Origin of the sequence: Variovorax sp. J22R115 (assembly GCF_030317005.1) — a bacterium.
In the GTDB taxonomy this organism is placed as follows: Bacteria; Pseudomonadota; Gammaproteobacteria; order Burkholderiales; family Burkholderiaceae_C; genus Variovorax.
The window spans coordinates 281,746-391,378 of sequence record NZ_JASZYM010000004.1; the positions used below are offsets into that span (position 1 = coordinate 281,746).

Consider the following 109,633-nt stretch of genomic DNA (forward strand, 5'->3'; position numbering starts at 1 on the left):
CCCGCACCTGTCGCCAGCGGAGCGAGAACAGCGCGTGCAACAGTGGTCCGAGCGGATGCTCAACCTGATGGGGATCAGCCTGACGGTGCAGGGCACGCCGCCCGACCGAGGACCGGTGCTGCTGGTGTGCAACCACCTGTCGTGGCTGGACATCCTCACGATTCATGCGGCGCGGCACGTGCGTTTCGTGTCCAAGTCGGTGGTGCGGCACTGGCCGGTGATCGGCACCTTGTCGACCGGTGCCGGCTCCCTCTACATCGAGCGCGAACGGCGGCGCGACGCGGTGCGCGTGGTGCATCACATGACTGAAGCTTTGCGCGAAGGCGACGTGATCGCGGTCTTCCCGGAAGGCACGACCAGCGATGGCCACGGGCTGCTTCCTTTCCATGCCAATTTGCTTCAGGCGGCCATCTCGTCCGGTGCGCCCGTCCAGCCGGCCGCGCTGCGCTTCGCCGATGCGGCCACCGGAGAAACCAGTTACGCGCCGCGTTACATCGGCGACGACAGCCTTTTGACCTCGGTGTGGAACACGCTGAAGGCACCCCCGCTGCTGGCGATCGTGCGCTTCGGCGAGCCCCAGTCTTCGCACGGACGCGATCGACGCGCCTGGGCAAAGAGCCTGCACGCCGACGTCCAGGACCTGCGCCGCGAATTGAAGTAGAGCTCGCCCCCAGGCTTCGCGCACTTCGTGTCGCTTCGCCTACCCCCTGCCGGGGGCAAATACCTGCGGGCAATGACGCCGCCGCAAAAAAACAGCGCCCCGAGAGGCGCTGTGTAACGGCGCCGGGTAGCGCCGGGAGGAGGAATCGTTACTCAGTAATCAAAGGACGCCAAAGACCTTCAGGCCGATGATCACCACGAGCGGAACGCCGCAGAGCCAAAGGATGATGCTTTTCATGAAGGTCTCCGGTTGGTGTGTGTGAACTCACCTTAGTCAAGCGCCGAGGCGCCCGATGCCGGAAAAGACAATGGGACGGCGTGGTCCCTTGCCTACAGGCTGTCTCAGCGCTGGAGCAGTCCCAGATAGTGGTCGAGCATCTGGAAATGGTCGTCCAGGAAGCGATCCTCGCGCGCGCACAGGTCGGAAATGGCCGTCCATTCGGCCGCGGCGGCATCGTCATCCGCACGCAGGGCAGGGAGTTGGCGCTCGCCCAGATCGAAGAAATGGCCGTGCGTGATGGTGCGTCCGCGCGCACTCCGGTCGGGTTGATCGAACACGTCCGCGGCCTTCAGGCAGGCGCGCAGGACATCGGGCGACAACGCGAGGTGCGTTTCCTCCTCCAATTCGCGAAGGGCAGCCTGCAATGTCGTTTCGCGCTGTTCCAGGAAACCACCGGGGACTGCGAAGAGGCCCTTGCCGGGCGCCTGTCCACGCTCGATCAGCAACACCTGATCCTGGCACTTCACGACGCAATCGACCGTGACCAGCACGGGCGGATAGGGCGCCGCGGCCCATGAAGCCTCGTACTGCCTGAGCAACTCGGCCTCCTGTGCGAGCGCCTGGAAATGGGGCTGCGTGCTCCATGCGCGGAGGAAGTCGATCGTGCCGGCCGGCCATTCGCCAGCGAGCGACGTCAACGCCGCGTCGGGCGCGGCGAAGAGCGCATCGCGCATCGCGCTTGCGCGCCGCACCGGCACGCCGTCGGCGGCAAGCAAAGTCCAGTCCGGAAAGGCTCGGAGGTACTCGCGGGTGGCGTCCCGGAAATGGCCGACCAGTGCGATCGAGGGTGGAGGCCCCGCACCGCCACCGGTCAACACTTGCGCGACCTCGCGCCGTACGGCGTTGACCCACCGCGTCTCGTCGAAATAGTCACGGACCGGGACGAAGCGCAGGCGCGCGCGCTCCTCCTCGGGCACTGCGTGGCGGATCATCTCGGCGCGCTCCTGCCAACTGAACGGGTGCTTGGGCGAAAGCGCCTGGAAGGCTGATCCGATCACCACCACCACGTGAGGCGCCGCATCGAGCGCCAGCCTCAGAAGTGACAGGTGCCCGTTGTGGAAGGGCTGGAAGCGGCCGATGAGAACCGCGAAGTCGTGCGGCGCCGGGGAGTTGGAGGCGGTCATGCGGGGGCGTGTGCGGATGTTCAAGTCCACACGATACGCGCCCCCGGCAGGCCGGAGACCCTGACGCCTCAGGAGCGCTTGACCAGCATCGCTCCCAGCGCGAAGACGGAATTCGGCGCGTTGACCCGGAGCGGCGGCCGTGTGGCCGCAGGGACGACGGGCGCGCGCAGTGGGCGTTCGCGCTCGATCAGCACGCCGCGAGCGATCTGCTCGTCGACCAGGCTCTGCAGCGTGACCGAATCCAGAAATTCGATCGCCCGGCGATTGACGGCGGCCCACAACTCGTCCGTGGTGCAGCGCTTCACCGCGCCCGGGACTTCGTTCAGCGGCCTCGACTCCTGATCGATATCGCCGTCGATGGCCAGGATGATCTGCGCCACGGTGATCTCGGCCGCCTTGCGGCCGAGCGAGTAGCCGCCGCCCGGTCCTCGCGTCGATTCGACCAGTTCGTCGCGGCGCAGCTTGGCGAAGAGCTGCTCCAGATGCGACAGCGAAATCCTCTGGCGTTGGCTGATGGAAGAGAGGTTGACCGGGCCCATGCGGCCTCGGAGTGCCACGTCGATCATGGCAGTGACGGCGAAGCGACCCTTGGTGGTTAGACGCATCGGTGATTCTTTCAATAGGGACAGGGGACGCATCGGGGGCGCGCGGACGCGCCGATGCAGAGCGCTCGCATCGAGAGGCTGGGAGCCGGAGGGCTCTCGAGGCGGCGAGCCTTAGAGGATGAAGGCGCGGTCGCGCGGTGGCCGCTTGGGCTGCGCGAGGAAAGGCGAAGGCGTGGCGCTCATGGCCGGTTGCGGCACTGGCTCCGAGGCGAACACGGCGAGAAAGGCCTGGATTCCGCCCGTTGCGGCCTCGGTGCAGCCGGAGTTGGCTTCGTCCTGGAGCGCGGATGCGTCCTCGGTGCCATCCACCGGCGCGTCGACGCTGGCAGACAGGTCAAGCTGCACCTGTGTCAGGCTGGCGCCGCCGTGATCGCGCGAATGCGTCGAACCGTGGGCAACGGCCGCGAAACCGAAGCAAGACAGTACGAAAGCGATGAAAGAGGCGGCGAGCCAGCGGGGCATGTGGCGATGATTTTATGGCATGGCACAGTCCGGGTGGCCGGAGGAAAGCTCAGGGGCTTCCCGGACCGACGACGCCTTCAGTCCGGCTTGATGTTGGCCCGCGAGATCACTTTTTTCCAGCGCGCCTGTTCCGACGCGATGAACTGCGCAAACTGCTCCGGTGTGCCGCCGACGGCTTCGGCGGCGTCACCGCGAAGCCGCTCCGTCGCCGCTGGCGACCGGACGGCCTTCATGGTTTCGGCGGACAGCTTCGCCACGTTGGCAGGCGCCATGCTCGCCGGGGCGAGCATCCCGTACCACTGCGTCATCTCGAAGCCGGGGAAGCCCTGCTCCGCCACCGTGGGGACATCGGGCAACTGCGGCAGGCGCTTGGCGGAACCGGTCGCGATGCAGCGCACCTTGCCGGACTTGATGAAGGGAATGATGGCCGCCGCACCGATCGCCGAAGCGTCCAGCCGGCCGGACAGCAAGTCGGTCAGCATCGGGCCCGTGCCGCGGTACGGCACATGCAGCATGAAGATGCCCGAGGTCATCTTCAGGTATTCGAAAGCGAGATGACCGGCACTGCCGTTGCCCGCGGAGCCGTAGCTCAGCTTGCCGGGCTTGGACTTGGCGTAGGCGATGAACTCGGTGAGATTCTTGGCCGGCACGTCGGGATGCACCACATACAGGCTGGGCACCTTTGCCAGCAGGCTGACCGGCTTGAAGTCCTTGTTGGGGTCGTACGGCAGCTTGTCGAAGATGAACGGATTGACCGCCAGCGTGCCGATGTGCCCGAGGATGATGGTGTGCTGATCCTCGCTGCGCGCGACTTCCGCCATCGCGATGTTGCCCGCTGCGCCGGGCTTGTTGTCGACGAAGACACTCTGGCCGAGCGTGTTGGAAAGCTCCGCGGCGGTGGAGCGTGCGACGATTTCCGAGCTTCCGCCGGGTGCGAAGGGGACCACGAAACGCACGGACTTGGTCGGCCAGGTGGCCTGGGCCGATGCTAGCGATGGGAGGAGGCCGCCAAGCCCCAGCGAGCCTCCGGTCTGGAAGAGCCGACGCCGCGTGAGGCGAGTGCCGGCCAGTGAATCTTCGGAATTCGTGTGCATCGTCGTGTCTCCATGGCTTTGTGCAAGGCTCGCATCTTGCACTCAGTCGGTAGCGATGCATGGGTCGGTGCGCTCAAGGGCTGCGCGGTGACGGACGCGACGTGCGAAGCGGCTTTGTTGAAGCCTGCGAAACGCCCGTGCTTGCTGCTCCGTGGTGCCCTCGACAGGAATCGAACCTGTATCTGAGTCTTAGGAGGACCCCGTTCTATCCATTGAACTACGAGGACGAGAGCGGCCGCAACTTTACCAGTTCAGTTGAAGTGCATCGTGTAGATCAGGTCGACGCCGCTGGGCTGGCCCGCCTGGGCGCGGAGGGTGAGGCGGCGGGTCAGGTCGTAGAAGATGAACAGCGTGCCCAAGGTGCCCGCCAGGCTGCGCTCATAGGTGATGTAGAAATCCCTCGCGACGCGCTTGCCGACGGTCACGGCGGAGTCGCGCACTTCGCCGCTGCCTCCCGGGCCCCTGAAGCCGATCTCGTCGAGTCCGAAGCGGCTCGCAAGCCCGCCGCCGGTGCCGCCGCTGCCGAGCCCTCCGAGCAGCGCCAGCGCGGCCTGCTGCAGGATCACCGATTCGCCGCCGCTGGTGGCCGATGCGCGGCCCAGCATGAGCCATGAGAGCGTTTCCTGGTCGGAGAGTTGCGGCGACGAATACAGCCGCACGCGCGGCGATTGCGCGGTGCCGGTGATGGCGACGCCGGCCCGCTGGCTGATGTTGGGGCGGATCGCCAGGACGTCGAGCTGCGGGTTGTCGAACGGGCCGTTGAAGCGCGCAACGCCGGTTTCGATGGTGAGCTGCTGCCCGTAGGCGCGGAACTGGCCACTGACGGTACGCACTTCCCCGGTGATGCGCGGCGGGGCATTCAGTGCGGTGCTGCGGATGTCGAGCTTGCCCTCGAGCCGCGTCGTGACGCCGCGTCCCTGCACGGCGAAGTCGTTGCCGAGGTCGAAGTTGACGGCGATGTCGGGCGGCTTCGCGGTCTGGGCCTTGGCCACTTCGGCCTGATTGGCTGCGGCCCGACGTTCGGCCTCCTCTGCGGCTTGGCGGTCGATGGCGGCCGAACGCACCACCACGTCGCTGCCGAGGCTGGGCGCGGTCTGCTCGGGCAGGATGATGACGGCGCGATCGGTCCTGAGGTCGCCGCGCACGGTGAACTGGCCGCTTTCGAGTCGCGCCTGAACGTCGCCCGAGAGCGTGACCTGGCGATCGGCCCGTACCAGCACGCGCAGAGCGCGCAGCTGAGCCTGCAGGGACATGCGGATGCCGGTGCCGGCGCCAGGGGCGGGCGCAGAGCCCCAGGAGAGATCGCCGCGCGCCGAGAGGGTGCCGCCGTCTCGCGATGCCTCGCTGGCGGCGGTACTCAGGTTGCCGCTCTGGCCCGGAATGCGAGTCTGGCTGCCGACGCCGCCCTTGAGGGTGAATTCGTTGATCTCGACGCGGTTGCCTTCGAGCCTGGCGCGCAGGCTTCCATCGCGAAGGTCCAGGCCCTCGACCAGCGCGCGCACTGCGAGCTGGTCGGCGTTCAGCGTGCCGCCCCAGCGCGGCTCGGTACGGCTGCCCGACAGCGTGGCATCGGTCTGCAGCGTGCCGGCCACCCGCCAGCCGGGCGGCGCGAGCATTGACCAGACGCCCAGGTTGGGCATGCGGGCGGTGACGCGGCCTGCCAGTGGCGCATCGGGTGCCCATTGCCAGCCGCCCTGGCGTTGCAGCACGCGTGTGCTGGCCTCGATGCGGATCTCGCCGGCGCGCTCGCTGTCCCACGCGAGATGGCCGCGCACCGTGTCGCCTTCGGCGTCGACCGTCAGCTCGGCCTGGCGCAAGCCGGCGGGCGTGCTGGCGCCGGGGCCGGCCGCGTCCATGGTGGTTTCGCTCGGAGTACCGGTGCCGCGGCTGGTAATGCGCGTGACCAGCGCGGCCTCGCCGGCCTGCACGCGAAGGTCCCCGCTCTTGCGAGTGACCCGGGCGCGGGCGCGCAGGGTGTCGCCGGCGTCGATGTCCCAGTCGCCGTCGAACACCAGGTCGCCGCTGAAGCCGACCTGGGCGAGTGCGTTGCCTTCGCCGAAGGCTTCGGCCCATGCCATGGGCAGCCCCTGCATCCGGCCCTTGGATTGGACGCGGAACGCGAGGTTGGGCGCCGCGCCGCTTCGGCCGAAGCGCAACGGCTCCCAGTCGATCTGCACCGTGCCCGGCAAGGGGCCGCGCAGCGTGGCGGCTGCGGCGGAGGCTTCGACCTCGAGCCGCGGATTGGTGCCCGGGACGTTGCGGATCGTCGCGCTGACGGCGCGGCTCAGTTCCACGGTCCATGGGCCGGGGCGCGTGCTGTCATGCGCCTGCAAATGCAGGCTGGCGAGCGCTGCGCGCCACTGGTTCTCGCGTTCGACACCGCCGCTGCCTCGGGTGTCGAGCGTGATCTTCCGCGTGCCGCTCGTGGCTTCACCCTTCAGCGCCAGGGTGGCCTGGGCCAGGCTACCCGACAGTTCCGCGCGCACGCCGTTGAAGGTGATGGCGGTCGGGCTTTCCGCCGCGGTGGGCGGCGCAAGCCGCAGGTCCAGCTTGGGCACAGTCAAAGTCGCCTGGAGCGTCGGTTCGGCGGCGCCGCGCGCGGGCGGTTCGTTCTGGAAGCGGCGCTGCATGGCCTGCCATCCACCCTGCCATGCGGCGTCGAGGCGGGCGTTGCCATGCACGGTGGCGCCACCAAAGGGGTTGTTCAGTTCAGGCAGTGCCTCGATCCACGCCTGCATCGCGCCGGCATCGTCGACCTGGGCCCGGATCTGCCCGTTGCCGGTGGCGAGCGCGATCCGCCCCTGGATCTGCACCGTGCCGCCCGGCACGACGAGGTTCAGGTTGCCGTTGCCGGCCTGCGCGTCGACGAGCACTTGCAGGCGTCCATCGAGGCTGGCTCGCTGCGCTTCGATGCGCAGGGTGCGCAGGTCGAGCACCTTGTCCTTCCACTGGCCTTGCGCCTGCGCGCGTTCGAGTCGCAGGCCGTGCGAATCCCGGCTGCCCGCGCCGCCCTCGGCCCGGAGCGCGACATCGAAGCGCAGCGCTTCGCCTTGCTGGTCGGCCTTCACGGTGCCGATTACCGGTGCGCCGGCGAGCTGCGTGTGCAGCGCGCCGAGCTGCACGCTGCGCACGGTGGCGCGCGCCTGCCAGGGGGCGGGAGCGGGGCTCCAGTTGCCTTCGGCCTCGATGCGCCCGCCGCCCAGATGCACCGTGGCGGCTGGCAGCGTCCAGTTCGTGCCGTCGAAAGTGGTGCGCGCCTCGACTTGCTCGATCGGCAACTTGCCGGTGTCCCACGGGCCGGGCAGCGCGTTGCGAATGTCGGCGCTGGCCTTCCAGCCCTGAGTATCGACCGTGGTGTCGGGGCCGGCCTCGATCTCGCCGGTGAGCTGGGTGGCGGGCGCTTCGGGCCAGAGGCGGGCCAGGTCGACGTTTTCGAGTTCGGCCTTGGCGTCGATCACGGGCTGCGGTTGCCAGGGCGCGATGTTCGCCTGCAGTTGCGCGCGCATGGGCGGCTCCGCGCTTTCCTCGACGGGCTGCAGGTGTGCGTCCACGGCGATGCGCGCGTCGGCGCCGGCGAGGCTGCCCTTCACGCTGGCTTCGGCCCGCACGTCGATGCTGCGGTCCTTGGCGAGCGATGCGCGCACGCGCCCGTTCATCGACGCTTCGATCTCCATCGGCGCCGGTCCCTGCAGCTTGAGCTTCGCGCCGTAGTGGCCGTCGGCGATGTCCACCCCCTCGATGTCGAGCAAATGGTGCGAGTCGGCATAGCGGTAACTGCCGGCGAGCATCGTCGCCTGCAGGGCCGGTGGTCCGGCCCAGCGCAGGTCGTCGATGCGGAACGGGATTTCGATCTCCACCGGCAGCACGATCTGCTGCAGCGGCTCGACCGGCTTGTCCTCGCGCTCGCCGCGTTGTTCGATCAGCACCTGGCCCGCGCGGACCTCGCCGAGTTGAACCCGGCGTCGCAGCAATGGCGCAAGTTGCCAGCCGATGCGAACGTCCGTCACCTCGACCGCGAGGCTCTCGCTTTCCCATCGCAGCCAGCCGATGCGCCCACCGGCGCGCAACGAGCCGGTGACGTCACGGCTCTCCAGCGTCTGAGTGGCGGGCAGGTAGCGCGCGGTGCGTGCGAGGGCGAAGGCCAGCGATTCGTTCGTGCCCAGCCACCACCATGCGCCTGCCGCGAGCGCCAGCACCAGGACCACCAGCCCCGTCACGCCCCAGGCGAACATCCGCAACACGCGGCGGCCGAACGATCGGCGCGCCGGCGGCGCTGGCGTGAGCCCGGTGGAGGTTTCGGTCGCCATCGGTTTCAAAAAGTGAAGCCTAGTCGGAAGTGCAGCCTGAACTGGCTCACCTGGATGCCGTAGGCCACGTCGATCTGCACCGGGCCGATGGGGCTGCGCCAGCGCGCGCCGACGCCGACGCCCACCTGGGTCTGCATGTCGCGGGGATGGTCGGCCACCGCACCTGCGTCGACGAAGACGGCGCTTTCCCAGTCGGTCAGCTTTCCGTCGTAGACGAAGGGGCGTTGCCATTCGACGCTGGCAACGCCGAGGTAGCGCCCGGCGACCACGGTGCGGTCCGGCCTGACTTCACCGATGGACCGGTAGGCGTAGCCACGCACCGTGGTGTCGCCGCCCGTGAGAAAGCCCAGCGTGGCGGGAATCTGCGCTGTGTCGCTCGCGACCACAGCCCCCAGTTCGCCGCGCAGTTGGATGCGGCCGCGGCGCGCCTCGGTGCGGTCCGCGTTTTCAACCGTGCCGAAGGGAACGAACCCGACCCAGCGCGCATAGGTCCGGGTGAAGGGCGCGCGTTCGCCGGTCAGCGTGTACCCCGCGCCGAGCTCCAGCGAAATGCCTTGGCCGCGGGTCGGTGCGGCGGCGTTGTCGAAGTAGCGCCCGGTCCAGCCCCAGTTGAGGCTCAGCGCCGAGGCCGAGGGCGGCGGATCGAAACTCCCGTGGTTGCGTGCGTAGTCGTATTGCAGGAACAAGCTGCGGTCGATGTGGTCGCTGGCCTGGCTGCGGCCGCCGCGCAGGCGTCCGCTGTCGACCTTGTAGCTGCCCGAGACCTCGCTCTTGAGCTGCGCCGACCCGAACGACCGCCAGCCGCTGTCGTCGGGGATGGCTGCCCACTCGGTGCCGAGCGATTGCTTGTCCCGGTCGAGGTAGAGCCCGGACACCGCGCGCCACCCCAGGATCGGCATGCTGTTGTGAATGTGGTCCAGCGACAGCCGCAGGCCACTGTCGGTCGTGAAGCCCACGCCGCCCACGATTTTCTGGAGCGGTGCTTCCCGCACTTGCGCGATCACGGGCGCAAGCAAGGGATCGGTATCGTTCGTATCGAGCGTGAGGAACACCGATTCGAAGTAGCCGCTGCCCGCCAGGCGCTGCTGCGCATCGAGCAACTGCTGCCGGTCATAGTCGGCCCCGGAGGGAACGCGCGCGAGCCGGCGCACGCTGTCCGCGTCGAGGCGCTCATTGCCCTGCACCACCAGCGGCCCGAAGCGGTAGGCCGGGCCGGAATCGAGCGTGACGCCCAGCTTCGCCTCGCTGCGGTCGGCGTCGATCTCGGCGCGGCTCGTGAGGATGCTGCCGGTGGCGTATCGCCTGGCCGTCAGGTTGCGCAGGGCGGCGGCCTTGGCGCCGTCCCACGCCTGCTGGTTGAAGGGCTGGCCGGCGCGCATCGGCCATTCGACGCGAATCGCGTCGCGTCGCGGCTCGGACGCCTTGTCCTCCGCGATGGGCCCGTTGAAGTCGATCTGCACGTTGCTCACGCGCGTGAGTTCGCCGGGCACCACCGTGATCTTCACTTCGCGCGGCGCCTTCGCGCCGGGCGTTTCGCGCAGTTCGAGCGTGAGGGTGGGGGTGAAGTAGCCGACGGTGTTGAGCAGTTCGCGCGCGTTGGCTTCGGCGGCGACCATCAGCCGCGACAACTCGATGGCGCCGAGGTCGTCGAGTTGGCGGTAGCGCTGGATTTCGAGGTTGCGCACGAGAAAGGCGCGCACCGAGTCGGGGGCTTGCACGTCGACGGTGAACGCTTCACCGCCCTTGGACTCGCGGCCCTCCCCGGCCACCGGGCTCGCGGCCGTGTCCGTCTCTGCTGCCTCCTTCGAAGGCAGCAGGCTGCAGCCCTGCAAAAGAAGGACGCCTGCAAATAACAACGCCGGCGTCCAAGCCGGCGTGAGAAGACGGACCATCCCAAGCATGCGGGCATTTTGACAGCATGCGGATCGGCTCCAGGGCCCGCCACCCCGACAAGTGGTCTGGCGGGATCAGCGGCCGGTGATTCTTCGGCCCAGGGCCCAGATCACGGGCGGCACGATCATGCGGGCGAAGGTCTTGACCCGATCCACCTGCGCCGGCCGCATGAACACCGACGCAGACTCGTCGCCGTGCTGCTTGCCGGCGAGCTGGCTGGTGTAGTAGTACGCCGCCACCGAGCGGCGAGGGCGCCCATCAGGCGTTTGCAGGGGCCTGGTATGCCCGTGGTAACTCTTGGGACCGTGCGGCATCAGGATGGTCCGACCGAACTCTGGCTGGACCCTGGTCACGCAATGATTGACCTTCTTGTCCCACAGTTCCAACTCCGAGCCCCATTCTGGATCCCATCCCTTGTTCAGGTAGGTGATGAACACCATTTCGTTTTTCAGCCCCAGGTGGCGGTGGCGGTTGAAGTCGCGATGCACCGCAAAGGTCGCCCCGTTGCGGCTCTCATGCAGCCCGCCGCCGAAGAGCTTGGGGTCCGGCAGCAGGTAGGGCACGTCCGTGACGCAGGACAGCCACTCGGTGAACCAGCCCGAATTGACGATGTTGAAGTAGAGCTGGGTTGCCGGGCCCAGCGTCACCCCGAGGACCGAGCGCCGGGTGCATTCGTACTTGCTCTTGATGTCCGCCCAGCCGGAAGCGGGAAGCATGTCGAATTCCTCGGCGACCAGTTCCAGCAGGGCCGGGTGAAAAATGCCGTCGAGAACCAGATGCGGGAACGGCTTGGCATCAAGCAGCCGGTGTCGGAGTCGCTGGCGGTATTCGGGGACGAACAGTGCGGTGTCGACCAACTCGTCCATGGACAGGCGCACGCCGCGGATGCTGATGAAGTCAGGCGGCGTCTTGTGGAGCGTGCGGCTCGAATCCGATGGCATGGGCTGTTCACGAACCGGGGACTCGATGGGGAAGGACAGCAGGGCAGACACGGCGACACCTCCTCCGGATTCAGTTGGAACGTATTTCTTGTGAATCCTTAAGTTTTAAATGTAATGCGAAAAACGCGCGGTGTGACATTTTTTCAAGATTTACATCGATTTGTAAGTGACTTACTCCCTCCGATGTAGGAGGGAGCGCCAGGGCCTTTTACTTGGAAAGCAGCCGCATCGCATCTTCCAGTCCCCGCAGAGTGAGCGGGTACATGCGGTGCGAAACGAGTTGTTGCATCACGGCGATGCTCTGCCGGTACTGCCAGACGCCCTGCGGCTCGGGATTGATCCAGGCGAACTTCGGAAAGGCGTGCGTGAGGCGCTGCATCCATTCGGCGCCGGCTTCCTCGTTGTTGTATTCGACGCTCCCGCCGGGCTGCAGGATCTCGTAAGGACTCATCGTCGCGTCGCCCACGAAGATCAGCTTGTAGTCCTTGTTGTACTTGCGAATGATGTCCCAGGTCGCGAACTTCTCGGAGTAGCGGCGACGGTTGTTCTTCCACATGAAGTCGTAGACGCAGTTGTGGAAGTAGTAGAACTCCAGGTGCTTGAACTCGGTCTTGACGGCCGAGAACAGTTCCTCGACGCGCTGGATGTGCTCGTCCATCGTGCCGCCGACGTCCATCAGCAGCAGCACCTTCACGTTGTTGTGCCGCTCCGGCACCATCTTGATGTCGAGATAGCCGGCGTTGGCCGCGGTCGAGCGGATGGTGTCGTCCAGGTCCAGCTCTTCCTCATGGCCTTCGCGTGCGAACTTGCGCAGCCGCCGCAGCGCGATCTTGATGTTGCGCGTACCGAGTTCCTGGCTGTCGTCGTAGTCCTTGTAGGCGCGCTGGTCCCAGACCTTCACCGCGCTCTTGTTCTTGCCGGCGCCGCCGATCCGCACGCCTTGCGGGTTGTAGCCGCCATGGCCGAAGGGCGAGGTGCCGCCCGTGCCGATCCATTTGTTGCCGCCCTCGTGCCGCTCCTTCTGTTCCTCGAAGCGCTTCTTGAGCGTTTCCATGAGCTCGTCCCAGCCCATCTTCTCGATCTTGGCCTTTTCCTCGGCGGTGAACTCGCGTTCCAGCGTCTTGCGAAGCCAGTCGAGCGGCACTTCCTTGGTGAAGTCGGCCAGCATCTCGACGCCCTTGAAGTACGCGGCAAAGGCGCGGTCGAACTTGTCGTAGTGCTTCTCGTCCTTCACCAGGGCGGTGCGCGACAGGTAATAGAAGTCGTCGAGGCCGAAGGCGCCGTCGGAGTTGGGTCCGACGACGTCGGCCTGCAGGGCTTCGAGCAGCGTCAGGTATTCCTTGACCGATACCGGAAGCTTCGCGGAGCGCAGGGTGTAGAAAAAGTCGATCAGCATGGCGAATCACTCCCGGGGCGAAGGGTTCGTGCGGGGCTTGTCCAGCAGGTAGAGCAATTGGGCGCGCACCTCGGGCCACTCGCCCGAGCGCAGGCTGTACATCACCGTATCGCGGATGGTGCCGTCGCGGCGCAGCGCATGGCCGCGGATCACGCCGTCTTTCCTGGCGCCGAGTCGTTCGATGGCGCGCTGCGACGCGTGGTTGAAGTTGTCGGTGCGCCAGCCCACCACGTTGCAGTCCAGCGTATCGAAGGCATGCGTGAGCATCAGCAGCTTGCAGGTGGTGTTGACATGCGTGCGCTGGCAGCGCTTCGCGTACCACGTGTAGCCGATCTCGACACGCTTCACCGCGGGAAGGATGTCGTGGAAGCTGGTGCTGCCGAGCACCTCGCCGCCGGCCTCGTCGGTCACGGCGAAGGCGAAGCGGTTGCCGGCCTCGCGCATCTGCAACGCACTCTCGATGTAGCTGCGCGTGTCCTTCGGCTCGGGCACCGAGGTCACGCGGATGTTCCACAACTCGCCATCGGCCGCAGCGGCGCGAAGGCCTTCCTCATGACCCAGCGTCAGCGGGACCAGCGAGATGCCGCGCGCACTGAGCGTGACAGGCTCGACGAATGCCATCCTCAACTCCTCGGAGAACCGTATTTGCGTGTGTACCAGGCGCGTGCGAAGTGCACGCCGCCACCGCCGCCCAGGCCGATCAGCAGGATGCCGGCGATGGCGTTGTTGCTGTAGCCGCCGGGCCCTAGCGCGTCGAAGCCGAGCACAAGCCCGAGCCACCGGCCCAGCAATGCGCCGACAACGAACAGCACCGCCTGCGCGACGCCGAGCAGCATCAACTGGCGGGTGGGCTGGCGGCTTTCGCTCATCGGTTGTTGCGTTGCATGAAGACGAGCTTTTCGAACAGGGTCACGTCCTGCTCGTTCTTGAGCAGCGCACCCACCAACGGCGGCACGGCGACCTTGTCGTCCTTGCTCTGCAGCGCTTCGAGCGGAATATCTTCGGCGACCAGCAGCTTGAGCCAATCGAGCAGTTCCGAGGTCGAGGGCTTCTTCTTCAGGCCCGGCAGGTTGCGCACGTCGTAGAAGGTCTTCATCGCCGAGGTGAGCAACTCCTGCTTCAGCCCGGGGAAGTGCACCCCCACGATGTTCTTCATCGTTTCCGCGTCGGGGAACTTGATGTAGTGGAAGAAGCAGCGGCGCAGGAAGGCGTCAGGCAGCTCCTTCTCGTTGTTGGAAGTGATGAACACCACCGGCCGGTGCTTGGCGCGGATCAGTTCGCGCGTCTCGTAGCAGTAGAACTCCATGCGGTCGATCTCGCGCAAGAGATCGTTCGGAAATTCGATGTCAGCCTTGTCGATCTCGTCGATGAGCAGCGCCACCGGCTCGTCCGACGTGAAGGCCTGCCACAGCACGCCCTTGACGATGTAGTTGTGGATGTCCTTCACGCGCTCGTCGCCCAACTGCGAATCGCGCAGGCGGCTCACCGCGTCATATTCATACAGGCCCTGCTGGGCCTTGGTGGTCGACTTGATGTGCCACTGGAGCAGCGGCAGGTCGAGAGCCTGTGCCACTTCTTCCGCGAGCATCGTCTTGCCGGTGCCTGGTTCGCCCTTGACGAGCAGCGGTCGTTTGAGCGTGATGGCTGCGTTGACCGCGAGCATCAGATCCGGTGTGGCGACGTAGTTGTCTGAACCCTTGAATTTCATGGATGGCGTAGTGCAGGGTGGTTGAAAGAACACAACATTGATCAGCGTTGCTGAGCGTTCCGACTGCCTCGCCGATAGGGGCCGCGAGGAGCCCCATATAATCAAATGTTGATTTGAAATCTGTTTTCTCCACGAGATTGTGCGCGCAAAATGAACAAGTTGTTGACCACGATGTTTGCCCTTGCTGTCGCTTGCGTGACGGTCTCGGCCCAGGCCCAGAAGATCACGGGCAATGCTGAAGCCGGAGCGAAGAAGACGGCGATGTGCGTGGGTTGCCACGGCATCATCGGCTACCAGGCCAGCTTTCCCGAGATTCACAAGGTCCCGATGATCGCGGGCCAGAGCGCGACGTACATCGTCTCGGCGCTCACCCAATACAAGGGCGGCGAACGCAAGCACCCGACGATGCGCGCTATCGCCGACACGCTGAGCGAACAGGACATCGCCGACCTCGCCGCCTACTACAGCCAGCTCGGCGTCAAGGAAGGCGGCGCGCCGCCGCTCACCGTCGCCAGTCACCCGAGCGAAAAAGTGCAGTCGCTGATCGCACGCGACAAGGACAACGCCTGCACCAAGTGCCACGGCGCCAACTTCAACACGCCGAACGATGGCACGGTCCCGAAGCTCGCGGGCCAGCACGCCGACTACCTCTACGTCGCGCTCAAGTCGTACAAGGTCCAGAACCAGCACCAGCTCGGCCGCTCTAACGCCGTGATGAGCGGACAGGCCAAGAAGTACACCAATCCCGAAATCAAGGATCTCGCCAGCTACATCAGCTCGCTGCCCGGTGAGTTGAAGACCGTGCCGGAGTCGCTCCTTCACGACCCCAAGTAAAGGTTCAGCTTGCAAACAACAAAGCCCGCTTGCAGCGGGCTTTGTTGTTTCTGACGTGTGCCTCAGGGTGTGTCAGACGTCGAAGAACACCGTCTCCGCAGGGCCTTGCATGTGGATGTCCACACGATAGGTCACCGCACCGCCGGATTCGCTGCGCTTCGCGATCAAGGTGTCGCGGCGTTCGGCCGGCACGCTGTTCAGCACGGCGTCTTTGCCATTGGCCTCGGCCTCGTCGCTGAAGTAGATGCGCGTGAAGGTGTGCAGCAGCAGGCCGCGCATCAGCACGATCACGTTGACGTGCGGCGCTTCGCCAGCCGCTTCCGCACCCGGCTTGACCGTGTGGAACACGAAGCGATTCTGTGCATCCGTGCCCGTGCCCGCGCGGCCGAAGGCGCGAAAGCCGATGGCGCGTGCGTCGTCGACCGATTGCGGGTACTCGCCGGTGCCGTCGGGCTGGCTGATCTCGACCAGCGCGTCGTTGATCGGATTGCCGTCGCCGTCGATCACTCGGCCTTCGAGCCGGATGCGCTCGCCGCGTGCGCCGTCGAGCGCGAGGACCGCGTCGAAGGGCTGGTCGAAGTCATAGCCGTACTGCGTGGCGGTGAGACCGTAGGCAAAGTAGGGGCCGACCGTCTGCGAAGGGGTCTGGCCGAAGTTGGTTTCGAGTGAGCTCATCATGATTCGGTGTCTCCTCAGCGGTTTTCGAAAGGCGTCTCGTCGGCGCCGCGCAGCACGATGTCGAACACGTAGCCTAGGGCGTAGCCGTCTTCCGTGACGTCGAGACTGAAGTCCGAGATCAGGCGGTTGCGCGTCTTCTCGGGGGTGCCGGTGACCATCGGGTCGTACTGCAGGAGCGGGTCGCCCGGGAAGTACATCTGCGTGACCAGCCGGCTGCCGAAGTGCTCGCCGAACAGCGAGAGATGGATGTGCTGCGGACGCCATGCGTTGGGATGGTTGCCCCATGGGTAGGCGCCCGGCTTGATGGTCAGGAAGCGGTAGCGGCCTTCGTTGTCGGTCAGGCAGCGGCCGGCGCCCAGGAAGTTGGGGTCGAGCGGCGCATCGTGCTGGTCGACCTTGTGCACGTAGCGGCCGGCCGCATTGGCCTGCCACAGTTCGACAAGCGTATTGCGCACCGGGCGGCGGCGCTCGTCGAGCACCTGGCCGGTGAGGATCATGCGTTCGCCGAGCGGCTCGCCGTTGCGGCGCGCGTTGCGCGTGAGGTCATGGTCGAGCTCGCCGATGCTGCTGTGGCCGTAGACCGGCTGGCGCAGTTCACCCAGCGAAGCTTTGAGCGGGATCAGCTGCTGCGTCGGACCGCGCTTGGCCGTCGAACGGTAGCCGGAATAGATGTACGAGGGATGGCTGGGCCAGTCGCGCGGCGAAAGCTGGGGCAGCGCGCCGCTCTTGGGGGTGGAAGAAGGCATTCGACTTGTCTCCGGGATCGTGAGGGTGCCGGAACTGTATTCATGCGTAACGCTGATGTAAATTGACGAATTGACGTTTTTTCATAACCAGCAGTAATTCAATGGTGGCCACTTCCGAAGCCTTTGTCCGCGGCGTTCAGTTGCGGCATTTGCGCTGCCTCGTCGCGGTCGCGCAGGAGCGCCATCTGGCGCGCGCCGCCGAGCGGCTGGCACTAAGCCAGCCGGCCGTTTCCAAGACCCTCGCCGAACTGGAGGGACTGGCGGGCGCGCGGTTGGTGGAGCGCGGCAGCGCCGGACGGCGCGGTATCCAGGGCTTCACCGCGGCGGGCGAGCATCTGCTGGCGCATGCCTTGCGCGTGCTGGAGGCGTTGGACGCCAGCGCCGAGGCAGTGATGCCGTCCTCGGGTGCGCGGCCCCAGCGGCTTCGCATCGGTGCGCTGCCCAGCGTCGCGCCTTCCTTGCTGCCACCTGCGCTGGCCGCACTGCGCGAGCGGCTGCCGACCTTGCAGGTGCAGGTGCAGACCGGCGCCAATGCGCCCCTGCTCGATGCCTTGCGCGCCGGTGATCTGGACCTGGTCGCAGGCCGCATGAGCGATCCGCAGTTGATGACCGGGCTCACCTTCGAGCTTCTCTATACGGAGCCGCTCGCCATCGTCGCCCGGCCCGGTCATCCGCTGGCCCGCGGCTCGCCGTCGGTGCAGGACGTTCTGCGCCATCCGCTCGTGGTCTACGGCGAAGGCACGATCCCGCGCCATCACACCGAGAGCTTTCTCTCCGGACTGGGTTTGCGGCTGCCCGCGCACGTCACGCAGACGCTGGACCTGTCCGTCGCCCGCGCGCTGCTGGTCCGCTCGGACGCCATCTGGTTCACGCCGATCGGCGCCGCGTGGGACGACCTCGCGTCGGGCCACCTTGTGCGACTCGCGATCGACACGGCGGGCACCGAGGAACCCGTGGGCCTGCTGCTGCGCAGCGATGCCGAGCCGTCGGCCGCGCGGCAGACGCTGATTGCCCTGCTGCGCGAAGCCGGCGCGGATCAGTCGCGCGTGGCGCGGCGCTGAACGCAGGCCACGTAGGCCTCCCCATCGGGTGGGCGGCCTGCGCGCTGGCTCTCCCACATCATCTGGCCGAGGCATTCCATTGCCTCGTGGTGCGCATCGAGCAGCGAGTCGCGGCGCGCTGCCAGCAACTCGACCGCCTGGCGAATGCCGCGCGGCTGGTCGATGGAGCATTGCTCGCTGATCGACAAATGCATCGACAGGTGCAGGAAGGGGTTCTCGCGTCCATCCTTGCCGTCGTAGACGCGCGCCACCGCCGCGTCGGCATCCGACAGGTCGGCGTGGTATTCGGGGTGCTCGTCGATCCAGCGGCTGGCGATGACTTCGAGCGCTTCCATCGGCTCGCCGCGGCGGCTCTTGGCGAAGACGTCGCAGAAGAAACGACGCACTTCCTCTTGGGAGGGATTGAACATGCGCAGAGGTTAGCACCGACCCTCAGTGCGGATCGGACGGGCCGCCGTACATTGCCAAGCCATGGACCGCCTCGAAAACATAGAGACATTCGTTCGCGTCGCGCAAACCCAGAGCTTCGCGGAGGCGGCGCGGCAGATGCGCGTGGCCAAGTCGGTGGTCACCAGCCGCGTGAAGCAGCTCGAAGACCATGTCGGTGCGCCGCTCTTCCACCGCAGCACGCGCGTGGTGCGTCTCAGCGACGTGGGGCAGGCCTTCCTGCGCGACTGCACGGAGCTGGTCGGCCGGGCCAACGACATCATGGACCAGATGCGTGACGCACGGGCCGGGCCGACGGGCACGCTGCGCATCCATGCGTTGACCGGCTTCGTGCTCGGCCACTTCGCGACGCTGCTGCGCGCCTTCCAGGTCAGCTTTCCGGACATCCATCTCGAACTGATCGTGAGCGATTCGGTGGTGGATCCGGTCAAGGCCGGCGTCGACTGCGCGCTGCAGATCTTCCCGGCCGCGTCGACGGAGCTGGTGTCGCGCTCGCTCTTTCCGGTGCGCCGCGTGTTCTGCGCGACGCCCGAATACTTGCGCACGCGCGGAACGCCGGAAAGCCCGCGTGATTTGCACAAGCACACGCTCGGCCTCTATTCGGGCTACCCGACGCGCGACCGCTGGACCTTTCATCACGCGGACGAGCAGGTGACGATGTACATGAGCGCCGCCCTGCTCACCAACAGCGTCCACCTGCTGCGCGAATATGCGATGGAGCATGCCGGCATCGTCTGCCTGCCGACGCTGGTCGCGGGCGATTCGATCCTGCGCGGGGACTTGCAGGTCGTGCTGCCGGAGCACCAGCTGTCTTCGTTCTCGTTGAGCGCGGTCTATGCGGAAACATCGCGCAATGCCTTCAAGCTCAGGCTCTTCATCGAGCACCTCACCGCGGCATTCACGCGCGTGCCGCCGTGGGATGCGGCCATGATCGATCGCGGGCTTCTGCCGGAAGCGCTGATCGCGGACGCATGAACGCGGATCCGGCGTACGGCGCTACCATCGCGCTCATCCCATCCCCCCTGCGCCGGGCGATCGGCGCTCCCGCCCCATGAGCGATTCACAGACATCGCCTGAAAGCGCCAGCATCCCGTCGCAGGCGCACCGTTCGCGCGCTCCGCTGCCGCCGGGCTATCGCGAGGGCATGATCACCGCCATCACGGTAATCATCGGCTTCTCGCTTTCCTTCGTGCGGTACTGGGCCTTCGAGGCGCCCGGCGAGTGGACCTCGCGCTCGGTGATCGCGCTCGTTGCGCTGCTGATTCCGATCGTCGCGGAGATCTACACGCTCTACCGCGCGCTGCTCGTCGCGGACGACGACGAGGCCACCTACCGCACCACCGTGCGCTGGTTCATCGGTTCCGTGTGCGGGATGCTGGTTTCGGTGTCTCTGGCGGCGGTGGTGCTCTCCGGCGGGCATTGACAGGGCCGGACCGGCGGCGCGGGCCCTCGGAGGACACCGGGTAAACCCTGTCGATTGACCGGATTCCGCGAACAATGCGGCCCGGTTTCGAGGCCTACCGAAGGCGCCCTCGGTTTCCTACAGTCCACTCACCGCAGCATGACGCTGCATTGTTTGGCACCCGAGGAGACACACCATGACTGCCGCCTACCAGACCCGCTTCGGGTCCCTCAAGCACTACGAGAAGGGCCACGTCGAGCCCATTGCCGATGACGTGCGCCACTACGCGTTCTCGAACTGTTTCGACATCGCGAGCAAGAGCAAGCCCTACGAGAAGGTCGTCTTCGGCCAGAACCAGATCTACGTGCTGGAGACGCTGCGCGCCGAAGGCACCTCGCCCTGGTACACCAGCGCGCATGACGAGTTCGCACTGGTGATGGACGGCGATGTCGAAGTGCATCTCGTCAAGCTGGACGCCAGCCAGACCGTCTCCGACGAAGAGAAGAACGGCGCCGTGCTCGTGAAGGGCGAGCCCAAGGGCACCAAGATGGGCTGGATGAAGCTCACGCGCGGCCATCAGGGGCTGCTGCCGAAGAACACTGCGTACCAGTTCCGCACCGCCGACGCCCCGGGCGTCATCGTCCTGCAGACCTGCAAGGGCGACCTGTCCGTCGAGAAGTGGGCAGACATCTGCCAGACGCATTGAGCCACGAGGAGCATCACCATGAACGCACCCGCTGAACTCGCCAAGGTCATCGCGTCGCAGCCCGACGCCACGCTCGGCTACAAGGACTTCTCGCTCGGCAGCTTCGGCTTCCGCCGCGACGAGTATTTCGCGCACATCACCTGGAAGACCCGCGACGGCCGGCCGATGAGCCACACGTTGGACATCGGCAACTACCTGCGCGCGCTGATGCGCGACGTGGCCTGGGGCTTCTTCTATGGATGGGTCAACTTCGACGACGTGGTCGGCACGGTCAACCACTACCAGTCGGTCGACCTCTATGCGGGCAGCTTCAACGGAACGATGAAGGAAGCCGGCATCGACCTGCTCGAGAACTTCCCGACCGCGCAGATCCGTGCGACCTTCGAGGCCATGCTCGACGACTGGACCAACGAGAGCTTCGACCCCTTCTCGGCACCGCAGGAAACCGGTTCGCCCTACGGCCGCAAGAAGGGCAACAACACGGCCAAGATCACCCGTGCCCGCGAACTTGCCAAACGCTGCGTCGGCCTGAAGGGCGACCTCGATCTGCGCAGTGACGAGCGCGGCGCGCCCGTCAACCGCGCCTTCGCCGACGTGCCGCAGGGCCAGCCCGAGCTGCATCCCGAACCCGGCTTCGAGAACGAGGTGCACGCCTTCAATCTCTTCGGCTTCCTGAGCCGCTCGCAGGTCACGTGGAACCCGAGCTTCACCTCGGTCGTCAAGCACAGCTACATGTGCCCGACCACGGAAGAGCACATCCTGCCGATCATCCACGGCAACGACCGCGTCGAATGGTTCTTCCAGATGACCGACGAGATCCACTGGGACTGCGGCGACAAGAACACCGGCAAGCCGATGGCGCGCGTGATCATGAAGGCCGGCGACATGGCCGCCATGCCAGCCTACTGCCGTCATCAGGGTTACAGCCCGAAGCGCTCGATGCTGCTGGTCTGGGAGAACGGCTCGCCGAGCCTGGTCTACGAGATCCAGAAGGGCGAAAGCCCCGAAATTCCAGTCGAGTTCTAGGACGTATCCAAAGAGCGTGGCCACCCGCGCCGCGCTCATCGCGAGGAGACAAAACCAGGGCAGGCCGCGGCCGGGTTCGCGCCGGCGCGGCGTCGTGCCGTCGATGACCCGTCCGTATCGGTCCCAGCGAAAAAGGAGACACATCATGGCCCTCACCCGTCAATCCATGACCGACGAGCAACGCAAGTCGGTGGCGCTCGAATACCTCAAGGCCTACGACAACGGCGGGGTCACGTCCACCGGCGGCTCGATCCTGGACCTGTTCGCGGACGACGCGCAGGTGTACTTCCCCAAATGGGGCCTGGCCAACGGCAAGGAGCAGATCGGCAAGCTGTTCGGCGAAGTCGGCAGCCGCGGCAAATCGATCCGGCACGACTACGCGGGCTTCAACTGGATCTTCTCGGGCACCGATCTCTTCGCATGCGAAGGAACGAGCTATGGCGAACACGCCGACGGGCCCTGGCGCGCCGGCGTTCCGGAATGGGGTGCGGGCCGGTGGTGCGATGTGTTCGAGGTCCGCGACTGGCTCATTCAACGCTGCTTCATCTATCTCGACCCCGACTACGCGGGCAAGGACACCGCCCGCTACCCCTGGCTTGAAAAATGACACACCCCCAGGCTTCGCGCACTTCGTGCCGCTTCGCCAACCCCCTTGCAGGGGGCACCACCTGCGGCCCGGCGGAGTCGGTTCTGCGGTGTTCCTGAAATTGCAGTGACTGCTTTAGAGAATCTCCCATGAACCTCGCAGACATCCAGCAGGCCGCCGGCCTGAAGACGCCGATCCGGCGCCAGCTCTTCATCGACGGACGCTTCGTCGATGCCGAATCGGGCGAGACGCTCGCGACGCTGAATCCGCACGACAACTCGACGATCGCCGACGTGGCGCTCGCGGGCAAGGCCGATGTCGACAAGGCCGTGGCCGCGGCCAAGCGCGCCTTTCCGGCGTGGAGCCGCATGGCGGCGGCCGACCGTGGGCGCATCCTGCTCAAGCTGGCAGACCTCATCGAAGCCAACACCGAAGAACTCGCGCGCCTCGAATCGCTGGACACGGGGCACCCAGTGCGCGATTCGCGCAAGCTCGACGTGCCTCGCACGGCGGCGTGCTTCCGCTATTTCGGCGGCATGGCCGACAAGTTCCAGGGCGAGACCATTCCAGTCGAAGCGGGCTTTCTCAACTACACGCTGCGTGAGCCGGTCGGCATCGTCGGGCAGGTGGTGCCGTGGAACTTCCCGCTCATGTTCACGAGCTGGAAAATGGCGCCGGCGCTCGCGGCCGGCAACTGCATCGTGATGAAGCCGGCCGAGATCACGCCGCTCAGCTCGCTCAAGATCGTCGAGCTGATGGCCGAGGCCGGCATGCCCGACGGCGTGGTCAACATGGTGCCGGGGCTGGGCCACGTCGTGGGCCAGTACATCGCGGAGCATCCCGAGATCGCGAAGATCGCCTTCACCGGCAGCACCGCGACCGGTCGGAAAGTCGTGCAGGCGAGCGCGGGCAATCTCAAGAAGGTGCAGCTCGAACTCGGCGGCAAGGGTCCGAACATCGTGTTCGAGGATGCCTTTCTGCCGGCCGCGGTCAACGGCAGCGCTTGGGCCATCTTCCACAACCAGGGGCAAGCCTGCATCGCCGGCTCGCGGCTGATGCTGCACGAGAAGATCGCCGACGCCTTCCTCGACAAGTTCATTCCGCTCGCGCAGTCGATCCGGCTCGGCAACCCGCTCGACGATGCAACCGAGATGGGCCCGCTCACGAGCGCGCAACACCGCGAGCGCGTGCTGGCCTATGTCGATGTGGCGAAGGGCGAGGGCGGGGAAGTGCTCGCCGGTGGCAAGTCGCCAGGCGGCGACCTCGCGCGCGGCTGTTATGTCGAGCCCACCGTGGTGCGCGCGAAGTCCTACCGCGACCGCGTGGCGCAGGAAGAAGTGTTCGGCCCTTTCGTCACCGTGCTCACCTTCAAGACCGACGAAGAGGCGATGGAAATCGCCAACGGCACCGACTACGGCCTCGGCAGCGGCCTGTGGACCAGCAATCTGCAGCGCGCCCACCGCGTTGCGCGCGACCTGCACGCCGGCATGGTCTGGATCAACAGCTACAAGCGCGTGAATCCCGGCTCGCCCTTCGGCGGCGTGGGCCAGAGCGGCTACGGCCGCGAGATGGGCTTCGACGCGATGCGCGAGTACACGCAGGTGAAGAGCGTCTGGGTCAACATCGACGCCCAGATCCCTCCTCACTTCGAACGCTGACCACCATGCGCGACTTCATCTACACCAGCCACCCCCAACGTGTCGTCTTCGGCGCCGGATCGCTCCGGCACCTCGCGCGCGAGATCGACGCGCTGGGTGCGCGGCGCGCGCTGGTGCTGTCCACGCCCGAGCAGCGTGGCCAGGCCGAGCGCGTGGCCGACATGCTCGGCGCGCAGGCGGCGGGCATCTTCGATCGCGCGGTGATGCACGTGCCGATCGAGACCGCGCGCGAGGCACGCGAAGTCGCACGCAAGCTCGACGCCGACTGCGCCGTGGCCATCGGCGGCGGCTCTACCACCGGCCTGGGCAAGGCGATCGCGCTCGATTCCGGTCTGCCGATCCTCGCGATACCGACCACCTATGCCGGCAGCGAGATGACGCCGATCTACGGCCTCACCGAGGCCGGACTCAAGAAGACAGGCAAGGACCCGCGCGTACTGCCGCGCACGGTGATCTACGACCCCGAGCTGTCCCGAACACTTCCAGTGGGACTCAGCGTGACCAGCGGCATCAACGCGATCGCCCACGCGGCGGAAGGCCTCTATGCGCAGGACAGCAATCCGGTGATGGATCTGATGGCGCGCGAAGGCATCGCGGCGATCGCTCGGGCGCTGCCGTTGATCCGGCTGCAACCCGACGACATCGAGGCGCGGGCCGATGCGCTCTACGGCGCGTGGCTCTGCGGCAGCGTGCTCGGCAGCGTGGGCATGGCCTTGCACCACAAGCTGTGCCACACGTTGGGCGGCAGCTTCAACCTGCCGCATGCGGAAGTGCACACGGTGGTGCTGCCTCATGCGATCGCCTTCAACGCGGACGCGGCGCCGCGGGCCATGGACCGCATCGCGCAATCGCTCGGTACCGAGTCGGCGGCCACAGGGCTGTATGCGCTCGCCCGCGACAACGGTGCGCCCGTCGCGCTCAAAGACATCGGCATGCGCGCAGAAGACCTCGACCGCGCGGCCGACCTTGCCGTGAACAACCCCTACTGGAATCCGCGGCCCTTCGGTCCCGCCGAGCGCGACGCCATCCGAGCGCTGCTCCAGCGGGCTTTCGACGGCGATCCCCCGCGCTGAAGCCACATCCGAGTTTGTGCAGGAAGAGAAAGAATGAAGGAGACAACCATGACAATGAATCGCAGACAGTTCACCCAGGCCGCGGCCGCACTGGCAGCCACTGGCGCCACACCGCTGGCCTTCGCGGCGGACACGCTCAAGATCGGCTACGTGTCACCGCAGACCGGACCGCTCGCGCCCTTCGGCGAAGCGGACAAGTGGGTCATCGACCAGATGAAGACCGCGTTCAAGGACGGCATCAGCGTCGGCGGCAAGAAGTACGAGGTACAGATCGTGCTGAAGGACAGCCAGTCCAACCCCAACCGCGCGGGCGAGGTCGCCAATGACCTGATCCTCAAGGACAAGGTCGCGCTCGTGCTCACGGCCGGAACACCGGAGACCGCCAACCCCGTGAGCGATGCCTGCGAGCTCAACGAGGTGCCCTGCGTCTCCAGTGTGGTGCCGTGGCAGCCATGGTTCTTCGGCCGCAAGGGCGATCCGGCGAAGGGCTTCAATTGGACGTACCACCTGTTCTGGGGCCTGGAAGATGTCATCGCCAACTTCACGAACGGCTGGAAATCCATACCGACCAACAAGAAGGTCGGCGGACTCTTCCCCAACGACGGTGACGGCAACGCCTGGGGCGACAAGGAACTGGGTTTCCCGAAGCCGCTTTCGCAAATGGGCTTCACGCTCGTCGATCCGGGGCGATTCCAGAACGGCACGCAGGACTTCAGCGCACAGATCGCGGCCTTCAAGAAGGATGGCGTGGAGATCGTCACGGGCGTGGTGATCCCACCCGACGCCAAGACCTTTCTCACGCAGGCGCGGCAGCAGGGCTTCCGGCCGAAGATCATCACGCTCGGCAAGGCGTTGCTGTTCCCTGGCGCGATCGACGCACTGGGTGACCTGGGCGACGGGCTGTCGACCGAGGTGTGGTGGAGCCCGTCGCATCCCTTCACCTCCAGCCTGACGAAGCAGAGTGCCAAGTCGCTGGCCGAGGCCTACGAGGCGGGTGCGAAGAAGCAATGGACGCAGCCGATCGGCTTCGCGCACGCCTTGTTCGAGGTGGCGGCCGATGCGCTGTCGCGTTCCAAGTCGGTGAAGGCCTCCGACGTCCGCGATGCGGTGGCCGCGACCTCGCTCGCGACCGTGGTCGGCCCGGTGAAGTGGGGTGGGCAGGGGCCGTTCAAGAACGTCAGCAAGACGCCGCTGGTGCTCGGCCAATGGGGGAAGGGAACGAAGTACAAGCACGAACTGACGATCGTGAGCAACGAGGCCGCGACCAACATTCCGGTTGGCGGCAAGCTCCGGCCGATGCCCGCGTAAGCGCCATGCCACTGCTCTCATTGCACGCCGTCAGCAAGTCCTACGGCGCGCTCAAGGTCACCGACGACATCACGCTCGCGGTGACCGAGGGCGAGACGCTGGGCATCCTCGGGCCGAACGGCGCGGGCAAGACCACGCTGTTCAACCTGATCTCGGGCGACGTGCGCGTGGATGCGGGCCGTGTCGAGTACGAGGGCAGGGATGTGACTACGCTCAAGCCGCACCAGCGCTGCCATGCCGGCATCGGCCGCAGCTACCAGGTGCCGCAGCCCTTCGGCAACATGAGCGTGTTCGAGAACCTCGTGACCGCCGCCTGCTTCGGCGCTCAGGAGCGCGAGCAGGAGGCCTGGCAGACGGCGCACGAGGTGCTGGTGCAGACAGGCCTGATGCCGCATGCGAACAAGCCGGCCGGCGGCCTGACGTTGCTGGACCGCAAGCGGCTCGAACTCGCGCGTGCGCTCGCGACGCGGCCGAAGCTGCTGCTGCTCGACGAGATCGCGGGCGGACTGACGGAGCCTGAGGCGCGGCAACTGGTCGAGGAACTTCAGGAGATCAAGGCGCGCGGCGTGACCATGATCTGGATCGAGCATGTGGTCCATGCGCTGCTGTCGCTGGCCGACCGGCTGTTCGTCATCAACTTCGGGCAGAAGCTGGCGGAGGGCGAGCCGCGGGCGGTGATGAACGATCCTGAAGTGCGGCGCGTGTACATGGGGATGGAAGCATGACCGCGCTGCTGGACGCCCGCGGCCTCGAGGCCTTTTACGGCGACGCGCAGGCGCTCTTCGGCGTCGACTTCGAGCTGTCACAGGGCGAACTGGTCGCAGTGATCGGATCGAACGGTGCGGGCAAGTCGACCCTGCTCAAGTGCCTGACGGGTCTGGTGCGCGCGCCCCGCGAGGCGGTGCATTTCAAGGGCGAGGCGATCGGCGGCCTGCCACCGGGCGAGATCGTGAAGCGCGGTCTCGCGATGGTGCCGGAAGGGCGGCGGCTGTTCCCCAGCCTCAGCGTCGAAGAGAACCTGCAGATCGGCGGCCTCACCGGCCGCAAGGGGCCGTGGAATCTGGACCGCCTCTACGGGCTTTTTCCCATCCTCGCGGAGAAGCGCCGCAACCCTGGCACGGCGCTCTCGGGCGGCCAGCAGCAGATGGTGGCCCTCGGCCGTGCGCTCATGAGCAATCCCGAAGTGCTCCTGTGCGACGAACTCTCACTGGGTCTCGCGCCCATCGTGATCCGCGAAATCTATGCCGCGATGCCCGACATCACGCGCGAAGGCATGACGGTCGTGATCGTGGAGCAGGACGTGACGATGGCGCAACGTGTGTCGCAACGCATCTACTGCCTGCAGGAAGGGCGCGTGTCGCTGCAGGGGCGCTCGAACGCCCTCACGCGCGAGCAGATCTCGCAGGCCTATTTCGGCCTCTGAAGGACACACAACGTGCTTGAAACCATCCTCCAGGGCATCCTGCTCGGCGGCCTCTACACGCTCTTCGCGCTCGGGCAGTCGCTGATGTTCGGCGTCATGCGCCTCACCAACACCGCGCAGGGCGACTTCATCATCCTCGGCGCCTTCGCGGTGATCGCGGGCACCACGCTGTTCGGCGATGCGCCGCTGCTGATCACGCTCGCGGTGCTGCCGGTGGCCTTCGCCTTCGGCTATGCGCTGCAACGCTATGTGCTCAACGGCACGCTGGGCAAGGACCCACTGCCTTCGCTGGTCGTCACCTTCGGTCTGTCGATCGTGATCCAGAACCTGCTGCTCGAAGTGTTCTCCGCCGATCCGCGATCCATCGAGACCGGCGGGCTCAACACGCAGGGGCTGCGCATCGGCGAGTCGCTGTCGCTCGGCGTGCTGCCGCTCATCGTGCTGGCGATTGCGCTGGTGGCGACCGGTGCGCTGCAATGGCTGTTCGCGAACACGGCGCTCGGCCGCTCCTTTCGCGCGGTGTCGGACGACCGCGAGATCGCCGAATTGATGGGGCTCAACGCAAAGAGGGTCTATGCGCTGGCGACCGCCATCGCCTTCGTGCTGATCGCGGTGGCAGGCGCGCTGCAGGGCATGCGCACCACGGTGTCGCCGTCGGACGGGCCGCTGCTGCTGCTCTTCGCATTCGAGGCCGTGATCATCGGCGGCATGGGTTCCTTCTGGGGCACGCTGGCCGGCGCGATGATCCTGGGCGTCACGCAGCAGATCGGCTTTCGCTTCGATCCGGGGTGGGGCATCTGGGTCGGCCATCTGGTGTTCCTGCTCGTGCTGGTGCTTCGGCCGCAGGGGCTGTTCCCCAAGACACGCTGAGGGCAGGCATGAGCAGCGATTCCAATCCACGCGCTCTGCGCAATGTGCTGTTCATCATGTGTGACCAGCTGCGCGCGGACTATCTCTCGTGCTACGGGCATCCGCGCCTGCACACGCCGAACGTCGATGCCCTGGCAGCGCGCGGCGTTCGCTTCGATCGCGCCTACGTGCAGGGCTCGGTGTGCGGCGCGTCGCGCATGTCGACCTACACGGGGCGCTACGTGAGCAGCCACGGGGCGATGTGGAACTTCGTGCCGCTGTCGGTCGGGCAGAAGACGCTCGGCGAGCACCTGCGGCCGCACGGCGTGCGATGTGCGCTGGTGGGCAAGACGCACGTGGAGCCCGATCTCGAAGGTGCGCGCCGCCTCGGCATCGACACCACCCAAGGCGAAGGCCGGCTCGCGATGGAGGGCGGCTTCGAGCCCTACGCACGCGACGACGGCATCTGGCCGCCGGGCTTCAAGGTCAGCGGCAATGCCTATTGCGATTGGCTGCGCGAGCGCGGCTACGTGTCGGATAACCCGTGGCACGACTTCGCCAATTCCGGCCGCGACCCGGACGGCGAGATCCTGAGCGGCTGGCAGATGCGCTGGGCCGCCGAGCCCGCCGCCATTGCCGAGCCGCACAGCGAGACGCCCTACACGACGGACCGCGCCATCGACTTCATGCGAGAAGCGGGCGACGCGCCCTGGGTCCTCCATCTTTCCTACATCAAGCCGCATTGGCCCTACGTGGTCCCGGCGCCTTATCACGCGATGTACGGGCCCGGCGACGTGTTGCCCGCGGTGCGCAGCGAGGCCGAGCGAGACCAGGCGCATCCGGTGCTCGAAGGCTTTCGCCACGACACCGCGAGCCTGAGCTTCAGCCGCGACGAGGTGCGCGCGACGGTGATCCCCACCTACATGGGGCTGGTCAAGCAGATCGACGACCAGCTCGGTCGGCTGTTCGCGTTCATGCGCGAAAGCGGCCTGGATCGCGAGACGCTGGTGGTCTTCACGAGTGATCATGGCGACTACCTTGGCGACCACTGGCTGGGGGAGAAGGAGCTGTTCCACGAGCCGATCGTGCGCGTGCCGCTGATCGTGGCCGATCCGCGGGCCGAGGCCGACGCGACGCGCGGCACTGCCAGCGATGCACTGGTCGAATGCATCGACATCGTCCCGACGGTTCTCGAAGCGCTGGACATCGAACGGCCGTCGCAATGGCTCGAAGGCGAATCGCTGTTGCCGCTGCTTCATGCGCGCGACGGCGCCGGGGGCAAGCCCTTCGTCGTTTGCGAGAACAGCTACGCCTTCCGCGATGCCGTGCGTCTGCCGATCGGACAGCCGGTCGAGCGCTGCCACATGACGATGCTGCGCGACCGCCGCTGGAAGTTCGTGTACTTCGAGGACCTGCCGCCGCTGCTGTTCGACCTCGACGCCGATCCGCAGGAGCTGGTTGACCTCGGACGTGACCCGGCGCACGCGGCGGTCCGCGAGCAGATGCTCGCGCGCCTGTTCGAGTGGCTGCGCGCGCGCCGCCGTTTTCCCACCATCGCGCCGGCCGCGATCGAGGCCTGGAACAGGCGCGAGCGCGAAGCCGGCATCCTGATCGGCGCCTGGTGAGCGCCGCCACGACAACGCATTCCAGGAGACTCCATGAGCTTGATTTCCCGAACCTTGACGCTGGCCTGCGCGGCCGCGATGCTGCCGCTCGGCGCCGCCGCGGCCGACGCGGCGTGGCCCACCAAGCCCGTGCGGCTGGTCGTTGCGTTTCCAGCCGGCGCGCCGGGTGACATCATCTCGCGCCTCATCCAGCCGGGCCTGCAGAAGGCGCTCGGCCAGCCGGTAGTGGTCGACAACAAGCCGGGCGCGGGCGGCAACATCGGCATGCAGGAAGTGCTGCGCGCAAACGATTCGCACACGGTGCTGGTCGGCCCTGACACCATGCTCACCATCAATCCGTTCCTGTACAAGAAGATGGGCTTCAAGCCGATGGAGGACTTCGTGCCCGTCACGCAACTCGCCGGCTTCAGCCAGGAGTTGGTGTGCCACCCCTCAGTCGGCGTCAAGACCTTGCCAGAGCTGCTGGCGGCCGCGAAGAAGACGCCGATGAGCTACGCCTCGGGCGGTCCGGGCGTGCCAGGCCACATGGCGATGGAGCTGCTGCTCGCTACGACTGGCGCCACCATGCAGCACGTCGCCTATCGCGGCCCGAGCCCGGCGATGCAGGATGTGCTCGGTGGCGCCGTGCCCTGCGGATTCCTCGCGTCGCCCGTGGTGGGTCCGTTGATCAAGGACGGCAAGCTGGTCCCCATCGTGGTGTCCGGATCGCGTCGCCTGGCGAGCCAGCCTTCGGTGCCGACGGCCGCCGAAGCCGGTGCCAGGGGCTATGAAGCAGGCTTCGCGGAGATGATGACGATGCCGCGCTCCACGCCGCCTGCGGTGGTCGAACGGCTGCAGTCCGAGGTGGCGAAGGCAATGGCCTCGCCCGATGTGCGCGAACGCCTCGCGACGCTGGACCTGGAGCTGCTTGCGAACACGCCGCAGGAGGCCGCGCAGCGCCTGCGCACCGAGAGCCAGCGCTGGGCCAAGGTGGCCGAGCGCATCAACCTGCAACTCGACTGACCGCCATGACGCCGTCACAACCCTTCGCGATCGAGCGGGCCACCGCCGCGAGCCGTGCAGCGGGCATCGCCGGCGTCGTCCTCACGCTCGTTGCCGCGAGCCTGCCCTTCTGGGGCGAATCGAGCTGGATGCGCGAGTTCGTCGAGATCGCCTGCTACTTCATCTTCGCGATGATGTGGAACCTGCTGGCGGGTTATGGCGGCATGGTGAGCATCGGGCAGCAGGCCTTCTTCGGCTTCGGCGGCTACGTGATGCTGATGCTCGGCAACTTCGCGGGGGTCAATCCCTTCATCGCGGTTCCGCTGGGCGCGCTGGCGGCGGGCGTGATCGCGGTGCCGGTGTCCTTCGTCGCGTTCAGGCTGTCGGGCGGCTACTTCGCCATTGGCACCTGGGTGATCGCCGAGGTGTTTCGCCTGAGCTTTGCCAACGTGTCGGCGGTGGGCGGCGGCTCGGGCACCACGCTGACCGCGCTGCGCGGGATCGAGAAGGCGACGCGCGAGAGCGTCACCTACTCGATGGCGCTGGCCTGCGTGGTGGCGGCGATCGCGCTGGTCTACCTGTTCCTGCGCAGCAAGCGCGGCCTGGCACTGCTCGCGATCCGCGACAACGAGGTGGCGGCCGAATCGCAGGGCATTCCCGTCGCCCGCATGAAGCTGGCGGTGTACGTCGTCGCGGCCTTCGGCGCGGGGCTCGCGGGTGCGCTCTACTTCGTCGGCAACCTGCGCATCAGCCCGGATGCGGCGTTCAGCGTCAACTGGACTGCGTTCGCGATCTTCATGGTGGTCATCGGCGGCATCGGCCGGATCGAGGGGCCGTTGGTGGGGGCGCTCATTTTCTGGGCGCTCAACAAGTTCCTGAGCGACTACGGCACCTGGTATTTGCTCGGGCTGGGCTTGCTGGCGATCGTGGTCACCATCTTCTTCAAGCAGGGCTTGTGGGGGTTTGCGCAGCAGCGCTGGGGCTGGTCGCTGTTCCCGACGCAACGGCGTCTCGTGACGGGCACCCCGGCCAGCCTCAAGCGAGCCACGCCCTCGACCCATTCTTCCGACCTGGAGTTCCATCCCCATGCGAAACATCAATGAACACACCATCACCGCCGCCGTCCTCGAGCGCATGGCGCAGTGCCAAGACCCGCGGCTGAAGGAAATCATGTCGGCGCTCGTTCGCCACATGCATGACTTCGCGCGAGAAGTGAAGTTGACCGAGGCCGAATGGGCAGCGGGCATCGAGTTCCTGACCGCGACGGGGCAGAAGTGCAGCGACAAGCGGCAGGAGTTCATCCTGCTGTCGGACACGCTGGGCCTGTCGATGCTGACGGTGGCGCTCAATCACGCAAAGAGCGCGCAGGCCACCGAGGCGACCGTGTTCGGTCCCTTCCACGTGCAGGGCGCGCCGAAGCTTCCGCTGGGCGGCGACATCTCGGGCGGCGCCAAGGGCGAGCCGCTGTTCGTCAACGCGACAGTGCGGGGTCGTGACGGCGAGCCCGTGGCGGATGCGGAGGTGGATGTGTGGGAGGCCGATGCGGAAGGCTTCTACGACGTACAGCGGGCCGGGCTCGATCGCCCGCAGGGCCGTGCCGTCTTCCGCACCGATGCCGAGGGCCGGCTGTGGTTCCGTGGCGTGATGCCGGTCGCTTACCCGATCCCGACCGATGGGCCGGTGGGCGTGATGCTGCGCGCTACCAAGCGCCATCCTTGGCGGCCGGCCCACGTCCACTTCATGATCAAGGCGCCGGGCTACGAGACGCTCATCACGCATGTGTTTCGCGATGGGGACGAGTACCTCGACAGCGATGCGGTGTTCGGCGTGCGCAATTCGCTGATCGGCGACTTCGTCTCGCACCGCGATGGCATCGCGCCGGACGGCAGCGTGCAGGCGAAGCCTTTCCACACGCTGAAGTTCGACTTCGTGCTGGAGCCGGAGCTTGCTGGTTGAATTGCGGGGGAGGCCCGTCATAATCGCTGCGATGCAGGACACCCGCTCGCCCATCACACCCGAGGTACTGGCCCCTCACACGCCGCTATCCGACTACTACGGCAACGAAGCGGAGCATGAGAGCTTCCTGCGCCGGATCTTCGACGAGACGGCCCCCGACTACAACCGCATCGAGCGAGTGCTCGCGCTGGGGTCTGGCCCGTGGTATCGACGCTCCGCGCTGCAGCGTGCGGGGCTCACGGCAGGCGCGCAAGTGCTCGACGTGGGCATCGGCACCGGGTTGGTCGCGCGCGAGGCGCTGACGCTGATCGGGCCTGGTGGCCATCTGGTTGGCGTCGACCCGAGTCCCGGGATGATGGGCGAGGTCGCATTGCCCGACGTCGAACTCGTCCGCGGGCGGGCCGAGGCGCTCCCGCGGCCCGACGCCAGCAGCGATTTCGTGAGCATGGGCTATGCGCTGCGGCATATCGCGGATGTGCACGCGGCCTTCGCGGAGTTCCACCGGGTGCTGCGCCCGGGCGGGCGCCTCGTGGTGCTCGAGATCACCAAGCCGGCCGGACGCGTGGGCACCGCCGTGCTCAAGGCCTACATGCGCAGCGTCGTGCCGCTGATCGCCAAGGCCGTGGCACGGCGCCACGACACCTCCGAACTGTGGCGCTACTACTGGGACACGATCGAGGCCTGTATTCCGCCCGAATCGGTGATGAGCGCGTTGCGCGCGGCCGGTTTCGAAGACGTGAAGCGGCACGTCGAGCTCGGCATCTTCTCCGAGTACACGGCCGTCAAGCCGGCCTGAGTTCAGGGCATCAGGGCGATGATCTTCTTGATCTCGTCGGCGGAGTAGGCGCGCAACGTCTGCGAGCGGACGTTGCCGAGCGAGCCGACGCTGAGCAGCCCGGCCATTGCAGCTTCATCGGAGCCTTCGGTCACGATCACAAGGTCGTAGGTGCCCGATGTCCAGTACATGCTCTTGATGCTCAGGCCCAGCTTGGTCGCGAGCCCCTTGAATGCCTCGGCGCGATTGGGCGACTCCTTCACGTTGCGGATGCCCTGGTCGGTGAAGTTGACGAGCGAAATGAAGGTGGACATGGTGTAGCCCTCGTTGCGGCTTGGCAAGCCGGGGCGGAAGAGTCTAGACCTCCGATGCGCTTCAGTCGAACGTCACAACGGTGGGACACCCCACTGCCGGCAGCGCCGACAGGTCCTCGCGACGCGGGATCGACGCCTGCGCGCCTGCGCGCGTGACGCACACGGCTGCGGCCTGGATGCCCAGCGCGATGCCGTCATCGATCGCTTCGCCCCTGGCGAGCGCCGCGCACAGCGTCCCGATGAAGGTGTCGCCGGCCGCGGTGGTGTCGATGGCCTTCACCTCCAATGCATCGAAGTGACGACAGCCACCTGCGTCGCAGGCCATCACGCCATCGCTGCCCATCGTCAGGATCACGCACGCCGGGCCTCGGCGGCGCAATGCGTCGGCAGCGCGGGCGGCACCGTTCTTGTCGTGCACCGCGATGCCGCTCAGCATCGAGGCTTCTGTTTCGTTCAGCACGAGGATGTCCACGAGCTTCCACAGCGTATCGGGGAGTGCTTCGGCCGGGGCGGGGTTCATCACCACGGTGCAGCCGCGCGAATGCGCAAGCTCGGCCGCATCCACGACGGCCTGCATGGGCACTTCGAGCTGCAACAGCAGCAGACGCGCCGTTGCCAGATCGCTCTGCAGGCGCTGCATGTCTTCAGCACCTACGAAGGCATTGGCGCCCGGGATCAACGCGATGCGGTTCTGCGCGCTGTCGTCGACCATGATCAGCGCCACACCGGTTGAGGCTGCCGCCAGCGCGACGTGCCCGACCTCGACGCCATCGCCTGCCAGCGATGCCTTCAGCGAAAGCCCGAACGCGTCGTCGCCGACACGCCCGACCATCGCCACCCGGGCTCCCTGGCGCGCGCAGGCCACGGCCTGGTTCGCGCCCTTGCCGCCCGGGTTGTTCATGAACGAATGGGCCTGCAGGGTCTCGCCCGCACCCGGCACGCGCGGCACACGGACCACGAGGTCCATGTTGAGGCTGCCGAACACGACGATCTCGGGCACGGCCTCTGCTCCCGGCTTCAAGCCTCGGCGTCCATGGCGTGGAGCTTTTCCACGCGGCGCCGGAAATCTTCGTCCTCGACGGCGAAGCGCGCCTGCAGGTAGGCGGTGATCAGGTCCGTCGCCAGCCAGGGGCCGACGATCTGAGCGCCGATGCACATGACGTTGACGTCGTCGTGCTCCACCGACTGGTGGGCCGAGTGGACGTCATGGCAGACGGCGGCGCGGATGCCCTTCATCTTGTTGGCCGCGATCGATGCGCCGACGCCGGTGCCGCACACCATGATGCCGCGCTCGACTTCGCCGGCGACGATCTTCGCGGCTACCGCGCGCGCCACATCCGGGAAGTCGACCGGCTGGTCGTCATGGCTGCCGACGTCGACGACCTCATGGCCGAGCTTGCGGATGTGGTCGACGATGGCGCCTTTGAGCGACCAGCCTGCGTGGTCCGATCCGATGACGAGACGCATGGAATTCTTTCTTCAGTAGTGGTGGGTCAGTTGATCATGGCCGCCGGCAGGTCGCTGCCGTGGAACTTCTTGTAGATGGCGTTGAGCTTGCCGTTCTTCAGGTTGGCTGTCACCCATTCGTTGAGCTTGGCGACCATGCGGTCCTCGCCTTTCTTCACGCCGACGGCGAGGTCGAGGTTGCGCAGCACGATCTTCTGCTCGAACGGGCGTTGCGGGTTCTTCGCGGTGATCTGATTCATGATCGTCACCGAAGTGGAGACGATGTCGGCCTGGCCGCTGACGCCCGCGGTGACCATCGTGGCGTCGTCGTCATAGCGCACGACCTTGAAGTCCTTTTCCTTGGCCATGGCGGTGAGCTCGGTGTCCTGCGTGGTGCCGCGCGTCACGGTGACGGACTTGCCTTTCAGGTCCGCCCAATCCTTGATCGGGAGATCCTTGCGGGCGCCGATCATCGACACCAGCGCGGCGTAGGGCTTCGAGAAGTCGATGACCTTCTGGCGCTCGGGCGTCACGGAGAGCGTCGACACCACGATGTCGGCCTTGCCAGTCTGCAGGTTCGGAATGCGGGTGGCGCCGGTGGTCTGCACGAACTCCAGCTCCAGGCCCCAGTCCTTCGCCAGCAACTGCGCGGTTTCAACGTCGGAGCCGGTCGGCTTGAGGTCCTTGTCGAGCATGCCCGACGGCGGGATCGAGAAGTCGGTCGCGATGCGGATCTTCTTGGCCTTCATGACGTCGTCGAGCAGGTCCGCGTGGGCGGCGCTGGCGAAGGTCAGGCAGGCGGCTGCGAGCATCGTGATCAGGGAATGGTGGGTCTTCATCGGTTTGTCTCCAGGGTCTTGGGTGTGGATGCGAGCCTTCAGAGCTCGCTGGCTACGAACTGCCGAAGCTCGGCGGTTTGGGGTGATGACAGGATCTCCGGGCCGCCACGCTCCCAGACCCTGCCTCGGTTCATGAAGAGGATCTGGTCCGCGACCTTGCGCGCGAAGGCCATCTCGTGCGTGACCATCACCATGGTCATGCCGCCGGCCGCCAGATCCTCGATGACGCGCAGGACTTCGCCTGTGAGTTCGGGGTCGAGCGCGGAGGTCACTTCGTCGAACAGCATGACCTTGGGCTGCATCGCCAGCGAGCGGGCAATCGCGACGCGCTGCTGCTGGCCGCCAGACAACTGCTCGGGATAGCTGGCTGCCTTGTCCGCGAGGCCGACCTTGGCGAGCACCTCGTGCGCGATGGCGCGCGCCTCGCTCTTGGAGACGCCCTTGGCCGAGCGCGGCGCGAGCGTGATGTTCTGTTCGATCGTCAGGTGCGGAAAGAGGTTGTAGCTCTGGAAGACGATGCCCACGTCGAGCCGCAGCGCCTTGAGGTCGATGTCCGGAGCGTCGACGCGATGGCCGCAGACGACGATCTCGCCGCTGTCGATGCGTTCGAGCCGGTCGATGCAGCGCAGCGCCGTGCTCTTGCCGGAGCCGCTGCGGCCGATGATGGCCGTGACCTGTCCGCGGTCGACCTCGAAGCCGACGCCTTCGAGCACCTTGAGTGCGCCGAAGCTCTTGTGGACGTCGTGCAGGCGAACGACCGGCGCCGAGGCGCCATCAGGGTTGCGTGAGGATGGGTTCATGGGAAGACAGTGAAGTCGGCGCGGCCGAAGCGGAGCCCGCGCGACGCTCGAGCCGGCGGCTCCAGACCGACAGCGGATAGCACAGCGCGAAGTAGAGCGCCGCGATCACGAGGTACACGATGAAGGGCTCGAAGATCGAGTTGTTGATGATCTGCCCCGAGCGGGCGAGCTCGACGAAGCCCACCACCGAGGCGAGCGAGGTGTTCTTGATGATCTGCACCATGAAGCCGACCGTGGGCGGCGTTGCCAGCCGCACGGCCTGCGGCAGCACGACCTTGACCATGCGCTGGGTCCGGCTCAGGGCGAGGCACTCGGCGGCTTCCCACTGCGGACGCGGCACCGCCTGGATCGCGGCACGCCAGATCTCGCCGAGGTAGGCGGACACGTAGATCGTGAGCGATGCACCGGCCGCGGCCAGTGCCGACACCTTGATGCCCAGGGTCGGCAGGCCGAAGTAGGCGAGGAACATGATCACCAGCAGCGGCGAACCCTGCACGAGCTGCACCCACAGGCCCATCCCCACGCGCACCGACCGGCGCGGCGAAACCCGCGCCAGCGCGACGACGAAGGCGCAGATGCCGCCGCCGACGAAGGCGATGAGGGAGAGGACCAGCGTCCACATCGCGCCCTGCAGCAGGAACCCGAAGTGATTGGCGTTGAAGGCGGTGGCGGTCATCACAGCGCGGTGCCCAGCCTGCGACGGCGCGGAAACAGCAGCGCGCCCACGCCCCAGAAGCCGAGCCGCATGAGCAGCGACAGCAGGATGTAGCCCGCGCCGATGATGACGAAGGTCTCCAGCGGCCGGTAGGTGTCGGACTGCACGTGGTTGGCGACTGCTGTGAGTTCCTCGACCGAGATCTGCGAGCAGATGGAGGAGGCGAGCATCAGCAGCACGAACTGGCTGGTCAGTGCCGGATAGACGCGTTCCATGGCCGGCAGCAGCACGACGTGCCAGTAGACCTGGACGCGCGACAGCGCGAGGCACTCTGCGGCTTCGATCTGGCTGCGGTTCACCGAGTCGAAGCCGGCACGCATGATCTCCGTGGCGTAGGCGCCGGCATTCACCGCCAGCGCAATGACCGCCACCGTGAACGCGGACAGCGACAGGCCCAAGCTCGACAGCCCGAAGTAGACGAGGAAGATCTGCACCAGCAGCGGCGTGTTGCGGATCAGCTCGACGTAGGCGCCGCAGACGCGCGCCACCGTGGCGTTGCGGCCCCTGCGGCCGACGGCGCACAGCGTGCCGATGGCGAAGCCCGCGAGCGTCGCGACCAGCGCCAGCTGCACGGTGAGCCACGCGCCTTCGACGAACAGCGGCCAGCGCTCGAGGACGACCCCGAAGTCCAGGTTGCTCACGCCGGTTCCTTGCGGGCGGGCGGGCGGCCCCGCGTTGCGGGCTCGGCTGCTGCATTGCGGCGGTATTCGTCGCCGATGCTGAAGTGCTTGCGCAGCACCTGGTCGGCGCGGTCCTCGTCACGCGAGACCAGCGCCTGGAAGATGCGGGCGTGGTCCTCGACCAGATACTGCTTCACGGCGGGATCGCCGCCCACGACGTCGCGGCGCTCGTGATGCGAGCGCATCAGCAATGTCGCCATCGCGGCGTAGAGCTGCATCAGCGTCTCGGACCGGCTGGCGCGGACCAGGGCCGTATGGAACTCGTAGTCGGCGCGGCTGCCTTCGTCGGAGTCGTGGACGGTGGCCTCGATGTGGTCGACCGCCGCGGCGATGCGCTCGAGGTCCGACGTCGTCGCGTGCCGGCATGCCAGGCGGATGGCCTGCACCTCGATCGCGATGCGGGCCTGCATGACGTCGTCGACGATGTCCGCCTGCTGCGCCATCGAGAAGGCGAAGAAGTCGCCGAGTACCGAGACGTCGGGCTTGCGCACGACGGTGCCGACCCGCTCGCGGATCTCGACCACGCCCAGCATGGCGAGCGCTCGCAATGCCTCGCGCACGATGGGGCGGCTCACGCCCAGTTGCAGCGCCAGTTCGCGCTCGGGGATCAGGCGGTCTCCCGAGCGGATGCTCCCTTCGAGAAGCCGGTCGCGCAGGAAAGCGAACACCTTGGAGAAGCCGGTTCCTTCGGCTTCGGGCGTGCGCGTGATCAAGGGTTGTGGAGGCCTTGTTGTCATGCCGTGGTTTTACCAGTGGGCAAACCAGAAGGCATCGGGGAATGTCCTCTAGGTGACAACCCTTAGCCGGGGCCTACCAGCGCAAGGCGGTGGTATGCACGGGCGCATCCCACAGGCGCTTGGCTTCGTCGTCCAGCGCGGTCACGGTGAGGGATGCACCGGCCATTTCCAGCGAGGTCGTGTAGTTGCCGACCAGCGTGCGCACCACGTCCAGCCCTTCCTCCGCGAGCCGCTGGCGCGCGTGGTGGTGCAGAAGATAAAGCTCCATCAGGGGCGTGCCGCCGAGTCCGTTGACCAGCAGCAGCACCTCGCGGCCGCGCGCGAGCGACAGGTCTTTGAGGATCGGGTCGAGCAGCAGGTCGACGATGCCCGCCGCCGGCGCGAAAGGCATGCGCTGCCGCCCCGGCTCGCCGTGGATGCCCACGCCCAGTTCCATTTCCTGCTCGCCGATCTCGAAGGTCGCCACGCCCGATGCCGGCACGATGCAGCTGTTGAACGCCACGCCCATCGACGCCGTGCCGCCGTTGATGCGGTCGCCCAGCGCCTTGCAGTCGAACAGGTCTGCGCCGGCCTCGGCGGCGGCGCCGACCATCTTCTCGACGACCATGGTGCCGGCCACGCCGCGGCGGCCGCTGGCATGCATCGAATGCTCGATGGCGACGTCGTCGTCGACCACCACCATCAGGTGGTCGAGGTCGACCAGCATGTCGCTCGCCATCTGGAAGTTGAGGCGGTCGCCGGCGTAGTTCTTGACGATGAAGAGCACGCCGCGTCCGGCGTTCACGCTGTGCGCCGCGGCCAGCCACTGGTCGGGCGTGGGCGATGTGAACACTTGCCCCGGGCAGGCCGCGTCGAGCATGCCGAGACCCACGTAGCCCGTGTGCAGCGGCTCATGGCCGGAGCCGCCGCCGGACACGACGGCGACCGCGTCGCGCTTGGGCACGCGCCGCGACACGAAGGTCGGGTCGAACTCGACGCGCAGCAGGTCTGCATGCGCCGAAGCCAGGCCCGACAGGCTTTCGACGATGGCATCGTCGACATAGTTGATGAATTTCTTCATCGTGTGTCCTCGAAGGAAGCTCGTCCAGGGTGAGGCATCGTGAGGCCGTGGCGCACGGCTGTCATGCGAGGTTCTCCGCAGTCAGGATGTCGACCCGCGGGTTGCTGACTGCCAGCGCCCCGCGCACGCCTTCGCACAGGGCGCGCAGCACGCGCGCCGCGGTGGTGACCGCGTAGTGCACATCTTGGTGCAGCACGAAGCTCAGCGCGCCGGAGATCAGCATCGACCGATGCACATCCAGCAAGTCGTGCGCCACCATGCCGAGCGAGGCGTCGTAGCCGTGTTCGGCCAGCGCGCGGTGCACGCCGTGGCTGCCGGGGCCGACGTTGTAGACGGCCGTGAGGCGGCCGCCCGTCGCTTGCGGATCGAGCGCCTCGCGGGCACGCCGGTACGCCTCGTCTTCCGACTCGGGCATGTCGTCCACGCGCAGCAGCTTCGCGCCGGCAAAGCGCTCCTCCAGCACCTGTGCGAAGCCGATGCCCCGATCGATCTCTGCCGCATAGCGCGTGGCGGGCGAAAGCAGGGCGCAATGGCCCTGGCCAGCCGGCGCCTCTCGCCCCAGCAGCAGGCCGGCGGTGCGACCGGCGGCGCGGTTGTCCGCGCCGATGAAAGTCTCGCGCATCGAGCCCGCGACGTCGGAGAACAGGGTGACGACGTGCACGCCGGAGCGCACGAGTTCGTTGACGGCGAGCTTCACGGCGGGGGTGTCCGGTGCGAGCAGTGCGACGCCGTCCATGTCCGACAGCCGCGCGAGTTCGTCGGCAAAGGCTGTCGGCTCGGCGGCGGGCAATCGGCGCGTGACCTCGGTGATGTGCTGGTGGCGGAAATCGCCGGCCGCCTGGGCGATGACGCGGTCCACAAGATCGAAGAAGCCGCGTCGTGTGGAAGGCAGCACGAAAGCGAAGCGGTAGCTGTCGGTGGAGCGCGGCCTGCCGCGCATCGGCGCGGTGGCGCCGAGGCCTTTCATCGCCTCGCGCACGCGCTGCACGGTGGCGGGATTGACGCCGGGGCGGTTGTTCAGCACGCGGTCGACGGTGGCGGTGCTGACGCCGGCTGTCTCAGCGATCTGGGTGATGGTGACGGAAGTAGCCAAACCTGAAAAGAGCCTCAATAAATCAATCAGAAGTGTCGTCGAAGTCTGCCGTAACGCCTCTCCGGGCAATCCCGGACCGGCGATGAATCGCATCACCCTTGGTCTGATGTCCTAGGGTTTGCATTGATTGATTTATTTAATGCTCTTTTTATTCTTCCATCAAGCCGAACCGCTGTCGCCGAGGGGCGGAGCGGGCGTAGGCCGGTAGGGCGCCTGACCGACGAATGGCGCATCCCTCTTCGCGGCGCGAGCCGCCTGTCCTCACACAGGAGATGAGCAATGAAGTGGTTGAACAAGCGATCGACTGTCGGCACTGCGCTCGTCGCGGCGCTGGCCCTGGCTTCGGGTGCGGCGCAGGCCCAGGCCAAGCAACTCACGCTGTGCTGGGCGGCCTGGGACCCGGCCAACGCGTTGGTCGAGCTCTCGAAGGACTTCACCGCCCAGACCGGCGTGCAGATGAAATACGAGTTCGTTCCCTGGCCCAACTTCGCGCAGCGCATGCTCAACGAGCTCAACTCCAAGGGCAAGCTCTGCGACCTGCTGATCGGCGACAGCCAGTGGATCGGTTCGGCCGCGACCGAGGGCCACTACATCCAGCTCAACGAGTTCTTCGACAAGAACGGGATCAAGATGAGCGACTTCATGCCGGCCACCGTCGAGGGCTATTCGACCTGGCCCAAGGGCACGAAGAACTACTGGGCGCTGCCCGCGATGGGCGACGCGGTGGCCTTCACCTACCGCAAGGACTGGTTTGCGAAGCCCGAGTTGCAGGCGGAATTCAAGGCCAAGTACAACCGCGAACTCGCGCCGCCGACCACCTGGGACGAACTCAAGCAGATCGGCCAGTTCTTCCAGAACCGCACCATCGACGGCAAGAAGGTCTACGGTGCCGCGATCTACACCGAGCGCGGTTCCGAAGGCATCACCATGGGCGTGACCAACACCATGTACGCCTACGGCATGCAGTACGACAACCCCAAGAAGCCGTATGACATGAAGGGCTACATCAATGGACCGGAGGCCGTGGCCGGACTCAAGTTCTACAAGGAACTCTTCGACTGCTGCACGCCACCCGGGCATTCCAATGCGTACATGACCGAGGACCTCGATTCCTACAAGTCGGGCCAGGTCGCGATGCAGATGAACTTCATCGCCTTCTTCCCGGGGATCGCGAAGGACCCGAACGTGGGCGGCGACAAGACCGGCTTCTTCACCATGCCCAAGGCCAAGATCGCCGCGGCGCAGTTGGGCGGGCAGGGCATCTCGGTCGTGAAGTACTCGGACAAGAAGGACCTGGCGCTCGACTACATCAAGTGGTTCGCGCAGCCTGCGGTTCAGCAGAAGTGGTGGGATGCGGGCGGCTTCTCGTGCCACAACGCGGTGCTCTCCAAGCCTGGATTCGACAAGAGCACTTCGTACGCGCCGGTGTTCCTCGACTCGATGAAGATCGTCAAGGACTTCTGGCAGGAGCCGACCTACGCGCAACTGCTGCTCGCGATGCAGAAGCGGACGCATGACTATGTGGTCGCAGGCAAGGGCACGCCGCAGGAAGCACTCGACGGCCTGCTCAAGGACTGGACCGAGGTGTTCAAGGAAGACGGAAAGATCAAGCCTTGACACTCGGCGCCGTCTCATGGCCTTCGTCCACATTGACAACACCGTGATACGCGGTGCGGAGAGCAAGAGCCGCCGGCTCCCCGGCCAGGGCCTCTCCGACCGCGCGCTGGCATGGCTCTTCGTCGGCCCGACGATCCTGCTGCTGCTGGCGTTCAACATCTTTCCGCTGATCTGGACGATCTGGCTGTCGTTCACCAACTTCCGCGCCAACCGGCCGGGCGCGGACGTGCTATGGGTCGGCATCAGCAACTACTCGCGGGTGCTCAACGACGAATCGATCTGGGAGAACATGCGCGCCACCGCGCATTTCCTGACCTGTTCGATCACGCTGCAGCTCCTGCTGGGCTTCGGCCTCGCGCTGATGTTGAACCGGCGCTTTCGCACGCACAGCTTCTGGAGCACCGCGATCCTGCTGCCGATGATGCTGGCGCCGGCCGTGGTCGGCACCTTCTGGAAATACTTCTTCGAGCCGCAGTACGGCATCTTCAACTACATCGTCAACTTCGTCCGCGCGCCCCTGGGGCTGGCGGGGAGCTTCACGATGCTGGGCGACACGACGCTCTCTCCCTGGGCCATCGTTCTGGTCGACACCTGGATGTGGACGCCCTACGTGATGCTGTTGCTGCTGGCCGGCCTGCGATCGATCCCGCCCTATCTCTACGAGGCGGCCGAGATCGACCGCGCGAGCGAGTGGACCAAGTTCTGGCGCATCACGCTGCCGATGGTGATGCCCTTCATCATCCTGGCGGTGCTGTTCCGCGTGATCGAGAACTTCAAGATGTTCGACCTCGTGGACCAGCTCACCAATGGCGGGCCGGGCTCGGTCACCGAACTGGCCTCGATCAAGCTCAAGCGCGAGGCCTTCGAGAAATGGCGCACGGGCTACAGCTCGGCGCTGGCCATCATCCTCTTCGTGTCGATCTACGGGCTCTCCCTCGTGACGGTGCGATTCCTCGAACGAGTGAAGCAGAGATGAAAAACACAGTCCACTCGCCGCTCGATCCGACGCCGCGCGCGAAGACCTTTGCGGGCTTCGTCGTGGTCGGCTACGCGCTGATCTCGCTGATACCGCTGGTGTGGATCCTCATGACCAGCTTCCGCACGCCGCAGGATTCGATCGCCTATCCGCCGCGGGTCATCACGCAGCCGTCGCTGATCGGCTACGTCAACCTCTTCACCACGCGCTCGCGTGTGGGTTCGCAGGAGCTTGCAGCCCTGCCGCCGCCCGCGACCTGGTACGAAGGGCTGGTGCGCGAGCAGCAGATGATCCTCGCGGGGCCTTCACGCTTCTCGGACCGCTATCTGAACTCGGTGCTGATCGGGTTTGGCTCGACCCTGCTCTCGGTCGTGCTGGGCACGCTGGCGGCCTATGCCTTTTCGCGCTTCAGGGTGCCGGGCAAGGACGACCTGCTGTTCTTCATCCTCTCGACGCGGATGATGCCGCCCATCGCGGTGGCGATCCCGATCTACCTGATGTACCGCGCGGTCGGGTTCTCCGACACGCACCTCGGCCTGATCCTGCTCTACACGGTGGTGAATCTCTCGCTCGCGGTGTGGCTGCTCAAGGGCTTCATGGACGAGATCCCCCGCGAGTACGAGGAGGCAGCGATGGTCGACGGCTACACGCGCTTCCAGGCCTTCATCAAGGTGGTGCTGCCGCAGGCCGCCACGGGCATCGCGACGACCGCCATCTTCTGCCTGATCTTCGCGTGGAACGAATACGCCTTCGCGCTGCTGCTCACCAGCGGCACGGCCCAAACCTCTCCGCCTTTCATCCCGACCATCATCGGCGAGGGTGGGCTCGACTGGCCGGCGATGGCGGCGGGCACCACGCTGTTCCTGCTGCCGGTGCTGGTATTCACCATCCTGCTGCGCAAGCACCTGCTGCGCGGCATCACCTTCGGAGCGATTCGCAAATGAAAGCGTCGACAAGAAGCTGGCTGCGCCGCTCCCGCTGGGAGCCGGCCAGCATGGTGCTGATCGGCCTCGGGCTGGCCATGCTCATGCAGCCTTGGTCGCTGGATATCTACAGCTACTCCTTCGCCGTGCTGCTCGCGGGCGTGGCGGGCTACACCGTCGCGGGCAAGCTGCCCTGAAAGAAGAGCATGGCCGAGATCCGCATCGAGAAACTGCACAAGCGCTTCAGCGATTTCGTCGCCGTGCGCGATTCGACGCTGACGCTGGAAGACGGCAAGTTCGTCGTACTGCTCGGCCCCTCGGGCTGCGGCAAGACGACCACGCTGCGCATGCTGGCGGGCCTCGAATTCCCGACCTCGGGCTCGATCACGCTTGCGGGCCAGGACGTGACCTACCTGCGCCCGCGCGAGCGCGACATCGCGATGGTGTTCCAGCTTTTCGCTCTCTACCCGCACCTCGGCGTGCGCGGCAACCTGGAGTTTCCGTTGCGCAACGAGGGATTGAAGCGCGCCGAGATCGACCGGCGCGTGGCGGACGCTGCGTCGATCCTGCGCATCGAGCATTTACTCGGCTCGCGCGTCGGCGGGCTCTCGGGCGGCGACCGGCAGCGCGTTGCGCTCGGCCGCGCCATCGTGCGACAGCCGCAGGCCTTCCTGATGGACGAGCCGCTGGGCACGCTCGATGCCGAATTCCGCGAGCTGATGTGCGTGGAATTGCGCAAGCTGCACGAGCGCCTGAAGACCACCACCGTCTTCGTCACGCACGACCAGAACGAGGCGATGGCGCTGGCCGATCACATCGTCGTGATGAACCAGGGCGAGATCCTGCAGGCCGACGAGCCCGGCGCCATCTACAACTTTCCGAGCTGCATGTTCGTGGCGCGCTTCATCGGCCGGCCGCCGATGAACTTCGTGCCCGTTGCGGGCGCGGTGCGCGCGGGCGATGCGTCGGTGTCGCTGGCAGGCGCCATGGCGGACGTGCCGCGCATCGAGGCCGACTCGGCCACCACCGTGCTCGGCGTGCGGCCAGAGCACGTCAGCGTCGGCGTGGAGGGCGGCGGGATGCCGGCCGAGGTGCGGCACGTGGAGTACTTCGGATCGCACTGGGTCGCCGACCTCGCGACCGCAGCCGGCGTGCTGAAGGCGGTGATCGACAAGGCACAGCGTCCCGTGCCCGGCGACCGCGTTGCCATCGGCTTCCACACCGACCGGCTGGTGCTCTTCGACGCCGCCAGCGAACAACTGCTCCCCAGCGCAACGACGCGCCTGCACCTGGAGGCGAAGCGCCATGGCCAGCATTGAACTTGCCGGCATCAGCCGATCGTTCGGCGACGTCAAGGCGGTCTCGGACCTGAGCGTCGGCGTCGCCGATGGCGAATTCATCGTGTTGCTCGGACCGAGTGGTGCGGGCAAGACCACCACGCTGCGGCTCATCGCCGGGCTGGAGCGGCCGGATGCGGGCCGCATCCGCATGGACGGGCGTGACATCACCGACAGCCTGCCGGCGAGCCGTGACTGCGCCTTCGTGTTTCAGCAGTACTCGCTCTATCCGCACCTTTCGGTGTTCGACAACCTGGCCTTCCCCTTGCGCTCGCCGCTGCGGCGCAGCGAGCCTGCCGAGGTCAAGCGCCGCGTGGAGGAAGTGGCCGCGATGTTGCACATCGAGGGCAAGCTCGCGCGGCGCGCCACGGAACTCTCCGGCGGCGAGATGCAGCGCGTGGCGATCGGCCGCGCGCTGGTGCGGCGTCCCCGGGTCTTCCTGATGGACGAGCCGCTGTCTTCCCTCGACGCGCAGCTGCGAGAGGAACTGCGCGTGGAATTGCGCCGCCTGCAGCGCAGCACCGGCGCGACCGTGATCTACGTGACGCACGACCACGTGGAAGCCACCACCATGGCTGATCGCATCGGCATCCTCGAGGGCGGCGTGCTGCAGCAGGTGGGGACGCCCCTGGAGGTCTACGGTGATCCGCACACGCTGCCGGTGGCACAGCGCCTGGGTTCGCCGGCCATCAACGTTCTGCCCGCAGAGTGGTTCGACGGGCGCGCGCCCGTCGGCACCGCGCATGTCGCGATCCGCCCAGAGGACGTGCGCCTGTCGCCCGATGGCGAGGCGCCGGGTTTTCAGGTCATCGAGTGCTCGCTCGTCAAGCACCAGCTCGTGGCCGAGCGGCACGGCGTGGAGGTGCATGCGCGCGTGATGCTCGACGAGCCGCTCGCGCCGGGTTCCCAGGCGCGCTTCGGCTTTCCGGCCGAGCACTGTCTTTTCTTCGACGCGGCCGGTCGCCGTATTGGAATGCCATGAACACGCAACACATCATCGGGGCGCTGGAGGCGGTCCAAGCGTCGATCCTCGCCAACGAAAGCCAGATCGAATCGCTGGACCGCGCCATCGGCGACGGAGACCATTTCATCAACGTGCGCCGCGGCTGCGACGCGCTGATGGCGCTGCGCGACGAGCTGGCGCCGCTGCCGCCTGCAGCGGCCTTCGGCAAGATCGGCATCAAGCTGCTGTCCACCATCGGCGGCGCGTCCGGCCCGCTGATATCGAGCTTCTTCATCGCGATGGGCAAGAGCTTGAACGGTGTCGCGGAGCCCGATCGCCGGCAATTCGCCGCTGCCTTCGTGGCGGGCGTGGAAGCCATCAAGAGCCGCGGCAAGGCCGACCTGGGCGAGAAGACGATGCTCGATGTGCTGATCCCCGTGTCGCGGATGCTACAGCGGCTGGCCGACGAGGGCGCGCCGCTGCCCGAGCTATGCGAGCAGCTCACGGCCGAGGCGCACCGCAACATGCTCGCCACGCGCGACATGACGGCGACCAAGGGACGCGCGTCCTTTCTCGGCGAACGCGCGCTCGGCCATATCGACCCCGGCTCGAAGACCTGCGAAGTCGCCATCACCGCCGTGTGCGAAACGCTCAAGGAGACCGCATGAAGAAATTTCTCAACGACGTGAACACCATGCTGCGCGAGTCGCTCGGCGGCATGGTGGAGGCGCATCCGCAGTTGTTGCGCGTCGAGTTCGAGCCGACCTTCGTCGCGCGGCACGAAGCCGCGACAAACAAGGTGGCGTTGATCTCCGGAGGAGGCTCGGGCCACGAGCCCTTGCATGCTGGCTTCGTCGGGCGCGGCATGCTCGACGCCGCCTGTCCCGGCCAGGTCTTCACCAGCCCGACGCCCGACCAGATGCTGGCCGCCGCGGCCGCCACCGAATCGGGCAAGGGCGTGCTCTTCATCGTGAAGAACTACGCCGGCGACGGCATGAACTTCCAGATGGCGAGCGAGATTCTGGAAATCGACAACGCCACCGTGCTTGTGAACGACGATGTGGCGGTGGAGAACTCCACCCACACTACCGGCCGCCGCGGCGTGGCCGGCACGCTGGTGGTCGAGAAGGCGGTCGGCGCCGCGGCAGAGCAGGGCGCGACGCTCGCCGAGTGCAAGCTGCTGGGCGATCGCGTGAACGCGGCGACCGCCTCGATGGGCGTGGCCTTCACGAGCTGCACGGTCCCTGCGGCGGGACGGCCGACCTTCGACATCGGCCCTGACGAAATCGAGATCGGCGTCGGCATCCACGGCGAGCCGGGTCGGCGCCGCGCGGCGCACATGCCGGCCAACGAGATCGTGCGGCTGCTGATGGATGCGATCCTCGGCGACCTGAAGCCCAAGGCGGGGCGTGAAGTGCTGCTGCACGTCAACGGCTTCGGGGGCACGCCGCTGATGGAGCTCTATCTGCTGCACCACGCGGCCAGCACGCGCCTGAAGGCCGATGGGCTCGTGCCGGTGCGCTCGTTGGTCGGCAACTACACGACCTCGCTCGACATGGCGGGCGCATCGCTGACCGTGACGCTGCTCGATGACGAGCTCAAGGCCTTGTGGGACGCGCCTGTGCACACGGCGGCCTTGCGCTGGTAGCCGAACCGGCCGTGCGGCCGCGGCCCGGCAATGTGGAGAATCGCTCCCCATCCCGATCGGCTGGACCGCCGCTGGAGCAAGGACGACCATGTACTACGCCATCGTTGCCGCACTGATGCTTGTCTTTCCGCTGGCATCGATCCTTGTCGATGTCGCCATGCATCAGGCGCAGCCCGGGTGGTTCCTTGTCGGCAAGTGGTTCGTCTTCTGGGCCGTGGGCGTGCGGCTTTTCCTGGCCGGGCTGCGGCAGATGCTGCAGCCGCGGTACACGGCCGAAAAGATTCTCGGCATCGGGGGCGACGACGTCCTGCTAGTGGTCCGGGAGCTGGGCTTCGCGAACGCGGCCATCGGCATCGTGGGGATTCTCAGCATCGTTGCCACGGGATGGGTCGCCGCGGCGGCCCTTGCGGGTGGCATCTTCTATGGACTGGCTGGCATCAACCACGCGTTGCAGGGCCATCGCAACAGGCTTGAAAACGTGGCGATGGCCTCCGACCTTTTCGCGGCGGTGGTTCTGCTCGGCTATTGCATCTGGGCAGCGACGCGATAGTCAACATCATGCGCGGAATTCGATCCGAGGCCTGAGCCTCTAGAGCAACCGGGAGATCTCGCTCGCCGAGGCAAGCAGCGCGGGCAGCATCGTTTCCTGCATTACCTTCGCGCTGGTGCGGTTGGCCTGGCCGCTGATATTGAGCGCGGCCACCGCACGGCCGGCGCGGTCCACGATCGGCGCGGCGATCGAGACCAGGCCTTCTTCCAGTTCCTGGTTGACGAGGCACCAGCCTTGCCGCCGTGCCTGCACCACCTTGGCGAAGAGCGCGTCGACGTCGGTCACCGTGTGCTTGGTGAGGGCTTCGCGGTTCGATGCCGCAAGCCGCGCGTGGATCTCCTCGTCCTTGAGTTCGGCCAGCAGCAGGCGGCCCATCGACGTGCAGTACGCCGGAAGGCGCGAGCCCACACCGAGGCTGATGCTCATGATCTTGTGCGTCGGCACGCGCATCACATAGACGATATCGGTCGCTTCGAGCACGGCGGCCGAGCATGACTCCTGCACCTTCCGTACCAGCGCTTCCATCACCGGCTCGGCGCGGTTCCAGATCGGCATCGACGAGAGGTACGCGAAGCCCAGGTCCAGGATGCGCGCCGTGAGGCTGAAGAGCCTGCCGTCGCTCTCCACGTAGCCCAGCGTCTGCAAGGTCAGCAGGATGCGGCGCGCGCCGGCGCGAGTGAGTCCGCTCGCGGCGGCGACCTCGCTGAGCGTCTGGCGCGGGGCGCTCGCGCTGAACGACCGGATCACCTGAAGCCCCCGCGCGAAGGACTGCACGTAGCTGTCGCCGGGCGAGGGTGAAACGGGGTGTGTCTCCTGAGTTGCCATCGGAAGTGTTCTCCTCTAGAATTCATTATACGAACAACTGTTCGGTGTGCGAACAAATCGCAGAGAGCAGTTCCAGTCGGACAATCTGCAAGCCAAGGCGTTCGGCTTTCCTTCTTCCTTCCCGGAGACAGATTTCATGATCAACAAGATCGCTCGTTCGGTCGCTGATGCCATGGCCGGCATCCAGGACGGCTCCACGGTGCTGATCGGCGGCTTCGGCACCGCCGGCATTCCCAATGAACTCATCGACGGCCTGATCGAACAGGGCGCCAAGGACCTCACCGTCGTCAACAACAACGCGGGCAATGCCGAGGTCGGACTGGCAGCGCTGCTGAAGGCTGGCCGCGTGCGCAAGATCATCTGCAGCTTTCCGCGGCAGGCGGACAGCCAGGTGTTCGACGGCCTCTATCGCTCCGGGAAGCTCGAACTCGAACTCGTGCCCCAGGGCAACCTCGCCGAGCGCATCCGAGCTGCCGGTGCCGGCATCGGCGCCTTCTTCTGCCCGACCGGCTTCGGCACGCAACTGGCGGGCGACCGCGAGACGCGCGAGATCGACGGCAAGCAGTTCGTGCTGGAGTACCCGATTCGTGGCGACATTGCGCTGATCAAAGCCGAGCAGGGCGATCGCTGGGGCAACTTGACCTATCGCAAGGCCGCGCGCAACTTCGGTCCGGTGATGGCGATGGCTGCCGATCGCACGATCGCCACCGTGCACGAGATCGTCGAGTTGGGCGAGATGGACCCCGAGACCGTCGTGACGCCCGGCATCTTCGTCAACAAGATCGTCAAGATCGAGCGCGTCGCCACGCAGGCCGGCGGCTTCAAGAAGGCAGCATGACCATGAGCAACTACACACGCCGCACCAAGGACCAGCTCGCAGCGCGCGTCGCGCAGGACATCTTCGACGGCGCCGTCGTCAATCTCGGCATCGGACAACCCACGCTGGTGGCCAACCACCTGCCGGCCGGCCGCGAAGTCATCCTGCACAGCGAGAACGGCATTCTCGGCATGGGCGCCGCGCCCGCCGAAGGCCAGGAGGACTACGACCTCATCAACGCCGGCAAGCAGCCGGTGACGCTGCTGCCGGGCGGCGCGTTCTTCCACCATGCCGACAGCTTTGCGATGATGCGCGGCGGCCACCTCGACATCTGCGTGCTCGGCGCCTTCCAGGTCTCCGCCACCGGCGACCTCGCGAACTGGAGCACGGGCGAGGAAGGCGCCATCCCCGCTGTTGGCGGCGCGATGGATCTGGCCATCGGGGCCAAACAGACCTGGGTCATGATGGATTTGCTCACCAAGAAGGGCGAGAGCAAGATCGTTGCTGAATGCACCTATCCGCTGACCGGCATCGGCTGCGTGAAGCGCGTGTATTCGGATCTCGCGACCATCGAATGCACGCCGTCGGGGCTGAAGCTGATCGACAAGGTCGAAGGCCTCGAGCACGCCGAACTCGAAAAGCTGATCGGTCTGCCGATCGCCATCTGACAACGGAACAGAGAGACACACCATGACGAACCAAGCCTTCATCTGCGACGCCGTTCGCACCCCCTTCGGCCGCTACGGCGGTTCGCTCTCCAGCGTGCGCGCTGACGACCTGGGCGCAGTGCCGCTCAAGGCCCTGATGGAACGTAACAAGAATGTCGACTGGCAAGCCGTGAGCGACGTGCTCTTCGGCTGCGCCAACCAGGCGGGCGAGGACAACCGCAACGTCGCTCGCATGTCCGCACTGCTCGCGGGCTTGCCGCTCGAAGTCGGTGGCGGCACCATCAACCGCCTGTGCGGTTCGGGGCTGGATGCAGTCGGCACCGCGGCCCGCGCCATCAAGGCGGGCGAGTCCGGCCTGATGATCGCCGGCGGCGTCGAGAGCATGAGCCGCGCACCCTTCGTGATGCCCAAGGCCGAAAGCGCCTTCGGCCGCGCTAACGCCGTGTACGACACCACCATCGGCTGGCGCTTCGTCAATAAGTTGATGAAGGCTCAGTACGGCGTCGACTCGATGCCTGAGACGGCGGAGAACGTCGCGACCGACTACAAGATCGAGCGTGAGGCGCAGGACCGCATGGCGCTCGCATCGCAGCAGCGTGCAGTCGCTGCGCAGAAGTCGGGCTTCTTCGATGCGGAGATCGTGCCGGTCACCGTGGCTCAGAAGAAGGGAGATCCGATCGTGGTCTCCAAGGACGAGCATCCGCGCGACACCAGCCTGGAAGCGCTCGCCAAGCTCAAGGGCGTGGTTCGCCCCGACGGCAGCGTGACGGCCGGCAATGCCAGCGGCGTAAACGACGGCGCCGCTGCGCTGCTGCTCGCCGACGAAGCGAATGCGGCCAAGTACGGCCTCACGCCGCGTGCTCGCGTCGTGGGTATGGCGACGGCCGGCGTGCCGCCGCGCGTCATGGGCATCGGCCCGGCGCCCGCGACCGAGAAGGTGCTCAAGCTCACCGGCCTGAAGCTCGATCAGATCGACGTGATCGAACTCAATGAAGCCTTCGCCGCCCAGGGCCTCGCCGTGCTGCGCCTGCTCGGTCTGAAGGACGACGACGCGCGCGTCAACATCAACGGCGGCGCGATCGCACTGGGCCACCCGCTGGGCGCCAGCGGTGCGCGTCTTGCCACCACCGCCATCAACCAGCTCCACAAGGGCGGCGGCCGCTACGCGCTGTGCACGATGTGCATCGGCGTGGGGCAGGGCATCGCGGTCATCCTCGAGCGCGTCTGATCGTCTGATTCCATCCGCAGGCCTGGGCGCGCGTCGCGTGTGTCCGGGCCTTGCCGCGTGTGCGTGCCTGCAGGCCGCCGCGCGCCTCAGTTTTCTTCACTCGTTCACGGGCCTCGATGCCCAAGGAAATTTCATGTTCTTCAGATTGCCTTCCCAGCGTCGTCAACTCGGTGTCGCAGCGCTTGCGCTCGCGGCTGCCGCCTTGCTGCCGGTCACGGCCAGCGCGCAGCAGTTCCCGACCAAGCCGGTGCGCATCATCACGCCGTTTCCCGTGGGTGGCGGCCCGGACGGCGTTGCACGTCTCGTCGCGGACAAGCTGTCGCGATCCTGGGGGCAACCGGTGGTGGTCGAGAACCGGCCGGGCGGCAATGGCTTCATCGCGATCGACGCGTTCAAGCGCGGCGCCAAGGACGGGCATGACCTGATCGTGCTCGACAACGTGCACCTGGCCGCGTATCCGGCGCTGTTCAAGAAGCTGCCCTACGACGCGGGCAAGGACTTCGACACGCTGCTGCCGCTGTTCAAGACCTACTTCTTCTTCACGGTGCCGACCAACAGCAAGTACAAGACGGTCGGTGATCTGATCGCCGACGCCAAGGCGAATCCCGGCAAGCTGAACTACGGTTCCTGGTCGGTCGGCAATCCCGTGCACCTGGGGTCGGAACTGTTCGAATCGGCCACCGGCACACAGATGGAGCACGTGATCTACAAGGAAACGACGCAGCTCTACACCTCGGTCGCCACCGGTGAACTGGCCTTCGCGCTCGGCAGCAGCGCCACGGCCGGGCCGCTGCAGCGCGCGGGCAAGGTGCGCTTCCTGGCGGTGGCTGCACCCCAGCGCGTCTCCGCGTTCCCGGACGTGCCGACGGTGGCTGAGTCGGGCGGTCCGAAGGGCTTCGAAGTCACCGGCTGGAACGCCATCGCAGCGCCCAAGGGCCTGCCGGCGGCGGTCACCGACAAGATCAAGCGCGACATCGAGAAGGCACTCGCGGAACCGGACGTGCTGGAAAAGTTCAAGAGCTTCGGCTACGAGCCCTTCCCGCAGACGCGCGATCAGTTCAACCAGTTCGTCCAGAGCGAAACGCAGCGCTTTGGCGACGTGATCCGCAAGGCCAACGTCTCGCTCGACTAGGCGTCTTCCCAATGACCTTCAGATCGCTATCGTCGCGTCGTCAACTCGGTCTTGCCGCCTTCGCGCTGGCGGCCGATGCCTTGCTGCCATTCACGGCCAGCGCACAGCAATTTCCGAACAAGCCGATCCGTATCGTCGTACCGTTCACCCCCGGTGGCGGCAACGACGTGTTCGCGCGCCAGATGGCCAAGAGCCTCGGCGAGCTTCGCAATCAGGGCGTCGTGGTCGAGAACAAGCCCGGTGCGGGCGGCAACCTCGGCACCGAATACGTGGTGAGAAGCGCGCCGGACGGCACGACCTTGCTGCTGGGGCATTCGGGCACGGTGTCGATCAACCCCGCGCTCTACAGGCAGCTGAAGTACGACACGCAGAAGGACCTCGTGCCGGTCGCGATGTTCGCGTCTTCGGCCTTGCTGCTGGTCGTCCCGGCAAGCTCGCCGGTGAAGACGGTGGCCGATCTTGTGGCCGCCGCGAAGGCAGAGCCCGGAAAGATCAACTACGCATCCAGCGGGAGCGGCACCGGTGGTCATCTCACCGGCGAGATGTTCGGGCAGAAGGGCGGCGCGAAGATCAGCCATATCCCCTACAAGGGCACGGCGCCTGCGTTGACCGATCTGGTGGGCGGGCAGGTACAGATGATGTTCAGCGTCATCCCGCCTGCATTGGCGCTGGTCAAGAGCGGGCGCCTGCGCGCGGTGGCTGTCACTGGAAGCAAGCGGCTGCCGTCGTTGCCGGATGTGCCGACCGTGGCGGAGTCCGGCGTGCAGGGCCTCGCGAAGTTCGAGAGCACCTTGACCTACGGCATCCTCGCGCCGCGCAGTACGCCCCAAGCGTTCGTCAAGGAACTGTCGGGCCAGATGCTCAAGGTCGCGGCGACCGAAGAGTTCCAATCGAGGCTCGGCGTCGAAGGCGCGGTGCCTCTCCTGGGCGGGAGCTCCGAGTACGCGGCGCTGATCCGCAAGGAGAGCGCCCAGTGGGCCGAGATCATCAAGGTCTCCGGTGCCACCGTGGAGTGAGCTTCATCCGGCTTCCGATGCGGCGCCTTGCCATACGAGGGTCGCTGCGGCGAGGTCTTCGAGCGCACTGCCGACGGCCTTGAACACGGTGCGTTCCGAAGGCGAGAGCCTGCCGGGTCGCTCGCCCCGGCAGAGCTGCGCCAGCGTCGCCTGGATGCCTTCCGGCGTGAGCGCATTCGCGGCGAATGCATCGAGCAGGTCTCCGGCTTTGGTCGGCGCCTCTTCTGTGTCGACAAACACACGCGCATCGGCGAAGCAGGAGGGATGGGCCTCCTTCATCGCGGGTGTGAAGCTGCCGATCAGGTCGAGGTGCGATCCGGGCGCGAGCCACTCGCCGCGAACCAGCGGTGCGGTGGCGAGCGTCGCGCAGCTCACGATGTCGGCGGTGCGCACCCCGGCGGCCAAGTCTTCGACGGCGTCCGCATCCCAACCCGCGTGTCGCCATTCGGTTGCCAGTGCTCGCGCGCCCTCGGGCCGGTAGTTCCAGACGCGTACCTTGCGGATCGAGCGCGTGCTCGCATGCGCGGCCGGCAGCAGGCGCGCGACACGTCCGGTGCCGAGTACCAGCAGCGTGGATGCATCCTTGCGCGAGAGGTACGACGCACCCAGCGCCGACGCCGCGGCCGTTCGATGGGCCGTGATCTCGTTGCCATCGAGTTGCGCCAGCGGCACGCCCGTGTGCGCGTCGTACAGCACATAGGTCGCATGCAGCCCAGGCAAGCCGCGTGCGCCGTTGCCGGGGAAGATGTTGATGGTCTTGATGCCGAGGTAGCCGGCGTCGCTCCACGCCGGCATGATCAGCACGGTGCCCCGGTCGCTGCCGGCTTCCACGGCGTGCACATGGCGTGGCGGCACCGTCGCGTCGCCGGCAAAAGCGTCGCGCAATGCGGGAACGAGTCGTTCAAAGTTCAGATGTGCGCGGGTCTGGTCGGCGTCGAGGATCTTCATGCGTGGACAATGTAGCTTTCCCGCAGCTGCGTCCCGCTTCGTTTTGAATCTCCCCATCATCACCGACCTGCATTTCTATGCAGTCGCCGTTCCCGCCGTGCTCATGCTCGGCGTCAGCAAGAGCGGCTTCGGCGCCGGCTTCGGCTCTCTCGCTGTTCCGCTCATGGCGCTGGCCGTCACCGTGCCGGAGGCGGCGGCTATCCTGATGCCGGTGCTGTTGTTGATGGATCTGCTGGGCATCGCGGCCTTTCGCCGGGACTTCGATCGCCGGCTCTTGCTGTTTCTCATTCCCAGCGGTCTTGTAGGCACGGTGATCGGGACGCTTCTCTTCAAGGTGCTGCCGGCGCACGCGGTGGCGGGCATCGTCGGCGTCTTCACGCTGCTGTTCCTCGCGCAGCGGGTGCTGTTCCCGCCGCGGCCGAGCGACCCCTTGCCGTCGAAGACGGCCGGCGCGGTGCTGACGACCATCAGCGGCTTCACCAGCTTCATCGCGCATGCAGGCGGGCCGCCGGTTACCGCGTACGTCGTTCCGCTGCGGCTCTCGCCGGTGGCCTACACGGCGACCATGGCCTACTTCTTCTTCGTCGTGAACCTGAGCAAGTGGGTGCCCTATGCATGGCTGGGCCTGCTCGACTGGCGCAACATGGCGACCTCGCTCGTGCTGCTGCCGATCGCGCCGCTGGGTGTGTGGGTGGGCATTCGCATCGCCCGCCGCATCGATCCCGTCTGGTTCTATCGCTTCGTCTACCTCGGCATGCTGCTGACGGGACTCAAGCTGACCTGGGACGGATTCATCGCCTGATCCAGACGATGTAATGCAAACCTCTACGATTGCCGCGATTCCCGGGCGTGTGCAGAATTTCGCCATGCCTGCACCGTCAACGACGCCCGCCGCTCTCCAGGACGACGAACTCCAGAACCTCGCGTCGGAGTGGCGCATCCGCGCCATGCAGGGTGACCAACTCGCGCATCGCCTGGCCCAGGCACTCGAGGCGGAGCAGCGCCGCCGCATCCGCGACACGGGACTGCAAACGCTGCCGCCGGCGGCGTCGCCGAATCCGGCGCCGTGGTGGAAGTTCTGGTGACGCGCGCGTGCACGCATGATCTCCATCGACTTCGGAATCGGCCTCGCGCTGTTGAGCCTCTTCGGCGCGACCTTTCTTTCCAATCTTCTGGCGCGTCGGCGCGACAAGGCCCGCGAGTTCGATCCGATCACGCGCGAGGCGCGAGAACTTCTTCTGCGTGAGCGTGCCAGGCCGATTCCGCTGTGCCCCTCGCTCGGTCCCGAGCACTGGGCACACCTCGAAGCCGTGCAGCCGGGTTGGCGGCGCAAGGGTTTCGTGGCTGCGAAGGCGCGCTATACGGACGCGCGCAGCGCCTTTTCTCGCCAGGCTTTCAATGGCGAGCTGTACTACCCCGATCCGAAGCTGATCGTCGGCGCCGTGGACGAAGTGCTGGTGCTCACCGAGCGCTTCTAGCCCCTCCGAGGCTCGGCTAGTGGTAGATCTTCTGCAACAGGCGGATCAGCGTCTCGCGCTCGCGTGAGGTCAGCCGCGCGCTGGCGTCCGCTTCGAGCTGCACCACCGTCTGCTCGGCCTCGCGCACCAGTTCCTCGCCGGCCGGCGTCAGGTAGAGGCCAATGGCGCGGCCGTCATGCGGATGGGGTCGGCGCTCGATCAGCCCGCGGCTGTCCATGCCGGCGATCAGGCTCACCAGGTTGGGCGGCAGGATGTCCAGCGTGGAGCACAGTTGTCGCGATGTGGCCCCCGGGTTGTGCGCCAGCAGCGACAGCACCGAGAAGTCGACCTGCTTGAGCCCGTAGGCAGCCATGCGCTCCGCGAACACTTGGCTGACGATCAGCCACGCGCGGCGGGCGTTATAGCCGACGAGCGCTTCGAGCACGCGGGTGTCCAGCCGATCGGATCGCGGCGCCTGGGTGGGGGCCGTGGGAATGGATTTCTTGCGGGAGACTGCCATGACCCCGAGCGTAACTGCGTTCAGGGCCGTCGGGAGACTCTCAGGCGACGGTCTGTGCGGTGACCGACTCGCAGGCCCGCTTGACGATGCCGAGCCGCATCTCGAACTCCGGCAGTGCCCAGCGACGGAAGGCCGCAGCAGGAGCGGACCACCGGGCGTCGCCAGGCGCAGCGTGTTCGATGCGCGCCCAGGCCCAGGCGAGCAGGGTGAGCATCACGACGCGCAGGTAGTCGTCGGCGACCTCGAAGGGCAGCGCCGCATCGGCGTGCGCCGCCATCGCGATCGTGGTGGTGAGGTAGCGCAATTGCGCCAGACGGCGCTGCACGTCGGCGTCGATCTCGCGCGAGGCGTCGAGTTCGTCGCGCAGTTCGATCAGCACGGCCGACATGCCGGTGCCGCCATCGGCCAGCACCTTGCGCACCAGCAGGTCGATGGCCTGGATCTCGTTCGTGCCCTCGTAGATCATCGTCACGCGCGAATCGCGCACGACCTGTTCGATGCCCCATTCGCGCACATAGCCGTGGCCGCCGAAGACCTGCAGGCATTCGCTCGCGCCCTGGAAGGCCTGCTGTGTGCAGGCAGCCTTCAGGACAGGCGTGATGAGCGCGCACCAGCGCTGGGCGCGCTCGCGCACCTTGGGATCGGTGTCGTGGCGTGCCACGTCGAGCTGGACGGCAGTGCGGTACGCGATCACGCGGGCACCGTCGATCCAGGCGCGCTGGCTGTCGAGGATGCGGCGGATGGCCGGATGCTCGACCACGAGGTCGCCCGCCTCGCCGCCACGGCTGGCAGGTGTCGGGCCGGGGGCGCGCATCTGGCGCCGTTCGTGCGCATAGGCGTCGGCCTTTTGCCATGCCGCGTCGAGCAGGCCGATGCCTTGCAGCGCGACGTGCAGGCGCGCCGCGTTCATCATCACGAACATCGCGGCGAGGCCGCGATTGGGTTCGCCGATCAGCCATCCGGTGGCATCGTCGAAGCGCATCGCGCAGGTCGAGCTGCCGTGCAGGCCCATCTTTTCCTCGATGCGCTCGCAATGCACCGCGTTGCGCGAACCGTCGGGCAGCACCTTGGGCACGAGCACCAGCGAGAGGCCCTTGGGGCCGGCCGGGGCGTCGGGCAAGCGGCACAGCACCAGATGAATGATGTTGTCGGTGAGGTCGTGCTCGCCGCCCGAGATGAAGATCTTGCCGCCGGCCACCCGATAGCTGCCGTCGGCCTGCGCGACAGCGCGCGTGCGCACCTGGCCCAGGTCGCTGCCGGCATGGGCTTCGGTGAGGCACATGGTCGCGAGCCATTCGCCGGTGGCGATCTTCGACAGGTAGCGCTCCTTCATTTCATTGCTGCCGTGGTGCCTGAGGCATTCGTAGGCGCCATGCAGCAAGCCCGGCGCCATGGTGAGCCCGTGGTTGGCCGCGCTGAGCCATTCGAACAGAACGGCTTCGAGCACGGCGGGCAGGCCCTGGCCGCCGTCTTCGGTGGCGGCGGAGAGTGCGGGCCAGCCGCCTTCGACGAAGGCGCCATAGGCCTCGCGGAAACCCGGTGGCGTGACGACCTGGCCGTCGACGAAGCGGCAACCGACCTCGTCGCCGGTCCGGTTCAATGGCGCGATGACTTCGGCGACGAACTTGCCGGCCTCGTCGAGGACCTGCGCCTGCAGCGCGTCATCGACCTCCGCGAACGGTGGCAAGGCACGCAGACGCGGAGGGGCACCGAGCACCGTGTCCAACAAGAAGCTCACGTCATCGGGGCGAGGCTGGTAGTTCATCGCAAGTCGGCGCGTCAAGACTCGGCCGTGAAGCCGATCTTCTTGACCAGCGGACCCCAGCGCTCGTACTCGCTCTGGATGGATTTCTTCATTTCCTCGGGTGTCGAGCCTTGCGCGACGAGGCCGACCGCGAAGAGGCCTTCGACGATGGCCGGATCCTTCAACGCGGTGGTGATCGCCGCGTTGGCGGCAGTGATCACGCTGGCGGGTGTCTTCGCCGGTGCAATGAAGCCGAACCATTCCTCGGCGACGATTTCAGGAAAGCCTTGCTCCGCGAACGTGGGCACGTCGGGGAAGTAGGGTGCCCGCTTGTTGCCCGAGGTGGCGAGCACGCGCAACTTGCCGGCCTTGGCAAAGGGGAGATAGTCGCCGGCCGGCGTCATGCTGGAAGCGATCTGTCCGCCGACCACGTCGTTCACCGCAGGCAGCGAGCCGCGGTACGGGACGTGCTTGAGTTCCGTGCCGCTGTTGAGGCCCAGCAGAGCACCCAGGAAGTGCGGTGTCGATCCTGCGCCCGGCGAACCGTAGCTGGCATCCTTCGGATTGGCCTTCGCCCATGCGATGTAGTCCTTCAGCGTCTTCACTTCCGCCGGCACCATCGGACCCACTGCCAGGCCGTGCGTCATGACGGCACCGATCGAGATCGGCGCGAAGTCGCTGATCGTGTAGTTGAGCTTGCTGTAGATGTGCGGATAGGTCGACAGCGCCGAGGCTTGGGAAACCGCAAGCACCGAGCCGTCGGCCGGCGATGTCTTGAGCGCTTCGAGCGCGATGCGGCCGCCGGCGCCAGGCCGGTTGTCGACCACGGCCGCGTTCTTGGTGAACGCGGTGTTGCCGAGCTTGTCGCCGACGCGCCGCGCGACGCTGTCGCCAGCGCTGCCGGCCGGGAAGCCGTACAGGATCTTCACTTGGTTGAGCGCTTCCGCGAGCGCGGCCAACGGATGCAGCGCGCCGAGGGCGGTGGCCGCGCTGAGAGTCTGGACGAAGTGGCGTCGGGTGGTCATGTCATGTCTCCTGGGTTCTTCGTTGAAATGGGATATTCAGGCTCAGCGCGGCGCCATGCGCAGCGCGCCGTCCAGCCGGATCACCTCGCCGTTGAGGTGGCCGTTGGTCACGATGTGGCAGGCCAGTTCGGCGAACTCCGAGGGCTTGCCCAGCCGCGGCGGGAAGGGGATCGACGCGGCCAGCGATTGCTGGATGGGCTCCGGCAGTTCCTTGAGCAGCGGCGTCGCGAACAGGCCCGGTGCGATGGTGCACACGCGGATGCCGTGCTGCGCGAGGTCGCGCGCCATAGGCAGGGTCATGCCGACCAGTCCGCCCTTCGATGCGCTGTAGGCCTGTTGCCCGACCTGGCCGTCGAAGGCCGCGACCGAGGCGGTGAACATCATCACGCCGCGCTCGCCGCCTTCGACCGGTTCGAGCTTGGCGCAGCGCGCTGCATAGAGTCGGCTGATGTTGTAGGCGCCGATGAGGTTGACGTTGACCACGCGCACGAAGTCTTCGAGCGGTGCGGGGTTGCCGTCCTTGCCGACGATGCGCTTGGCGCTACCGATGCCGGCCACGTTCATGAGGATGCGCGCGGGGCCGTGCGCGGCTTCAGCCTTGTCGAGCGCGGCCGTGACGCTGTCGGCCTGCGTGATGTCGCAGACGCAGGCGATGCCGCCGATTTCACCGGCGACCTTTTCGGCCAGCGCGGCATTGACATCGAGCACCGCGACCTTGGCGCCGAGCCGCGCCAGTTCGCGCGCCGTGGCTTCTCCGAGGCCGGATGCGCCGCCGGTCACGAGTGCGGCTTGTCCTTGAATGTTCATGGCTTGTGTCTCCTGGTGGATTTATCGGGGCTTCAGCGTGAAAAGAAGCGTGTCGTCATGCAGGGCGTCGGCCAGAGCGGCACGGTGCTTGAGCACGGCGCGCTGGTTGATGGACCCCTTGTCGGTCACTTCGCCCTTGTCGATCGAGGGCGGTTCGGAAACGACATGCGCGCGCGCGATGCGATTGGCGCTGCCCGTGCTCGATGCGGCGAGCGTGTCGAGCAGTTGCTGGATCTGAGCCTGCACGGGTGCGCTTTCGACCACGTCCTTCATCGCTGCGTCGGGCGGAAGGCCGGCGAGCGCGCGCACGGCTTGCGTCGGGAAGACCAGTGCACCGACTTCCTTCAGGTTGATGCCGGTCAGCACCACGTCCTGAACGTAGGGTGCGCCAGCTGCGATGACCTTCGCGCGCAACGGGCCGACGCTCACGAAGGTGCCAGTCGCCAGCTTGAAGTCTTCCGCGATGCGGCCGTCGAAGCGCAGGCCACGGTGGATGTCGGCCTCGTCGATCCACTGCACAGCGTCGCCGGTGCAGAGGAAGCCTTCTTCGTCGAAGGCCTCGCGCGTGGCTTCCGGAGAGCGCCAGTAGCCGGGCGTGACGTTGGGGCCGCGATAGCGCACCTCGGTCTTGCCGTCGACCTCGATCAGTTTGAGCGTCATGCCAGGGGTCGGCACGCCAACGTCGCCGGCCCGCACGTTCGGGCTGTTGATGAACATGGCGGAGGGGCCCGATTCGGTCATGCCGAGGCCGGTGGCCATGACGATGCGCTCGCCGATTTCGGCTTCCTGGATGGCATGCAACAGGTCCCACACGGGCTGGGCCAGCCCGGCGCCCGAGTAGAAGAACATGCGAACGCGCGAGAGCAGCGTCTTGCGCAGTTGCGCATCGGTCTGCATCGCTTGTGCGATGGCCTCGAAGCCGGTCGGCACGTTGAAGTAAACCGTGGGCGCGATCTCGCGCAGGTTGCGCAGCGTCTCCGCCATGCCCGCCGGCGTCGGCTTGCCGTCGTCGATGTAGAGCGTGCCGCCGTGATAGATCGTGATGCCGACGTTGTGGTTGCTGCCGAAGGTGTGGTTCCACGGCAGCCAGTCGATGAGCACCGGCGGCTCCTCGGCCAGTGCTGGCAGCGACTGGGCGATCTGCACCTGGTTCGCGCACCACATGCGCTGCGTGTTGATGACCGCCTTGGGCATCTTGGTCGAGCCCGAGGTGAACAGGAACTTGGTGATCGTGTCCGGGCCGGTGGCCGCCATGGCGGCATCGACGGCCGGCGTCGCGGGGGTGGCGAGCAGGCTGTCGAAAGAGGTGAGCTGGCGGCCGGCAAGCTCGGGCGACGCCTTGCCCGTGTCGCCCTCGCCACCGTAGCCGCGGTGCACCACGATCTCGACGTCCTTCGGCACGACCGCGGCAATGGCGCGTCCGAAGCGCGAGGCGTCGCTGGCGAACACCAGGCCTGGTGTCAGCGTGTCGAAGACATGGCGCAGCTTGTCGTAGTCCTGGCTGACCGTGGAATAGGCGGGCGAGGCAGGGCAGTAGGGGATGCCGGCGTAGATGCAGCCGAGCGACAGCAGCGCGTGCTCCAGGCTGTTCTCGCTCAGGATCATCACCGGCCGTTCGGCGCTCAGGCCGCGATCGAGCAGGGCCTGGCCGATGCGGCGCGCGCCTTGCAGCGCCTGCGAATAGCTCAGGTGCTGCCACTCGCCGGTGCTGCCGTCGGGCAACTGCTCGCGGCGCGCCATGAAGCTGCGGTCCGGCGCGACCTCGGCCCAGTGCATGAGGCGGTCGGTGATGCGCTCGGCGTAGTCGCCGAGTGGGTGGGTCGCTTCGAGGTAGCGCACGCCGGATGCGCCTTCGCGCAGGCTGACGTGGCGCACGCCAAACTCCAGGGGGCGATAGCGGGGCAGGGCTGCGGCGGGGCGGGTGGCTTGCATGGGGTCCTCGGATCGTCGAGTGAGGTTCAGGTCTTCTGCACCTTGGCGGCTTTGCCTTCAAGGAATGCGCGCACGCGCTCCTTGGCGTCGGGCGCGCTTTGCGCAATGCCGGCCATCAGCGCTTCCGTGAAGAAGCCATGGTCGGCCGGCTGCTCGGCGATGCGTGGCAGGGCATGCATCAGCGCGTAGTTGGTAAGTGGCGCGTTGGTCGCCACGCGCTTTGCGAGTTCGACCGCCTTCTCGAAGGCCGAGCCTTCGGGGACGAGGTACTGCGCGAAGCCGGCGCGCTCGCCTTCTTCGGCGTTGTAGACGCGGCCGGTCATCATCATGTCGGTCATGCGCGCCGCGCCGATCAGCTTGGGAATGCGCACCGAGCCACCGCCGCCGACGAAGATGCCGCGCGAGCCTTCCGGCAGCGCGTAGAAGGTGGTCGCGTCGGCCACACGGATGTGGCAGGCGCTGGCGAGTTCGAGGCCGCCGCCGACCACCGCGCCGTGGAGCGCCGCGATCACCGGCACCGGGCCGTATTGCACCAAATCGAGCGCCGCATGCCACATGCGCGAGTGCTGCAGCCCCTGGCCGGCATCGCGTTCCTGGAGTTCGGAAAGGTCCAGCCCGGCGCAGAAGTGCGGGCCTTCGCCGTCGATGACCGCTGCACGCACCGTGGACGGCAAATTCTCGAAGGTATGGCGCAGCGCGAGGATCAGCGCATCCGACAGCGCATTGCGCTTGGCGCCGCGCGTGAGGCGGATGATGGCGATGTCGCCCTGGAGTTCGAGCTGGAGGTCGGTGTGGTTCATGATTGCATTCCGGAGTACGATCGATTATGGTTATGAAAAATAATCAATTCAAGCCGCACGACAGGGTGCGACATGAGGACTTACCCTAAGCCGCAAACCGCCTGGAGACAAATGACCATGGACCACCAGAACCTGATCGCGATCGACACTCATACACACGCCGAAGTGAGCTGCTGGAACCCCTTCGACAACTACGGCGAAGAATACGACCGGGCGGCCGACAAGTACTTCCGCTCGAGCCGCCGCCCGACCATCCAGGAAAGCATCGACTACTACCGCGAGCGCAAGATCGGCCTGGTGATGTTCATGGTCGATGCCGAGTCGAACATGGGCCGCCGCCGCATCCCGAACGAGGAAATCGCGGAGGCGGCGCAGAAGAACCCCGACATCATGATCGCCTTTGCCAGCATCGATCCGCACAAGGGCAAGATGGGCGCGCGCGAAGCCCGTCGGCTGATCGAGGAGCACGGCGTCAAGGGCTTCAAGTTCCATCCGACGGTGCAGGGCTTCCACCCCTACGACAAGATGGCGTGGCCCATCTACGAGGTCATCAACGAATACGGGCTGCCGGCCGTGTTCCACACCGGCCACAGCGGCATCGGCTCGGGCATGCGCTGCGGCGGCGGACTCCGTCTCGAATACAGCAACCCGATGCACCTGGACGACGTCGCCATCGACTTCCCCGATATGCAGATCGTCATGGCGCACCCGAGTTTCCCGTGGCAGGACGAGGCGCTGAGCGTGGCGACGCACAAGCCCAACGTCTGGATCGACCTGTCGGGCTGGAGCCCCAAGTACTTTCCGAAGCAGTTGGTGCAATACGCCAACACGCTGCTGAAGGACCGCGTGCTGTTCGCCAGCGACTACCCGCTGATCACGCCCGACCGCTGGCTCAAGGATTTCGAGGACGCCGGCTTCAAGCCCGAGGTGATGCCCGGCATCCTGAAGGGCAACGCGGTTCGCCTGCTCAAGCTCGACCAGTCGTAGATCCGCGCACTACTGCGACTTTTCTTCCTCGGCGCGATCCCAGTCCAGGCTGGAGCGCTGGCGCCGCTCCTCGCGTTCGCGCGCCATCTGCTCCTGGAACTGCTGGCGGCCTTCCTTCGCGACCGCGATCAGCTTGGCGCGGTCCTTGTAGTGCGGGTAGGTTTCGTGCATGAGCTCGATGTTGCGACGCCGGAAGCGCATCGCGGTTTCGCGCGCTTCGTGCGCAGGCCAGCCGAGCCCTTCTAGCACCGATCGGGCGCTTCGCAACGACGACTCGAAGACTTCGCGTTCGATGAACTCGACCTTTCGATCCAGCAACTGGTAAAGGTGGGCCACGTTGCGTGCGCGCGCGACGATCCTGGCGTTCGGAAAGTGCTTTTGCGCCAGGTCCACGATTTCGAGCGATTGCTCCATGTCGTCGACTGCGATCACCAGCACTTTGGCCGTGCCTGCGCCGGCGGTGCGCAGGAGGTCGAGCCGCGTCGCATCGCCGTAGAAGACGCCGAAGCCGAACTCGCGCAGGCTTTCGATGGTGTCCGGGTCATGGTCCAGCACGGTGATCTTGAGTCCCTGTGCGCTCAGCATGCGACCGATGATCTGCCCGTAGCGGCCGAAGCCGCAGATGACGACCTTGGCATCCTGCTGCTCGGAGATTTCCTCCATCGTTGTCGGTTCTGCGGCGCTGTAGCGCGGCAGAACCCACTTGTCGAGCGCGACCAGCAAGAGCGGAGAAATCAGCATCGACAGCGCGACCGCGCCAATCAGGAAAGAGGCGACGCCGCGCGGCAGCACGTCGGGTCCGGCGGCCTGGAACACGACGAATGCGAATTCGCCGCCCTGCGCCAGCAGCAGCGTGAACACGGGCCGCTGCTGGTAGGGAATGCCCATCAGCTTGCCCAGCGCGTAGATCACGCCGAACTTCAGCAGCATGAAGCCGACCACCACCACCGCCATGAGCCCCGGCTGGGCAAGGAGCACGCCGAAGTCGATGCTCATGCCGACCGCGATGAAGAAGAGACCGAGCAGCAGGCCTTTGAAGGGTTCGATGTCGGTTTCGAGTTCGCGGCGGTATTCGCTCTCCGCCAGCAGCACCCCGGCGAGGAAGGCGCCCAGCGCCATCGAGAGGCCGATGAATTGCATCAGCGCGGCGATGGCGACCACCAGCAGGAGCGCGGCGGCGGTAAAGATCTCGGGCGTGTTGCTGCGAGCGATCCAGCGAAGGAGCGGGCGCAGGGCCAGACGCCCGCCGAGCACGATGCCGCCGATGACGGCGACGATCTTCAGACCTTCCAGCGTGCGGTCGAGGCCAGTGATGCCGTCACCGGCATCGGCGCCGACCGCCAGCAGCGGGAGAAGCGCCAGGATCGGAATCGCAGCCACGTCCTGGAACAGCAGGATCGAGAAGCCGGCTTGCCCGCTGGATGTCAGCAGCAGGTTGCGCTCGCCCAGCACCTGCAACGCGATCGCGGTCGATGACAGGGCCAGTCCCAGTGCCGCTACCAGCGCGACGCGCCAGTTGGCGCCCGCCGCCCAGCCGGCCAGGAACAGCACTGCGGCGCAACCCAGCACCTGCGCCGAACCCCAGCCGAAGATTGGCTGGCGCAGGCTCCACAGCCGCTTGGGCTCGAGTTCGAGCCCGACCAGGAACAGCATCAGCACCACGCCGAACTCGGCGAAGTGCAGGATGTCCTCGACGTTGGTCACGAGCCCGAGCCCCCAGGGCCCGATGGCGATGCCGGCGGCGAGGTAGCCGATGATCGAGCCGAGCCCGAGCGCCTTCGACAACGGCACCACGAGCACCGCGGCGCCGAGGTAGATCAGGGAATTGATGAGCCAGCCGGGGGCGTGTTCCACGATCAGGCCTCCCCGTGGGTGACGGGCCTGTCGACCTCGGGCACGGGGCAGCTCACGCAGGCATCCAGGTCTTCGAGTTCGGGCCAGTTCGGGTAGCTCGAGAGCCGGTCCTTGAACACGGCGACGTGCGCCGCGACCTCGTTGGCCGGGGCGCTGCGCGCGCCGTGAAACAGCAGAGGCGGAAGAAAGCGCATGCCGCAGAGCGCGGCGGTCTGCTCGTAGGGCGGCAGGAAGGCGTCGAAGAAGTAACGGTTGTAGCTTTGCGGGTGGTAGCTCGTCTCGGGGCCGCCGGTGGTCGCGACCAGCCAGAAGTCCTTCCCCTCCAACGCGTGCCCGCCGGTGCCATAGGCCCATCCATAGCCGAGTACGTCGTCGAGCCAGAGCTTTTGCAGCGCCGGCATCGAATACCACTGGATCGGGTGGAGCAGGACCAGCAGGTCGGCACGGGCGAGGCGGGCCTGCTCGGTGCTCACGTCGATCGCGTAATCGGGGTAGGTGTCGTAGAGATCGTTGACGTCGACACCCGGCACGGCCTGAGCAGCTTTCAGCAACTGGAGGTTGACGCGCGAGTCTCGCCAATGTGGGTGCGCGGCGATCACGTAGATCCGAGGGGCGGCGCTTTCCGTGCTTGTTGTTGTCGGCATGCCGCGAACATAGCGCACTCCGTGCACGGCTACCATGGCGCCTGTCGTCAGTCTCGAGGAGCCTCACATGCCGGTGGTCCTGGTCGCCAATCCCAAAGGCGGAGTTGGCAAATCCACGCTCGCAACCAACATCGCGGGCTATTTCGCAAGCCGTGGCCACCCGGTGATGCTGGGTGACATCGACCGCCAGCAGTCGTCGCGGCTGTGGCTCAACCTGCGGACGCCGCAGGCGCGCGAGATCCGGAGCTGGGTCGCCTCCGAGGACGGCAACGTCGTGCGGCCGCCACGCGGAACGACGCACGCCGTCATCGACACGCCCGCCGGATTGCACGGTGCCCGCTTCAAGGATGTGGTGGCGCTGGCCGACAAGGTGCTGGTGCCCTTGCAGCCCAGCATCTTCGATATCTACGCGACACGTGACTTCCTGGACAAGCTGCTGTCGCACGGCCGTGCCGACAAGACGAAGGTCGCCCTGGTCGGCATGCGCGTGGACGCCCGCACGCTCGCGGCCGACCGGCTGCGCGAGTTCGTTTCGGGGCTCGACGTGCCCGTGCTCGGTGAGCTCCGGGACACGCAAAACTACGTCCAACTCGCGGCCCGCGGACTCACGCTGTTCGATATCGCGCCTGGCCGCGTGCAGCGCGATCTGGAGCAATGGGAGCCGATTCAGCGTTGGCTGGACGCTTGAGGGGCGCCATTCAGGTTTTCCCCTGATGCCCATGTCGCGGCGTGGACAGGCGCGACGACACCACCCCGATAAAGTGAATCGCATGAAAAAGACCTTTCAGACCCTCCAGGATCTCGCCGCATGCGTCGGCCAGGAAGTCGCCGTGAGCGACTGGATCACCGTCACGCAGGAACAGGTCAACCTGTTCGCCGAGGCCACCGGGGATCACCAGTGGATTCACGTGGACGTTGAAAAGGCCAAGGCCGGACCCTTCGGCGCACCGATCGCCCATGGCTTTCTGACCTTGTCCTTGTTGCCGCGCATCTATGAAACGGCCATGAGCGTCGTCGAGTCGCGCATGGGAGTGAACTACGGCCTGAACCGCGTCCGCTTCATGGCACCGGTGCCGGTCGGGGGGCGCGTGCGGGGACGGATGAAGCTCCTGACCTCGGAATCGATTCCCAATGACGGCTTTCAGATGACCTGGGAAACCACCATCGAGCTCGAAGGTTCGCCCAAGCCGGCCTGTGTCGCCGAGTCAGTCGTTCGCAGGTACCCGTAGCTCGCCCCTATCCCTTGGCTCGCCCCCAGGCTTGCTCACTTCGTGTAGCCGCCTATCCCCGGCCGGTGGTTCACGGAAAGGGCAGGCTGACCTCTCTTATTGGAAGTCGTTCTGGCGCCAGGCTTCGAAGACGGTCACGGCCACGGCGTTGGACAGGTTGAGGCTGCGCTGGCCTTCTTTCATCGGGAGGCGAAGCCGCTGCGGGGCGGGAAAGCCCTCGCGCAGTTCCGGCGCGAGGCCGCGCGTCTCCGAGCCGAAGACGAGCCAGTCGCCAGGGCGGAAGGTGACGTCGTGCACCGCCCGCGTGCCGCGCGTCGTGAGCGCGAACATCCGTTCCGGCGCGGGGCGCTCGGCGTCGAGCAGCGCCTGCCAGTCGCGGTGTCGCAGGACTTTGGCGTACTCGTGATAGTCCAGGCCGGCGCGGCGAAGCAGCCGGTCGTCCATCGAGAAGCCGAGCGGTTCGATCAGATGTAGGGTGCAGCCGGTGTTGGCGGCCAGCCGGATGACGTTGCCGGTGTTGGGCGGGATCTCGGGTTCGACGAGGACGATGTGAAACATGGCGCTGATTGTCGACGGCGCTCAGCCGGGTGCCTCCGTGCGAGCGAGGACGATGGCCGTGACGTGCGACGCACCGGCCACGCGCAACACCTGAGCCGCGGCGAAGAGGGATGCGCCGCTGGTCATCACGTCGTCGACCAGCACGACCCGGCGGTCCCGGACGGCGGCAGAGCGTAGCGGCTCCAGGGCAAAGGCTCCCCGCAGGTTGCGCAGGCGTTCGGCCCGCGTCAGCCCGCTTTGGGCCGGGGTTTCCCGCGTTCGCAGCAGCAAGGTGGCGTCGGTCTTCCCGGGGGCCAGTCGCCGTGCGATTTCGTGCGCCTGGTTGAAGCCGCGTTCGCGTAGTCGGGCCGGCGCGAGGGGCATCGGCAGCACGATGTCCGCCTTCTCGAGTGCGGGCTCGACCCACGGCGCGCTGCGCAGCAGCGTCGCAAGCGGCGCGGCCCGTCCCGCATCGCCCCGGAACTTGAACTCCGCGATGCATTCGGGCCACGGCCAGGCATAGGTGCAGGCCGCGAGGCACGCATCGAGCGGCGGGGGCGCCCGCGTGCACTCGCCGCACCGCGAAACGCCGTCGGGAACTTGCAGCGCGCAGGTCGCGCAGCGCGATGTCGGCGGCGCGAAGCGCGCCACGCACGCATCGCACACCGGTTGCGCCGGCCACGCGCGGCAAACGACGCACTGGCTGGGCAGGCGCTTGAGCAGGCCCCAGAAAGGCCGGTCGATCCAATGGCTGAGCATCCCTCAATATACTGAGCGCCACATGTCCACCGAGCCCGCACACCGCCCGCCGACCATCGACGCCACGGCGGCTGCGCGATGGGCGCGACTCGCGCCGGGACCGGAATCTCCCTGGCTGCATGAGGAGGTCGGTCGTCGCATGGAGGACCGGCTGCAATGGATCAAGGCCAAGCCGCGCCACTGGGCGGACTGGGCGCCGCTGCGCGGCGGCCTGGAGGCGCACGCGCTGGTTGCGCGTCGCTACCGTGACGCCGCATCCTTCGTGATCGAGCCGGAAGCCGCGCTGGTCCCGCCGACCGGCAAGGCGCTTGCCGCGCCGTGGTGGTCGGCCCGGCGGTGGCAAGGCTCGCAGCCCAGCTTCGACGCGCCTCCGGAAGAAGGCGTGGATCTGCTTTGGGCCAACATGGCGCTCCACATGGCGTCCGACCCGGAAACGCTGATCGGCGAGTGGCATCGACGGGTGGCCACCGACGGCTTCCTGATGTTCTCGTGCTTTGGCCCCGACACCCTGATGGAACTGCGGGCGATGCACCGACGCTTCGGCTGGCCGCCCGCCAGCCACGAGTTCACCGACATGCACGATTGGGGCGACATGCTGGTCGGCGCCGGTTTCGCAGAGCCGGTGATGGATATGGAACGCATCGTGCTTACCTGGCCCAATGCCGATGCCGCACTGGCGGAGTTGCGCGCACTCGGGCGCAACCTGCATCCCGGGCGTTTCCCGGCCTTGCGAGGCAAGACCTGGCGCAGCGCACTGGCGGATGCATTGCCCGAACTTGCCCCCGCCGAAGATGGCAGCGGCCAGATCGCGTTGACCTTCGAAATCATCTACGGCCACGCTTTCAAACCGGCCCCGCGGGTGGCCGTTTCCATTGAAAGTGCCGTGTCCCTGCGCGAGATGCGAGAGATGCTTCAACGCAGTCGCCAAGGCCTGTGAGTGATTGTTGCGTGACCCGCTACAATCCGGCGCTGCGTGAACTCCCGGGTATTGTCCCGTGATCGAGGCCTGTCGGACATGGGTTTGACAGCGATCGACGCACCGATTTGCTGAACTCGCCCGTGTCGAATTCCGTGTTTCGTTTTGCCACTGTTTCAGGCCAGAGCATCCATTGGTTCCTGAAGCGCAACTGCTCGGTCACGCCGAGCCAGCTTGGCTGGCTCTACGCGTCGCTCTGCGTGGTGTCTCTTGGCATCGGAACCGTCTTCTGGCTGAACGGCGCACGACTCGTGCTGCCGTTTGCCTGGCTCGAACTCGCCGCGGTGGGTTTCGCGTTCGTGCTGTATGCACGGCACGCGACCGATGGCGAAAAGATCGCCTTGCAGGGTGGTCGGTTGGTGGTCGAGCTCGAGAACGGTGGGCACTATGAGCGCACGGAATTCTTGCCGCACCAGGTGCGGGTCGAGCCTCAGGACAGCGATCGTTCGCTGATCGAGGTTTCGGGTCAAGGTCGTTCGGTCAGGGTGGGGCGCTATGTGCGCCCGGAGTTGCGCGCGGCGTTGGCGCGCGAGATTCGCATGGCATTGCGCAGTGCCTGAGGGGGCAGGCGCAATGCGGCACCGTGGGGACCGGTGGGGTTAACAGGAAATGAAGAAGTGAACACGATGAAGAGCAATTGGCGGAACAAGATCTGGCCGGCGAATCTGCTGCTGGCGGCCGGTGCGGCGTTCAGCGGCGCGGCGCATGCAGTCAATGACCTGCCCGGCGGGCCATCCGTACGTCAGCTGAATCTTCCGACGGGTGTCACCAAGATCGCGCAAGAGCAGCATTTCCTGCACACGGTGATGATGATCCTGTGCACCGTGATCTTCGTGGCGGTGTTCGCCGTCATGTTCTATTCGATCTGGAAGCACCGCAAGTCGGTCGGCCACAAGGCGGCCAACTTCCACGAGTCGGTGGTGGTCGAGGTCATCTGGACCATCGTGCCCTTCATCATCGTGATCCTGATGGCCCTTCCGGCGACCCGGGTGCTGGTGGCCCAGAAGGACACCACCAATTCCGACCTCACGATCAAGGTCACGGGCTACCAGTGGAAGTGGGGCTACGACTACCTCAAGGGCGAAGGCGAAGGACTGGGCTTCATCTCGACCCTCGACAGTTCGCACCGCGCGCTGTCCGACGCCGGTGCCCGGGGCGACGTGCCCGACAATTTCCTGTTCAAGGTCGACAACCCCCTCGTCGTGCCGGTCGATACCAAGGTGCGCATCATCACGACGGCCAATGACGTGATTCATGCTTTCGCCGTGCCGCAGTTCGGCATCAAGCAGGATGCGATCCCCGGCTTCGTCCGCGATACCTGGTTCCGCGCCGAGAAGGTGGGCGACTATTACGGCCAGTGCCAGGAGCTCTGCGGCAAGGAACACGCCTTCATGCCGATCCACGTGAAGGTGCTCGCCAAGGCCGATTACACCGCCTGGGTCGACGGCAAGCGCAAGGAAGCCGCTGCCAAGCAGGACGATCCGAACAAGGTCTGGACGCTGCCGGAAATCCTGGCTCGCGGCGAAAAGGTCTACGCCGCCAACTGCGCGGCCTGCCACCAGGCCAACGGCAAGGGCGCGGGCCCCATCAAGCCGCTCGACGGCGCGGCGATCGTGCTCAACGCAGACCACAAGCTTCAACTCCACGTGGTGCTCAACGGCCAGAACAACGGCGCCATGCCTGCATGGAAGCAACTGAGCGACACCGACATCGCCGCCGTGGTGACCTTCACCAAGAACAGCTGGTCGAACAAGACGGGTCAACTGGTGCAGCCGGCTGAAGTGCTGGCGGAGCGCGGCAAGTAAGCCGCCGCCCCCACGACGAAGAGTTTGCAAGGAATACCAAGATGAGCGCAGTCCTCGATCCCCACGGCCACGCACCCGGCCACGGCGACCATGCCCACGACGATCACCACCACGCGCCGACCGGCTGGCGCCGCTGGGTGTTCGCGACCAACCACAAGGACATCGGCACGCTGTACCTGCTGTTCTCCTTCACCATGCTGATGGTCGGGGGTGTCCTGGCGCTGCTGATCCGCGCCGAGCTGTTCCAGCCCGGTCTGCAACTGGTCAACCCCGAACTGTTCAACCAGTTCACGACCATGCACGGCCTGATCATGGTGTTCGGTGCGATCATGCCGGCCTTCGTGGGCTTCGCGAACTGGATGATCCCGCTGCAGATCGGCGCATCCGACATGGCGTTCGCGCGCATGAACAACTTCAGCTTCTGGCTGCTGATCCCGGCAGCGCTGATGCTGGTGGGTTCGTTCTTCATGCCGGGCGGTGCACCCGCCGCCGGCTGGACGCTCTACGCCCCGCTCACGCTGCAGATGGGCCCCTCGATGGACGCCGGCATCTTCGCGATGCACATCATGGGCGCCTCGTCGATCATGGGCTCGATCAACATCATCGTGACCATCCTCAACATGCGCGCGCCCGGCATGACGCTGATGAAGATGCCGATGTTCTGCTGGACCTGGCTCATTACCGCCTACCTGCTGATCGCCGTGATGCCCGTGCTCGCAGGCGCCATCACGATGACGCTGACCGACCGCCACTTCGGCACCAGCTTCTTCAATCCCGCCGGCGGCGGCGACCCGGTGATGTACCAGCACATCTTCTGGTTCTTCGGCCACCCCGAGGTGTACATCATGATCTTGCCGGCCTTCGGCATCGTCAGCCAGATCGTGCCGGCATTCGCCCGCAAGAAGCTCTTCGGCTACGCCTCGATGGTGTACGCCACCTCGTCGATCGCGATCCTGTCGTTCATCGTGTGGGCGCACCACATGTTCACGACGGGCATGCCGCTGACCGGCCAGCTGTTCTTCATGTACGCGACCATGTTGATCGCCGTGCCGACGGCAGTGAAGATCTTCAACTGGATTGCGACCATGTGGCAGGGCTCGATGACCTTCGAGACGCCGATGCTGTTCGCGGTGGGCTTCATCTTCGTGTTCACGATGGGTGGCTTCACCGGCCTGATCCTCGCGGTCGCGCCGATCGACACCCAACTGCAGGACACCTACTACGTCGTGGCCCACTTCCACTATGTGCTGGTGGCCGGTTCGCTGTACGCGATGTTCGCCGGCTACTACTACTGGGCGCCGAAGTGGACCGGGGTGATGTACAACGAAGCGCGCGGCAAGATCCACTTCTGGTGGTCGCTGATTGCCTTCAACGTCACCTTCTTCCCGATGCACTTCCTGGGCCTCGCCGGCATGCCGCGTCGCTACGCCGACTACCCGATGCAGTTCGCAGACTTCAATGCGGTCGCCACCGTGGGCGCGTTCGCCTTCGGCCTTGCGCAGGTCTACTTCTTCGTCTTCATCGTGCTCCCCACGATGATGGGCAAGGGCGAGAAGGCCCCGCAGAAGCCTTGGGAAGCTGCCGAAGGGCTCGAATGGGAAGTGCCATCGCCCGCTCCGTTCCACACCTTCGAAACCCCGCCCAAGCTGGACGCCACCGCGACCAAGGTGATCGGCTGAAGCGCATAGCGACATGACACCCGAACAGAAAAGGAACAATCGGCGCATGGGGCTCACGCTGGCCTCCATCGCCGTGCTGTTCTTCATCGGCTTCATCGTCCGCATGGTCTGGTTCGGCCGTTAGGCAGGCTCATGGGCATCGGTCAACGCATTCGTCGCGAAAACGTCCGCATGGTCGGCAAGCTGGCCGTTGTCGCGGCCGGGATGTTCGCGTTCGGCTATGCGCTGGTGCCGATGTACCGGGCCATTTGCGAGATGACCGGCATCAACATCCTGGCCCTGTCCGAATTGCAGGTGCCGGGCGGTGCGTCCGGCGGCGACAAGGTGCGCCTGCCCGACAACACCCAGGTCGACATGAGCCGCACGATCACGGTGGAGTTCGATGCCAATGTGCGCGGGCTGTGGGACTTCAAGCCCGAGCAGCGGTCGATGCAGGTGCATCCGGGCCAGCTCAACACGGTGATGTACGAGTTCCAGAACGTGCAGAACCGCCGGATGGCCGCTCAGGCCATTCCGAGCTACGCGCCGCAACAGGCCGCGCCGTATTTCAACAAGCTCGAATGCTTCTGCTTCAACCAGTACACCCTCGACGCGGGCGAGAAGAAGCAGTGGCCGGTCGCCTTCGTGATCGATCCGAAGATCTCGAAGGACGTCAAGACGATCACGCTGTCGTACACCTTCTTCGAGGTGGGCGGCAAGACGCCCTCGGCACCGGTGGCCGCCAATTCGGCCATCGTGCCGGCAGTGACGGAGCCGCGCTCGTGACCGCGCCGCAAGCGCCGCAAAAGGGCTCGCTTTGGCGGACGGCCAGGGCCGTGGGCTGGTCGTTCTTCGGCGTGCGCAAGAACAGTGCTTTCCAGGACGACGTCTCCAAGCTCAACCCGCTGCACATCATTGCGGTCGGCCTGATTGCCGTGATGCTGTTCGTCGGCGGCCTGATCTTGGTCGTGCGCTGGGTTGTCGCATCCTGAAGAACATGTCCCACAGAATTTGAATCGAGAGAAGAAAGCCAGGACCTGATATGAGTTCAACGACCCACGGCACCACGCCCTACTACTTCGTGCCCGGGCCATCGGCCTACCCGGTCATGGCTGCGACCGGCCTGCTCTTCGTCATTCTGGGGGCCGCCCAGTGGATCAATGGCCACCAATGGGGCGCATGGGCGCTGCTGATGGGCATGGTGGGGTGGCTCTCCACGCTGTTCGTCTGGTTCCGGCAGTCCATCCGCGAAAGCGAGGGTGGCATGTACGGCCACAAGGTCGACCTCTCCTTCCGCTGGAGCATGAGCTGGTTCATCTTCTCCGAGGTGATGTTCTTCGGCGCGTTCTTCACCGCGCTGTGGTGGGCCCGCTCCCATGCCCTGCCATCGCTCGGAAGTCTCGACAACGCCTTGCTGTGGCCTGATTTCAAGGCTGTGTGGCCGACCACGGTGGCCGGCGCAACCGGTTCGCCGGCCGATATCGTCGAGCCATTCCAGACGGTTGGACCGTTCTGGCTGCCGACCATCAATACCGCGCTGCTGCTGAGCTCCGGGGTCACGCTCACGATTGCCCACCACGCCCTGCGCGCAGGCCATCGCGCGCAGACCGTTCGTTTCATGTGGCTCACCGTGCTGCTCGGCCTGACCTTCCTGTTCGTGCAAGGCTACGAGTACCACCACCTGTACACCGAGTTGAACCTCAGGCTCAGCTCCGGCACGTACGGCTCGACCTTCTTCATGCTGACCGGCTTCCACGGGCTGCACGTGTTCATCGGCATGCTGATGCTCTTCTTCATCACGCTGCGCATCCGCAAGGGGCACTTCACGCCGGAGCGTCACTTCGGTTTCGAAGGCGCTGCTTGGTACTGGCACTTCGTCGACGTGGTGTGGCTCGGCCTGTATTTCACGGTTTATTGGCTTTGAGCATCAGCGACGGCAAAACAAAAAAGCGCCGCAAGGCGCTTTTTTCATGGTTCTCCTGGAATGAGCACAACCTACTTGCCGACCGGCAGGCCCCCTGGCTGGATGTACCCGAGCTTCCACGCCACCAGGACGCACAGGAACAAAACCACCGACAGGCCGATCCGAACGGTGAGCGCGCGTACCATGCCGCCACTTTTGGCGCGGCCGTTGCGCCCGTCCTTCAGCATGAAGAACAGCGCGAACCCGAGACTCGCCAGGATGCCCAGGAAGGCGAGGGCGACAAAGTATTTCATGACCCTCATTATCGGCCGCCGAGGCCGCCCCGCGGCATGAGCGCGGACTCTCCCGTCGTCCCGCGCCCCTCGCGGCGCGGACGCTTCTGGGTGGTCACCGGGATGGCCGTGATCACGATCGCGGTCGCGGTTTCGCTGGGCCGGTGGCAACTCTCGCGGGCCGCGCAGAAAGAGGCCATCCAGGCCGAGATCGACACGCAGAAGAGCCTGCCGCCGCTCGATCAGAAGGCCTTCCTGGCCCTGGACAAGCCTGCTTCCACACTGAATCGCCCGGTACGGTTGCGGGGCCTCTGGCTGACGCCGCACACGGCCTACCTGGACAACCGCCAGATGCACGGCGTGCCGGGCTTCTACGTAGTGACGCCCCTCGCCCTGGAAGGTACCAACCAAACCGTGTTGATCCAGCGCGGCTGGGTGCAGCGCAACTTCACCGACCGGACCCAATTGGAGCCGGTCGAGACCCCATCCGGCCTGATCGAGGTGACCGGGCGAATCGCCTCGCCGCCCGCGCACCTGCTGGAACTGGGCAAGGCGGATTCCGCGGCACCAACGCCGGGGTCCGCGGGGTCTTCTGTCATCCGGCAGAATCTGGACCTTGAAGCGTTTCGCGCCGAAACCGGTCTGCCACTGCGGACCGATGTCTCCTTGCAGCAGACCGGTCCGGCTTCCGAGGGCCTGCAGCGAGATTGGCCGGCCCCCGCGCTGGGTGTTGAAAAGCACTACGGCTATGCATTCCAGTGGTTCGGCCTTTCGGCCCTCGTCGCAATCCTCTATGTCTGGTTCCAACTCATCGCCCCCTTCCGCCGCGCACGCGCTGCACGCCATGGCTGACGAGCCGCTCGGGCTGACCGTGCACTCGATGCCGTCGCCGCGCCAGGCGCTCGCGGGCGCCGAGGGCAGGCGGACGGTGCTCGGCCGCTGGAAGATGGTCGCCGTGCTGCTGTGCTGCGCGGCGCCGGTGATCGCCTCGTACTTCACCTACTACGTGATTCGCCCCGAAGGCCGCAGCGTCTACGGCGAGCTCGTCGACCCTCAGCGGCCGATGCCGAACATCACGGGCGCGCAGCGGGACGGAAAGCCGGTTCAGCTCTCGTCCCTCAAGGGACAGTGGCTCCTGGTTGCCGTTGCTGATGCCGGCTGTGATGCGCTCTGTGAGCAGCAGCTCTACCTGCAACGCCAACTGCGCGAGAGCCTGGGGCGCGAAAAGGACCGGCTCGATCGCGTCTGGATCGTCAGCGATGCGGCGCCCATCCCCGAGCGCCTCGACAACGGCCTTCGCGGCGCGACCGTGGTGCGCGTTCCTGCTGCGCAGCTCGCCCAGTGGCTCGCGCCAAGTGCCGGGCATGCCTTGGCGGAGCACCTCTTCGTGGTCGACCCCATGGGCAACTGGATGATGCGCTTCCCCGCCGGCATGGACACAGCCGGCGCCGGCCGCGCCAAGCGCGACCTCGACCGCCTGCTGCGCGCATCCGCCTCGTGGGACGAGCCAGGACGCTGATCTCGCCATGGACACGACTTCGCTCTACGACCTCACGCCGATCGCCTGGCTCATGGCGGTCGGCGTGCTGATCGCCCTGGGGCCGCTGCTCTGGGTCTGGCGGCGAAATGCCGGCAGCGGGCCCGCGCGACGCCTGCATGCGCTGACCGTGCTCACGCTGTTCCTGACTTTCGACCTGACCCTGTTCGGCGCCTTCACGCGCCTGACCGATTCGGGCCTCGGTTGCCCCGACTGGCCCGGCTGCTACGGCAACGCGAGTCCGCTCGGTGCGCGCCACGACATCGCCATGGCGCAGGCCGCGCAGCCGACCGGGCCGGTCACGCACAGCAAGGCCTGGGTCGAAATGGTCCACCGCTATCTGGCGACCGGCGTCGGGGTACTGATACTCGCGCTGGCGATCGCGACCTGGGTCGCGCGTCGCCGCCACCGCATGGCCGAGCACATCGGCGAGAAGCCGCTCAGCGCATGGTGGCCTGCCGCCACACTGGCGTGGGTGTGCCTGCAAGGCGCGTTCGGCGCCATGACGGTGACCTGGAAGCTCTACCCGGCGATCGTCACCCTTCATCTGCTGGGTGCCGTCGTGCTGCTTGCATTGCTGTGCATCCAGGCCGTCCGATACCAGCAGGCGGCAGCGCAACGCGCGCCCACGGCCGTACCTTCCGCGCTGCGCACCCTGCTGATCGCGACGACCGCACTGTTGGCGCTGCAGATCGCCTTGGGCGGCTGGGTCAGCACCAACTACGCGGTGCTCGCGTGCACGCAATTCCCGACCTGCCAGGACAGCTGGTGGCCTCCCATGAACTTCGCACAGGGCTTTCAAGTCTGGCGCCAGCTCGGCGAGACGACGGGCGGCGCGCCCATCGATTTCGCGTCGCTGACCGCCATCCACTACACGCATCGGCTCATGGCCTATGTCGTTTTCGTCGCCATGGGCGCGTTGGCCTGGCGACTGCACGGAGTCGGTCCGCTGCGCGCCCAGGCGCGCTGGCTGGCAGGACTGGCCCTGCTTCAGCTTGCCACCGGACTGGGCAACGTGCTGCTCGGATGGCCCCTCGCTGCGGCCGTGCTGCACACTGGCGGCGCCGCGGCGCTCGCGGTGGTGCTCACCTGGACGATCTGCGAAAGCCGGCGCGAACGGGCCAACGTGATTGCTGCGGCAGGCGCTCGCAGCAACGGAATGGAGGTCGCCCGATGAGCGCACCTGCCTCCATCCACGGCCCGACGACCGCCAGCGTCCTGCGTCAGTTCTACGCGCTGACCAAGCCGCGCGTGGTGCAGCTGATCGTCTTCTGCGCACTGATCGGCATGGTGCTCGCCGTTCCTGGCGTGCCGACGCTCGCCGACCTGCAGCAGGGCGCGCTGGCCTGCCTCGGCATCTGGCTGGTCGCCGCCGCCGCCGCGGCCTTCAACTGCCTGGTCGAGAAGGGCATCGATGCCAAGATGAAGCGGACCGCATGGCGGCCGACGGCACGCGGGCAACTGAGCGATCGCCAGGCGCTGATCTTCTCGGCCACGCTGTGCGCGATCGGCTCGGCGCTGCTGTGGTTCACCGTGAACCCGCTGACCATGTGGCTGACCTTCGCCACCTTCGTCGGCTACGCGGTGATCTACACCGTGATCCTCAAGCCGCTGACACCGCAGAACATCGTGATCGGCGGCGCGTCCGGTGCGATGCCGCCGGTGCTGGGCTGGGCCGCGATGACCGGCGAAGTCGGGCCCGAAGCCCTGATCCTTTTCCTCATCATCTTCCTGTGGACGCCGCCGCACTTCTGGGCGCTGGCGCTCTACCGTGTCGAGGACTACCGCAAGGCAGGGCTCCCGATGCTGCCGGTGACGCACGGCAACGAGTTCACGCGCCTGCAGGTGCTGCTCTACACCTTCATCCTGTTCGCGGCCTGCCTGATGCCGTTCATCTACGGCATGAGTGGCTGGCTCTATCTGGCCGTCGCCATTGGGGTGAGCATCGGCTTTACCGGCTATGCCTTCGCGCTGTGGCGAAACTATTCCGACACGCTGGCGCGCAAGACTTTCCGTTTTTCACTGATCCACCTGAGCGTGCTGTTTGCGGCACTCCTGGTTGATCACTACCTGCGATGAAGCATTCAATGAACAAGCGGCAAGCTCTCCGATGGATGGTCAAGACGGCGGCCTGGGGTGGCGCGGCGGCCGTTGCGGGCCTGAGTTTCGCGGCCTGCACCGAGTCCAAACCCAGCTTCAACGCGGTCGACATCACGGGCGCGGACTACGCGAAGGACTTCTCGCTGACCGACGCCGAGGGCCGCGTTCGGACGATGGCCGACTTCAAGGGCAAGGCGGTCGTGCTCTTCTTCGGCTACGCCCAGTGCCCGGACGTCTGCCCGACGACCATGTCCGAGATGACACAGGTCAAACAGCAACTCGGTGCGGACGGCGGCAAGTTGCAGGTGCTGTTCGTCACCGTCGATCCGGCGCGCGACACGCCGGAGGTGATGAAGGCCTACATGGGCGCGTTCGACCCGTCCTTCGTCGCGCTGATTCCAACGCCTGACCAACTCGCGGCCATGACGAAGGACTTCAAGGTCTATTACAAGAAGGTGGATGGCAAGACGCCCACCAGCTACTCGATGGACCACTCCGCGGCGAGCTTCATCTACGACCCTCAAGGTCGCTTGCGCCTCTACGCGCGCTACGGCGCCGGCGTGCCGGCGATGGTGTCGGACATCAAGGCCTTGCTGAAGTCCTGAGCCGGGCGCCGTGGGCAGCGTGGACCATCTCAGGCAGCGAAAGGGCGCGTTTCGCATTGCCCTGATTCCGCCGGAAGTGCTGGAGGCCCTCAACGACGGGCTGCTGGAAACCGTCAACCTGAACGAGTTCCTGGCGCTGGAACTGCCCCGCTTGGCGCGCAGCGTGGCGACGCACATCGGGCTCGACCCCGGCAGCGAGCGTCTGAGCGATACCTTCGCGATGCTGGGGGCCTTCAAGCCGATGCAGCGCCACGGCCACATCGCCCGCGCGCTTTACGATTTGACTGCGCAGCATCCTGAACGCGATGCCGTGGCGCACCTGCTCGCCACCCATCCCAGCGACGTGGCGCGCTGCTGGGCGACGCACTGGATCCCCATGTCGGGGCTTGCCTTGCCCGAGCAGTTGAATGCGGTTCGCCGCTTTGCCGCGGATGCGCATTTCGGCGTGCGTGAATTGGCGTGGATGGCGGTCCGCGACGCGACGATCCAGTCACTCGACGAGGCGCTCCGGCTCCTTCAGCCGTGGGCGGCTGATCCGGACCCGAACATCCGCCGCTTCGCCAGCGAACTCACGCGTCCCCGGGGCGTCTGGTGCGAACAGATCGAGCGGTTGAAGGCCGAGCCGTGGGCTGGCGTGGCCCTGTTGGAGCTGCTGCGCGCGGACCCCAGCCGGTACGTGCAGAACTCGGTCGCCAACTGGCTCAACGACGCCAGTCGGAGCCAGCCGGCCTGGGTGGAAGAGATCTGCGCGCGCTGGCTTGCGGAAAGCGACGCGACCGAGACGCGCTACATCGCGCGGCGCGCACTGCGGACGCTGTCGAAAAGGACTGCTGAAGAGCCCTGAAAGCAAAAAGCCCGGCGCGAGACCGGGCTTTTTCGGTTTGGAAGACGCTCAGGCGTATTCCGCGAGGGCCTTCTTCATCTTCTTCATCGCCGCCACTTCGATCTGGCGAATGCGCTCGGCGCTCACGCCGTAGACCGCCGCCAGGTCGTGCAGCGTCATGCCGCCCGAGCCGTCGTCGTTGACCTTGAGCCAACGCTCTTCCACGATGCGGCGGCTGCGATCGTCGAGCGATTGCAGGGCGGTCGAGATGCCGTCGGTCGAGAGACGGTCGCGCTGCTGAGATTCGAGCCGGGCCGTCGGCTCCTGGCTCGCGTCCGCCAGGTAGGCAATGGGACCGAAGCCTTCGTCGCCGTCGTCGGACGGGCTAGGGTCGAGCAGGACGTCGCCACCGGAGAGGCGTGTTTCCATCTCCAGCACTTCTTCCGGCTTCACGTTCAGCCGGCTCGCCATTTGCGAGACTTCGTCCGGGCTCAGCGTGTCGCGGTGCGTGCCGCCATCGGCGGCGGCCGAGTCGGCCTTGAAGCCCTGCTTCATCGAGCGCAGGTTGAAGAACAGCTTACGCTGGGCCTTGGTCGTCGCTACCTTGACCATGCGCCAATTCTTGAGGATGTACTCGTGAATCTCGGCCTTGATCCAGTGCATGGCATAGCTGACCAGCCGCACGCCCTGATCGGGGTCGAAACGCTTCACGGCCTTCATCAGGCCGACATTGCCCTCCTGGATCAGGTCGCCGTGCGGCAGCCCGTAGCCCAGGTATTGGCGCGAAATGGAGACGACGAGGCGCAGGTGCGACAGGATCAGCGCACTGGCGGCTTCGAGGTCGTTGTGGTCGCGCAATTTGCGCGCGAAACCCTGCTCTTCCTCGAGCGTCAGCAGCGGCAACCGGTTGGCTGCCGAAATGTAGGCGTCCAGGTTACCCAGCGGGGGCACCATCGACCACGGATTGGCGACGGCGAGCTGGTTGGCAGAGGCTCCAGACAGTGTTGTCATTCGGGAAACTCCTTCGTTCTTGGCCATATCCTGACCATATTAGCACTCGATTAGAGGGAGTGCTAAGCTAAGGGTTCCCACCTATTTTTCATCGGGTTGATAGCTTCTGTCATGGGCAAGGCCCCGAATCGGGGGAGAAGCCGGCCTACCAGCGCATTCCGAGGCGCAGGAAGATCCTCGACAGGACGAACAGCGGGCCGACCCAAAGGTATTGGATGTCTTCGAAGAAGGAAGGTTTCCTGCCTTCGATCTTGTGGCCGATGAACTGGAAAATCCACGCCACGACGAAGATGGCTGCTGAAACCGGAAAAACAAGGTCGCCCAGTGCCTGGACCGCCGCCAAGAGCGCGACGGTGCCCACGAGCATGGTGATCAAGAAGGCGGGGGATCGAAGCATCGCGTAGTACACGAGGCTCGCCGCCACAAAGGCGTAGGCCACCCAGGGGTGCAAGGCAAAAAGGAGCCCGACGATGCTGAACATGATGGCGGGAATCGCCACCATGTGAATGGCCTCGTTGGTGGGGTTCTGATGGCTTTCGCCATAGTGCGCGAGCAGGCGGTCGACTTTTCTGTCGCTGCGTGTCAGCGGCGCGGCTGCGGTGTTCATGTTGTCTCCTCGGCTCGTTTTTGCGCCGAAGATGATGCCAGATCGCCCCGGTCCCGTCGCTTGGGACTTCTACCCCAGCAGAGCCTGGGCGAACTCCCGGGCGTCGAAGGTTTCGAGGTCTTCCAGCTTTTCGCCCACCCCGATGAAATAGACCGGAATCGGCCGCTCCCGGGCGATTGCGCACAGGACGCCACCCTTGGCCGTTCCATCCAGCTTGGTGACGACCAACCCCGTCAGGCCCAGGGCTTCGTCGAAGGCCCTGACCTGCGCCAGGGCGTTCTGCCCGGTGTTGCCGTCGATCACCAGCAGGATCTCGTGCGGCGCGGTCGCGTCCGCCCGGGCAACGACGCGCTTGATCTTCTTGAGCTCGTCCATCAGGTGGATTTGAGTCGGCAGCCGGCCGGCCGTGTCGACCAGCACCACGTCCTTGCCGCGCGCCTTGCCTGCGTTGACTGCATCGAAGCTCACGGCGGCGGGATCGCCGCCTTCCTGGCTGACGATCTCCACCGTGTTGCGATCGGCCCAGACCAGCAATTGCTCGCGCGCAGCCGCCCGGAACGTGTCGGCCGCCGCCAGCAGCACCGAAGCGCCTTCGTTGGCCAAGTGCTTGGTGAGCTTGCCGATCGACGTGGTCTTCCCCGCGCCATTCACGCCGGCGACCATGATCACGGTCGGCGTGTACTGCCCGATCACCAGCGACTTCTCCAGCGGACGCAGCAAATCGGCGATCGCGTCGGCCAGCAGCACCTTCACCTGCGCGGCGTCGGTGGCCATGTTGCTCTTGACCCGGCGGCGGAGGTCCTCCAGGAGGTGCTCCGTCGCCTTGACGCCGGTATCGGCCATCAGGAGGGCTTCCTCGAGCTCTTCATACAGCGCGTCGTCGATCTGGGCGTTGACGAAGGCGGCCGTGATGCTGTTGCCGGTCTTGCGCAGGCCGCTCTTGAGCTTTCCGAGCCAGCCGGTGCGTTCCGGTGCAGGTTCGGGCGCAGGCGCGGGCGCGGGCGCGGACGTTTGGACGGGGGCCGGCACCACCGACACAACCGGTGCGGGCGCGGGAGCGGGAGGGGGCGCGACGGTGGGCGCTAGTTCTGGCATTGGCGCCGTTACGGGCGGGGCTACCGGCGCTGCAACCGGCGCCACCGGTGCGGGCGGTGGCGGCTCTGCCACCGCGGGCTTTCCGCCGAACCATGTGGAGGGTGAAAAGACCGACTTGGCCGGCGCCGGCGGCTCTGCAGGCGACTCCACCGGCGTCTCCGCGGGTGCCGGAGACGGCATTTGTGCCTCGGATGGCGGTTTTTTCTTGAAGAAACTGAACATTGCGTGGTTTTTACAATCCGAGCCATTCTATGAAACACCCCTTGCCACGCCGCGCTGCGTTTGGTGCGGTGCTGGCCTCGGTGCTGATGGCATCCTGGTTTTTGCCCGTCCACGCGCAAACTTCCCCTTCGTCACCGTCTTCGGCTGCATCCACCGCACCGGTTCCGGCGGAGCAATTCACGCTCTCCAACGGCATGACCTTGATCGTCAAGCCCGACCGCCGGGCGCCTACGGCGGTCCAGATGCTGTGGGTCCGCGTCGGCTCCATGGACGAGGTCGACGGCACTTCCGGTGTGGCGCACGTCCTGGAACACATGATGTTCAAGGGCACGAAGGACCTGAAGCCCGGCGAGTTCTCTCGCCGCGTGGCCGCGCTCGGCGGGCGCGAAAACGCATTCACCACCCGCGACTACACCGGCTACTACCAGCAGATTCCCGCCGACAAGCTCGAACAGGTGATGAAGCTGGAATCGGACCGCTTCGCCAACAACCGGTGGGCGGACGACGAATTCAAGCGCGAGATCGAGGTTGTCAAGGAAGAGCGCCGCATGCGCACCGAAGATCAGCCGCGCTCCTTGCTCGGCGAACAGCAGAATGCCGCCGTCTTCACCGCCTCGCCGTATCACCGTCCGGTGGTCGGCTGGATGAGCGATCTGGATGCGATGACGCCGGAGGACGCTCGTGCCTTCTTCAAGCACTGGTACACCCCGGCCAACGCGGCGATCGTCGTGGCCGGCGATGTCGACGTGGCCAAGGTGCGTGCCTGGGCCGAGAAGTACTACGGCTCGATCCCGGCGCGTGCGGTGCCGGTCCGCAAGCCGCGCATCGAGCCCGCGCAGCGCGGCATCCGCCGCGTCGAGTTCAAGGCGCCTGCCGAGCAGGCCTATGTCTCGCTCGCGTACCGCGTGCCGCAGATCGACCCTGCGGACAAGTTCAATGGCGATATCGATCCCTATGCATTGGTGGTGCTGGCGGCAGTGCTCGACGGCTATCCGGGCTCGCGGCTCGATCGCGCATTGACGCAGGGGCCCGATCGCGTGGCGGATTCGGCCGGCGCCTATTCGGGCTTCGTCGGTCGCGGCCCGCAGTTGTTCGTGCTGGATGGCGTTCCAGCAGCCGGCAAGACCACGGAAGCGGTCGAAGCCGCACTGCGCGCCGAAGTGGCGAAGATTGCCCGGGAGGGCATTGGCGAGGCCGAGCTGGCCCGCGTGAAGACACAGTGGGTCGCCAGCGAAACTTACAAGCTCGATTCTGTGATGTCGCAGGCGCGCGAACTCGGAAGCAACTGGGTCCAGGGCCTGCCGCTCGACGCGAGCGCCCGCATCATCGACCGGCTCCAGGGCGTGACGGCACAACAGGTCCAGGCTGTGGCCGCCAAGTACTTCGGCGACGACCAGCTCACCGCCGCCGTGCTGCGGCCACTGCCGCCCGAGACCACCCGCCGTCCCCGCGGCCCTGCAGCGCCGGCCGGCGACCTGCGCTGAAAGAAGGCTGAATCCGTATGTTCATCCCATCCGATATGCGACGCCTCTCGCGCCGCACCGTTCTTGCCGTCGCCACGGTGGTCTTCGCTGCAGGCGCCCACGCGGCCATCCCGATCCAGCACTGGACGCTGCCGAGCGGCGCGAAGGTCTATCTTGCAGCCACCAACGCGTTGCCCATCGTCGATGTCCAGATCGACTTCGATGCGGGCGGGCGGCGTGATCCTCCCGCGCAGGCGGGCCTTGCGTCCGTGACTGCAGGCATGGTCGAGAAGGGCATTCGCGCGAGCGGCAGCGACCCCGCGATGGACCAGAACGCCCTCGGCGAAGCCTGGGCGGACCTGGGCGCCGACTTCGACGCGGGTGCCGGCTCGGATCGCACCAGTTTCACGCTCCGCACACTCTCCAAGCCTGAACTCCTCGACAAGGCAGTGCGCCTCGCCGCGCGCGAGATCGGCGAGCCGGCGTTTCCCGAAGACGTGTGGAAGCGCGAGCGGGAGCGCATCAACGCCGCCATCCGGGAGGCCAACACAAAGCCCGCCACGATCGCCGAGAAGGCGTTCTCGCAGGCTGTCTATGGGACGCATCCCTACGGCCTGGACACGACCGAAGCCACGCTGGCGCAGATCGACGTCGCCACGATGCGCCAGCGCTACGAGCAACTGATCGTTCCGTGTCGCGCCAAGGTCAGCATCGTCGGCGCGGTGACGCGCGAGCAGGCCGGGGAGATTGCGACCGCGCTGCTGTCCCGCCTGCCGTCTTCGTCGTCCGCGTGCGCGGAACTGCCTCCCGTGCCCGAGGTGACGCCGCTCACTGCCGCGAAGGAAGAGCGCATCCCGCACGATTCCGCGCAGGCGCACGTGATCATCGGGCAGCCCGGCTACCGTCGCGCCGATCCGGACCACTTTGCGCTCAACCTCGGCAACTACGTTCTCGGCGGCGGCGGCTTCGTCTCGCGGCTGACCGAAGAGGTGCGGGAGAAGCGCGGACTCGCGTACAGCGTCTACAGCACCTTCTCGCCAGGGCTGCATGCAGGCGCGTTCCGCATCGGCTTCCAGACGCGTCCTGACCAGGCGGACGAAGCGGTCAAGGTCTCGCGCGGCGTGCTCGCGAAGTTCGTCGCCGAGGGCCCGACCGCTGCCGAACTGAAGGCAGCCAAGGACAACCTCATCGGTGGTTTCCCTCTGCTGCTCGACAGCAATCGCAAGCTGCTGGGCAACGTCGCGAACATCGCGTGGAACGACCTGCCGCTGGACTACCTCGACACCTGGACCGCACGCATGAACGCCATCACGGCGGCGGACATCAAGGCCGCATTCGCCCGCAAGTTGCAGCCGGAGCGAATGGTCACCGTGGTGGTGGGCGGCGGCAAGCCCTGAAGCGCGCGCCTGCCGTTAAGCTCTGGGCGTGAAACCAACGCCTCGAAAACCTGCCACTTCCGCGCCTGCCAAGCTTGCCAAGGCACCGCATTTCGTACGAATCATCGGCGGCCAATGGAAGCGGACGCGCCTGGCCGTCGCCGACAAGCCCGGCCTGCGTCCTACGCCTGACCGGGTGCGCGAAACGCTCTTCAACTGGCTGGCGAGCCTGGCCGGTGCCGGCGGCGGCGAGCTGCCGGGCTGGCACTGCGTCGATGCCTTCGCCGGCACGGGCGCGCTGGGCCTGGAAGCCGCGTCGCGCGGTGCGGGGTCGGTGCTGCTGTGTGAACAGGACCCCGCGCTTGTCGCGCAGTTGCTGACGCTCAAGACCAAGCTCGCTGCCGAAGCCGTACGCGTGGAGCGGGGCAACGGGGTCACCACCATCGAACGTGCGCCCGTGGGCAGCTTGCATGCCGTTTTCCTCGACCCGCCTTTCGAGAACACCGCCCTCTATGCCCCGGCGCTGCGCGCCGCCGCGCGTGCCTTGCGGCCCGAAGGCGTGGTCTACCTCGAGGCGGCTCGCCGATGGAGCGACGACGAACTGTCCGCGCTCGGGCTGATCGGCTTCCGTTACCTGAAAGCGGGTGCCGTGCACGCACATCTCCTCCAGCGCGCGCCGGACGCGGCTGCATAATCCGCCGAACCTAGCCGCAGCGGCTGTACCAGGAGGAAGCAAGCATGTCCAACAATGTGATCGCGGTATACCCCGGCACCTTCGACCCCATGACGCTAGGCCACGAAGACGTGGTGCGTCGCGCAACCCAGCTCTTTTCGCGGGTCATCGTCGCCGTGGCGGCAGGTCATCACAAGAAAGCGCTCTTCACGCTGCAGGAGCGCATCGACATGGCGCGCGATACGGTGCGTCCGTTCAGCGACCAGGTCACGGTCGAGAGCTTTTCGGGGCTTCTGCGTGATTTCGTCGTGGCGCGCGGCGGCAAGGCGATGGTGCGCGGCCTGCGCGCCGTGACCGACTTCGACTACGAGTTCCAGCTGGCCGGCATGAATCGCTCGTTGATGCCGGAGGTCGAAACCGTGTTCCTTACGCCGAGCGACAAGTACCAGTTCATCTCCAGCACCTTCGTGCGCGAGATCGCGATGCTGGGCGGCGAGGTCGACAAGTTCGTGTCGCCGAACGTCCAGGACAGCCTGATGGCGAAAGTCCGCAGTCTCGGCCGGGAATGATGCCCCCCGGCTTGTCGCTTCGCGTACTTCGCCACCCCCCGAGGGGGAGGCTCGCCAGCCTTGGGGCGGCCCGGCGGCTGGCGGCATGACCGGCCCGGCGTCGCCCCGACTCCACTCCCTGGGCGAGGCGGCGCTCCTGTGCGAGTTGCCATCGCCTGCGACCTTGGCGCAGCAGCAGATGATCTGGGCGCTGGCGACGGAAGCCCTGCAGTGGCGGGGCGTTCGCGAGGTTCTGCCGGGCATGAACAACCTGACCCTGCTCTTCGATTCTGCGCAGATCGATGGGGTCGAGCTGGAAATGCAGGTGCTGTCGGCGTGGCCGCAGTTGGCCGCGGCTTCGATCCAAGGGCGCCGTATCGAGATTCCAGTGGCCTACGGCGGCGAGGCGGGCCCGGATCTCGCCGACGTTGCTGCGCACACGGGGCTCACACCGTCCGAGGTCGTGCGACGCCACAGCGAGGGCGACTACGTGGTCTACCTGCTGGGCTTTCTGCCCGGCTTCGCATTCATGGGCGGGCTCGCTCCGGAACTCGCGACCCCGCGGCGTGCCGAGCCGAGGGTGGCGGTGCCTGCGCGCTCGGTGGGCATCGGCGGCGAGCAGACGGGCATCTATCCGCTGGTTTCGCCGGGAGGGTGGCAGTTGATTGGACGAACGTCGCTGGAACTCTTCGACCCGAGCGCGACGGAACCCACCTTGCTGCGCCCCGGCGATCACGTGCGCTTCGTCGTGGAAAGCTTGGAACTCTGATGACGCCGCGTGCAAGCGTCACGGTGCTGCGGCCGGGGATGATGGCCTCGGTGCAGGACATGGGGCGCCATGGCCATCGGCACCTGGGCATCTGTCCGGGCGGGGCCCTCGACACCTTGGCGCTCGTGCTGGCCAATCGCCTGGTCGGCAATGCCGACGGTGCGGCTGGTCTTGAATTGACCATGGGGGCCTGCGAATTGCGCTTCGAGACGGCGACGCGCATAGCCATCGCGGGCGACGACTTCGATGCTTGCCTGGATGGCGTACCGCTGTGGCCGTGCTGGAGCGTGCCGGTCGTTGCAGGGCAGACCCTGAAACTGGGCCGTGCGAATCGGTCGAAAGCCAAGAACGGGCTGCGCACCTGGCTGGCCGTTGCGGGCGGCATCGACGTCCCGGTGATCCTCGGCTCCCGCAGCACGGACCTCAAGGCTGGTTTCGGTGGACACGAAGGCCGGGCGCTGAAGGCGGGCGACCAGTTGATGCTGGGTTCGCCGGCCCTGAACGCGGCCCAACTGGCTCAGCGCCCCTTCGGCCTGCGGATGCCTGCGTGGAGTTTCGACCCGAGAGACGAGGCGATCGTGCTGCGCGTCATGCCCGGCCCCGAGTTCGAGCAATTCACGATCGCATCGCGCGATCTCCTGTGGCGCGAGCCCTGGCGCATCACGCCGCAGAGCAACCGAATGGGCAGTCGTCTGGAAGGCCCCGAACTCAAGCGCAAGCGCAGCGCGGACATGCTGTCGTCGGCCGTGATTCCCGGCACGATCCAGGTGCCGCCTTCCGGCCAGCCCATCATCCTGATGGGCGACGCGCAGACCACCGGCGGCTACCCGCGCATCGGCGTGGTGATTCGCGCCGATCTCTGGAAGCTGGCGCAGGCGCCTCTCAACGGCCGACTGCGCCTCCAGCAGGTCGATGCGGCAGAGGCGCTTGCGGCCTGGGACGGGCAGCGACGCTATCTTTCGCAGGTGGCGCAAGGCCTCGTGTTCGCGGGATGGCCGGCGCAGAATTCCACCAAAGGAGTAGCAACCCATGCAGATTGACCTCAACGTCGACCTCGGCGAAGGCTGCGACAACGACGAGGCCCTGCTCGGCCTCGTGAGTTCGGCCAATATCGCTTGCGGCTGGCACGCCGGCGACGCCAACACGATGCGGCAGTGCGTGCGCTGGGCCATCGACAACGGTGTCGCGATCGGCGCGCACCCGAGCTTTCCCGACCGCGAGAACTTCGGCCGCAGCACGATGAACCTGCCACCGGAGGAGATCGTCGCCGGCGTGCTCTACCAGGTCGGCGCGCTCGCCGCGATCGTCAAGGCCGAAGGCGGCACGCTCGCCCACGTCAAGCCGCATGGGGCGCTCTACAACCAGGCGGTGAAGGATCCGGTGCTCGCGGAAGCCATCTGCGAGGCGGTACGCCGCTTCGACCCGGGACTGCGTTTCTTCGGTCTTGCCGGCAGCGGCATGATCAGCGCCGCCGAACGCGCGGGGCTGAGGCCGGTCGAGGAAGTGTTCGCGGATCGCGGCTACCAGCCCGACGGCAGCCTCGTCCCGCGCAGCCAGCCCGGCGCGCTGATCGAGGACGAGGAACAGTCGCTGGCACAGACGCTGTCCCTGGTGCGCGATCACAAGGTGACTGCCATCGACGGCAGCGTGGTGGCCGTCAACGCACAGACCGTCTGCCTGCACGGCGACGGCGCCCATGCGCTGGCCTTCGCGCGCCGCATCCGCGACCGGCTCGCGGCCGAGGGCATCGCCGTGGTCGCCACGGCGTGAGCCCTTCCAGTGTCGTGAACGTCCTGCTGACCGGCTTCGAGCCCTTCGACAAGGACGCCATCAATCCCTCGTGGGAGGCGGTGCGCGCGCTCGATGGCTGGCGCTGCGAAGGGGCGACGGTGCATGTGCGCCGCGTGTCCTGCGTGTTCGGCGCCGCACTGCGCGAACTCGATGCGGCAATCGACGAGCTGCAGCCGCAACTGGTGCTCGGCATCGGCCAGGCGGGGGGACGCAGCGAGATCACGCCCGAGCGCGTGGCGATCAACGTCGACGATGGCCGCATCTGCGACAACGCCGGTTGCCAGCCGATCGACATGCCCGTGGTGGCCGGTGCGCCCGTCGCTTACTTCGCGACCCTGCCGATCAAGGCCATCGTGCGCGACCTGCGCGCGGGCGGCATTCCGGCTTCGGTGTCGAACTCGGCCGGCACCTTCGTGTGCAATCACCTGTTCTTCGGCCTGATGCATCGCATCGCGACCCGGCCGGTGCCCGGCATGCGGGGCGGCTTCATCCACATTCCCTACCTGCCCGAGCAGGTGGCACGCCTCCCTGGATTGCCGAGCATGGCGCTGGAGACGGTGATCGCCGCGCTGCGCATCGCCGTCAGGACGTCACTGTCCGTTCGGGAAGATGTGCGCGAGACGGGTGGCCTGCTGCATTGAGTCTGCGCAGGCTCAGGCGTCTGCGACCAGTCGCTGCAACCAGGGGCCGAGCGTGGTGTTGACGAACTCTGGCTTTTCCATCGTGAGCATGTGGCCGCAATGCGCGACCCACACCAGTTCGGCATGGGGCATCAACGCGGCGATCTCGCGCGAGCACTCCGGCGGCGTAAGGCGGTCGCCGTCGCCACACAGCACGAGCACCGGACAGCGCAGGCCGGAAAGGTGCGGTCGCGCATCGGGCCGCTCCATCAGCGCGCGGTTCTGGCGCACCAATTGCGCCGCGCCGGCATCGAGCACCAGCTCGACATAGCGCCGCACCAGTGCAGGGTCGCCGGCTTGCGTGGGGTGGAAGGCGAATCCGGCGTTGAGCTCGATCACGTCGCGTGCCTCGCCGCGTTCGAACAGTTCGATGGCCGACTCGCGCAGCTTGTACATGTCGGGCGTTTCCGGCCGCGCATTGGTGCCGAGCAGAGCCAACCCGACGACGCGTTCGGGGGCTTGCCGGGCTGCTTCCATGGCGATCATCCCGCCCATCGATGCGCCGCACAGGATCAGCGGGCCAGGGTGCTCCACCAGCAAGGTCGCAGCCATGGTCTCGATCCGGTCATGGCGCATATGAACGTCGCTCACGCGAACGTCGAGCGCCGAGGGCAAGGCGGGCAGTTGGGCCTCCCAGAGGCGTTCGTCACAGGCGAGCCCCGGCAGCAGGACAAGAGTAGGCATCCGCGGATTCTCGTTGAACGGCGGCTACACGAAGTGGACACGGCCGGGGGTGACAATCAGCCAATGCCCAGCACCGAACTCATCCTGATCCGCCATGGCGAAACCGACTGGAACCGCGAACTCCGCTTCCAGGGCCACATCGACGTGCCTCTCAACGACATGGGCCACGAGCAGGCCCGCCGGCTCGGGCTCCGGATGGCGGGTGAGTCGGTGCAGCACCTGATCAGCAGCGACCTCATGCGCGCACAGCAGACGGCTGCACCGGCTTCGCGCCGGCTCGACTTGGAGATCGTCACCTCGGTGGCGTTGCGGGAGCAGAACTTCGGCGTGGTCGAGGGCATGCGCGCCGACGAGATCCAGAACCTGCACCCGCGCGCGTGGGAAGACTGGCTCCAGTTCCGCGAGGACCACGCCATGCCCGAAGGCGAGTCGCCGCGCCAGTTCCACGCTCGCATCATGGAGGCACTCGGACGGATCGCGGTCGAGCATGAAGGGCAGAACGTGCTGGTGGTCACCCACGGCGGTGTGCTCGACATGGTTTGGCGCACGGCGCGCGGTCTGGGCCTGAACGGACCACGGCAGAGCGACATCCCCAATGCGGGCTTCAACCGCATCCGCATCGCCGACACCACGGCGCCTTCGCTGCTCGAGATCGTCGACTGGGCCGACACCCGGCATCTGGCCGACCTGCCGGCGCAACCCACCTACGACCAGCGCCGACACCTGAAGAAGTAGAGCGCGGTGCGTAGCGGCAGTTGCGCAAGATTCGTCAAGCACGCAGCAACGAAGATCAAGCATCCACACACCCGCGCCTGCATCATTGGCGCGTGTGCAACCCACCCGATGGATGCCGATGAACTACGCGACTGCCGCCGAACTCGCCGCCGCTCTCCGGGCCGGGCGAATCTCCTCGGTTGAACTGCTGAACCGCTCGATCGAGCGCATCGAGAAGTTCGATTCCCAGATCAACGCTGTCGTCACGCGCGATTTCGAACGTGCGCGATCGTCAGCCGCGGCGGCTGATGCCGCACTCGAGCGTGGCGAGCAGCTGCCGCTCCTGGGTATGCCCGTCACGGTCAAGGACGCCTTCAACGTGGCCGGCCTGCCGACGACCTGGGGCATACCCGGCACGGAGAACGCAGTCGCCGCCCAAGATGCGGTCGTGGTCCGCCGCCTGAAGGCCGCGGGCGCCATCGTGATCGGCAAGACCAACGTCGCAATGCATCTGGCGGACTGGCAGAGTTCGAATCCGATCTTCGGCACGACGAACAACCCCTGGGACCTGGCTCGCACGCCGGGCGGTTCGTCCGGCGGCAGCGCGGCTGCGTTGGCGGCGGGCTATGTGCCGCTGGAGTTCGGCACGGACCTGGGCGGTTCGCTGCGCGTGCCGGCGCATTGCTGCGGCGTCTTTGCGCACAAGCCCTCGCACGGTCTCGTCCCGATGCGGGGTTGCGCGCCGCCGGGTACGCCGGAACTGTCCGTCGGCGGCCAGATCGACCTGGCCGTGGCGGGCCCGATGGCGCGGAGTGCAGTCGATCTGGCGTTGGCGCTCGATATCGTCGCAGGGCCGGACGATGCCGATGCGGTTGCCTACAGGCTCGCGCTGCCGCCCGCGCGGCAGACGGCGCTCAAGGCGTTTCGCGTGCTGGTGCTCGACGAGCATCCGATGGTGACTACGTCGAAGGCCGTGCGCGCGTCGTTGCGGCGCGTGGGCGACAACTTGGCCCGAATCGGTTGCCGGGTCGAACATTCGAGCCCTCTGCTGCCGGACCTCGAACGCGTTGCATCGCTGTGGAGCCAGTTGATGTGGGCGCTGATCACTGCCGACATGCCGGGTGAGGCCGGCATCGGCCATCGCGACTGGATCCAGGCAGACCGCGCGCGCATGGGCATCGCGCATCGTTGGCGGGCGTTCTTCGAGGCGTGGGACGTCATCCTGTGCCCCGTCATGCCGACACCCGCATTCCTGCACGATCACAGCGATATGGAGACGCGTCGACTGCGCATCGACGACCGGGAGATTCCGTACAAGGATCAGTCCGCATGGTCCAGCATCGCCACCCTCACCGGACTGCCGTCGACTGCGATGCCGATAGCCCTGAGCGACGAGGGATTGCCGATCGGCATGCAGATCATCGGCCCGCGCCTCGAAGATCGCACGCCCATCGCCTTCGCGCAGGCCATGGAGCGCGAGTTCGGCGGCTTCGTGGCGCCACCCGCGTTCGGCGACTGATCTCCCCATAATGGGCGCCTCCGAGGAGACGCATCCATGGCCCGCATGTCCACGCAAGAAGTCGAGCACTACCAGAGCGAAGGCTGGGTGATCCCGCAATTCCGGCTCCCGCCGCCCCGCGTCGCGGCGATGCGCGAGGCGCTCGACGCACTGATCCGCGACAACCCCGGCGTGCGCCCCGAAAAGCTCGTTTCCGCGCACATCGAGGGCGAAAACGGCGAGGGCGTACGCGGCAGCCGTCAGTTTCTCGAACTGGCAATGGACCCGGAAATCGTCGAACTCGTTTCCGGGGTGATCGGGGACGACGTGATCCTCTGGGGCTGCCATGTCTTCTGCAAGCCGCCGGCCGAAGGGTACGAAACGCCCTGGCACCAGGACGGCCACTACTGGCCCATCCGGCCGCTGGCCAACTGCACCGTCTGGGTTGCATTGGAGGAGTCGACGGCCGAGAACGGCTGCCTGCGCGTCATTCCTCGATCCCATCGCGCGCAGGTGCTGCGCGAGCACCTGCACGAAGACCGCACGGACCTCACCCTGAATCAGCGCATGGCCGCGGGCAGCTTCGACGAGGCTGCCGCCGTCGAATTGGAACTGCAGCCGGGCCAGATGTCGCTGCACGACGTTTACATGATCCACGGCGCCCAAGCCAACACGTCAGCCAAACGCCGCACCGGCGTGGCGCTGCGCTACATGCCGTCGACCTCGGTGTTCGAGCGCGATCTGCGCCCGGCTGACGGAAAGACCGGCCTGGCAGTCAATTTCGCGCAGCGCCCGCTCTGGCTGCTGAAGGGCGTGGATCGTAGCGGCCGCAACGATTTCGAAGTGGGACATAGGAAACGGTAGCGCTATCGTTGCACCTAGAATGTGCCGATGAGCAAAGACGGCACCTCTGTTCGACGCGCCCGGCGGGGAAGCGGCGCAGTCACCCTGCACGACGTCGCAAAGCTCGCGGGCGTCGCGCCCATCACGGCATCGCGCGCACTGAGTTCGCCCAAGCAGGTCTCGGCCGAGGTCCTGAAGAAAGTCACCGACGCCGTCGGGCGCACCGGCTATGTGCGCAACGTGCTCGCTGGCGGGCTGGCGTCGACCCGCAGCCGCCTGGTTGCCGCGGTGGTGCCCACGATGACCGGCCCCGTGTTCCTCCAGACGGTGCAATCGCTGACTGAAGCCCTCGCGGAGCGAGGCTATCAACTGATGCTTGGCCAGAGCGGCTATGTCGATTCGCGGGAAGACGCTTTGCTCGAAGCCATCATCGGGCGCCGGCCCGACGGCATCGTGCTGACCGGCATCATGCATTCGCCCGAGGGGCGCAAGCGCCTGCTCGCCGCTGGCATTCCGGTGGTCGAGACCTGGGATCTCACGCCGACACCGCTGGACATGATCGTGGGCTTTTCGCATCCTGACGTGGGCCGGGCCGTGGTCGACTTTCTTTACCGGAAGGGCCGACGCCGGCTCGCCGTGGTGGCCGGCGACGACGAGCGCTCGCAGCGGCGCCACCAGGCTTTCAGGGAGGCGGCGCGCGCGGCGGGGCTGCGCGATGTTCCCGTCATCCAAGTGCCCGCGCCGACCACGCTGAAAAGCGGGCGCGGTGCGCTGGCCGCACTGCTCGGCGATGTTCCGGACATCGACGCCGTGTTCTGCAGTTCCGACCTGGTCGCGCTGGGCGTGATGGTCGAAGCGCAATCGCGAGGCATCGCGGTGCCGGAGCAACTGGCGGTCGTCGGTTTCGGAGACCTCGAGTTTTCCGCGGACCTGCATCCCGCCTTGACGACCGTCCGCATCGACGGCGCCACGATCGGCCGCACCGCCGCGCAGTTCATCGTGGACCGCGCGGAGGGCCGTCAGACCGGACCGCGGGCCGTCGACGTCGGCTTTTCGATCGTCGATCGCGCAAGCACCTGATCCGTATAAACCCCTAGTCGGGTCGCTAGGCACGCCAGAACGGTAGCGCTATCATTTGATCTCCAAAAGATAGCGCTACCATGAAAGAGGCAAACCCATGAAGTCCCTTCTGACCATCCTCGCCATCGGCTTGGCCGCAGCAACGTCTGTCCACGCACAGGACTGGCCACAAAAGCCGGTGACGCTCGTCGTTCCATTCCCGGCTGGCGGGTCCACCGACATGGTCGCTCGTGCCATCGGGCCCAAGCTGACCGACAAGCTGGGCCAGCCTTTCCTGGTCGACAACAAGGCGGGTGCCACGGGCACCATCGGCGCTGCGCAGGTCAAGCGCTCGGCGCCGGACGGCTCGACCTTTCTCGTGACTTCGCTCGGCCCGCTCGTGATCGCGCCGCACCTCATCAAGGGCATGCAATACGACGCGCTGAAGGATTTCGATCTCATCACCGTGGCGGTGCAGGCGCCCAACGTGCTGGTCGTGCCCGCAAAGTCGCCGCACAAGACCGTGGCCGATGTGATCGCCTATCTCAAGGCAAATCCCGGGAAGATGACCTTCGCGTCCTCGGGCAATGGTTCGAGCGACCACCTCACCGCCGAGTTGTTCTGGCAGCAGACCGGCACCAGCGGCCTTCATGTGCCGTACAAGGGCGGCGCGCCGGCCATTACCGATCTGCTCGGCGGCCAGGTGGAGGCTTCGTTCCAGAACGTCAACGCGGTCGTTCAGAACATCAACGCCGGCAAGCTCAGGGCGCTGGCTGTCACCGGCGAAAAACGCTCGCCTGTGCTGCCTGATGTGCCTACCATCGCCGAAGCGGGCGTCAAGAACGTCGAGGTGTATTCGTGGCAGGCGATCGTGGCGCCCAAGGGCCTGCCGCCTGCCGTGCGCACCAAGGCGCACGATGCGATGGCCGCTGCACTCAATGACCCGGCGGTCAAGCAGCAATTCGTGGCGATCGGCCTCGAAGTCGTCGCCAACACGCCGGCCCAGTTCGCGGCCTTTCAGCAGCAGGAGTTCGCGCGCTGGAAGAAAGTGATCGAGACCGGCAAGATCACCATCGATTGACAGTCAACCGTCCTGAGCGAATCCCATGTCCACTTCCACCCCTGTCATTACCGAACTGCGCGTGATCCCGGTCGCCGGCCGCGACAGCATGCTGCTCAACCTCAGCGGCGCGCACGGTCCGTTCTTCACGCGCAACCTGCTGATCCTCACCGACAACGCCGGCCGCACCGGCGTGGGCGAAGTGCCGGGTGGCGAGAAGATCCGCCAGACGCTCGACGACGCCCGCGACCTCGTCGTCGGCCAGCCCATCGGCGCACATCAGCGCGTGCTGCAGCAGGTTCAGAAGAAGTTTGCCGACCGCGACTCCGGCGGCCGCGGCCTGCAGACCTTCGACCTGCGCACGACGATTCACGCCGTGACTGCCATCGAATCCGCGCTGCTCGACCTGCTGGGCCAGCACCTGGAAGTGCCCGTCGCCGCACTGCTCGGGGAAGGGCAGCAGCGCGATGCGGTCGAGATGCTGGGCTACCTCTTCTTCGTCGGCGACCGCGACAAGTCCGATCTCCCCTACGCCCGCGAGGCCGAGGCCGACCACGCATGGTCACGCCTGCGCCACGAGAAGGCCATGACGTCCGAAGCCATCGTTCGCCTGGCCGAAGCGGCGCGCGAGCGCTACGGCTTCAATGACTTCAAGCTCAAGGGCGGCGTGCTGCGCGGCGAAGAGGAAATCGAAGCCGTGACGGCGCTGCACGAGCGCTTTCCGGAGGCGCGCGTCACGCTCGACCCGAACGGTGGCTGGCTGCTGAAGGATGCGATCCGCCTGATGCGCGATATGCGCGGCGTCGTCGCGTATGCCGAAGACCCCTGCGGCGCCGAGGAAGGCTTCTCGGGCCGTGAAGTGATGGCAGAGTTCCGGCGTGCCACCGGCTTGCCGACGGCCACGAACATGATCGCCACCGACTGGCGCCAGATGACCCACGCGCTGGCGCTGCAATCGGTCGACATTCCGCTGGCCGATCCGCACTTCTGGACGATGGCAGGCTCGGTGCGCGTTGCGCAGACCTGCCGGGATTGGGGCCTGACCTGGGGATCGCATTCCAACAACCACTTCGACGTCTCGCTCGCCATGTTCACGCAGGTCGGCGCCGCCGCGCCGGGCCGCGTGACCGCGATCGACACTCACTGGATCTGGCAGGATGGGCAGCGGCTGACCAAGGACCCGTTGCGCATCGAAGGCGGGCTCGTGCAGGTGCCGAAAAAGCCAGGTCTCGGCGTCGAACTCGATATGGCCGAAGTCGAGAAGGCGCACCAGCTTTACAAGCAGCATGGCCTGGGCGCGCGCGACGACGCTGTGGCCATGCAGAGCCTGATTCCCGGCTGGACCTTCAACCCGAAGCGTCCGGCTTTCGACCGCTGAGCCCGGGGTCGCCTGATCACAAAACCAAGGAGCGCCCCATGAGAGAGAACCGCTTGCGAACGCTGTGGAAATCAGGAGGGGCCGCCGTCAACGGCTGGCTTGCGATTCCCAACGGCTTTTCCGCCGAGACCATGGCCCACCAGGGCTGGGATTCGCTGACCATCGACCTGCAGCACGGCGTGGTCGACTACCAGTCGATGATCCCGATGCTGCAGGCCATCTCCACCACCGACACCGTGCCGGTGGTGCGCGTGCCGTGGCTCGAGCCGAGCGCGCTCATGAAGGCGCTGGATGCCGGCGCCTACGGCGTCATCTGCCCGATGATCAGCACGGCCGACGAGGCCGCGCGGCTCGTGGCCTACACCCACTACGCACCACGCGGGACGCGCAGTTTCGGGCCGGTGCGGGCCTTGCTCTATGGCGGCTCGGACTATGCGCAGCACGCCAACGACACCATCGTCACCTTCGCGATGATCGAGACGGCGCAAGCGCTCGAAAACCTCGACGCGATCATGTCGGTCGAGGGGCTGGACGCGGTCTACATCGGCCCTTCGGACCTGTCGCTCGCGCTCGGCTGCCGGCCGGTATTCGACGACGTCGATCCGCCGGTCGCGCAAGCCATCGACCACGTGCTCGAGCGCGCAAAGGCGCACGGCCTGGTCGCCGGTATCCACAATGGCACGCCCGAGGGTGCGCTGGCGCGTGTGGCCAAGGGTTTCCAGTTCGTCACCGTCAGCTCCGACGCGCGGCTCATCGCCGCAGGCGCCCAGCAGGTGCTCGCGAAGATGCGCGCCAAGCCGGCCGCACCCGGCTCCACCTCCTACTGAAACTGAAAGGGACTTCAACATGAAAATCGGATTCATCGGACTCGGCATCATGGGCGCGCCGATGGCGCAGAACCTCATGCAGGCCGGCCACGAGATGTTCGTGCGCACGCGCAGCAAGGTGCCCGACGCGCTGAAGACAGCCACTGCCTGCGCGACCAACGCCGATGTCGCGCGCGCGGCCGATGTCGTGGTCCTGATGCTGCCGGACACGCCGGACGTCGAGACGGTGCTGTTCGGCGAGGACGGCGTTGCCTCCGGTCTCACGAAGGGCAAGCTCGTGATCGACATGAGCTCGATCGCGCCGATCGAGACCAAGCGCTTCGCGAAGAAGATCAACGAACTCGGCTGCGACTACCTCGATGCGCCCGTCTCCGGCGGTGAAGTGGGCGCCAAGGCGGCGAGCCTGACCATCATGGTCGGCGGCGAAGAGGCGGTGTTCGAGCGCGCCAAGCCGCTGTTCGAGGCCATGGGCAAGAACATCACGCTGGTCGGCGGCAACGGCGACGGCCAGACCACCAAGGTGGCCAACCAGATCATCGTGGCGCTCAACATCGCCGCCGTGGGCGAGGCGCTGCTGTTCGCAAGCAAGGCCGGCGCCGATCCGGCCAAGGTGCGTCAGGCGCTGATGGGCGGATTCGCGGCCAGCCGCATCCTCGAAGTGCATGGCGAGCGCATGATCAAGCGCACCTTCAACCCCGGCTTCCGCATCGCACTGCACCAGAAGGACCTGAGCCTTGCACTGGCTGGCGCGAAGTCGATGGGAGTGGCGCTACCTCAGACCGCTTCCGCTGCGCAGCTGATGCAGTCCTGCGCTGCCCACGGGTGGGATCAGCTGGACCACTCGGCGCTCGTCAAGGCGCTGGAGCAGATGGCGGCGCACGAAGTCGCGCCGGACTGACGCGGCACTGTTCAACGATTGAACGCCGGCCGCCCGAGGCGCGCATAGACCGCCTCGGCCTGCCGGCGCAGTCGCGTGGATTCGGGCTGCCCGTTGACCTGCTGCTGCAGGATGCCTTGTGCGCCCGTCAGCGTCGCCTCGGTGCCGTTCCGGATCAGGGCATCGAGGTAGACCTGCTCGAACAAGTCCCGCTGCGCATGGCTGCCGCCGATCTCGATGAGGCGGGGCAGCGCAAGTCCCAGCCCCTCGATCGCCGAGTTGAAATCGCCGCGGGCATGGGCGCGCAGCCCCTGCGCAGCCGGTACGCACACGCGTTGCCATGCATCGCGCGTCGACGGCGGCGCTTTCGGTGCAAATGCTTCGATGTTGCGCATCAGTCTGTCGGCCTCGGGTCGATCGGCGCGCGCCAATCCATACAGATACTGCAAATCGAGAAACGGCAGCACGTGATCGTCGAGCCGCAGCGCCAGATGGTCGGCGAGGTCTACCCAGCGGTCGCCGACATCGATGCCCGCCAATTCGAAACGCGCGAGCAGCGAGACAGCCCCGATCTGGTCCTGCGAATATTCCTTGACCACACCCCACACCTGCCGGTCGTAGACCTCCAGCGCCTCCGCATCGTGCCCGAGGTCGATCAGGAAGAGGGCCACGTGCCACCAGTTGTGCGTGACCATGAAGGAATTGAGGCCGACCCAGGTGTCGCTCACGCTGCGCATGAACGCCAGGCCTTCGGTCAGGCGGCCCTCGGTCAGCATCACATGGCCCAGCGCGTGGTGCGCCCAGGGCTCCTTGCGCTCCATTGAAATCGCCCGGCGCGCACTGGTCTCGGCATCGCGCATCAGATGGCATTGCTCGTAGCCGAAGGCCGCCATGCCGTGCAGGTAGGGCACGTCGCCCGCGGCCGGCAGCGCTGCGAGCGCAAGCCGCAGCATGCCGGGACAGTCGCCGGTGTTGAAGCAGTGGTACTGGCCGAGCTTGAGCGAGGCCAGGTCGCGCGGGTGCTCGCGGGCCTGCTCGTGATGGAGCGCGATCGCCTGGGCAATGTCGCCGTCCGCCCAGGCCACGACGGCGGCGATATAGCGCTGTTCGCGGGGCGTGGCCGTTGCGGCGGCAGCCTGTGCGCGTTCGATGAATGGCCGTGCATTGGATGCCGCATCGCGCGATTCCGCGAACAGGTGCAGGGTGGCGCAGTAGGCCTGCACGATCGGGCTCGGATCATTCTGGGCCGCGAGCACGTCCACCGCTCTCGCTTCACACGAGATGAAGCCTTCGACGAAGGCGTTGACCGCGCCCGTGCTCGTCGGGTCGGCAAGGCTGATCGGATTGCCGAGGCTGTCGGTGAAGCGGGTGGTTGAACTCAAGGCGATTCCTGGGGCGTGGCTCGGAGAGTGCTCTCATGGTGCCACGCCCCGGATCAGCCTGCGATCAGACGCCGGCTTGCTGGTGCCGGTATTCCTGCGTCTTGCCGCCGTAGCCGTAGGCGGCGGCGCGGGCGTCGATCAGGTGCACATACGACACCTCGTGCAGGTTGCTCCGCAGCGCCGCCATCGCGGCGTGGATCTCGCGCAGGTAGCGCGCCTTCTCCGCCTTGGTGTTCGTCTCGTCGGTGATGCTGATGTCGAGGTGAAACGCCGACTTGCCAAGTTCCGCGAGCGATTGTCCGCCGATGAACCAGGCGTCGGCAGCAATGAACTGCACCGTGATCGCGATCACCGGCAGCTTCTTGTCGAGCACGGTCTGGGTGAGTTCGGCCACCTTGTCGACGACGCGCCGGGTGAGTTGCGCGTCAGGCTGGCCCGAGAGGTGAACGACGATGTGAGGCATGGTGAGGTCCTTTCCTGCGATGAACGAGGTGTCATTGTGGGAATGATGAGATCATCTGAAAAGCGGGAAGATATGATGTATTTCATCAATTATTCGAATGGATAAGAGCATGCAGTCGTTCGATATCGAGCAACTGAAGACACTGGTCGCCGTCGTCGAGGCCGGCAGCCTGACCGCGGCGGCGCCGGTGGTTTTCCTGTCGCAGTCCGCGGTCAGCGAGCAGATGCGCAAGCTGGAAGAGCGAGTCGGGCAGTCCTTGCTGACTCGCAGCAAGGTCGGCGTGACGCCGACGCCCGCGGGCCTTCGCCTCATCGGGCATGCGCGACGCATCCTCGCGTTGAGCGACGAAGCGTTTCGCGACTTGCGCGGCGAATCGTTGCAAGGCGAGCTTCGGCTCGCGGTCACCGACTACTTCCGTCCCGGCGACCTGACACGCCTGCTGAGCCGCCTCGGCGAGGGCTATCCGGGGGTGCGTCTGAATGTGAGCGTGCTGAAAAGCGGCGCCATTGAAGCGGGGTATGCGCGTGGCGACTTCGATGTCGGGTTGTCAATGCGCATCGTCGGAAATCCGACAGACGAAAAGGCGAAGGGCTCGGCGCGCGTCGCTGCGCTGCGTCGCGAATCTCTCGCCTGGATGGGGGCGGAGGGCGGGCGCACCCGACGTGACGAGCCGTTGCGACTCCTCGTATTGCCCGACACGTGCTCACTGCATCAGTTCACCGTCAAGCTGCTGCGGCAGCGCCGTGTTCCCTACGTGGTGGCGCACGTGGCGTCCGGTGTCGCCGGACTTCAATCGGCGCTGGCGGCGGGCCTGGGCGTCGCCTGTCTCAACGAATCGGCCCTGTGCGAAGGCGTGGCGCGGCTGGCACCTCCGCACGGTCTGCCGGCTTTGCCGCGCGTCGCGTTTCACTTTCTTCCGGCGCGCCGCGGTGAAACCGAATTCGTGACGCGGGCGCGCGACCTGCTGGCGTCGCACCTCATTTGAGATGCGGGCCGGCGGGGCATGGCCTCACTCGCCCGGCGGTTGCGGCCAGGGCCGTTGCGGTTCGCGGATCAGCTCGAAGGCGCGCGACACCTGCAGGACGCCGAGGTCGTCGAAGCGGTGCCCGGCAATCTGCAGGCCGATCGGCAGGCCATTGGTGGTGTAGCCACAATTGATCGACGACGCTGGCTGCTCCGACATGTTGTATGGCACCGTGAAGCCGATGTGTTCCAGTGGCCGAAGCGGGTCGTTGGTGGGTGAGGGCATCTCGGCGGCCGCCGGCGCGTTGGGCGAGGTGGGAGAGATCACGTAGTCGTACTTCGCGCAGGCGGCCACGGCCGCTACGCGTGTCGTGTGGAACTGGCTGAAGGCGCGGAACACCTGTTCGCCGCTGAACCCCGCTGCACTCTCCGCCCACTCGCGGATGTAGGGCAGGACCCTGGCGCGCTGCTCGGGCTTCAGCGCATTCATGTCCACCAGCGAACGCATGCGCCACAAATGGTCCATGCCGTCGAGCATCGCCTGCGACATGAAGGGCCGCATGGGTTCGACGATGGCTCCAGCACGTTCGAAGAGACGCGCTGCGCGTTCGACGGCTGCCTTGATCTCCGGCTCGACGGCCAGACCGCAGCCGGCATCCAGCAGCAGGCCGATGCGCAGGCCGCGCAGATGGTCGGGGCTCACGTCGAAGGACGACCAGGCGATCTCCTGCGCGGGCAGGCTCATGCTGTCGCGCGCATCGGCTTGCGCGAGCGTCTGCATCATCAGCGCCGCATCACCGACGGTGCGCGTCATCGGGCCGGCGGCCCGGCCCATGTAGGGCGGGTCGATCGGGATGCGTCCGAGGCTGGGCTTGAGCGTGAAGATGCCGCACCAGCCGGCCGGCAGGCGCAGCGAACCGCCGATGTCGGTGCCGATGTGCAGCGGACCGTAGCCCGCGGCGGCCGCGGCGCCGGCACCGGCGCTGGAACCACCGGGAGTCTTCGACAAATCCCACGGGTTGCGTGCCAGCTTGTGAAAGCTCGACAGCCCCGAGGACAGCATCCCGTAGTCGGGCATCGTCGTCTTGCTCACGATCACCGCGCCGGCTTCTTTCAGGCGCGCGGCCGGCGGGGCGTCGGCCTCGGCGGGCCGCAACTCGACGGCGGCCGTGCCGGCCGGCATCGGGTCGCCGCGCGTCGCGATGTTTTCCTTGATGGTCGTGGGCACGCCGTCGAGCGGGCCGAGCGGTTCGCCGCGCTGCCAGCGCGCTTCGGAGGCGCGCGCCTGTTCGAGCGCGGCTTCGGGCCGCAGCAGCCAGGTGGCCTGCAGATGAGGTTCCCAGCGCTCGATGTGGTCGAGCACGGATTGCGTGACCTCGACCGGGGACAGGGTCCTTTCGCGGTAGCCGGCGATCAGTTCCCGTGCGGACAGGTCGTGCAGCGTGTTGCTCACGACCACGACAGTGCGGACAGGTCGTTGACGAAGACCGGCATCTCTTTCCAGAGGCCCTTGACACCCTTCTTGGCGATGACGGGGAACTGGGGCTGGAACAGGAAGGCATTCGCTGCGTCATTGGCGAGCAGCTTCTGCGCCTCTCCCAGCAGCTTGTTGCGCTCGGCGGTGTTGCCCGTCGCCTTGATCTTGTCGTACAGCGCGTTGAATTCCTTCGACTGGTAGCCCCAGTAGTAGTCGGCCTTGGCGTAGTTGCCAAGGTCGAAAGGCTCGACGTGCGAAACGATGCTGAGGTCGTAGTCCTTGTTGCCGTAGGTGCCGCTGAGCCACTGCGCCCATTCGACATTCTGGATCTTCACGTTGATGCCGATCTTGGCCAGTTGCGCTGCGACCACTTCGCCGCCCTGGCGGGCGTAGGGTGGCGGCGGCAGCGTCATCGTGAGCTCGAGCGGCGTCTTGACGCCGGCCTCGGCCAGAAGCTGCTTGGCCTTCTCGATATTGAAGGGATTCACGGCCGTGGTGTCGACGTAGCCCGCGGCGCCCGGCACGTAGTGACTGCCGATCGGCACGCCGAAGCCGTCTGCCGCGCCTTCGATCACGGCCTTGCGGTCGATGGCCATGGAGATCGCCTTTCGCACACGCGGGTCGTCGAGCGGCTTCCTCTTGTTGTTGATCGCGAGGATGGTCTTGGCGCGCGAGCCGCCGAGGATCACCTGGTACTGCGGGTTGTTCTTGAACTGCGGCACCACGCGCGTCGCGATCCGCGGGAAGGCATCGACGTCGCCGGCCAGCAGCGAGGCGGCCTGCGCGGCCGGGTCGGAGATGAACCGGAAGGTGACCTTGTTCAGCTTCGCCGCACCGGGGTTGCGAAAGCCGTCCCACTTGCTCAGCACCAGCGAGCTGCCCTTGTTCCAGCTGTCGAGCTTGTAGGGGCCGGTGCCCACGGGCTTGGTGGCATTGGTGTCGGCGCTCTTCGGCTCGACGATGACGGCGGTGGCCTGGCCCAGCAGGAAGGGCAGGTCGGGGTCGATTTCCTTGTTGATCAGCACCACCGTGTAGTCGTCGACCACCTGGGTGGTGATGTTGGCGAAGGTGCGCTTGTCCTTGTTGGTGCTCTTCTCGCCGCCGGCGCGGTCGAAGGAGAATTTGACCGCCTGTGCGTTGAAAGGCTCGCCGTTCTGGAACTTGACGCCGCGCCTCAGTCTGAAGGTGTAGGTGCGCAGGTCCGGCGAGACTTCCCAGCTTTCGGCCAGGAGCGGGGAGACGCTGCCGTCGGCGTTGATCTTGGTGAGCGTCTCCAGGATGTTGTACTGGACGATCTCGGCGATGGCGGATGCGGCGCCTGCGGTCGGGTCCAGCCCCGGCGGCTCCAGCGTCATCCCCAGCACCATCGAATCCTTGCGCCCCTGGGCCAGTGCGGCCTGCGGCAGCGCGAGCGGCACGGTGGCGAGTGCGGCAGTGGTCAAAAGGGTGCGGCGTTTCAACATGGTCAAGGCTCCAGGGAAAAGCTGAGGGTTTGGAAATACAACGTTACATCATCCCGGGCGGCCGTTCGCGCGGCAAGCATTTGTTCATGGCGCGGCCACCGGTTCGGCGCGTGGCACGGCGGCCAGCAGCGCTTGGGTGTACGGGTGCTCCGCGTGTGCGAAGAGTTGCTGGGGCGCACCGCGCTCGACCACGAGGCCACGGTGCAGCACGCAGACTTCATCGCACAGGTGGTTCACCACCGCGAGGTCATGGCTGATCAGCAGGTAGCTGATGCCGAACTGCTGCTGCAGGTCCTGCATCAGGTTGAGCACCTGGGCCTGCACCGAGACGTCGAGCGCGCTCACGGGCTCGTCGGCCACGATGAGCTTGGGGCGCGTGATCAGCGCGCGTGCAATCGCGATGCGCTGCCGCTGGCCGCCGGAGAACTCGTGCGGGTACTTGTGCAGATCGCTGGCGCGCAGGCCCACGGCGGCCAGCGATTCGCCAGCCCGCTCGCGTTGTTCGGCGCGGCTGGTCTCCGCGAGCGCCTCGAGCGGTTCGGCGACGATGCGCGCCACCGTCTGGCGTGGATCGAGCGAGCCGTAGGGGTCCTGGAACACCATCTGCACATCGCGCCGCGCTGCACGCAGAGCATCCTTGGGCAACGCATGCAGATCGCGGCCGAGCAGCGCCACCCTGCCCGAGGTCGGCCGGTCGAGCGCCATCACCAGCCGCGCGATGGTTGACTTGCCCGAGCCCGATTCGCCGACGATACCCAGGCTCTGGCCCGGTCGGATGCTGAAGCTCACGCCATTGAGCGCCTTGACCATCGGCGGCGGTCCAAAGAGGCGCTCGCGCGGCAACGTGTAGTGGCGCACGAGGTCGGTGACTTCGAGCAGCGCCGCGGATTGCGGATCGGGATCGAAGCGATCCGTCATGCGGGCACTCCTTCCTCAGCGGCAATCTCGTCGAGCCGGATGCAGCGCACGTGATGGTCGTGCGGCAGCGGGATGGGAGGCGGGCGCGTCGCGAAGCAGGCGTCGATCGTGTAGCGGCACCGCCCAGCGAACGGACAGCCGGCAGGAAGGTCCACCAACTCGGGCACGCTGCCCTGGATGGTCGCGAGCTTCACGCCGCGCGGCGCGCCCAGCGCTGGCCGGGCCGCGAACAAGCCTTGGGTGTAGGGGTGGGCGCGCTCGGCAAAGACGGTCGCCGTCGGGCCGCTCTCGACCACGCTGCCGCCGTACATCACGAGCATCTTCGACACGCTCTGCGCGATCACGCCGAGGTCGTGCGAAATCAGGATCAGCGCCATGCCGCGCTCCGCAACCAGGCCGCGGATGAGTTCGAGGATCTGCTTCTGGATCGTGACGTCGAGCGCGGTCGTCGGTTCATCCGCAATCAGCAGGTCGGGTCCGCAGGCCAGCGCCATCGCGATACCGATACGCTGGCGCTGGCCGCCGGAGAACTGGTGGGGATAGGCGTCGAGACGCGATGCGGCGTCGGGAATTCCCACACGTTCGAGCAGCGCGAGCGCCTCCTTGCGGGCATCGGCATTCGACAGGCCACGGTGCAGCCGCAGCGGCTCGCCGACCTGCCGCGCGATCGTGTGGACCGGGTTCAGCGCCGTCATCGGCTCCTGGAAGATCATGCCGATGCGATTGCCGCGCACCTCGCACATGTCGCGCTCGGGCAGGCCGAGCAATTCGGTGCCGTCGAAGCGGATGCTGCCCGTCACCTCGGCGCTGGAAGGCAGCAGCCCCATCAGCGATTGCACCGTGATCGACTTGCCGCAGCCGGATTCGCCGACGATGCCGAGCGTCTCGCCGCGCTCCAGCGTGAAGCCGATGCCGCGCACGGCCTCGGCCGGGCCGCGCTGCGTCTGAAGCTGGACGTGGAGATTGTTGACTTCGAGGAGAGGCATGTCGGGGTCAGCGTGCGCGCGCGAGGCGGGGATCGAGCAGGTCGCGCAGGCCGTCGCCCAACAGGTTGAGGCCTAGCACTGCCAAGGCGATGGCCATGCCGGGGAAGACCGCGAGCAAAGGTGCCTGGAACATCATGGTCTGCGCCTCGCTGAGCATGCGGCCCCACGATGGCTGAGGCGGCTGCGTGCCCAGACCGAGATAGGAGAGAGCGGCTTCAGCCAGGATGGCCACCGCAAAGCGGATCGTGATCTGGACGATCAGCACTGCCGAGATGTTCGGCAGCACGTGCTGCATCGTGATCGCGAAGGCGCCCTTGCCGCAGGCGCGCGCGGCAGCGATGTACTCGCGTGACCAAATTGCATTGGCCGATGCCCGCGTGATGCGTGCGAAGGTCGGGATGTTGTAGATGCCGATCGCGATGATGGCGTTGACGATGCCGGCGCCGAACACGGCCGTCATCATGATGGCCGACAGGATCGCGGGGAAGGCCATCGAGAAGTCGGTGAAGCGCATGATCGCTTCCTCGACCCATCCCCGCTTGGCTGCGGCGAGCAGGCCGAGGGCGGTGCCGACCGTGAGGCCGATGCCAACCGCGATCACGCCGACCAGGATGGACGCGCGCGCGCCGACCAGCAGCAGCGATGCCACGTCGCGCCCGAAGGTGTCGGTGCCCAGCCAATGCGCGGCGCTCGGCCGCTGCAGCTTGCTGGCCAGGTCCATCTCGTAGGGCGACCAGGGTGTCCAGACGAGAGACACCGCAGCTGCCAGCAGCAACAGCAAGGTGAGAACAGCGCCGATCGCGAAGCTGCGGTGATGCAATGCACGACGCCAGAAGCCAGGCACCTTGAAGGCTGCCGCACTTGGCACGGCGGGAGCGGCACTCATATGTCCGAT

The 109,633-nt window shown here is 66.5% G+C and carries 119 protein-coding genes and 1 tRNA gene (2 of these 120 running past the window's edge); 70 read left to right on the forward strand and 50 right to left on the reverse strand.

Annotated elements, in window-relative coordinates:
* A protein-coding gene (locus tag QTI04_RS08945; RefSeq protein WP_286601179.1) for a 1-acyl-sn-glycerol-3-phosphate acyltransferase crosses the window boundary here: on the forward strand, positions 1–661 show its 3' portion. The gene continues 83 nt to the left of window position 1, outside the view; the window shows 661 of its 744 coding nt (coding positions 84–744); the start codon falls outside the window, past its left edge; it ends in the stop codon at positions 659–661.
* Between the two features lie 341 nt (positions 662–1,002).
* On the opposite strand, the gene QTI04_RS08950 is transcribed toward QTI04_RS08945, so the two are convergent.
* From QTI04_RS08950 to QTI04_RS09005, 12 genes are all read right to left on the reverse strand, one after another.
* A complete protein-coding gene (locus QTI04_RS08950) occupies positions 1,003–2,064 on the reverse strand; it encodes an NUDIX domain-containing protein (RefSeq protein ID WP_286601180.1) in 1,062 nt (353 codons plus the stop codon).
* A 68-nt stretch (positions 2,065–2,132) separates the two neighbouring features.
* The gene (locus QTI04_RS08955) at positions 2,133–2,669 is read right to left on the reverse strand and encodes an Rrf2 family transcriptional regulator (protein WP_286615172.1); all 537 of its coding nucleotides are present in this window, start codon (positions 2,667–2,669) and stop codon (positions 2,133–2,135) included.
* A 111-nt stretch (positions 2,670–2,780) separates the two neighbouring features.
* Complete coding sequence (locus tag QTI04_RS08960) at positions 2,781–3,131, reverse strand: hypothetical protein (protein ID WP_286615174.1); 351 nt, start codon at positions 3,129–3,131, stop codon at positions 2,781–2,783.
* A 77-nt stretch (positions 3,132–3,208) separates the two neighbouring features.
* A complete protein-coding gene (locus tag QTI04_RS08965; protein ID WP_286615175.1) occupies positions 3,209–4,225 on the reverse strand; it encodes a tripartite tricarboxylate transporter substrate binding protein in 1,017 nt (338 codons plus the stop codon).
* Between the two features lie 152 nt (positions 4,226–4,377).
* Positions 4,378–4,452, reverse strand: a tRNA-Arg gene (locus tag QTI04_RS08970).
* A gap of 24 nt (positions 4,453–4,476) precedes the next feature.
* Positions 4,477–8,532 carry a translocation/assembly module TamB domain-containing protein gene (locus tag QTI04_RS08975; protein ID WP_286615178.1) on the reverse strand — a complete coding sequence of 1,352 codons (4,056 nt, stop codon included), beginning with the start codon at positions 8,530–8,532 and terminating at the stop codon, positions 4,477–4,479.
* Between the two features lie 5 nt (positions 8,533–8,537).
* On the reverse strand, positions 8,538–10,433 hold the full coding sequence (locus tag QTI04_RS08980; protein ID WP_286615180.1) for an autotransporter assembly complex family protein: 1,896 nt from the start codon (positions 10,431–10,433) through the stop codon (positions 8,538–8,540).
* 66 nt (positions 10,434–10,499) lie between these two features.
* A complete protein-coding gene (locus tag QTI04_RS08985) occupies positions 10,500–11,417 on the reverse strand; it encodes a 2OG-Fe(II) oxygenase (RefSeq protein ID WP_286615183.1) in 918 nt (305 codons plus the stop codon).
* Between the two features lie 157 nt (positions 11,418–11,574).
* Positions 11,575–12,762: a VWA domain-containing protein gene (locus QTI04_RS08990; RefSeq protein WP_286601188.1), complete on the reverse strand. Its 1,188-nt coding sequence runs from the start codon at positions 12,760–12,762 to the stop codon at positions 11,575–11,577.
* A 6-nt stretch (positions 12,763–12,768) separates the two neighbouring features.
* A complete protein-coding gene (locus tag QTI04_RS08995; RefSeq protein WP_286615184.1) occupies positions 12,769–13,383 on the reverse strand; it encodes a GNAT family N-acetyltransferase in 615 nt (204 codons plus the stop codon).
* Between the two features lie 2 nt (positions 13,384–13,385).
* Positions 13,386–13,631: a hypothetical protein gene (locus QTI04_RS09000; RefSeq protein WP_286601190.1), complete on the reverse strand. Its 246-nt coding sequence runs from the start codon at positions 13,629–13,631 to the stop codon at positions 13,386–13,388.
* Positions 13,628–14,470 (reverse strand): MoxR family ATPase, encoded by an 843-nt coding sequence (locus QTI04_RS09005; RefSeq protein WP_286615186.1) that lies wholly within the window; start codon positions 14,468–14,470, stop codon positions 13,628–13,630. The genes QTI04_RS09000 and QTI04_RS09005 overlap by 4 nt, the downstream gene beginning before the upstream one ends.
* A gap of 150 nt (positions 14,471–14,620) precedes the next feature.
* Between QTI04_RS09005 and QTI04_RS09010 the strand changes: the two genes are divergently transcribed.
* The gene (locus QTI04_RS09010) at positions 14,621–15,304 is read left to right on the forward strand and encodes a cytochrome c (RefSeq protein WP_286615188.1); all 684 of its coding nucleotides are present in this window, start codon (positions 14,621–14,623) and stop codon (positions 15,302–15,304) included.
* A gap of 72 nt (positions 15,305–15,376) precedes the next feature.
* Here the strand turns inward: QTI04_RS09010 and pcaG are convergent, their stop codons facing one another.
* Positions 15,377–15,985, reverse strand: a complete 609-nt coding sequence (pcaG, locus tag QTI04_RS09015; protein ID WP_286615370.1) for a protocatechuate 3,4-dioxygenase subunit alpha — start codon at positions 15,983–15,985, stop codon at positions 15,377–15,379.
* Between the two features lie 11 nt (positions 15,986–15,996).
* Positions 15,997–16,728 carry a protocatechuate 3,4-dioxygenase subunit beta gene (pcaH, locus tag QTI04_RS09020; RefSeq protein WP_286615190.1) on the reverse strand — a complete coding sequence of 244 codons (732 nt, stop codon included), beginning with the start codon at positions 16,726–16,728 and terminating at the stop codon, positions 15,997–15,999.
* A 101-nt stretch (positions 16,729–16,829) separates the two neighbouring features.
* Here pcaH and QTI04_RS09025 point away from each other — a divergent pair, with 101 nt between their 5' ends.
* Entirely contained in the window at positions 16,830–17,789 is a 960-nt protein-coding gene (locus QTI04_RS09025) for a LysR substrate-binding domain-containing protein (RefSeq protein ID WP_286615191.1), read from the forward strand.
* On the opposite strand, the gene QTI04_RS09030 is transcribed toward QTI04_RS09025, so the two are convergent.
* On the reverse strand, positions 17,765–18,199 hold the full coding sequence (locus QTI04_RS09030; RefSeq protein WP_286615192.1) for a DUF1841 family protein: 435 nt from the start codon (positions 18,197–18,199) through the stop codon (positions 17,765–17,767). The two genes, QTI04_RS09025 and QTI04_RS09030, sit on opposite strands and share 25 nt — an antisense overlap.
* Positions 18,200–18,260: 61 nt before the next feature.
* On the opposite strand from QTI04_RS09030, the gene QTI04_RS09035 reads away from it, so the two are divergent.
* From QTI04_RS09035 to QTI04_RS09110, 16 genes are all read left to right on the forward strand, one after another.
* Positions 18,261–19,211: a LysR family transcriptional regulator gene (locus QTI04_RS09035; RefSeq protein WP_286615194.1), complete on the forward strand. Its 951-nt coding sequence runs from the start codon at positions 18,261–18,263 to the stop codon at positions 19,209–19,211.
* Positions 19,212–19,287: 76 nt separating this feature from the next.
* Positions 19,288–19,659: a hypothetical protein gene (locus QTI04_RS09040; RefSeq protein WP_286601197.1), complete on the forward strand. Its 372-nt coding sequence runs from the start codon at positions 19,288–19,290 to the stop codon at positions 19,657–19,659.
* 175 nt (positions 19,660–19,834) lie between these two features.
* Entirely contained in the window at positions 19,835–20,344 is a 510-nt protein-coding gene (locus QTI04_RS09045) for a hydroxyquinol 1,2-dioxygenase (RefSeq protein WP_286615195.1), read from the forward strand.
* Between the two features lie 18 nt (positions 20,345–20,362).
* Complete coding sequence (locus QTI04_RS09050; protein WP_286615197.1) at positions 20,363–21,370, forward strand: hydroxyquinol 1,2-dioxygenase; 1,008 nt, start codon at positions 20,363–20,365, stop codon at positions 21,368–21,370.
* 145 nt (positions 21,371–21,515) lie between these two features.
* Positions 21,516–21,977, forward strand: coding sequence for a nuclear transport factor 2 family protein (locus QTI04_RS09055; protein ID WP_286615198.1), 462 nt, complete (start codon positions 21,516–21,518; stop codon positions 21,975–21,977).
* Between the two features lie 173 nt (positions 21,978–22,150).
* Complete coding sequence (locus QTI04_RS09060) at positions 22,151–23,614, forward strand: aldehyde dehydrogenase family protein (RefSeq protein WP_286615372.1); 1,464 nt, start codon at positions 22,151–22,153, stop codon at positions 23,612–23,614.
* Positions 23,615–23,619: 5 nt separating this feature from the next.
* Complete coding sequence (locus QTI04_RS09065; RefSeq protein ID WP_286615199.1) at positions 23,620–24,687, forward strand: maleylacetate reductase; 1,068 nt, start codon at positions 23,620–23,622, stop codon at positions 24,685–24,687.
* A gap of 48 nt (positions 24,688–24,735) precedes the next feature.
* Positions 24,736–25,995 carry an ABC transporter substrate-binding protein gene (locus QTI04_RS09070; RefSeq protein WP_286615201.1) on the forward strand — a complete coding sequence of 420 codons (1,260 nt, stop codon included), beginning with the start codon at positions 24,736–24,738 and terminating at the stop codon, positions 25,993–25,995.
* Positions 25,996–26,000: 5 nt separating this feature from the next.
* A complete protein-coding gene (locus QTI04_RS09075; protein ID WP_286601206.1) occupies positions 26,001–26,720 on the forward strand; it encodes an ABC transporter ATP-binding protein in 720 nt (239 codons plus the stop codon).
* Entirely contained in the window at positions 26,717–27,418 is a 702-nt protein-coding gene (locus QTI04_RS09080; RefSeq protein ID WP_286615202.1) for an ABC transporter ATP-binding protein, read from the forward strand. The genes QTI04_RS09075 and QTI04_RS09080 overlap by 4 nt, the downstream gene beginning before the upstream one ends.
* Positions 27,419–27,430: 12 nt before the next feature.
* Positions 27,431–28,288, forward strand: coding sequence for a branched-chain amino acid ABC transporter permease (locus QTI04_RS09085; protein ID WP_286601208.1), 858 nt, complete (start codon positions 27,431–27,433; stop codon positions 28,286–28,288).
* An 8-nt stretch (positions 28,289–28,296) separates the two neighbouring features.
* Complete coding sequence (locus QTI04_RS09090) at positions 28,297–29,892, forward strand: alkaline phosphatase family protein (RefSeq protein ID WP_286615205.1); 1,596 nt, start codon at positions 28,297–28,299, stop codon at positions 29,890–29,892.
* Positions 29,893–29,925: 33 nt separating this feature from the next.
* Positions 29,926–30,894 (forward strand): tripartite tricarboxylate transporter substrate binding protein, encoded by a 969-nt coding sequence (locus QTI04_RS09095; RefSeq protein ID WP_286615206.1) that lies wholly within the window; start codon positions 29,926–29,928, stop codon positions 30,892–30,894.
* 5 nt (positions 30,895–30,899) lie between these two features.
* Positions 30,900–31,976: a branched-chain amino acid ABC transporter permease gene (locus QTI04_RS09100; RefSeq protein WP_286615208.1), complete on the forward strand. Its 1,077-nt coding sequence runs from the start codon at positions 30,900–30,902 to the stop codon at positions 31,974–31,976.
* Complete coding sequence (locus QTI04_RS09105) at positions 31,960–32,829, forward strand: intradiol ring-cleavage dioxygenase (RefSeq protein WP_286615210.1); 870 nt, start codon at positions 31,960–31,962, stop codon at positions 32,827–32,829. Before QTI04_RS09100 ends, QTI04_RS09105 begins: the two co-directional genes overlap by 17 nt.
* A 31-nt stretch (positions 32,830–32,860) precedes the next feature.
* Positions 32,861–33,625, forward strand: coding sequence for a class I SAM-dependent methyltransferase (locus QTI04_RS09110; protein ID WP_286615212.1), 765 nt, complete (start codon positions 32,861–32,863; stop codon positions 33,623–33,625).
* 2 nt (positions 33,626–33,627) lie between these two features.
* Here the strand turns inward: QTI04_RS09110 and QTI04_RS09115 are convergent, their stop codons facing one another.
* From QTI04_RS09115 to QTI04_RS09160, 10 genes are all read right to left on the reverse strand, one after another.
* Positions 33,628–33,918: a GYD domain-containing protein gene (locus QTI04_RS09115; RefSeq protein ID WP_286601215.1), complete on the reverse strand. Its 291-nt coding sequence runs from the start codon at positions 33,916–33,918 to the stop codon at positions 33,628–33,630.
* 61 nt (positions 33,919–33,979) lie between these two features.
* Positions 33,980–34,939: a ribokinase gene (gene rbsK / locus QTI04_RS09120; protein WP_286615214.1), complete on the reverse strand. Its 960-nt coding sequence runs from the start codon at positions 34,937–34,939 to the stop codon at positions 33,980–33,982.
* Entirely contained in the window at positions 34,936–35,385 is a 450-nt protein-coding gene (rpiB, locus tag QTI04_RS09125) for a ribose 5-phosphate isomerase B (protein ID WP_286615217.1), read from the reverse strand. The genes rbsK and rpiB overlap by 4 nt, the downstream gene beginning before the upstream one ends.
* Before the next feature lie 26 nt (positions 35,386–35,411).
* Positions 35,412–36,203: a transporter substrate-binding domain-containing protein gene (locus QTI04_RS09130; protein ID WP_286615219.1), complete on the reverse strand. Its 792-nt coding sequence runs from the start codon at positions 36,201–36,203 to the stop codon at positions 35,412–35,414.
* Between the two features lie 38 nt (positions 36,204–36,241).
* The gene (locus tag QTI04_RS09135) at positions 36,242–37,003 is read right to left on the reverse strand and encodes an amino acid ABC transporter ATP-binding protein (RefSeq protein ID WP_286601220.1); all 762 of its coding nucleotides are present in this window, start codon (positions 37,001–37,003) and stop codon (positions 36,242–36,244) included.
* Positions 36,978–37,679: an amino acid ABC transporter permease gene (locus tag QTI04_RS09140; protein WP_286615221.1), complete on the reverse strand. Its 702-nt coding sequence runs from the start codon at positions 37,677–37,679 to the stop codon at positions 36,978–36,980. The genes QTI04_RS09135 and QTI04_RS09140 overlap by 26 nt, the downstream gene beginning before the upstream one ends.
* Positions 37,679–38,359 (reverse strand): amino acid ABC transporter permease, encoded by a 681-nt coding sequence (locus tag QTI04_RS09145; RefSeq protein ID WP_286615222.1) that lies wholly within the window; start codon positions 38,357–38,359, stop codon positions 37,679–37,681. Before QTI04_RS09145 ends, QTI04_RS09140 begins: the two co-directional genes overlap by 1 nt.
* Entirely contained in the window at positions 38,356–39,135 is a 780-nt protein-coding gene (locus QTI04_RS09150; RefSeq protein WP_286615224.1) for a FadR/GntR family transcriptional regulator, read from the reverse strand. The genes QTI04_RS09145 and QTI04_RS09150 overlap by 4 nt, the downstream gene beginning before the upstream one ends.
* Before the next feature lie 73 nt (positions 39,136–39,208).
* Positions 39,209–40,195: a dihydroxyacetone kinase subunit DhaK gene (gene dhaK / locus QTI04_RS09155; RefSeq protein WP_286615226.1), complete on the reverse strand. Its 987-nt coding sequence runs from the start codon at positions 40,193–40,195 to the stop codon at positions 39,209–39,211.
* Positions 40,196–40,256: 61 nt separating this feature from the next.
* Entirely contained in the window at positions 40,257–41,288 is a 1,032-nt protein-coding gene (locus tag QTI04_RS09160) for a LacI family DNA-binding transcriptional regulator (protein ID WP_286615227.1), read from the reverse strand.
* 279 nt (positions 41,289–41,567) lie between these two features.
* Here QTI04_RS09160 and QTI04_RS09165 point away from each other — a divergent pair, with 279 nt between their 5' ends.
* The 9 genes from QTI04_RS09165 to QTI04_RS09205 all read left to right on the forward strand — a co-directional run bounded on the left by QTI04_RS09165 (position 41,568) and on the right by QTI04_RS09205 (position 49,282).
* The gene (locus tag QTI04_RS09165; protein ID WP_286601226.1) at positions 41,568–42,905 is read left to right on the forward strand and encodes an ABC transporter substrate-binding protein; all 1,338 of its coding nucleotides are present in this window, start codon (positions 41,568–41,570) and stop codon (positions 42,903–42,905) included.
* Between the two features lie 16 nt (positions 42,906–42,921).
* Positions 42,922–43,881, forward strand: coding sequence for a carbohydrate ABC transporter permease (locus tag QTI04_RS09170; RefSeq protein ID WP_286615229.1), 960 nt, complete (start codon positions 42,922–42,924; stop codon positions 43,879–43,881).
* The gene (locus QTI04_RS09175; protein ID WP_286615230.1) at positions 43,878–44,825 is read left to right on the forward strand and encodes a carbohydrate ABC transporter permease; all 948 of its coding nucleotides are present in this window, start codon (positions 43,878–43,880) and stop codon (positions 44,823–44,825) included. Before QTI04_RS09170 ends, QTI04_RS09175 begins: the two co-directional genes overlap by 4 nt.
* Positions 44,822–45,001 carry a hypothetical protein gene (locus QTI04_RS09180; RefSeq protein ID WP_286615232.1) on the forward strand — a complete coding sequence of 60 codons (180 nt, stop codon included), beginning with the start codon at positions 44,822–44,824 and terminating at the stop codon, positions 44,999–45,001. The genes QTI04_RS09175 and QTI04_RS09180 overlap by 4 nt, the downstream gene beginning before the upstream one ends.
* Positions 45,002–45,010: 9 nt before the next feature.
* The gene (locus tag QTI04_RS09185) at positions 45,011–46,123 is read left to right on the forward strand and encodes an ABC transporter ATP-binding protein (protein WP_286615233.1); all 1,113 of its coding nucleotides are present in this window, start codon (positions 45,011–45,013) and stop codon (positions 46,121–46,123) included.
* Positions 46,110–47,123: an ABC transporter ATP-binding protein gene (locus QTI04_RS09190; RefSeq protein WP_286615234.1), complete on the forward strand. Its 1,014-nt coding sequence runs from the start codon at positions 46,110–46,112 to the stop codon at positions 47,121–47,123. Before QTI04_RS09185 ends, QTI04_RS09190 begins: the two co-directional genes overlap by 14 nt.
* Positions 47,120–47,752 (forward strand): dihydroxyacetone kinase subunit DhaL, encoded by a 633-nt coding sequence (gene dhaL / locus QTI04_RS09195; protein ID WP_286615236.1) that lies wholly within the window; start codon positions 47,120–47,122, stop codon positions 47,750–47,752. Before QTI04_RS09190 ends, dhaL begins: the two co-directional genes overlap by 4 nt.
* Complete coding sequence (dhaK, locus tag QTI04_RS09200; RefSeq protein ID WP_286615237.1) at positions 47,749–48,732, forward strand: dihydroxyacetone kinase subunit DhaK; 984 nt, start codon at positions 47,749–47,751, stop codon at positions 48,730–48,732. Before dhaL ends, dhaK (QTI04_RS09200) begins: the two co-directional genes overlap by 4 nt.
* A gap of 88 nt (positions 48,733–48,820) precedes the next feature.
* Positions 48,821–49,282 carry a DUF6790 family protein gene (locus tag QTI04_RS09205; protein WP_286601236.1) on the forward strand — a complete coding sequence of 154 codons (462 nt, stop codon included), beginning with the start codon at positions 48,821–48,823 and terminating at the stop codon, positions 49,280–49,282.
* Positions 49,283–49,321: 39 nt separating this feature from the next.
* Here the strand turns inward: QTI04_RS09205 and QTI04_RS09210 are convergent, their stop codons facing one another.
* The gene (locus tag QTI04_RS09210) at positions 49,322–50,107 is read right to left on the reverse strand and encodes an IclR family transcriptional regulator C-terminal domain-containing protein (protein WP_286601237.1); all 786 of its coding nucleotides are present in this window, start codon (positions 50,105–50,107) and stop codon (positions 49,322–49,324) included.
* Between the two features lie 136 nt (positions 50,108–50,243).
* Here QTI04_RS09210 and QTI04_RS09215 point away from each other — a divergent pair, with 136 nt between their 5' ends.
* From QTI04_RS09215 to QTI04_RS09235, 5 genes are all read left to right on the forward strand, one after another.
* Positions 50,244–50,945 carry a 3-oxoacid CoA-transferase subunit A gene (locus tag QTI04_RS09215; RefSeq protein ID WP_286615238.1) on the forward strand — a complete coding sequence of 234 codons (702 nt, stop codon included), beginning with the start codon at positions 50,244–50,246 and terminating at the stop codon, positions 50,943–50,945.
* A complete protein-coding gene (locus QTI04_RS09220; protein ID WP_286615239.1) occupies positions 50,942–51,592 on the forward strand; it encodes a 3-oxoacid CoA-transferase subunit B in 651 nt (216 codons plus the stop codon). Before QTI04_RS09215 ends, QTI04_RS09220 begins: the two co-directional genes overlap by 4 nt.
* Positions 51,593–51,614: 22 nt before the next feature.
* Entirely contained in the window at positions 51,615–52,820 is a 1,206-nt protein-coding gene (pcaF, locus tag QTI04_RS09225) for a 3-oxoadipyl-CoA thiolase (protein ID WP_286601240.1), read from the forward strand.
* A 133-nt stretch (positions 52,821–52,953) separates the two neighbouring features.
* Complete coding sequence (locus tag QTI04_RS09230; RefSeq protein WP_286601241.1) at positions 52,954–53,952, forward strand: tripartite tricarboxylate transporter substrate binding protein; 999 nt, start codon at positions 52,954–52,956, stop codon at positions 53,950–53,952.
* An 11-nt stretch (positions 53,953–53,963) separates the two neighbouring features.
* Positions 53,964–54,968, forward strand: a complete 1,005-nt coding sequence (locus tag QTI04_RS09235) for a tripartite tricarboxylate transporter substrate binding protein (RefSeq protein WP_286601243.1) — start codon at positions 53,964–53,966, stop codon at positions 54,966–54,968.
* Between the two features lie 3 nt (positions 54,969–54,971).
* Here QTI04_RS09235 and QTI04_RS09240 read toward each other — a convergent pair whose 3' ends face one another.
* Entirely contained in the window at positions 54,972–55,916 is a 945-nt protein-coding gene (locus QTI04_RS09240; RefSeq protein WP_286615240.1) for an ornithine cyclodeaminase family protein, read from the reverse strand.
* A gap of 43 nt (positions 55,917–55,959) precedes the next feature.
* On the opposite strand from QTI04_RS09240, the gene QTI04_RS09245 reads away from it, so the two are divergent.
* The 3 genes from QTI04_RS09245 to QTI04_RS09255 all read left to right on the forward strand — a co-directional run bounded on the left by QTI04_RS09245 (position 55,960) and on the right by QTI04_RS09255 (position 57,394).
* Positions 55,960–56,718, forward strand: coding sequence for a sulfite exporter TauE/SafE family protein (locus QTI04_RS09245; RefSeq protein WP_286615241.1), 759 nt, complete (start codon positions 55,960–55,962; stop codon positions 56,716–56,718).
* Positions 56,719–56,782: 64 nt separating this feature from the next.
* Entirely contained in the window at positions 56,783–57,001 is a 219-nt protein-coding gene (locus tag QTI04_RS09250) for a hypothetical protein (RefSeq protein ID WP_286601247.1), read from the forward strand.
* Between the two features lie 15 nt (positions 57,002–57,016).
* A complete protein-coding gene (locus QTI04_RS09255) occupies positions 57,017–57,394 on the forward strand; it encodes a hypothetical protein (protein ID WP_286615243.1) in 378 nt (125 codons plus the stop codon).
* Positions 57,395–57,410: 16 nt separating this feature from the next.
* Here the strand turns inward: QTI04_RS09255 and QTI04_RS09260 are convergent, their stop codons facing one another.
* The 6 genes from QTI04_RS09260 to QTI04_RS09285 are packed head-to-tail and all read right to left on the reverse strand — an operon-like array spanning position 57,411 to position 64,201.
* On the reverse strand, positions 57,411–57,893 hold the full coding sequence (locus QTI04_RS09260; RefSeq protein WP_286601250.1) for a MarR family winged helix-turn-helix transcriptional regulator: 483 nt from the start codon (positions 57,891–57,893) through the stop codon (positions 57,411–57,413).
* Between the two features lie 40 nt (positions 57,894–57,933).
* Entirely contained in the window at positions 57,934–59,658 is a 1,725-nt protein-coding gene (locus tag QTI04_RS09265; RefSeq protein WP_286615244.1) for an acyl-CoA dehydrogenase family protein, read from the reverse strand.
* A 14-nt stretch (positions 59,659–59,672) separates the two neighbouring features.
* Complete coding sequence (locus QTI04_RS09270) at positions 59,673–60,662, reverse strand: Bug family tripartite tricarboxylate transporter substrate binding protein (protein ID WP_286615245.1); 990 nt, start codon at positions 60,660–60,662, stop codon at positions 59,673–59,675.
* Positions 60,663–60,704: 42 nt separating this feature from the next.
* Positions 60,705–61,469, reverse strand: coding sequence for an SDR family NAD(P)-dependent oxidoreductase (locus QTI04_RS09275; RefSeq protein WP_286601253.1), 765 nt, complete (start codon positions 61,467–61,469; stop codon positions 60,705–60,707).
* A gap of 21 nt (positions 61,470–61,490) precedes the next feature.
* Positions 61,491–63,401, reverse strand: coding sequence for a feruloyl-CoA synthase (locus tag QTI04_RS09280; RefSeq protein ID WP_286601254.1), 1,911 nt, complete (start codon positions 63,399–63,401; stop codon positions 61,491–61,493).
* A 26-nt stretch (positions 63,402–63,427) separates the two neighbouring features.
* Positions 63,428–64,201 carry a crotonase/enoyl-CoA hydratase family protein gene (locus QTI04_RS09285; protein WP_286601256.1) on the reverse strand — a complete coding sequence of 258 codons (774 nt, stop codon included), beginning with the start codon at positions 64,199–64,201 and terminating at the stop codon, positions 63,428–63,430.
* A 117-nt stretch (positions 64,202–64,318) separates the two neighbouring features.
* Here QTI04_RS09285 and QTI04_RS09290 point away from each other — a divergent pair, with 117 nt between their 5' ends.
* Positions 64,319–65,188, forward strand: a complete 870-nt coding sequence (locus tag QTI04_RS09290; RefSeq protein WP_286601257.1) for an amidohydrolase family protein — start codon at positions 64,319–64,321, stop codon at positions 65,186–65,188.
* Between the two features lie 9 nt (positions 65,189–65,197).
* On the opposite strand, the gene kefC is transcribed toward QTI04_RS09290, so the two are convergent.
* On the reverse strand, positions 65,198–67,042 hold the full coding sequence (gene kefC, locus QTI04_RS09295) for a glutathione-regulated potassium-efflux system protein KefC (RefSeq protein WP_286601259.1): 1,845 nt from the start codon (positions 67,040–67,042) through the stop codon (positions 65,198–65,200).
* A 2-nt stretch (positions 67,043–67,044) separates the two neighbouring features.
* Positions 67,045–67,686 carry an NAD(P)H-dependent oxidoreductase gene (locus QTI04_RS09300; protein WP_286615373.1) on the reverse strand — a complete coding sequence of 214 codons (642 nt, stop codon included), beginning with the start codon at positions 67,684–67,686 and terminating at the stop codon, positions 67,045–67,047.
* A gap of 67 nt (positions 67,687–67,753) precedes the next feature.
* On the opposite strand from QTI04_RS09300, the gene QTI04_RS09305 reads away from it, so the two are divergent.
* Positions 67,754–68,374, forward strand: a complete 621-nt coding sequence (locus QTI04_RS09305) for a ParA family protein (RefSeq protein ID WP_286601261.1) — start codon at positions 67,754–67,756, stop codon at positions 68,372–68,374.
* 82 nt (positions 68,375–68,456) lie between these two features.
* Complete coding sequence (locus QTI04_RS09310; protein ID WP_286601262.1) at positions 68,457–68,915, forward strand: MaoC family dehydratase; 459 nt, start codon at positions 68,457–68,459, stop codon at positions 68,913–68,915.
* A gap of 96 nt (positions 68,916–69,011) precedes the next feature.
* Here the strand turns inward: QTI04_RS09310 and trmL are convergent, their stop codons facing one another.
* Both trmL and QTI04_RS09320 read right to left on the reverse strand, forming a co-directional pair.
* The gene (trmL, locus tag QTI04_RS09315) at positions 69,012–69,473 is read right to left on the reverse strand and encodes a tRNA (uridine(34)/cytosine(34)/5-carboxymethylaminomethyluridine(34)-2'-O)-methyltransferase TrmL (protein ID WP_286615246.1); all 462 of its coding nucleotides are present in this window, start codon (positions 69,471–69,473) and stop codon (positions 69,012–69,014) included.
* 21 nt (positions 69,474–69,494) lie between these two features.
* Positions 69,495–70,211, reverse strand: a complete 717-nt coding sequence (locus QTI04_RS09320; protein WP_286615247.1) for a ComF family protein — start codon at positions 70,209–70,211, stop codon at positions 69,495–69,497.
* 22 nt (positions 70,212–70,233) lie between these two features.
* Here QTI04_RS09320 and QTI04_RS09325 point away from each other — a divergent pair, with 22 nt between their 5' ends.
* From QTI04_RS09325 to QTI04_RS09360, 8 genes are all read left to right on the forward strand, one after another.
* The gene (locus QTI04_RS09325) at positions 70,234–71,148 is read left to right on the forward strand and encodes a biotin synthase (RefSeq protein ID WP_286615249.1); all 915 of its coding nucleotides are present in this window, start codon (positions 70,234–70,236) and stop codon (positions 71,146–71,148) included.
* A 122-nt stretch (positions 71,149–71,270) separates the two neighbouring features.
* Positions 71,271–71,747: a DUF2244 domain-containing protein gene (locus QTI04_RS09330; RefSeq protein WP_286567805.1), complete on the forward strand. Its 477-nt coding sequence runs from the start codon at positions 71,271–71,273 to the stop codon at positions 71,745–71,747.
* 66 nt (positions 71,748–71,813) lie between these two features.
* Entirely contained in the window at positions 71,814–72,992 is a 1,179-nt protein-coding gene (coxB, locus tag QTI04_RS09335) for a cytochrome c oxidase subunit II (protein ID WP_286615250.1), read from the forward strand.
* 41 nt (positions 72,993–73,033) lie between these two features.
* On the forward strand, positions 73,034–74,671 hold the full coding sequence (gene ctaD, locus QTI04_RS09340) for a cytochrome c oxidase subunit I (protein WP_286601267.1): 1,638 nt from the start codon (positions 73,034–73,036) through the stop codon (positions 74,669–74,671).
* Positions 74,672–74,684: 13 nt separating this feature from the next.
* Positions 74,685–74,795: a cytochrome oxidase small assembly protein gene (locus QTI04_RS09345; protein WP_214682983.1), complete on the forward strand. Its 111-nt coding sequence runs from the start codon at positions 74,685–74,687 to the stop codon at positions 74,793–74,795.
* Between the two features lie 8 nt (positions 74,796–74,803).
* Positions 74,804–75,436 (forward strand): cytochrome c oxidase assembly protein, encoded by a 633-nt coding sequence (locus tag QTI04_RS09350; protein ID WP_286615252.1) that lies wholly within the window; start codon positions 74,804–74,806, stop codon positions 75,434–75,436.
* Entirely contained in the window at positions 75,433–75,642 is a 210-nt protein-coding gene (locus QTI04_RS09355) for a DUF2970 domain-containing protein (RefSeq protein ID WP_286601273.1), read from the forward strand. Before QTI04_RS09350 ends, QTI04_RS09355 begins: the two co-directional genes overlap by 4 nt.
* A gap of 50 nt (positions 75,643–75,692) precedes the next feature.
* A complete protein-coding gene (locus QTI04_RS09360) occupies positions 75,693–76,574 on the forward strand; it encodes a cytochrome c oxidase subunit 3 (RefSeq protein WP_286601274.1) in 882 nt (293 codons plus the stop codon).
* Positions 76,575–76,645: 71 nt separating this feature from the next.
* Here the strand turns inward: QTI04_RS09360 and QTI04_RS09365 are convergent, their stop codons facing one another.
* Positions 76,646–76,876 (reverse strand): twin transmembrane helix small protein, encoded by a 231-nt coding sequence (locus QTI04_RS09365; RefSeq protein WP_286601275.1) that lies wholly within the window; start codon positions 76,874–76,876, stop codon positions 76,646–76,648.
* A gap of 93 nt (positions 76,877–76,969) precedes the next feature.
* Here QTI04_RS09365 and QTI04_RS09370 point away from each other — a divergent pair, with 93 nt between their 5' ends.
* The 6 genes from QTI04_RS09370 to QTI04_RS09395 are packed head-to-tail and all read left to right on the forward strand — an operon-like array spanning position 76,970 to position 81,932.
* The gene (locus QTI04_RS09370) at positions 76,970–77,698 is read left to right on the forward strand and encodes an SURF1 family protein (RefSeq protein ID WP_336621876.1); all 729 of its coding nucleotides are present in this window, start codon (positions 76,970–76,972) and stop codon (positions 77,696–77,698) included.
* Positions 77,691–78,365, forward strand: coding sequence for a hypothetical protein (locus QTI04_RS09375; protein WP_286615254.1), 675 nt, complete (start codon positions 77,691–77,693; stop codon positions 78,363–78,365). Before QTI04_RS09370 ends, QTI04_RS09375 begins: the two co-directional genes overlap by 8 nt.
* A 7-nt stretch (positions 78,366–78,372) precedes the next feature.
* Complete coding sequence (locus QTI04_RS09380) at positions 78,373–79,560, forward strand: heme A synthase (protein WP_286615257.1); 1,188 nt, start codon at positions 78,373–78,375, stop codon at positions 79,558–79,560.
* Entirely contained in the window at positions 79,557–80,462 is a 906-nt protein-coding gene (cyoE, locus tag QTI04_RS09385) for a heme o synthase (RefSeq protein ID WP_286615258.1), read from the forward strand. Before QTI04_RS09380 ends, cyoE begins: the two co-directional genes overlap by 4 nt.
* Positions 80,463–80,470: 8 nt before the next feature.
* Complete coding sequence (locus QTI04_RS09390) at positions 80,471–81,088, forward strand: SCO family protein (protein WP_286615259.1); 618 nt, start codon at positions 80,471–80,473, stop codon at positions 81,086–81,088.
* A 10-nt stretch (positions 81,089–81,098) separates the two neighbouring features.
* Positions 81,099–81,932: a DNA alkylation repair protein gene (locus QTI04_RS09395; protein WP_286615261.1), complete on the forward strand. Its 834-nt coding sequence runs from the start codon at positions 81,099–81,101 to the stop codon at positions 81,930–81,932.
* A 48-nt stretch (positions 81,933–81,980) separates the two neighbouring features.
* Here QTI04_RS09395 and rpoH read toward each other — a convergent pair whose 3' ends face one another.
* From rpoH to ftsY, 3 genes are all read right to left on the reverse strand, one after another.
* Positions 81,981–82,922, reverse strand: coding sequence for an RNA polymerase sigma factor RpoH (rpoH, locus tag QTI04_RS09400; protein WP_286601285.1), 942 nt, complete (start codon positions 82,920–82,922; stop codon positions 81,981–81,983).
* Between the two features lie 145 nt (positions 82,923–83,067).
* On the reverse strand, positions 83,068–83,529 hold the full coding sequence (locus QTI04_RS09405; RefSeq protein ID WP_286601286.1) for a DUF962 domain-containing protein: 462 nt from the start codon (positions 83,527–83,529) through the stop codon (positions 83,068–83,070).
* Positions 83,530–83,598: 69 nt separating this feature from the next.
* Complete coding sequence (ftsY, locus tag QTI04_RS09410; RefSeq protein WP_286615265.1) at positions 83,599–84,846, reverse strand: signal recognition particle-docking protein FtsY; 1,248 nt, start codon at positions 84,844–84,846, stop codon at positions 83,599–83,601.
* A gap of 29 nt (positions 84,847–84,875) precedes the next feature.
* Between ftsY and QTI04_RS09415 the strand changes: the two genes are divergently transcribed.
* The 8 genes from QTI04_RS09415 to pcp all read left to right on the forward strand — a co-directional run bounded on the left by QTI04_RS09415 (position 84,876) and on the right by pcp (position 92,107).
* Positions 84,876–86,330, forward strand: coding sequence for a pitrilysin family protein (locus QTI04_RS09415; RefSeq protein ID WP_286615374.1), 1,455 nt, complete (start codon positions 84,876–84,878; stop codon positions 86,328–86,330).
* A gap of 17 nt (positions 86,331–86,347) precedes the next feature.
* On the forward strand, positions 86,348–87,706 hold the full coding sequence (locus QTI04_RS09420; protein WP_286615267.1) for a pitrilysin family protein: 1,359 nt from the start codon (positions 86,348–86,350) through the stop codon (positions 87,704–87,706).
* A 28-nt stretch (positions 87,707–87,734) separates the two neighbouring features.
* On the forward strand, positions 87,735–88,379 hold the full coding sequence (locus QTI04_RS09425; RefSeq protein WP_286615268.1) for an RsmD family RNA methyltransferase: 645 nt from the start codon (positions 87,735–87,737) through the stop codon (positions 88,377–88,379).
* Between the two features lie 44 nt (positions 88,380–88,423).
* Complete coding sequence (coaD, locus tag QTI04_RS09430; protein ID WP_286615269.1) at positions 88,424–88,927, forward strand: pantetheine-phosphate adenylyltransferase; 504 nt, start codon at positions 88,424–88,426, stop codon at positions 88,925–88,927.
* 85 nt (positions 88,928–89,012) lie between these two features.
* Positions 89,013–89,675, forward strand: a complete 663-nt coding sequence (gene pxpB, locus QTI04_RS09435; RefSeq protein ID WP_286601295.1) for a 5-oxoprolinase subunit PxpB — start codon at positions 89,013–89,015, stop codon at positions 89,673–89,675.
* Positions 89,675–90,715, forward strand: coding sequence for a biotin-dependent carboxyltransferase family protein (locus tag QTI04_RS09440; RefSeq protein WP_286615271.1), 1,041 nt, complete (start codon positions 89,675–89,677; stop codon positions 90,713–90,715). Before pxpB ends, QTI04_RS09440 begins: the two co-directional genes overlap by 1 nt.
* A complete protein-coding gene (gene pxpA / locus QTI04_RS09445; RefSeq protein WP_286615272.1) occupies positions 90,705–91,445 on the forward strand; it encodes a 5-oxoprolinase subunit PxpA in 741 nt (246 codons plus the stop codon). Before QTI04_RS09440 ends, pxpA begins: the two co-directional genes overlap by 11 nt.
* Positions 91,442–92,107 carry a pyroglutamyl-peptidase I gene (gene pcp / locus QTI04_RS09450; RefSeq protein WP_286615274.1) on the forward strand — a complete coding sequence of 222 codons (666 nt, stop codon included), beginning with the start codon at positions 91,442–91,444 and terminating at the stop codon, positions 92,105–92,107. Before pxpA ends, pcp begins: the two co-directional genes overlap by 4 nt.
* 12 nt (positions 92,108–92,119) lie before the next feature.
* On the opposite strand, the gene QTI04_RS09455 is transcribed toward pcp, so the two are convergent.
* Positions 92,120–92,830, reverse strand: coding sequence for an alpha/beta fold hydrolase (locus QTI04_RS09455; RefSeq protein ID WP_286615276.1), 711 nt, complete (start codon positions 92,828–92,830; stop codon positions 92,120–92,122).
* A 63-nt stretch (positions 92,831–92,893) separates the two neighbouring features.
* Here QTI04_RS09455 and QTI04_RS09460 point away from each other — a divergent pair, with 63 nt between their 5' ends.
* The 8 genes from QTI04_RS09460 (at position 92,894) to glxR (ending at position 101,107) form a co-directional block, all read left to right on the forward strand.
* Positions 92,894–93,565, forward strand: coding sequence for a histidine phosphatase family protein (locus tag QTI04_RS09460; protein WP_286615277.1), 672 nt, complete (start codon positions 92,894–92,896; stop codon positions 93,563–93,565).
* Between the two features lie 118 nt (positions 93,566–93,683).
* The gene (locus QTI04_RS09465) at positions 93,684–95,063 is read left to right on the forward strand and encodes an amidase family protein (protein ID WP_286615279.1); all 1,380 of its coding nucleotides are present in this window, start codon (positions 93,684–93,686) and stop codon (positions 95,061–95,063) included.
* Positions 95,064–95,099: 36 nt separating this feature from the next.
* Positions 95,100–95,906 (forward strand): phytanoyl-CoA dioxygenase family protein, encoded by an 807-nt coding sequence (locus tag QTI04_RS09470; RefSeq protein ID WP_286615280.1) that lies wholly within the window; start codon positions 95,100–95,102, stop codon positions 95,904–95,906.
* Positions 95,907–95,933: 27 nt separating this feature from the next.
* Entirely contained in the window at positions 95,934–96,965 is a 1,032-nt protein-coding gene (locus tag QTI04_RS09475; RefSeq protein ID WP_286615281.1) for a LacI family DNA-binding transcriptional regulator, read from the forward strand.
* A 97-nt stretch (positions 96,966–97,062) separates the two neighbouring features.
* Positions 97,063–98,025, forward strand: coding sequence for a tripartite tricarboxylate transporter substrate binding protein (locus QTI04_RS09480; protein ID WP_286601310.1), 963 nt, complete (start codon positions 97,063–97,065; stop codon positions 98,023–98,025).
* A 25-nt stretch (positions 98,026–98,050) separates the two neighbouring features.
* Positions 98,051–99,382: a glucarate dehydratase gene (gudD, locus tag QTI04_RS09485; RefSeq protein ID WP_286615283.1), complete on the forward strand. Its 1,332-nt coding sequence runs from the start codon at positions 98,051–98,053 to the stop codon at positions 99,380–99,382.
* Positions 99,383–99,420: 38 nt separating this feature from the next.
* Entirely contained in the window at positions 99,421–100,209 is a 789-nt protein-coding gene (locus tag QTI04_RS09490; protein WP_286601313.1) for an HpcH/HpaI aldolase/citrate lyase family protein, read from the forward strand.
* Between the two features lie 19 nt (positions 100,210–100,228).
* Positions 100,229–101,107, forward strand: a complete 879-nt coding sequence (gene glxR / locus QTI04_RS09495) for a 2-hydroxy-3-oxopropionate reductase (RefSeq protein ID WP_286601314.1) — start codon at positions 100,229–100,231, stop codon at positions 101,105–101,107.
* An 11-nt stretch (positions 101,108–101,118) separates the two neighbouring features.
* Here glxR and QTI04_RS09500 read toward each other — a convergent pair whose 3' ends face one another.
* Positions 101,119–102,474: a tetratricopeptide repeat protein gene (locus QTI04_RS09500; RefSeq protein ID WP_286615376.1), complete on the reverse strand. Its 1,356-nt coding sequence runs from the start codon at positions 102,472–102,474 to the stop codon at positions 101,119–101,121.
* Between the two features lie 58 nt (positions 102,475–102,532).
* Positions 102,533–102,931 carry a 4-oxalocrotonate tautomerase gene (locus tag QTI04_RS09505; RefSeq protein ID WP_286601315.1) on the reverse strand — a complete coding sequence of 133 codons (399 nt, stop codon included), beginning with the start codon at positions 102,929–102,931 and terminating at the stop codon, positions 102,533–102,535.
* 109 nt (positions 102,932–103,040) lie between these two features.
* Here QTI04_RS09505 and QTI04_RS09510 point away from each other — a divergent pair, with 109 nt between their 5' ends.
* Entirely contained in the window at positions 103,041–103,916 is an 876-nt protein-coding gene (locus tag QTI04_RS09510) for a LysR family transcriptional regulator (RefSeq protein WP_286615284.1), read from the forward strand.
* 24 nt (positions 103,917–103,940) lie between these two features.
* Here QTI04_RS09510 and QTI04_RS09515 read toward each other — a convergent pair whose 3' ends face one another.
* From QTI04_RS09515 to QTI04_RS09540, 6 genes are all read right to left on the reverse strand, one after another.
* A complete protein-coding gene (locus QTI04_RS09515; RefSeq protein WP_286615286.1) occupies positions 103,941–105,347 on the reverse strand; it encodes an amidase in 1,407 nt (468 codons plus the stop codon).
* A complete protein-coding gene (locus QTI04_RS09520; protein ID WP_286615288.1) occupies positions 105,344–106,834 on the reverse strand; it encodes an ABC transporter substrate-binding protein in 1,491 nt (496 codons plus the stop codon). The genes QTI04_RS09515 and QTI04_RS09520 overlap by 4 nt, the downstream gene beginning before the upstream one ends.
* A gap of 84 nt (positions 106,835–106,918) precedes the next feature.
* A complete protein-coding gene (locus tag QTI04_RS09525) occupies positions 106,919–107,752 on the reverse strand; it encodes an ATP-binding cassette domain-containing protein (protein ID WP_286615289.1) in 834 nt (277 codons plus the stop codon).
* Positions 107,749–108,738: an ABC transporter ATP-binding protein gene (locus QTI04_RS09530; RefSeq protein WP_286615291.1), complete on the reverse strand. Its 990-nt coding sequence runs from the start codon at positions 108,736–108,738 to the stop codon at positions 107,749–107,751. Before QTI04_RS09530 ends, QTI04_RS09525 begins: the two co-directional genes overlap by 4 nt.
* Positions 108,739–108,745: 7 nt before the next feature.
* The gene (locus QTI04_RS09535) at positions 108,746–109,624 is read right to left on the reverse strand and encodes an ABC transporter permease (RefSeq protein ID WP_286615294.1); all 879 of its coding nucleotides are present in this window, start codon (positions 109,622–109,624) and stop codon (positions 108,746–108,748) included.
* A protein-coding gene (locus tag QTI04_RS09540) for an ABC transporter permease (RefSeq protein ID WP_286615297.1) crosses the window boundary here: on the reverse strand, positions 109,621–109,633 show its end. The gene runs 938 nt beyond the window's last position; the window shows 13 of its 951 coding nt (coding positions 939–951); its start codon lies beyond the right edge, outside the window; it ends in the stop codon at positions 109,621–109,623. The genes QTI04_RS09535 and QTI04_RS09540 overlap by 4 nt, the downstream gene beginning before the upstream one ends.

Bases quoted from the DNA above. Each gene is read 5' to 3' on its own strand.
- QTI04_RS08965 (WP_286615175.1), bottom strand. From the start codon at position 4,225: ATGCACACGAATTCCGAAGATTCACTGGCCGGCACTCGCCTCACGCGG.
- QTI04_RS09135 (WP_286601220.1), bottom strand. From the start codon at position 37,003: ATGAACCCATCCTCACGCAACCCTGATGGCGCCTCGGCGCCGGTCGTT.
- QTI04_RS09310 (WP_286601262.1), top strand. From the start codon at position 68,457: ATGAAAAAGACCTTTCAGACCCTCCAGGATCTCGCCGCATGCGTCGGC.
- QTI04_RS09170 (WP_286615229.1), top strand. From the start codon at position 42,922: ATGGCCTTCGTCCACATTGACAACACCGTGATACGCGGTGCGGAGAGC.
- coxB (WP_286615250.1), top strand. From the start codon at position 71,814: ATGAAGAGCAATTGGCGGAACAAGATCTGGCCGGCGAATCTGCTGCTG.
- QTI04_RS09130 (WP_286615219.1), bottom strand. From the start codon at position 36,203: ATGAAGACCCACCATTCCCTGATCACGATGCTCGCAGCCGCCTGCCTG.
- QTI04_RS08990 (WP_286601188.1), bottom strand. From the start codon at position 12,762: ATGCTGATCGACTTTTTCTACACCCTGCGCTCCGCGAAGCTTCCGGTA.
- QTI04_RS09250 (WP_286601247.1), top strand. From the start codon at position 56,783: ATGCCTGCACCGTCAACGACGCCCGCCGCTCTCCAGGACGACGAACTC.
- QTI04_RS09010 (WP_286615188.1), top strand. From the start codon at position 14,621: ATGAACAAGTTGTTGACCACGATGTTTGCCCTTGCTGTCGCTTGCGTG.
- gudD (WP_286615283.1), top strand. From the start codon at position 98,051: ATGTCCACTTCCACCCCTGTCATTACCGAACTGCGCGTGATCCCGGTC.
- QTI04_RS09190 (WP_286615234.1), top strand. From the start codon at position 46,110: ATGGCCAGCATTGAACTTGCCGGCATCAGCCGATCGTTCGGCGACGTC.
- QTI04_RS09030 (WP_286615192.1), bottom strand. From the start codon at position 18,199: ATGTTCAATCCCTCCCAAGAGGAAGTGCGTCGTTTCTTCTGCGACGTC.
- QTI04_RS09460 (WP_286615277.1), top strand. From the start codon at position 92,894: ATGCCCAGCACCGAACTCATCCTGATCCGCCATGGCGAAACCGACTGG.
- QTI04_RS09105 (WP_286615210.1), top strand. From the start codon at position 31,960: ATGCGAAACATCAATGAACACACCATCACCGCCGCCGTCCTCGAGCGC.
- dhaL (WP_286615236.1), top strand. From the start codon at position 47,120: ATGAACACGCAACACATCATCGGGGCGCTGGAGGCGGTCCAAGCGTCG.
- QTI04_RS09375 (WP_286615254.1), top strand. From the start codon at position 77,691: ATGGCTGACGAGCCGCTCGGGCTGACCGTGCACTCGATGCCGTCGCCG.
- QTI04_RS09175 (WP_286615230.1), top strand. From the start codon at position 43,878: ATGAAAAACACAGTCCACTCGCCGCTCGATCCGACGCCGCGCGCGAAG.
- QTI04_RS09065 (WP_286615199.1), top strand. From the start codon at position 23,620: ATGCGCGACTTCATCTACACCAGCCACCCCCAACGTGTCGTCTTCGGC.
- pcaH (WP_286615190.1), bottom strand. From the start codon at position 16,728: ATGCCTTCTTCCACCCCCAAGAGCGGCGCGCTGCCCCAGCTTTCGCCG.
- cyoE (WP_286615258.1), top strand. From the start codon at position 79,557: ATGAGCGCACCTGCCTCCATCCACGGCCCGACGACCGCCAGCGTCCTG.
- QTI04_RS09270 (WP_286615245.1), bottom strand. From the start codon at position 60,662: ATGACCACCCGACGCCACTTCGTCCAGACTCTCAGCGCGGCCACCGCC.
- QTI04_RS09520 (WP_286615288.1), bottom strand. From the start codon at position 106,834: ATGTTGAAACGCCGCACCCTTTTGACCACTGCCGCACTCGCCACCGTG.
- QTI04_RS09095 (WP_286615206.1), top strand. From the start codon at position 29,926: ATGAGCTTGATTTCCCGAACCTTGACGCTGGCCTGCGCGGCCGCGATG.
- QTI04_RS09370 (WP_336621876.1), top strand. From the start codon at position 76,970: ATGGCCGTGATCACGATCGCGGTCGCGGTTTCGCTGGGCCGGTGGCAA.
- QTI04_RS09320 (WP_286615247.1), bottom strand. From the start codon at position 70,211: ATGCTCAGCCATTGGATCGACCGGCCTTTCTGGGGCCTGCTCAAGCGC.
- pxpA (WP_286615272.1), top strand. From the start codon at position 90,705: ATGCAGATTGACCTCAACGTCGACCTCGGCGAAGGCTGCGACAACGAC.
- QTI04_RS09180 (WP_286615232.1), top strand. From the start codon at position 44,822: ATGAAAGCGTCGACAAGAAGCTGGCTGCGCCGCTCCCGCTGGGAGCCG.
- QTI04_RS09070 (WP_286615201.1), top strand. From the start codon at position 24,736: ATGACAATGAATCGCAGACAGTTCACCCAGGCCGCGGCCGCACTGGCA.
- QTI04_RS09230 (WP_286601241.1), top strand. From the start codon at position 52,954: ATGTTCTTCAGATTGCCTTCCCAGCGTCGTCAACTCGGTGTCGCAGCG.
- QTI04_RS09035 (WP_286615194.1), top strand. From the start codon at position 18,261: ATGGACCGCCTCGAAAACATAGAGACATTCGTTCGCGTCGCGCAAACC.
- QTI04_RS09510 (WP_286615284.1), top strand. From the start codon at position 103,041: ATGCAGTCGTTCGATATCGAGCAACTGAAGACACTGGTCGCCGTCGTC.
- pxpB (WP_286601295.1), top strand. From the start codon at position 89,013: ATGACCGGCCCGGCGTCGCCCCGACTCCACTCCCTGGGCGAGGCGGCG.
- QTI04_RS09050 (WP_286615197.1), top strand. From the start codon at position 20,363: ATGAACGCACCCGCTGAACTCGCCAAGGTCATCGCGTCGCAGCCCGAC.
- QTI04_RS09415 (WP_286615374.1), top strand. From the start codon at position 84,876: ATGAAACACCCCTTGCCACGCCGCGCTGCGTTTGGTGCGGTGCTGGCC.
- QTI04_RS08975 (WP_286615178.1), bottom strand. From the start codon at position 8,532: ATGGCGACCGAAACCTCCACCGGGCTCACGCCAGCGCCGCCGGCGCGC.
- QTI04_RS09475 (WP_286615281.1), top strand. From the start codon at position 95,934: ATGAGCAAAGACGGCACCTCTGTTCGACGCGCCCGGCGGGGAAGCGGC.
- QTI04_RS09350 (WP_286615252.1), top strand. From the start codon at position 74,804: ATGGGCATCGGTCAACGCATTCGTCGCGAAAACGTCCGCATGGTCGGC.
- QTI04_RS09040 (WP_286601197.1), top strand. From the start codon at position 19,288: ATGAGCGATTCACAGACATCGCCTGAAAGCGCCAGCATCCCGTCGCAG.
- QTI04_RS09055 (WP_286615198.1), top strand. From the start codon at position 21,516: ATGGCCCTCACCCGTCAATCCATGACCGACGAGCAACGCAAGTCGGTG.
- QTI04_RS09025 (WP_286615191.1), top strand. From the start codon at position 16,830: ATGGTGGCCACTTCCGAAGCCTTTGTCCGCGGCGTTCAGTTGCGGCAT.
- QTI04_RS09300 (WP_286615373.1), bottom strand. From the start codon at position 67,686: ATGCCGACAACAACAAGCACGGAAAGCGCCGCCCCTCGGATCTACGTG.
- QTI04_RS09345 (WP_214682983.1), top strand. From the start codon at position 74,685: ATGACACCCGAACAGAAAAGGAACAATCGGCGCATGGGGCTCACGCTG.
- QTI04_RS09210 (WP_286601237.1), bottom strand. From the start codon at position 50,107: ATGGCAACTCAGGAGACACACCCCGTTTCACCCTCGCCCGGCGACAGC.
- QTI04_RS08995 (WP_286615184.1), bottom strand. From the start codon at position 13,383: ATGGCATTCGTCGAGCCTGTCACGCTCAGTGCGCGCGGCATCTCGCTG.
- QTI04_RS09505 (WP_286601315.1), bottom strand. From the start codon at position 102,931: ATGCCTCACATCGTCGTTCACCTCTCGGGCCAGCCTGACGCGCAACTC.
- QTI04_RS09360 (WP_286601274.1), top strand. From the start codon at position 75,693: ATGAGTTCAACGACCCACGGCACCACGCCCTACTACTTCGTGCCCGGG.
- QTI04_RS09380 (WP_286615257.1), top strand. From the start codon at position 78,373: ATGGACACGACTTCGCTCTACGACCTCACGCCGATCGCCTGGCTCATG.
- QTI04_RS09365 (WP_286601275.1), bottom strand. From the start codon at position 76,876: ATGAGGGTCATGAAATACTTTGTCGCCCTCGCCTTCCTGGGCATCCTG.
- dhaK (WP_286615237.1), top strand. From the start codon at position 47,749: ATGAAGAAATTTCTCAACGACGTGAACACCATGCTGCGCGAGTCGCTC.
- trmL (WP_286615246.1), bottom strand. From the start codon at position 69,473: ATGTTTCACATCGTCCTCGTCGAACCCGAGATCCCGCCCAACACCGGC.
- QTI04_RS09455 (WP_286615276.1), bottom strand. From the start codon at position 92,830: ATGCCTACTCTTGTCCTGCTGCCGGGGCTCGCCTGTGACGAACGCCTC.
- rpoH (WP_286601285.1), bottom strand. From the start codon at position 82,922: ATGACAACACTGTCTGGAGCCTCTGCCAACCAGCTCGCCGTCGCCAAT.
- QTI04_RS09240 (WP_286615240.1), bottom strand. From the start codon at position 55,916: ATGAAGATCCTCGACGCCGACCAGACCCGCGCACATCTGAACTTTGAA.
- QTI04_RS09045 (WP_286615195.1), top strand. From the start codon at position 19,835: ATGACTGCCGCCTACCAGACCCGCTTCGGGTCCCTCAAGCACTACGAG.
- QTI04_RS09420 (WP_286615267.1), top strand. From the start codon at position 86,348: ATGTTCATCCCATCCGATATGCGACGCCTCTCGCGCCGCACCGTTCTT.
- QTI04_RS09275 (WP_286601253.1), bottom strand. From the start codon at position 61,469: ATGAACATTCAAGGACAAGCCGCACTCGTGACCGGCGGCGCATCCGGC.
- QTI04_RS09390 (WP_286615259.1), top strand. From the start codon at position 80,471: ATGAACAAGCGGCAAGCTCTCCGATGGATGGTCAAGACGGCGGCCTGG.
- QTI04_RS08955 (WP_286615172.1), bottom strand. From the start codon at position 2,669: ATGCGTCTAACCACCAAGGGTCGCTTCGCCGTCACTGCCATGATCGAC.
- QTI04_RS09100 (WP_286615208.1), top strand. From the start codon at position 30,900: ATGACGCCGTCACAACCCTTCGCGATCGAGCGGGCCACCGCCGCGAGC.
- QTI04_RS09480 (WP_286601310.1), top strand. From the start codon at position 97,063: ATGAAGTCCCTTCTGACCATCCTCGCCATCGGCTTGGCCGCAGCAACG.
- QTI04_RS09220 (WP_286615239.1), top strand. From the start codon at position 50,942: ATGACCATGAGCAACTACACACGCCGCACCAAGGACCAGCTCGCAGCG.
- QTI04_RS09405 (WP_286601286.1), bottom strand. From the start codon at position 83,529: ATGAACACCGCAGCCGCGCCGCTGACACGCAGCGACAGAAAAGTCGAC.
- QTI04_RS09525 (WP_286615289.1), bottom strand. From the start codon at position 107,752: ATGACGGATCGCTTCGATCCCGATCCGCAATCCGCGGCGCTGCTCGAA.
- QTI04_RS09325 (WP_286615249.1), top strand. From the start codon at position 70,234: ATGTCCACCGAGCCCGCACACCGCCCGCCGACCATCGACGCCACGGCG.
- QTI04_RS09205 (WP_286601236.1), top strand. From the start codon at position 48,821: ATGTACTACGCCATCGTTGCCGCACTGATGCTTGTCTTTCCGCTGGCA.
- pcaF (WP_286601240.1), top strand. From the start codon at position 51,615: ATGACGAACCAAGCCTTCATCTGCGACGCCGTTCGCACCCCCTTCGGC.
- glxR (WP_286601314.1), top strand. From the start codon at position 100,229: ATGAAAATCGGATTCATCGGACTCGGCATCATGGGCGCGCCGATGGCG.
- QTI04_RS09530 (WP_286615291.1), bottom strand. From the start codon at position 108,738: ATGCCTCTCCTCGAAGTCAACAATCTCCACGTCCAGCTTCAGACGCAG.
- QTI04_RS09305 (WP_286601261.1), top strand. From the start codon at position 67,754: ATGCCGGTGGTCCTGGTCGCCAATCCCAAAGGCGGAGTTGGCAAATCC.
- QTI04_RS09080 (WP_286615202.1), top strand. From the start codon at position 26,717: ATGACCGCGCTGCTGGACGCCCGCGGCCTCGAGGCCTTTTACGGCGAC.
- QTI04_RS09440 (WP_286615271.1), top strand. From the start codon at position 89,675: ATGACGCCGCGTGCAAGCGTCACGGTGCTGCGGCCGGGGATGATGGCC.
- QTI04_RS08980 (WP_286615180.1), bottom strand. From the start codon at position 10,433: ATGCTTGGGATGGTCCGTCTTCTCACGCCGGCTTGGACGCCGGCGTTG.
- QTI04_RS09000 (WP_286601190.1), bottom strand. From the start codon at position 13,631: ATGAGCGAAAGCCGCCAGCCCACCCGCCAGTTGATGCTGCTCGGCGTC.
- QTI04_RS09255 (WP_286615243.1), top strand. From the start codon at position 57,017: ATGATCTCCATCGACTTCGGAATCGGCCTCGCGCTGTTGAGCCTCTTC.
- ftsY (WP_286615265.1), bottom strand. From the start codon at position 84,846: ATGTTCAGTTTCTTCAAGAAAAAACCGCCATCCGAGGCACAAATGCCG.
- QTI04_RS09215 (WP_286615238.1), top strand. From the start codon at position 50,244: ATGATCAACAAGATCGCTCGTTCGGTCGCTGATGCCATGGCCGGCATC.
- ctaD (WP_286601267.1), top strand. From the start codon at position 73,034: ATGAGCGCAGTCCTCGATCCCCACGGCCACGCACCCGGCCACGGCGAC.
- QTI04_RS09165 (WP_286601226.1), top strand. From the start codon at position 41,568: ATGAAGTGGTTGAACAAGCGATCGACTGTCGGCACTGCGCTCGTCGCG.
- QTI04_RS09075 (WP_286601206.1), top strand. From the start codon at position 26,001: ATGCCACTGCTCTCATTGCACGCCGTCAGCAAGTCCTACGGCGCGCTC.
- QTI04_RS09280 (WP_286601254.1), bottom strand. From the start codon at position 63,401: ATGCAAGCCACCCGCCCCGCCGCAGCCCTGCCCCGCTATCGCCCCCTG.
- QTI04_RS09470 (WP_286615280.1), top strand. From the start codon at position 95,100: ATGGCCCGCATGTCCACGCAAGAAGTCGAGCACTACCAGAGCGAAGGC.
- QTI04_RS09110 (WP_286615212.1), top strand. From the start codon at position 32,861: ATGCAGGACACCCGCTCGCCCATCACACCCGAGGTACTGGCCCCTCAC.
- QTI04_RS09090 (WP_286615205.1), top strand. From the start codon at position 28,297: ATGAGCAGCGATTCCAATCCACGCGCTCTGCGCAATGTGCTGTTCATC.
- QTI04_RS08960 (WP_286615174.1), bottom strand. From the start codon at position 3,131: ATGCCCCGCTGGCTCGCCGCCTCTTTCATCGCTTTCGTACTGTCTTGC.
- rpiB (WP_286615217.1), bottom strand. From the start codon at position 35,385: ATGCGTCTCGTCATCGGATCGGACCACGCAGGCTGGTCGCTCAAAGGC.
- QTI04_RS09265 (WP_286615244.1), bottom strand. From the start codon at position 59,658: ATGAACTACCAGCCTCGCCCCGATGACGTGAGCTTCTTGTTGGACACG.
- QTI04_RS09290 (WP_286601257.1), top strand. From the start codon at position 64,319: ATGGACCACCAGAACCTGATCGCGATCGACACTCATACACACGCCGAA.
- QTI04_RS09005 (WP_286615186.1), bottom strand. From the start codon at position 14,470: ATGAAATTCAAGGGTTCAGACAACTACGTCGCCACACCGGATCTGATG.
- QTI04_RS09140 (WP_286615221.1), bottom strand. From the start codon at position 37,679: ATGACCGCCACCGCCTTCAACGCCAATCACTTCGGGTTCCTGCTGCAG.
- dhaK (WP_286615226.1), bottom strand. From the start codon at position 40,195: ATGAAGAAATTCATCAACTATGTCGACGATGCCATCGTCGAAAGCCTG.
- QTI04_RS09535 (WP_286615294.1), bottom strand. From the start codon at position 109,624: ATGAGTGCCGCTCCCGCCGTGCCAAGTGCGGCAGCCTTCAAGGTGCCT.
- QTI04_RS09235 (WP_286601243.1), top strand. From the start codon at position 53,964: ATGACCTTCAGATCGCTATCGTCGCGTCGTCAACTCGGTCTTGCCGCC.
- QTI04_RS09260 (WP_286601250.1), bottom strand. From the start codon at position 57,893: ATGGCAGTCTCCCGCAAGAAATCCATTCCCACGGCCCCCACCCAGGCG.
- QTI04_RS08950 (WP_286601180.1), bottom strand. From the start codon at position 2,064: ATGACCGCCTCCAACTCCCCGGCGCCGCACGACTTCGCGGTTCTCATC.
- QTI04_RS09285 (WP_286601256.1), bottom strand. From the start codon at position 64,201: ATGAACCACACCGACCTCCAGCTCGAACTCCAGGGCGACATCGCCATC.
- QTI04_RS09115 (WP_286601215.1), bottom strand. From the start codon at position 33,918: ATGTCCACCTTCATTTCGCTCGTCAACTTCACCGACCAGGGCATCCGC.
- coaD (WP_286615269.1), top strand. From the start codon at position 88,424: ATGTCCAACAATGTGATCGCGGTATACCCCGGCACCTTCGACCCCATG.
- QTI04_RS09465 (WP_286615279.1), top strand. From the start codon at position 93,684: ATGAACTACGCGACTGCCGCCGAACTCGCCGCCGCTCTCCGGGCCGGG.
- QTI04_RS09150 (WP_286615224.1), bottom strand. From the start codon at position 39,135: ATGACAACAAGGCCTCCACAACCCTTGATCACGCGCACGCCCGAAGCC.
- QTI04_RS09185 (WP_286615233.1), top strand. From the start codon at position 45,011: ATGGCCGAGATCCGCATCGAGAAACTGCACAAGCGCTTCAGCGATTTC.
- QTI04_RS09490 (WP_286601313.1), top strand. From the start codon at position 99,421: ATGAGAGAGAACCGCTTGCGAACGCTGTGGAAATCAGGAGGGGCCGCC.